Below are 115343 nucleotides of genomic sequence, written 5' to 3' on the forward strand. Positions count from 1 at the left end.
CGGAGGCAGAAGCGACGCCTTACGTACTCGAAATGAGAGACGCACGTATGGCCTGCGCTCTTGGCCAGTCGCTGGACCCACTGGTTTACTCCTTCAGTCGCGTCACATCACCACCTGACACTACCGGCTCGTTACTGATGCTTTTGGCAGCCAACTGCTCTGAATATGAGCTTATGGAGGCCGAACTTGACTTCCTGAGGGCGAACTTCGAAGGTAATGCCAACGCCGCCAGGCATACCCGGGAGCGGGTTAAACGGTTAAACGCAGAAGTGGCCAATCGGCGCGTTCTGGCCTTCGATAGAGCCATGTCTGCTTTTGACTTTAATCCGGCGGCGGAACCGTTGGAATGTCCGTTTCTCTTCAGCGATCAAGATGAGCTGACGTTCATGCTGGGGCTGGTCACGGGCTTGCAAGCTATTGTTAATGATGCCAACTCCGGTGCCGCCGCCGGGGTGCCCCGTAATATTGCGCCCCAAGCGGAGCGAGCAATCCGATGTATCGACAACGAAAAGTGGGGAGGAATTCCGAATGCAGTTCGGGCTGTTGTGTGGCTGCTACTCCCGGATACCCGGCCCGATCTCTCTCCCGACCCGTGGCAGGTATTAGAAAATAGCAGCAAGCTCGGATTTGAGCGTGGGTACCGAGTGTCGAGCGCATTGGAGATAGTGGCTGCTGAAACTTTCGGAAGGCCGGAGGTCAAAGCAAAAGCTCTTGAGAAAGCGGCAGAGGCAGAAAAAGTAATGGAAGTATCCAGCGACTTCCCGTTGCTCGACTCCGTTGCCAAAATAATTCTTCTGCATGCGTCTGACAAACATTGGGTCACTGAGTATGGTTACAGGACTCCCTCAAACCAGTTTGGCAGTATGTCACCGGTTTCACAAAGGGCGCCTGTTCAAACGATGGATCTGGATGGGCTGCTCTAAGCCGTAAATTTGCTCACAACAATAGTCGGAGTATTCTATGCGTAAACTTTTCGCCGCAACCGCTTTGTCTGTGCTGATTCCAGCGACAGCGTCGGCACAGTCACTTTCTGTATGCGTGTTCGATGTGATAGGGGCCAATGGTGACGTTTTCAACGTAATGAAGGACTATGCCCTTGAAGTAAAATCGTTTGGGGTAACGCTCGACCTAAAGCCCTATACAGATGAGGGTGTTGCCGTCGGCGATTTCAACGCCGGCCAATGCGACGCTGTTGCCGCCACTGATTTGCGCACCCGTCCCTTCAATAAGTTCACCGGTTCAATAAGCGCCGTTGGTGCTCTGCCTTCCTATGAAAACCTCGAAACGCTGCTCGCAACGCTCGCTCAACCGAGAGCAGCCCAGTTTATGACGAGCGAGGGCTACGAGGTGCTCGGCATCTTCCCTGTTGGCGCCGGGTATCTCTTTGTTAACGACCGTTCGATCAACACTGCCGGGGCCCTGGCAGGTAAGCGCATGGCAACGCTTGAGTACCAGCGCGATGCCATCCATATGGTCAACTATGTGAAAGCAACCGTTGTACCCTCCGACATCACTAACTTTGCCGGTAAGTTTAACAACGGTTCTGTTGATACTGCATATGCCCCCGCCTTTGCGTATGAGGCGCTTGAGCTTTACAAAGGCATTGAGCCAAACGGTGGTGTTGTTGAATATCCTCTGGCCCAGCTTACGGTTCAGTTAATCGCTCGGGACGGTATTCTTGATGACGAGCAAGCGCAGAAAGCACGCGAGGCTGCCTGGGGAATGCATTCTCAGATAATGAACCTGATTGAAAGCCAGGAAGCAGCAATACCGGACAATAAATGGATTCGTATTCCGGACAACGACATCGTTGGTTATCAGGAGATGTTTAGGGAAAACCGACTGGAGATGCGGGACGGTGTAAACAGTGCCCCTTCCGTATACGATGCGCGCATGCTCAAATTGATGGCCAATATCCGATGTGCCAGCAACCCGGGTGCAGCTGAGTGCACGGCAGACAACAGAGAATGATGCGAGTTTGTAAGTGAAATCGCAAAGAAGCCGGGTGAGTACCCGGCTTCTTTGTTCATCTTAATGGTCATGGTTTGTCAGTTGTTTCATGGACCATGTGGCTTTTGCAGACGACTCTTCCCGTTCAACGCGTTCATTCAGATTCGCAGCACTGAAAGGGGAAAGCTCCAGAGAAAAACCTTGGCAAGCCTCTTTAACCGCAATTCTAAGCTCTGCCGGCATCGCGTACTGCTTCGCCACTGCCTGATTACTGCCCAGATCTCGCAGTGCCTGACCACATAGAAAAAACATTTCAAATCCACTCGCGGCCAGTAAATCGACCTCTGTTTTAAACTGTTTCTGGTATTCCTGGCGCATAATAGGCTCCGACTCGTTACACAAACAGTTCCAGTATATTATCCAACTTTGGCCATCGCGTTGACCATTGTCACATAATCCTCATAATACTTTACGGGCGTAATCCACTCTCGTCTCACTAGACCTTCGTCTATGTTGGCATCATTACGAAGGCAAGAAATAAGAATATACCCGTATCGTTCATAAAACTTCTTCAGCTCCCTGGCTTGACCGGGATCAGCGGCAGAATCCCAGTCTGCGTAAATAACATATTCTTCATCGTCCATATCGAAAGCGATCATTTGTGGCGAATTTGTACCAAACGATTCGTTCAGAAACACCGCATTCTTGGGATCACCACCATCCAAAGGCAAACCGTAGAGAAACCAGACAACATTTGCTACATCGCCGTTCTGGTCACGCTGTATGCCAACAGTTCCATCTAATACTATAGACATATGCCCCCCTACAAATCAGCTTTCCGCCCGGCGCTGAACAGCTTCCAGATACTCATCCATCTCTCTCTGGCTGGCAAAAACCGTCAAATCAGGCATGACTTTCACAATTTCAAAGACTTTCTTCACCCCTTTACTCATTTGAGTGACACTAACCTGCCCCCCCCGTGATTTCATGAGCTTTAAAGTCTTGAAAATTACTCGCAACCCGGCCGAGCTGATAAACGTAACACCAGCCATGTTAAAGGCGACCACTTTGGTAGAAGGTCCGATGATTTCTGACAGCTTTTTGTCGAGCTGGGGCGCTGTATCACTATCCAATGAGCCCTGCAGCTCCAGACTGACAGCTTCATCGGCATTGCTTCTTTGTACAATATTCAGAGACATGGTTCATCTTCCTTGGGAAATTCAGCGGTGTTGATCTCAACCGACAATGTATTAACTCCACTGCTGTAAGTGTAATCTAATTTATCGCTGAGCTGTGAAATGAGCGCCAATCCAAGCCCGCCAATACGCCTGAACTCAATCGACTGATCGATAATCGACACGGCGTGGGTTGGGTCAAAACATGGTCCTGCGTATTGAAATCTAAGCTTGATGACTCCGCCGTGATGACTCACACCCAACCACCACTTGAAGTCATCAATCTGACCGGCAACGTGCTCTCGCATGTTCGCATGGAATTCATCGATGATTGTACAACAATCGAACATTCTTTCACTATCAACGTACTCCTTGGGGAGCGCAGTTCTGACATAGGCCAGTATCGAGGAGACCGAGTCGTCCGGAGATATCGCTAATGTCATAGCGTTTGTCCATGGTGATGTATTGTCAGCATTGTTATGTCGTCCGACTGCGGAGCATTGCCAATAAATTCCTTAAGCTGATCTCTCATGTATCCGAGTAAAGGCTCTGTTTTACCCTCAGCCCGATAACCAAGGCCGAGAAACCGGTCATCACCAAACTCCTCTCCCGATCCATTAAATGCTTCGGTAACGCCGTCACTGTATAAGGCTATATATTGGCCAGGGTCTATCCGGGAGGGAACAACGGTGTAGGTGGCGCCCTCGTAAAGCCCCAGCGGTGGGCCTGCCTCAAAGTGATAGTATTCAGGCGCAGCGATGCCATTAATACCGAGTGGCTGGTTGTGGCCAGCGTTAAGCCACATCGTGTGGCCTGTTTTTAAATCAATGGTGCAAAGAATCATGGTGACAAACATGCAGGTATCGTTCGCCCGGCACAATTCATCATTAAGCTCCCCCGCAATTGCTCTGAGATCTCCGTCGCGGGCTCGCGCAAGCAAGTTCAGAAGACTCACTGTTTTTGCCATAAACAAGGCCGCTGGAGCCCCCTTGTCTGAGACATCGCCAACAGCAATCAACGCTTTGCCGCTTGGCAGTCTGATAAACTCATACAGATCACCACCAACCGCCTTTGCAGGTTGCAGCCAGGCTTCAATTGTCCAATTGCGATAGGTTTCTTTGAACTGGCCGCCACCAGGGACCATGGCCATTTGTATAGAGCGAGCGACACTTAACTCGCCCTCTAGTTTACGACGTTCAAATTGTTCGTTTTCCATGGCCTTGGACAAAGACTCAACCAATTGTCTGTTGAGAAGTACTGTTCGGACCAAAGTGCAAATCACTTTCAGATGCTCGATAACATCCTGTGCCAGATACACAAACTGCGACTGGATACCGACAAACCCAACCAGCGGCTGTTCTCGATCAATGGTTGCAAAAGGTATCACCAACACAGGCTTTGGTTCAGGCCCTACACAGATGTACCCATGCAACCGATCCTGATGGGTAGCGTAGTTCTCTGCCTGCCAGCAGGAGTCTTCACCAAGCCAGTCTTCGATCACGCCTTGCGGTACCCTGTGGTCGCTTTGGAGATCCTCAGAGGCGACATCGAGGTTCTTAGATGTGAACACAAGCGGGGCAAAGCCGTTACTCTCATTGCAACGTTCCCAGATGCCAATGGAACCTAGCTCGTAGTGAGCTGCAACCCTATGTAAAACGGCGCGCAGCTTTTCTTTGAAAGCAGCGCCAGGAGAAAGATTGAGCAACTCGACACCAAGTTCTCTCAACAGCCGTTCGCTCGAATAAGCCGACTCGAGATTTTCCCGCCACTGCTGCCGCTCTACGGCCAGTCCCGCGAGAGAAACAATTGAGGCAAGATCAGCGATTGCAACATCATCCGGATTTCTTGGAGTAGTGCTGAAAGCTGAAAATACGCCTAGCAGATTACCTTTTTGATCAATCACTGGCTCGGACCAGACAGCCCGCACACCCAGCTCCTCCGCGTGCTGGGAAAACCCTTGCCATCGGTGATCGTCAGCAATGATTTCACAAATAACCCTGTTCAGTGTGTATGCAGCTGTGCCGATCGACGTTTCACCGTAACGCGCTTTAACAACGGGGATTTTTTCGCGCCATTTTTTGGCAAACAGAGAGGAGCCAACTGCCACCAACTGGTCCCTTTGCTGGTCAAACAAAGACACCAGGCAGTGACTGTCTCGAAATCGAATCTCGGCAATTTTACAAAGGGTGTCAAAGACTTTTTCAAGCGGCGCGCCAGTGTTAATACTCGTCAAAACACGGTTTCTGAGAGTGTCCGCTATTCGGTCCATCTTATAACGATGGATGTTGTTCGCACTCAGGATTCGGGCAGCCTTGCCTTCGAACACCGTATTGCCAACAAAACAATCTGCCCAGACACCCTGATTGTCCTGGTCATTGAACAGCCATTCTTTTCTTTGGGAACCGCTCGCCTTGAGCGCTCCCATCCACTGTTCAAAGTCAAGCAGTGAGTAAGGGTGAGGCTGCCAGGCATCTGGGCGCATCAAGACCCTGTCCGAAAGCTCAGCTGAATTATCACAACCGAACAAATCAAGTGCCTGCTGATTCGCAAACATCAGTGTCAGACTATGCCTGTCGAACACCATGATGATAGAGGCTTCTTGGTTGAGCAGCGATCGGGTGTCAGAAATTGACGACCGAAGCCTGCGCTGGGCATTTTCAAGCGCCTTGGTCAGTTGCCGGTCTCTTGCCAACGATTTTTTACGCTCACGCCTCAAAGCCAGAAAAGTACCGACGAGGGCAATAGCTAACAGCCCTGCCAGCAGGATCTCCATATACGGAAGAATCCTCTCCAGAATGTCGGCTCCGTTCACTGCGATCATTCCCTGCGCACCTTTCTCATTGCACGAATACAGCTTGCTCCACTAACTGGGAGCCCGTTTGTTCTGCGCCGAGCACTCTCAGCTGCATACCCCCTAAATCCGCGCCAAGCGCAGCAAGCAGTGGCGACACGACCTGACGGATGACGGGTTCGGTTACGTCACTTAAGAGTGACGTTAACGGTGTGACCAAACCACTGATGACGCCACTGATCAAACCAGACAAACCGCCCTGACCGCAGTCTAACGCCAGGTTCCTTACCCGAACATCCAATCCTTGGAGACTACTGTCACTGGAATTCACCGTTTGGATGTCACACTGGCCAGACGGGCAATGCAGGTTGTAACTTTCCAGGACTTGCCCTGAAGCTGCCGAGGCCAGGTTTACCTCAAGGTCTGCATCCAGGCAGACATTGACTCCCGGTAGAAGCAATGGTTTAAGGCGCAGTATTGTCGCACTCAGTGGTGCCGGCGTGACAACGCCCGTTATGTCATTAACAATGCCAGTTTGTATGTTAGCGACACCATCTTGCACCAGAAAGTCAAACTCCGCCTCGTTCAGCGAACCTTTGGCGCAATCCGCATTGACCAGGGTTGCCTGACCACCGCCTACGCTGACCGCCAAGGGCACAGAAATGTTGTCCAACACCGAAAGCTGCAACAATCCCAACGACAGCGTGTTCACTAAACTCCCTAACACGCCTGTCGCCAATTCGACATTTACTGCTGCCTCAAGGGTAATATCCGACGAACGAATTGTTGTTAGCCACTCGCCCTGTGCATTCTGCCTTGCTGGGCCGATAACGATTTTAGTCGGTTCGTCCACAACCAGGCCAAGGGTTATATCAACATCCCCCAAAAGCCCGATAGACTGCACAAGACCGGCTAAAAGGGTTGAATCCGATGTGTCCAGTCCGAGAGTTATCAACGACGCCGAGGTTTGATTGAGAGCTCTCGCACTGTTGAGAACCACGCTGGTGACAAAATCGTAAAGCGGAAAAGACGATTGCGACACATCGGGTACCTCACCTGCCACCTCGAAAATGGCAGCCGCGCTCAATCCGCCAAGGCCGATTGCCCCGGTTAAATCATCCACAATAGCCCCTACCGGTGTGCCCACACCCCCAACCACGTTCACCACTGCCGACAACACGTCAAGTAATGGTTCATCAGCCATCTCGACCAGGCCGTTCACGCCCATTTCGGTCAACAGGTCGCCCACGTTAACAAGCGTGGACTCAAGACTTTGCAAACTGGTCGCATCAAGGGAATATCCCGGTACGCCTACCAGCTGGCCCACAAGTCCTCCCAACAGCCCACCTTCAACCGATGCAGTTGAGCCCTGTGAGCTGAGTATTGCGAACACCTCTTTTCTGGCGGCTGCTTCGGCGGTGAGCGTTATCGGGGGGAACATTGACTCAGGGAGTATGGCGGACACCGGCTCGGAACGGGTGTAACGGACCCAACTGGCATTTGTTTGAACCATTTCGGTCGAGGTATTTTTGCTGAAAAAGTTCATTGGGGATGTTGCTGTGGTTCCCGGGGCAAGCAACCCCGGAATGACTTCCAAGTCCGCGTCCTCACCATCAAAGCCTGCAGCTCTGGCGGCTTGCAAGCCTCGTGACTGCATGCGGGTAAAGCTGGCCGGTTCGCCACTACACGTTTGCGACTCGTCTGCGGCGGCGGTGGCAGCAGAATTCACGATCGATTGCATTTCCGACTTAATCAGCAACAGGCGTGAACCGTCAATAAGCAGGGTGGTGAATACGGCAATCAGCACCAGCAACAACGGCGTTGCAACCAGCAGTACGCCCCGCTGCCGAACGTTAATCATCACTTGTGGACTCTCTTATCCGTTCTGGAATTGGTCGCTCAAAAGAATCACTCAACCTTTCCCAGGATTTAACAACGATAGCAGCAGGTAACTCCCCCTCAGGCTCCACAGCTGTCCTCTGTTCGGATTGAATGCGCATGATACGCTGGGCTGGCACTTCAGACGGTTGGCCGAACGTGAGACCCATGAGAGGCTCAGCCGAACCATCGTTTTCACTGGCGAGCGCTGGCAGCGTAACAAAACAAAAGGCCAATAAACTCAGTAACTTCATAACATCGTACTCCAGTCTGCCCAGGGCTGTTCTTTTTGACTAAACTGCTGTTGTTCACCGTTGAAACGCATCCAGGATCGACAGCACGGCAGGCCCACCAATCAGCATAAATAACGATGGGAGCATGAATAACATCATAATGACAGTCATACGCGCTCCTATCCGGTTAGTTTCCTCTTTAAGCTTACTGCGCTCCTCGTGTTGCGCCTCCTGCACGATTTGGTCCAAGCCAGAGGCAACTTTGGAACCCAAGGTGCCGGACTGCTTCATCAATGCCACATAACTCCGCAGAACTGTGAGGTTTCTGTTTCGGCCTAACTCGTCAAGCGCGGCACTGCGTTCGGCACCACTTTCCATAACACGATTGAAGCGATCAATCCTACGTATAAGGCGAGGCATAATGTCACGTGCCTGGTTGGAGATAAGTCTCAGCGAGCGCTCTGGGCTCAATCCCGCCTCCATCAACATTCTTGTGAGCTGGCATAATTCTATAGCTTCACGATTCTGCATTTTCTCAGCGCTGGCACCCGCAGTGCGGACGAATCGCCTGGGAAGGTAGAAAGCTCCAAGCAATAACAGCGCTGCCGAGACAAATTCCAATCGGGTAAAGGCGATCACAGCAATGGCTATTGGTAACGCCCAACACCAGAACAGATAGTATCGCCGGGAAGCAGCGGCGCTCCGGCCCGTGGCGTCTAGGTAAGGCTCCAATTCCTGAAAATCGGATGCAAACAGCTTTTGATCCACCAACCAGAACACCAAGTCGCCGCCAGACTCCTCAGCTTCGTCTACCAAGGCTACTCGTCGATGATTTAGTCGCGCATGAATTCTGGCTTTGATGCTCCAGTTAGGAGCACTATGAAGCGTGACAACAGCCGCAAGGCCAGCCAGTGCCAGCGCACCAATAAAGATCAACTCAGGCACGCCCCACCCCCCGGATAAGATTCCAGATCATGAATATGCCAAGAAGCTGCAAACCACCCGAGACTGTCAGAAGCGTATGGCCAACGTCAGATTGCAGCAGTTTTTCAGAAAACTGCTCATTGAGAACCACCATATACACGGCCAGCGCTGGCGGAAGTAACGCAAATACAACTGCTGTAAAACGTGTTTCTGCGGTAGCGGCAAGAAATTCTCTGCGCAGCTCCTGCTGAGATCTTATCGCGCGGGCAACTTCGAACAGAATGGGGCGCACAGACGATCCGAACCTTGAGGATGTTCTCAAAGCAATCGAAACCTGAGTAAACGCTGGCACCTGATAAAAGCCGGCGAATGCATCCAAAACCTCGGTGTAGTCGCGCCCTTGGGCAACTGCATTGCGCAGGCGAAAAACCATGGGGTCGAACACGGGTGAAGCATCCGCGAACGCCATAACGATACTCTGCTCTACCGACCTGCCAACAGAAATAGACCGGAGCATATTATCCAGAATTGCGGGCAGCTCCTCATATATTCTTCGGCGCTGTTTTTCGAATTTGACCCGCCAAAGCGTCACCATGGCAGTGGCTATGAAGAAAACCAATACGAGCGCTTCAACCCAGCCTCGATAAATGAATGCCAGCAAGACACCCGTGATGATCAGTGCGGCAAGCAGCATCAGTTTTGCCCCGGAAATCCTTATCCCGGCACGAAGCAGCAGGTTTTGGATGGGGCCGAGGTCAATGACAGTTGATCGCTCCTCAGCAGCGTTAGTCTCACGCGCCAGGCGACTCTTAACGCGTTTTTTTACATTGGCACCAATCAACAACCTGCCAACGATCATCTGCGCAAGCATAACCATTAGGGCACCTGTTCCGGCCAGCAGGCTCAGAAACCAGAGGACCTGATCAGTCATGCATCTATCTCCCGCGCGGCAGACCAGTCCATCTCCGGCGATTTGTAAAGTGTCTCCATTCTGTAGGGGTCTGATTTTGAGGGCCTGAGTGCGACTACTTCGCTGACCAATCTGCGACCATTCGGCAATCGGGCAAGCTGCACCACTATATCCAAAGAAGAACCGATCAGGCGACCGATGGCCTTTTCTCCAGCGTCGTATCCGTTCACTGCAAGCAACGTTTCGATCCTGATCATGGCATCTTTGGCAGAATTGGAGTGGATGGTGCTCATCGACCCCTCATGCCCGGTGTTCATAGCTTGAAGTAATTCAATAATCTCCCCGGAGCGCACCTCTCCAACGATGACCCTGTCGGGCCGCATCCGTAATGCGTTTACAATAAGATCCCTCGCGGTAACCCGACCGCTCCCCTCGGTGTTAGCCGGACGCGTTTCAAGCCTTACGATATGAGGATGATTGAGCTGCAATTCAGCTGAATCCTCTATCGTAACAATGCGCTCATCTTTGGGAATGAATTCGCTCAACAGATTGAGGATGGTGGTCTTACCTGTGCCGGTTCCACCGCTCACCAAAAGATTGCGCCGTGACTCAACAACCTGAGCCAAAATATCCAGACACTCCCGTGTCATAGAGCCGAGATTCACGAGCTCATTAGCGGTAAGATGTTTGGAGGAGAATTTTCGGATGGACATGGAAGGACCATCAAGCGCTATGGGCGGAATGATGGCGTTAACTCTGGAACCGTCTGGTAAGCGAGCATCCACCATTGGACTGCTCTCATCCAGCCTGCGGCCAAGCGGTGCAAGTATACGGCGGATAATTCTTATCACGTGCTCGTCGTCAATAAAACGAGTCTGAACCTTTTGAAGTATGCCTGAGATTTCAACAAAAACGCTTTTGGCGCCGTTTATCAGGATATCGTTTATCTGATCATCAGCCAGCAAGGGCTCGAGCGGCCCGAAACCCAGCACCTCATCCACCATTTCTCTTACCAGCATGGATTGATCAGAGCTGGCCATGGGTATTCTGTGAGCAGCAATGTAATGCTCAACAACCGACTGAATGAAGCGGGCTACCTGATCTTTTTCAACCCGGTCGACTTCAATACCCTCCTCATCCAGCCGCTCGATAATATGTGAATGCACACTTTTCTTGAGGTTTTGATAGTCGTCATCGATTCTAGTAGGCATCTTAGCCCCCTCAGGCGCTGGCGCGTTTTAATATCAGGCTGGAGAAACCTTTCTCTTTCTCAATGAACTGTTTTCTAACAAAGCTTCGCAGAGATTTTTCATACTGAGTTTTTGCCGGTAACAGAGATATCGGAATACCCGCATTGATTGCGTCCAGCCTGTATCTCCACTCAATCGGGATTAGCAAATCACAGGATCGCCCGAGGGTTTTTTCAGCATCGGACAATGACAGATTGCTCTTTTTCTCGAAGCCGTCAACGATGACGAATACGCGACATCTCTCTGAAACCCAGTCTGACGCGTGCTTGATGATGTCATCGCTGGATTGAATTTGATCGACTGCCGGATGGGTCAATAACATGATGTTCGATACGTCCGAACCCAGCGCCCTTAACCAGCCTCCAAGGTGATCGGCTTCTACGCGAATAACGAGATGATCGAACAAGCTGGCGAGTTGTGTGATCGTAATATAAAGATCGGCGCCGGCGTCGCCTTCCAACGCTTTGGAATCAAGCTGCCCCGACAATAATCTTAAGCCTGGAGAGAACTCCTCAAGTGCGGTTTCTACAAAGGTGCGGTCAACATTGTCACCTCTGGATACCAAATCGTTGAGGGTCAACCTGTTAAGGTTGTCAAAGTAGAAGGTTCTATTTGGGTCTGAGCCCGAGTCTAGCGCAAGAATACTTTTGTCTTTTTGCGACTCACTGAGCTCATGAACAAAGTTCTGACCAAAGAAGCGGGTATCCACAACCGGTGAAGCGGCCGTTACAATCGTGATATTACTGTTTATTGCGCGACTCGACGCACCTCTTGCTGGCGCGGCCACGCTAGCAACTCTGGCCACCCGCTCTCGGGCAGAATCTGCATCTACGCCTGTAATCAAGCAGTCGCGGGCGCCAGCACGCATAATATTCAGCAGCAAGTCTTGTGATATGCGCTGAGACACTCCAACCAAGTGCGCCTCAGGGCAGGATTTCTGAACCGCAGAGAACACCTTTAAGGCTCTGCTGGCCTCATTTTCGTCGATCGCCACGATGACGACAGCTGCACCAGTGGCTTGAACTAACCGGCTGACACGGGAGAGATCTGACGAACTGACAAGCTCCAGATTCCAATCAGGCTCCAGGACGCGTTCAAGCCAAACACGAACGCCAACGTCGTCAGCAACACAGATAATGGTATCGCTCATGTTTTACTCCGTTACCAACTTAGACCACTTTCGATCGGCGCTCCGGCTTTACCGGGGTTAATGGCCATGTCGAGCCAGTCTGTGCTGCTCTGTTCGTACTGACGACCAAAATTTCTGACTTCAGCAGGCAACCGGTTCATAGCGGTTACAAATCTGGGTGTAACCACCATGATGAGCTCTTTATCCTCCGATGACACTCGGTCAGAACGGAAAAAAGCGCCCAGGATCGGAATATTGCCCAATCCGGGCAGCCGGTCGCTGTTATTTGTGGTTGAACGGCTCACCAGGCCGCTGATAATAAAGCTCTGCCCCGGAGCCATTGAAACCATCGTTTCTGTTCTGCGAATCCGTAAACCAGGTACTGAAACGCCGGCTGTGGTTACGCCAGCTGAAAAATCCAGTTCGCTGACTTCGGGTGCGACCTTTAATATGATTTGGTTCTCGTCAATCACCGTGGGAGTCAGTGCCAGGCTAACGCCAAACTCTTTAAACTCAATCTGGACATCGCCATCCCGGGAGGACACCGGTATGGGAAATTCTCCGCCAGATAAAAAAGTTGCTGTCTGGCCGCTGAGGCTTACCAAAGAGGGCTCGGCAAGTGTGTACGCGAATCCGCCCGACTCCAACGCGTTGATAACGCTGAGTGAGTTAGAGCCAAAACTGAAGAGATTGAAGCCTTCAGCTCTGAGGGCACCAGGGACAGATGGAGCAGAGCTCGCTGCACCGGTGCTGGCCGAACCGGGCGGCGCTATAGTTACGCCATTGGCACCGCCATTAAAAAGCCTGGAATAGTACACGCCCAGCGTGTTTAGCTCCGAGCGATTGACTTCAACAATGCGTATGTCAGTTTGAACCTGCATCGGCGTTTGGCTTTTAACGCCGCCAAACCGTGAAACCTGATAGCTGGTGACTTTCGGCAATGGCGCACCCTCTAGCCAAACCCGAACCGTTGCGGCACCGGGTGACTCAGCGGTGACAATAACCTCGTTCTCACCCGATGCTGTTACGGAGACCACTCTGGGGTCCGAAACGGAGATTTTAGCGAGGGGTTCCGGAAACTGCAGTACGTCTTGCTCTCCTTGTCCAAGCGAGACTGGTTTTCCTGAAGCAAATGCGGATGTGGTAAACGCTAGCATTAGACCGGGGACAACATGGCAAAACCATAAACTAAAAGCTTTTACCCAACCGGTTTTATTGAACATAAACACTCCTTGTAGAAGAACCCTCGAATACCTGAATCTGCCTACCCTCTGGAACTTCTGGCTGCGCCTTTGCCTCTTCGGCCATGGCTTGGGGTGGCTCGTCCGATTGCTCTCTAGCGGGGCGGATATCATTGATGAATGCCAGGCGCGGAGTTTCTGATTTCGACTGCGTTTCCTCAGCCATATCAGCGGCGCTGGCAACAAAAGACAACCTTGATTCTGCCGAAGCCAGTAAAAGACGGGCCACTTCGTCCCTCGGGACCAAGAGAACGAGGGTTTGGTTACGCCGCTGATTATCGTTCGCTTGTTCTTCAGCTGGGTCAGTTGAGCCCTGAACTGCCAAAACTTCGACCTGGCTCAAAATTTCCACTGTGACCGCCTCCTCGTCTGATACACCTCTGAAACTTCCATATATATCGAGATGATCGCCAGGTAAAACGAGGCCGCCAATACTCGTTAACGGGGTCAGTTCCAGAGCCAGTGCACGCTTGCCCTCGGTTACTAACGGTTGAAGCCGGGTTGCAGGCTCGAAGTAATCCGTTGTTAAGATCTCGCCTACCTTTAAACGCCTCTCAAGTGGCTGATCATACGACAGGTCGTTCGCTGAAACTGCAGTTTCAATGATCGCCGTCGTTTCAATCGTTGAAACCGACTCTGGATCGAGCGTATCGCCCGCATCCAAGGTTCGTACAGCTATAACATAAGATGCTTTAAGCTCAGATTCACGTGGCTCTGGATCTTCAACGAGATTTGCGGCTTCGGTGGGGAGCCCTTGATCAGTTTTCTGCGTTGAGATCAAACCATAAATGGCTAGTCCGATCGCCGCTGACGCGAGCAGTAAAGATGGTAGGGCGTATATAAACCTTGACCTCATATGTCATGTCCTTTGCCGGCCAGGATGAAGTGTGTCGTTGTTCAGAATGCTACGGATGAGCGCACCGTCAGCGAAGTAGGTAGCGGAGGAAATGTGCCCAAACCGAATACGTTTACCTGAGGCAAAAACCCTGACTCCGTTGCTTCGGCGCGAAGCGTACACTCCAAAAGGTCGAGACCTCCGTCTGTACTTATGGAACATTCACTTTCAACAACTCTCTCCGCCGCTGCCCTGGGGAGACGCTGCCTGAGCGCCTCCAGAACTTGGTTACTGTGAGCGACGGCGTCATCCGAGAAATCAGACGACGCCCTTCGGTCAAGCGAGAAAACAGCAGAAGATGCCCTATCAACCGCCACCTGCATTTGCGACTTGGTGAAGAATAGTACCCCGTAGCCCGCTGCGCCATATATGAAACCCACCAGGATTGGAAATATGAGCACGAACTCCAAGGTGATCACACCTCTCGATCGGATCGCTGCCATGACGTGTAGCCCAACGCTGACTAGGTAACGCTGTTCGCCAGAAGACAAGCGTGAAATTAGTACCAACTGGCAAACTGCGAATAAATTCAGGGAGTTGCCGCTTCCTCAACATCTCCGAACAGATTCTGAAGCGTGGTTGAAATGGTGCCGGCAATGTCATCGTTTAAACCAATCACCGCAATTAGAATGGCTATTACGACCGCACCCAGCATCAAATATTCCAATGACGATGCACCCTTTTCGCGTTTGAAAGCCGCTATGCCGGTAAACTTTGCAAACATCTTTTTTGTCCTCATTTTTGTCTCGCCCCGATTGATGATTTACACGATTTAGCCCGCGAACGATCCGAAACTGACACGTTAACGTAGACTATGCGATAACAATACCAACACGGTCAACTCAAGGGTAGCTCTCCAGAGACCAACTTACACCGTCACTTCTGCAAAACTTTGTAAATTTGTAAAGCAATTGTTTGACTATTTGTGCCAACGGCCATCTTTGGCAAACTGCTCTGGATCAATGCCGCGAGCCTCTAACTCTTCTTCTACACTCTCTCTGAGCAGGTCGTAAACCGGTATACCGGCTTGAATACCAACCCGAAAAATCATCGACAGTCGTCGAGCGAAAAATGGGCAAGGCGTATCAGGATTCGCAAACTCATAGCTCATTACACGGGACGCACCAAAAAGTGGCGCAAGCTGGCCAAGCTTGAATTTTTTGTCCTGCTGCTTCAGATGAGCCAGTATCTCGTGCCCGGCCATTGGCTCTGAAATGAGGAATCGAATGTCTTCAGGGTAGCGAAACAGATATCGCAGCAAGATAGCCGTCGGCGCGTCTATACGCTGCTGAGGGCGCTGACGAAAACGGTAGAAAGCCTTAACCTGCAAGCCCAACACCCAGTATGCTTCAGCACTGGTTAACCCGAAACTCTCCCTGAACAACGCAAACAGGCTGTCGCTCCGCCCGAGTATCGGTCGGCAAAATCTGTCGTAACTGAGAAATTTATCATCGCTTACAGGCAAGTTGTTAACCCACTTTCCCCTTACGAGCGCGGTGAATGGGTCAAGATCCCTGGATTTCGCTTCATCCCGCAATACCGCCAAGTAGCAATCATTGAACCATTGACCAAACAACTTGTGCACTGCAGATTCGAAACGCAGATGTGATTCGTCATCCAGCCAGTCCGTCAGCGAGTCTTTCTCACGAAGTAATGCCCACCCGTCATGGCACTTAAGAGCATTAACCACATAGCTCGGCGCATGGTCTGACGCGGATACAATGCCCTGCAGTTCAGCCTTAAAGATCTCTGCATATTTACCAACTGCAAGTAATTGAAGGCGCGCAACTGGCAATCCGGCATTCTGGATACCAGTAGCTCCCTCGCTAAGCATCTTATATGAGGAGATGTAGGAGCGGCCGAAGAGGGGGGCAAAGCCGGATTTTGCACCCGGCCGGACCGACTGCCCCTCTTCGAGGGCGTTAATGAATGGCTGCAGCAACTCAAAAACTTCAAAGCTTGAAGGCCGGAGCGGGATAGGAACCAGCTGAGGGCACCTGAGCAACAATCTCACTAATACAGCCTGGCTCGGCCGGATGCCAGGAAGCTCCGCATCATCGTCTCCGACCGTATCTTGCTGCAAGACACTTTGCTCGGCAACTCGACCGACTGTATACACAGAGGACTTGGCTCTCTTTAGCTGGCTTAACCGATTAAGGGGAACATTCATGAGTAACGCAAGGTCAAGATCGCGAATTTCTCCTCCACCCAGGTAGCTTTCCAGGACAGCAGCAAGGTTCGACAGCGTGCGACCGTTGACAGGCTCTGAAGGATGAATCAATTCGTTCTTGAGCATTGGGCGTACTCGGACTCGTTGAAATTTTGTTAACTTTCGGTGGCTGGTTCACAAACTACCGCTGTTATATTCTCTGCTATAAGTTTCAATGTTACCATAGGATCCTGAATTTTTGCTTTGCAAATAACACCATATCTGCTGACTTGAACGCACTTCACAAAGGATGGAACTGACCGTGTCTGCAATCGGAACCAAAACATTCTTCTTCTTTGAGGGTGACCGCCAGCCAGACACTCATAGACTCGGATATCCAGATTACTTTCAAGGACCTGAGTTGCAACTTCCCCGTAAGGGACTGACGCTGTTGTATGGAAATAAGGGTCCTGGCAGCCTGATTGGCGCAGCAGTGCGGGAGAGCGCATCGACGGGTAGGGGCGTTTGCTTTGCCGACATTAAAGTCGAAATTGGCGAATGGGACAGCAACAAACAACGACTAAATACGTTCGAGCACTGCAGATTCCTCAATCTCCCCCTGAGGGCCAATAAAGAAGTCCTGGATGACATTAACGCACACTGGAACCGCTGGCTGGACGAAGCATGCCTTCCCAATGAAGATTTCCCGAGAAGACCGTCAAACAGAATGGATCTTCTGGACAAACTGGTCACAATTGAGCCTTATTGCCACTTGAATGCGATCGCCTATGACGCGACTACTCGCTTTGGCATTGCTAAGTTTGTGACCATCTTTAACCGAGATGCCATCCTCTATGATCAGATAAATGTGATCCCGCCACAGACAAAAATCATAGTGGATTTTCCCGGGGCCTGAACGCTTCGGCGCCCCCCCAAAAAATAGTCCGGCACCACCAGCTCTCCCTGCCTATAATCATTGGTATGCGACCAAACCGTAAAAAATTGTCAACACCTATTTTTTTATCGCATAATACAAACTATACTCTTTTCTGAATAATCGATCTGGAGGGATCAACGTGCGCAAAACATCCATTGCAGCCTTATGTGCTGTTTCAATTCTGCCCTGCACAGCCTTTAGTGCGGAAAACTTTCCTCTTAGCTACACAGCCGTGGGCGTTGAAGCCAGCTACATCGATGCCGGCAACTCCCGCAACAAATCCGCCGTTCAAGACAATCTGAGCAATTTCTACCAGGGTGGTCTGAACCTTACTCATCAGTTCAATCCGAACTGGGGGCTCTTCGGCCAGGTTGGCTATGCAGAACCAGAAACTCGTAACGGCAATCTGGACACAGACCTGATGCAGTATTCATTGGGTGGACGGGTACATCCAGCAAAATTCAGATTGGCCGGATGGCGCCCCTTTGGTGGCCTTGGCTATAGCTACACTGACATAGACGTAGATGCAGGTGGCGGTAAAAATGAGGACTCCATTTACTTGGAAGGCGGCTTTCAAAGAATGGTTGCGCCACGATTCATGGTAGAGGCCGGTGTAAGAGCTCGGACCGAGCTGGAAGATGGTTACATTGATGGCCAGTACTTTGCCGGTATCCATTACCTATTCAACAGAAAGTTCCCCACTGCACCGAAGCCAGTGGTTGTAGCAACTCGTCAACCAGCTGTAGTACCACCCCCTGTCGACAGCGATGGCGATGGCGTTATTGACCAACTCGATAAGTGCCCGAACACCCCAATGGGCGCACTGGTGGACTCGCAGGGTTGCCCCAAAGAGCTGACTAAAGAGATTCGCGAAACTCTGTATGTTGAGTTTGAGCTGGACAAAACTGAGGTTCGCCCGCAGTTCTTCCCGGAAATTGAGAAGCTTGCAGTTGTTTTGAAGCAATACCCCAATTCCACCATTTTGCTGGAAGGCCATACCGACAGCACCGGCTCCGCCAGCTATAACCAAAAGCTTTCGCAAAGCCGGGCAGATGCGGTCATGAAAGTTCTCATCAATGAATTTGGTATCGCAAAACAGCGGATCACTACTTCCGGCATGGGCGAATCTCAGCCGATTGCAACCAATGAGACTGCTGAAGGCCGCGCTCAAAACCGTCGGGTAGAGGCTATTGTCTCCGGCGAATACTCAGAAATCATCAAGAAGTAAGCAGAGGACGCAATCATGATGTCATTCAAACACTCTTTGCTGGCGTTGGGGGTTGCCTCAACATTTATCCTTACCGGCTGCGGTGGCGGCGGTGGCGGCCCTGGCGAGCCGCGCCTGAACGTTCCACAGGACCCAACTCGTGATCAAACAGAGCAACAGGGCTTCTGTGATTCCTCAACAACCGCGTTTTCGGTTACAGAATTCGTTCCAGTCGGCGGCGCAACCGATGTTGCAGTCAATACCAATGTGCGCATTACATTCAATGCTAATGTTGATGCGGAGAGCGTACCTGGCAACGTGCGTTTGTTGATTGACGGCGCTAATGCTGTTGCGCTCGAGGAAGGTAGCCCTAGGGTGCTCGGCTCGAGCATTATCCTCAATCCACTCGGCGATTTGGCTGCCGAATCTTCCTTCACGATCGAGGCAGACTCTGGCTTACGTGCTGACTGTCCTGAGCCGAACACAAAAACGCTTGGCTCACAGAACACCTCTACGTTCACAACCGGTTTAGCAGATAACCTTGACGAGACAGGTCCGACAATCGTCGCTGCGGATCCGGAGAATGGTGAGTCCCTGGCACCACGGAACACTCGGATTTTTGTGCAGTTTGATGAGCCTATCGACCCATCTACCGTCAATGCTGATAACTTCGTGGTTACTCAGTTGGACACTAACGGCAATCCGGTAGGAACTGTCTCCGGCGCGATCAACCCGGTTGGAAATTCAATTGAGTTCACACCCGATGGCGATCTCGCCGGCCAGACATTCTTCAGAGTGAACGTCGGGACCAGTATTGAGGATCTAGCAGGTAACGACCTTACTGAAGCTGGCGAGTTTACTTTCCGTACCGGAGGCCTTGTTCTGGCTCTCAATGACGGCGTTGTGGATCAGATTCCGGGCTTAGGCGACGGTTTGAATGCACTGGTGGGCACGCTGCTTGACCCTCTCGCATTTGGTGACTCGGAAGATGGTCTGAGCAGCCTGGATAACGCTGTCATACTCCAGATTCCACTGATCGACGGTCTTCAGAACCTGGATCAACTTGGCACACTCCCGACTACATCAGTGAATGGTACAGACTTCACCGAGTTTACCTCAGCACTGGTCGCCGTTTGTGATCCGAAATCAGTAACCAGCTCATCCGATGGGACCGGTGGTATAGATGTTGATTGTGCATTGTCGTTGGATCTCGGATTGGATATAACACAGCTTGCTTCCCTTGCAGATGCATTTACAGGTGGCAACCCAGAGCAAGTACCTGACCTGCTGCTTACATTCCTCGAAGGCCTCGGCTCCGGTGATCTGTCAGCCGTTCCGCCAGAGTTTGCTCAACTGTTTGTGCAGGGTGATGGATTGGGCATTGATCTGTCATTGCTAGAGGACGGCTCTATTCCGCTCCCAGCACCACTTGAAAACGGTTTGGTTGAGCTTTTGGATACCCTCGGCCAATTGCCTGTACTGGGCACGTTAGTGAGCCAGACCGACAATAAAGAACTTGTTAACCTTAGACTGCTGGAAGGTGAGTTGCTGGGTGTAAGCGCTGGCGATCTGCTGTCAATTGGTGTTCTCGAAGGCTTCGAAACCTTTGTAGGCCCTAACGGTGTACTGAATCTTGGCGGGGCAGCTTTTGACGCTTTGCTAGGTCTGTCTCCCATCGGCGGCGGGGACGGAACTCCCAGTCCGGAAGACCTTCCTCTCATTGGCGACCTGCTGTCGTTCCTGGATGCAGAGAATTTCTTTGACGGCGGCTTTGACCCTAATAACCTTCCAATCATCGGTGACCTGGCTAGCCTTCTGGATATCGGAGGTGATTTCGGAGGCGGAGACATTCCCGTATTGGGAGAGCTCCTGTCTCTGCTAGACCCAAGGACTATTACCGATGGCAATTTACCCATCATCGGCGATCTCTTTGAGCAATTGCTCGCTCTTGGCCAGGGTGATGAAACACCTTTGGATAGTCTGCCACTGGTTGGTGATTTGCTCGGGTTATTGCAGGGTGGTGCTGCGGATAGCCCTCTGGGTGACATTCTTGACCCGTCAGCACTCGAAGCGATTCCGGTCATTGGGACACCTCTGAGTGGCCTTCTTGGCGGTCTCCTTGGTGGTATCACTGGCTGATAACACGACGACAAAAGCGTGCGTTCGTTTCTGAGCGCACGCTGACAACCAAGCTCTCCAGATCAATTTCAAACCGCCCTCGGGCGGTTTTTTTCTGTACAAAGCACAACAGCGTTAGCCAAAAATTGGTCATAAGTTTGTCATGTCAGGGCATTACCCTTGACGAAAACGTTTCAGCTTAATGTAGGCGATGGAATAATTTATGGCAGATTTAAACCTCGATAGACGACGCTTTCTCCAGATACTCCTGGTCAGCGGCTCCGCGGCCGCCTTGGCTGCATGTGGGGGCTCAGGTGACGGAGCACTGCAGATTGATCAACCCTCACCGGCTGCGCCAATCCCAGATACCCCGACAAGCCCTGAAGCACTGGCCATGGAGCTTCCGCTGTCACCGGGCCCCCTGATGGGTATCGGGCCGCTGCAAGATAGCGGAGTTGACGGCATCAGGATCCCAGCCGATTTCAGCATCCGAAGGGTAGCCGTCTCTGGTTTGACAGCCGATACGCCAGTGCCTTTGCCGTCACTTGGTATTATTAATTACCCTTGGCACATATTCCCTGATGGTGGCGCGGTATTTGACCTTGATGACGGTGGCTGGATCTACGCCAGTAACAGTGAAATTGTGCCCGGAGGGGGCGTAGGTGTGCTCAGATTTGATAGCGAAGGACAGATCACCGACAGTTATCAGATTTTAAGGGGCACTCGACGTAATTGCGCCGGTGGCCCTACCCCCTGGCAAACCTGGCTATCTTGCGAGGAAGTGCCTGACGGAAAGGTATTCGAGTGCGATCCTCTTGGTACACCTGATACCGCGCAGGAGCTCCCCGCGCTGGGCATCTTCAATCACGAAGCTGTCGCCGTTGATATGACAACCCGCACTCTTTATTTGACTGAGGATGAGGGCGACGGTCGCTTGTATCGTTTCCGTTCTTCTGGCTTGGTAACGTCTATCAACGGTCGCCAGGGGCTTGATATGCAAAATGGTGTTCTGGAAGTCCTCGAAATTGAGGGCTTCGAGTCTGGCGGTTATCAAGAGGATCTCCGTCAGGCCAGAACGGTAAAACGAGTGAACTGGGCTCCTGTGGTATCGCCTGAGAGAGCTCAAGGCCAGGTTCGAGCCGAGTTTCAGCGTACCAATGGCCGGGGCGCCCCCGGTACTGTTTTCCGTGGCGGAGAGGGAATCTGGATCCAAGAGTTCAAGCAAGATGAACGCCTGACTATCAGCGGCGCCCCCAACCCTATGCGTGCTGTTGTGTATTTTGCCTGCAAGGGAGACAACCGGGTATATGCTCTGGATGTAGACAACGATCTGATCGAAGTTGTTTTTGACAATGAACAGCTGATTGCTCCCGACATGGCCTTCGACGACGTGGACAACCTCACGGTGTCTCCCATGAATGACATCATTGTGGCAGAAGATGGTGAGGCGATGCGGCTGATGGTCATGAACCCGAACGGCCCCTCGAAAATACTCCTCCAAATTCCCGGCGGTGGAAGTGAGCTCACCGGGCCGGCATTTACAAAAAACGGTAAATACCTCTATTTCAGCAACCAACGCGGCAGCGCCCTCGGCCCTGGCATCCCCGGCTTGGGCACCACCTACGAACTGGAAATTCCAGATAAATATCTGACAATGATCTAAGCACCATCCATCAATCTTGCCCTTACAATCTTTGGGGTCAGACCCCCTGACATTTGGCACCATCAAATGTCTTGGGGTCTGACCCCATTGTTTATTTTTCAAGCAAACCCTCCGATTTCTTTCTATAACTGTACTTAAACACTTCCTTACAATTTGATCTTGAAGAAGTCGGAAGTCGTCCCGATGTAATTACTTAGGAATGCCATATAACAATATTGCGCTTTGCGGAGTGCTCATGAGAAAAAACCTGCCCGTCACCAATAACGAACGTACCTTTTCCCCCAGCCAGAAGTTGATTTCTTCCACTGACCTGAAGGGCAAGATCCGGCACTGTAATAAAGCATTCGTGGAAATCAGTGGCTTCAACCGAGAAGAGCTGATTGGCCAGCCCCACAACCTTGTGCGCCACCCGGATATGCCGCCGGAGGCCTACGAGGAGATGTGGGGGTGCCTGAAAGCCGGTAAACCCTGGATGGGATTGGTCAAGAACCGGTGCAAGAACGGCGATTTTTACTGGGTGAGCGCCTACGTAACACCGGTAACTGAGAAAGGGGAGATCATCGGGTACGAGTCGGTTCGCTCCTGCCCCGCCCGGGAAGATGTGGCCCGCGCCGAGAAACTGTACGCCAGCATTCGTGCGGGTAAGCAGGCGCTGAAGCTTCGGGGCTATGCATCCGCTATTCCGCATATCCTTGTCGGCATTGCGTTGGTCGCGGCAGCTCTTCTTTATGGTGCCGGGCAGGTTGCCGGGGCGGCGGGCTTGCTGACATTCCTCTTTGTTGGGCGGCATGTCTGGGCAACGGTGTCGCAATCGAATCTGGTCACCTCTGTAATGGAACAAATGGGCAAGACCTTCACCAGCGATCTGGCGGCCCGGAGTTATACCGATGATGGACTGAGTCTCGGTAAGCTAAAGGTAGCTGTGATGGCACAGAAGGCGCACCTGGACGCGGTGCTAACCCGGCTGGAGGATTCATCTGCGGCGATGAGGTTGCACACCACCCGAGACCTCGAAATAGCCTACGACACCCAGCAAACCATGCAGGAACAGCAGCAGGAAACCGAGCAGGTAGCAGCGGCCATTCATGAGATGTCGGTGACCATCGGTGAGGTGTCACAGAATGTGCAACTAACCGCCGACAAGGCGGACAACGCCCGCCAGGCGTCTGACCAGGGCGTTGCTACCATCAACTCGACCCGGGCTGCCATTGAGGATTTGAAGCAGACCGTTCACAACATCGGCCAATCGGTTAACGATCTCGCCCAGCAAACGCACCGGATTGCCTCTGCCGCGAAAATGATTGAAGACGTTGCCGAACAGACCAACCTGCTTGCCCTGAATGCCGCTATTGAAGCAGCACGGGCCGGTGAACACGGCCGGGGCTTTGCGGTGGTGGCAGACGAAGTTCGCAATCTGGCGCGCAGAACCCGGGAATCGACCAAGGAGATTCATGCTGTAGTTTCCGAGCTCATTGGCAAATCCGAGCAATCAGTGCAGGTTGCCGAAACCGGCGTGACAGCCGCTGATAATGGCCTGGAAAAGATGCTCGAAGCCCAGGCAAGCCTGTCAGAGATAGCCGAGTATGTGGTCACCATCGCTGAAATGGCTCTTCAAATGGCCACCGCCGTTGAAGAGCAAGCGCAGGTGTCTGATCAGATCAACGAACAGGTCGGACGCATCTCAAATATGGCGGAACAGAACCTGGTCAAGGGCGAGGAATCCACCCAAAGCGTGCGGGAGATGGGCGACATCGCCAAAGACCTCCACGAGCTGGTCGTCCGCTTCAAATAAAAGTTGGGGTCAGACCCCAGGACATTTGGTGGTGCGAAATGTCCGGGGGTCTGACCCCAATTTCATAGCGGGGCGTTTTCGATGCGTTCCCACATGCGCAGGTAGGCTTCGGCCGAAGTGAAGAGTTGGTTGACGGCGTCGTCGATGAGCTCTTGCGGGCGGTCGGAGTGGAGCATCATGTCGGCGATCTGGTCTGGGTAGAGGCCGTAGTGGGCCACGCCGCGGCCGTCGTAGAGGCCGAATTCACGGTCGCCGGTTTTCTGTTTGTGGAAGACCACGCGGCCATCCACGGAGGTGAACGGATAAAGCCTGGCCTCGTCTTCGGCGCTGCCGGGGTTGTTGGCAAGCTGGGCGATGCCGTTGACGTCGGAGGCAAAGCCCGCGCCGCCGAAGGGGCCCACTTTCTGGTCGTCCGGGCGTGGGCGGTTGCCATCCCGGACCAGCTTATCGACCCAGTCTTCACGAGTGCCACCGAACGAGGCGGTGATGCCACCCTGGGCGGCGATGCGATCACGCAGGGCTTCGGTGCCACCCCAGCCGCCGTGGCTATTGATAACCGGATAGTCGAGCTTTCCGGTGATGTCGAGGATGCGAGCGGCGGCTTTGCGGCTGATGTGGTCGGTTTCGATCATCATTTTTCGGCGCACCAGCTCCTGGATGAGGAAGTCGCCCAGGTCTGTGAGGCCACGACGGTTACACAGGCGTTCAGTACCCTGGCGTGGGTCCAGCGCTTTGAGTTGCTCAGGAGTCTCCGGGAAACGGTCCCCAAGATAATCAAGTTGGAACAACAACTGGTCCAGTATGCCAAAGGGTTGCAGAGCGGCGTTCTGGTCTGTCTCGTCCCCCACAAATTCAGTTCCTTCCGGGCACTCTTCAAACTCAATCAAATGACCGGTTTCAAGCAAGTTGCCCGCATACAGTACGGCTCCGATACCGACGCCGGAAGAGAGATCCGGCAGGTGGCCGCCAAAGGCGTTATCAAACTTGTGCACCGGGAACATGTTACGAACGCCCAATTGGTAAAGTTGATCAAGTCGTTCTACCACATCCTGAGCTGTGCATTCCGGCACGCCCATGAATTCGCCACAGCGCATCACTTTCGACATCTCGATGCCCAGCACCACAGCCATCTTGCCCTCACCGATCACTTCCCTGGCCTGGGCCGGGCTGGTGACAATCTGGAACCAGCCTTCACCGGGGCCGCCATGCTGCGCGTCTATGTAGTTCTGCATTTCATACATGCGCTGGATCTGCAGCAGGATGGCTTCCATCGGGTCACAGTCGTTCTGCTTCTGAGGGTTGATGCCGCACAGCACCTCGTTGTGTACCAGGTGGTTGACCAGGATTTTCATGCCGGAGTAATGGGCTCGCTCTAACCAGCGGTAGTAACTCTGATGGTGTTGCAGGGAATTGAAGCGAGGCCAATCGTTGAAGGTTGGCCATCCCTGGGTGTCGTGGGGCCCGGTGCCACTGGTAACGAGCTCCAGGAAGCCTGTGGTACCCCAGGGACCATGAGCTACCTCACAGTTTTCTAGGGCATGGGTAACGCCGAATTTATGGAACGGAGCGCCATAATTAACGCGGCCGCCGATGAATTCATAGGCCGAGATGTGGGAGTGAGTGTCGACGTACCCGAAGATATCGTCGTTATCAATGCCTTCGATGTTCTTGAAGCGGTCAACCTCTTTCAGGTACACCGCCGGGCCGCGCTTGTCGGCCACTTCCAGGCTGAGGTCGGCTTCCGGGTAATCAGCACAACCTTGGGCTGGCTCAAAAGTGAAGGCATTGCTGGTATCACGCAACGATGGTGACGACAGGGTTAAACCCTCTTCCGAGGTGCCCAGAATCAACCCGGTGACGGCAGAGGTGAGCGTATACTCACTGTCTTGCAGCTTGTTGAGCTTCCAGACCGCCAGATCGTTCGGACTATCTACCGTGGCCAGCGCCGGGCGTACATCCGTGTTGGCCAACTGGTCTCCGGCGAATTCCAGGCTTTCACCCAGTTCTCGCAGCAACCCGCCCAGCGGGGCAATCGGGTCTAGTAATATATTAGTGGTATCCCCCAACCCGGCCACCAGATAGCTTAGCTCGCCAATGAACATGCCGGTGGTATCCAGAAATTCGCCACCGGGATCACTGATGCCCAGCAGTTCAAATTGCCCTGCTTCGCCGGCCTCGCGCTGATAATCCGGCATCAGCAGGTAGGCACCAAGCTCCGTCGGCCGCAGATAGAAACGGGCGGCCTGACCCGGGTCGCTGGTTACTCCATATACTTGCCCCGAGCCATCAGAGATAAACCGGCCATCGGCCCGCAAGCTGTAACAGCCGTTGGCAAAGGCAAAGCGGGTGTTTTCGTAGGCGTAGGGTTTGGTTGTCTTGCCCGGAGGCAGATCGGGGATTGAATTACCTGAACCCGGGCGCTGCTCGTTATTTGGGGTTGCCGTTGGAGCAGAATCACTACCGCCGCCACCACAGGCGGACAGCAGAAGTATGGAACTTGCACAAACCGCCGAAACCAGCAGACGCTGGCGCGCTAAAATGGCCACGTTATGTCTCCTTTACGGACTTCGAGTCCTTCTTGTTTTAGTATCGCACTACATATCTTATGCTTAATTATTAACCAAAAATAATAAGACGTCACGTCTTACAAAGAGGCATTGCGGGCCAATCTTTTAAGCACGGGAAAAGTTGATGAACAGAGAGGGGGAAGGAAGAGCCCGCCCCGACCGGGGCGGGCAGAAGGTATAAGACGGCGAATCTGTTAACGAACACCAGCCCGGCGCAGAGCAGCCGGCGTAAAGTCATTGGAGCGGGCCGTGACACCATAAGTGTAAGGGTCGCTTTCCTCGTTGGTCAGTCCCATAACCAGGTAACGGCCTGACATCAAGTCATAGAGGGTTTCGGCGGCGTAAGCCGGAACATCAATGTCATAACCTTGGATGTGATGAGCCTCTGCGACACGCCACAGGTCGCCACGGCCATCGTAGTGATCTACAACAGCAATTTGCCAGGAATCCTCATCCACATAGAAGTCCCGCTTGGCATAGATGTGACGCTCGCCATCTTTCAGGGTGGCGCGCACATGCCACACACGATGCAGCTCATAACGGGTGATGGACGGATTGATGTGACCCGGCTGGATAATGTCGTTGTAGCTCAGGTCACGGGACGCCAGGCGGTAGGAGTTGTATGGGATGTACATTTCTTTCTTGCCCACCAGCTCCCAGTTGTAACGGTCTGGTGCGCCGTTGAAAAGGTCCAGGTTATCAGAGGTACGCTGGCCGTCTGCTGCGGTACCCGGGCCGTCATAAGCTACCTGGGGTGCCCGGCGAACCCGGCGCTGGCCGGAGTTGTATAACCATGCTCGGCGACCTTCTTTTACCTGGTCCAGGGTTTCGTGCACCAAAAGCACGTTACCCGCCAGGCGAGTCGGTGCCGTGATCACCTGTTTGAAGTAAAACAGTACGTTTTCGTCCATACCCGGCTCATAATCCGCCAGCCTGACACGATCAGTCAGGTGCTCAGTGAACTTTACAGGACTGAATTCGCCGTTGGCCTGGGGCGTTACCTGGGCCACGTTACGGATGATGGAACCACCGCGATAGCGAGTAATGTGGTTGAAGATCACTTCCTGCCCCTTCTGGGGGATCGGGAAAGGCACGCCTTTCTCATAGTTCTGCAGGCCGTTTCCGTCTGGCGTCAGCGACACGGTGGTGGCATTCTCCTTGGCGAGATTCATCAACTCTTGTGGGTAGGTTGAGGTACGGCGGGTCTCATATACCGGAATTGAGAAGGTGCTGTAAGTTTTGATCATCGCCACCTGGCCGGGGGACAGGTTGTCTGCGTATTGGTCCACGTTGCTCTGATCGATCACAAACTTCACTTCGTCGTTGGGGAACGGGTCCGGATAAATACCCTGCTGAGGCTGATTGACACCCGGGTCGGTCAAACCACCATCCCAGGCCGGGATGGCGCCGCCGTTGCCGGCCTTTTCAGCACCAATTGGCGTCAACTCGTTACCCAGCTTGGCTGCTTCAGATTCGGATACCGCAGCCATCGCTGCAGAAGTTCCGAACAGGGACAGCGCAATGGCGCCGGCAATGAGGTGTCTCTTATAGGTTTTCATGGTCGATACTCCTGTTATTTTAGCCATCAGAATGAGTAGGAGATGCTGGCCGAAACGAAATCCCGGTCGGAGATTTCGTTCCAGTCACCTCCGAAGTAGCTGGTGTAGTTGATAGAGCCCGAGTAGCGGTTCTGGTAGTTGGCATCAAGGCCGATGCTCAGCGATTTGTTGCCTTCCTTGAAGTTACCGCCCGGATCTGGTGCGTACCCTTTGACATCGTGGCTGAAGAACAACTTGGGCATCAGGTTGATGCCCGCAAAGGCGTTAGCATAGTCAAGCGCAAACAGTGTGCGGTACCCCCAAGAGAAAGACGTGGTGAAACCATCGTTCTTACAAAAGGTGGGGTTGATGTTCAGTCTGGAGGTTTCATCACCCGGCCCAGCGCTACAGAAGTCCCCGTTAAAGCTGTCGCCCTCGAGGGGGACCGGGCCAACCCCAAACATGCCTGAGCGACCGTATCTGGCCTCGCTCTTGTCTGGCAATTCGTGTACGTACGTTGCCCCCACTTCCGCGATGGTGATAAACCGGTCAGCGCCGAAGACACGGTCAACGAAGTGGATAAGCGTGGCCTGGGCTTGAGATATGTCGTATCGATCAAATCCATCCACGCGCTCCCCAGCGTAATTAACTCCCGGATTGGCGTCACGGAAACGCTGTTCCAGTTTGCTGATTACTTGGCCGTCTGGTCCACGTTGCTGCAAGCCACCGTAAATCAGTTCGAAGGTATTCCATTGAACAGGTGCGTCTTTCTTGAAGCTGTACTCCGCACCCAGTGAGGTGCCGGTTGGCAAGGTGGTGTTGATGCTGATGCCATAGAGTTCGATACCTTTCGGGTAATCAATGTAGTAACTGGGAAAACGGGATTCTGGTATTTCCGGATTGTTGAACTGGCTATCAAACTCCGGCTCAGGATTGGCTACAACGCCGCTGATCATTGGCAGGCGGCTGTGGTAGCGGACGTAGTAGAAACCGAGTTCGGAATCGAGCGCCGGTACGTACCAACGCAACGCAACGCCAAACTGGTCTTTGTCCCCGGGTTCTACATCACCTTGTCGGGGCGCTACGAACTCTTCGTCAAACGCTTGTGCATCAGGCACCTGACCGGCAAGCAATACCGGGCCGCAACCGGGGGACGCCACGTCTGCTGATGAGAAATAGGTACCGCAATCATCAACTTTGAACGGCTCCCACTCCAGCTGTGCATAGGCTTCAAGGGTGATCTCCGAGGTTAAGCCTATTGAGGTATAGACCATATTTACCGGCAGCAGGGCATCTTTCAGCTCGGCACCAGGCGTTCTCAGGGCAACGACATCAATGGGATTGGTTGCATTGATGCCACCCTGAATGAATGTGCTCTCCCCCCAGCTGACTACCTGCCGACCGGCTCGGACTGACACCGGCGTATTGCCCAAGTACCAATCGGTAAAGATATAGGCATCGAGCAGGTCTACGCCTGCAGCGTTGTCTTTAGCCTTACTGTTAAGTTCACGGCGCTGCCCTACCGGGTCCACCGCTCTTTTGTTGTCTTTGAGTTCATGATCATAGTAATAGGTACCACGCACCAGCGCGCCGATACGGGTGAGGTAGTTGCTGTTCGGACTGTAATCCAGGAATAGCTCGGAGCGGCCCCGGAGGATCTGTGAATACGGGTCGCCTTTGTCGAAATTGAGGTTACCGTCATCAAAGTTATTGGATGACGCCCCGATGTTGCTGTAAGCAAATTCTGGCCCCAGATTACCCTGGGAGATCAGGTTTGGATCACGATCTTCCACGCGTACCGCAATACCCGCAGTCAAGGTGGTGCTGAGGGACGCGTCAATACCATAGAAGTTAAAATCAATGGCGGCTGCCGGAGGCGCGACCAATGCAGCAATCGCTGCGGCAAGGCCGGTGTGCTTTCCGGCGAACCGGCTAATCGTTGTTTTTGTCATTGATATGCTCCTGTGTCTGAGCTGTCCCGGCCACTTCAGGGCCGGGCTCATTATTAGCGAGTAGTCTGTAGATCAAGGCTTTCGGATGGCGTGCTTCAGCCGCCGCTGAATGCCCCGAACAAACCACCGACCAGTCCTGAGAACAGCCCACCGACGGTGTCTGTAAGGAAGTTGCCAGATCCATCAGTCTCAACGGAATCGTCATCGCCGTTGTCGACAGGATCTCGACCTCCATCCGTAAGACCATCACAGCTGGCATCGCCTGGATTGGCGCCAACGCCCTGCACGACACATTCGTTTTCAATCGAAATCTGTCCGCTCAGGAACAGCCCCCGCATTTGTGCAATCATCTCGTCGAAGACCGCGCTGGAGCTGAATGGATCGGCACCTTTCTGGCCAGCGGACACGGGGTTGCCATGGGAACCTTCCAGGAACCGGGTAATGACCGGTCTAGAACCATCGTTAGCGGGACTGCCGGTATCAACGGCACCCATATATCTGGCGAGTGGATCGGTACCTGCCAGCGGCGCTGGCAGGCTCCTGATCTCAAAACCGCTATCCAATACCCGATTTAGCGGGCCTTGGTCGTACAGGTCACCATCAGCCGCGTTAGGGATAGTGCCGTCGTTCGGGCGGCCCGGGTCTCCCGGCATTCCCACAATTGACGTCAGCAAGGTAGCGTTGTTACCGGTCTGGGCGTATAGCGGTGCAAAGGCGACGGGATCTGTTGAGTCCAGCAACGCCTGAAACACGTTGAAATAGATATTCAGCTCTGTACGGCCCTGAGCCAGCACGCCTTTTGAAGCTTCTGCCAGGGTAGGCAGAAGCACAGGAGCTATGGTTTCCCGGGAGTTCTCGGCCAGCCGACTGAAGTGTCCGCCGGTATTGAACAAGACTGAGGCGACAATCGGGTTCAAGTCCGGATTGTCTTGCGCTGCCAGGTTGTTGATCACCGGGAAAGGCACTCCACTCATGCCACTGAGCGAGTGGCTGATAAAGTGCACGCGGCTGGTATCCATTCGAATCCCGTTGCTGCACTGGCCACGGTCATTGCAGTCGTTAATAGCGGTTTCAATAGCGGGTAACAGGGCGTTAACATGCAGCAGATCAAGCACGCCCTGGCGCATGTTGTCACGAGTATTGGCAAAGTTGGTGAAATTCAGGAACAGGCTGCCGGATTCCGGGTTGGGTACGGTGCTTGCGTCAACCGGGCTCATCGCTGGCCCTGCGGTGAAACCAAAGTGACGCTCTGTGGCATCGGGCGAGCTGCCTTCTTGTTCGGTAATCGCGACCATACCGGGACGGCCGTCACTCTGATCTGATGTTGCCGCCTGTCCGAAGACACCGTTCAAGGGCAAGTCAATGCCCACGGTGATAAAGCAATCTCCGCTGTTCTGGAGTGGCACACCCTCACTCAGACATAACAGACCCGCAGCAGTCGCCATCGGGAGAATGGCGGAGCGGTCTTGGGTAGCTGCGTGTTGATAGATGATGACCGGGAATTCGAGCGTGGGGTCAAGGTTTGAAATTTGGCTAGGATCAGGCGCGGCCACAATGATGGGAACTTTCACGTCACCCTGTTTTCGCGCAAAGGGGAAGCGGTAGCTGACACGATCAGATGTTGCTTGTGGCAAATTGGGATTGGAGCTGAAATCGGCCGGCAACCAGGAGCCAGTTTGCAATGGCGTGCCGTCGAATTCATCCGGCAGGGGCTGGTAGTAAGGCAGCGTGATTTCACCTTCGTAAACTCTTGGTGAAACCGTCACATCCGGAAGGATTGGAATCTCGAGTGCGACCTGTTCCAGCGCCGGGTTGATGTCGCCTCCGCGTTTCTCACTAAAAAAACGCACGGGCGATTCATTTCCACCCTGATGAGCTTTGGGGAGGTCCAGCAACTCTGCGGCCTCTTGTGCCAGCTGATCTGCCAGGCCAGATACGTCTGTCACAGCCTCAACCGCCTCCACGGCAGCCGTCTGCAAGGTATAGGCCAATTGACGGTTTGCCCCGCTAGACTCTACCAGGTCGCGGTAACGCACTGTCATGCCTGTGGCATTGGCATCTTCCAGAAGAGTGGCCAGTTCTTCGTTAAACAAACGGAAGTCTTCATCCGTCAGCAAACGGAACAGTTCCGAGTTGATCAGCTGGTCTTCTTGAGACACACCAGACAGAGCTTGCCCCGACACATTTAAGTTTCCTATGATCAGTTCTCTGATCACCGCCTGCTTGCGCTCGGTCAGCAGGTGCTGCCGGAACCAGGCAGCAGGCGCTGCATTCGCGAGTAAAACATCCTCTACCGCCGTAGTGGTGAAACTTATAGCAAAGGTGACGTCATCAAAGGTGGTGGCTTCTGCTTCTGGCCCTGCTTCCTGGCGCTTGAACTGGAAAAACTCGCTGGCCCAGGCCCGGGCCGGCAACACCGACATGCGCAAAGGCATTAACTGGGGATTGCCGAGCACAAAATCCGGATTGGATGCGGAGTTAAAACGGTTTTCTGCAACCAGGGGGTTGCCATTCCTATCGACAATTTCGTTGCCTAGCGCAACGGTGTACTTGGTTTTCGGGTTGAGCGGTAGCAGCGGCTGAATCCGGATGGCATTGTTGGGTGCGCCGCCGGGCTCACCGACCGGCCCCGAGAGATCAACAGTAATGATTTCGACCCTGAAACGCTCTTCCAGCAGCTGCTGGAAAATTTCATCCGCTTGCAGGTTACGGCCCTGCGTCCTCAGGCGTTTGGCCAGCCGGTAGCGGTCGATGTCGACAATTCCCGCCACCTCATCATTTTGAGGGAATACAGCATCGCCGGATGGAAAATCCATCTCCAAAATGAAAACGTTCTGATCCGGGTTGGGCACCACCTCACCGTCGATTTCAACGAAGTTGCGGGCGTCCAGTGTCTGGTTTGGGTCGAGGCTGTCGCTGATCTTGATATCGAACGGCGCGAGGATGGAATTACCGTCCACAAAACCCAAGCCGGTAGTGACCGGGTTGGTGGGGTCGGTGCCGTTGAGCATGGTGCCGTCCAACTCCGGGTTCAGGAAGAACAGCGGATCGCTGGGAAGCGGAAACGCGGTTTCCAGCGGCCGGAAGATCGGCCGGGTGCCTTCGGCAATAATGTTCGGGTTGCTGATATTGAAATTCGGATTGGCGTTTTTGTCAGTTTGCCCCCCGCTATCGAGGCAACCTGTTAGCGTTACGCCAGCCACTAATGACGTCAAAGCAGGCAATAGGTGTCTGTGTTTGAGAAGCATTTTATTCCCCGTTTTTTGTTTTTTGCGATCACCAACACTACGTAATTTATCGCATAGACATCCCTATTCAAACACACAATTGCACTTAAGTTGTAAAAAACTGAAAAACTTGTCTTCCCGGGACAGGTATACTGCTTCGTATAACTTAATTTCTATTGAACGGTTAAAACCCAAAGGATACAGTTCAGAGGGACTATTTCGTGGGGGGGGGGAGCCATGGAAAAATGGCAACACTGTCGAGTTTCAGGCTTCTTGCCTGTCGGAATCTATGATGGGAAGAAAAGAATTTTCCCGCGAAATCGACTACGCCCCAGAAGGCTACTTTCAGTGCCGGCGTGGTAACCACGCCCAACACCGTTTGACCGTATCTAACGCAATAGTAGCAAATTTTGGGGTCAGACCCCCGGACATTTGATGGGGCCAAATGTCTTGGGGTCTGACCCCAATTTCCAACCATAAATTTCACTTTAGTCGCGAAAACTGAAGACTTTTCTAAAAAAAACACTAACTCTGCGCATGTGTTTATTACAGACAATAGGAGCTATTGCGGTTTATTGATCAGGGCTCTGTGACTTGACAGCCTTGATGATCTCATCAATGGTCTTTAGGGCTTCGCCATAATCAAATTGTTCGAGATGTGCCTGCAGACTTTTGATGCGTTCGCCTTCCTGCGATCTACCAATTTGACCTTCCAAGGTGTTTATCAATTTTGCGGGAATGTATTGGTTCCCTTTTATGGACGCCCTCAGGGTCTGCAAAAATTCTGGCCCGAATACAATGTCTTCCCCAGTCTCTCTGACGAAAGACTCAGAAGGCGGCCCACTGGTTTTGATTAGGGAATCGGTTATCTCAATCAACAGTAACTCGAGCGATTGTTTCACCGCTGCCAATGCTGGTTGCCAAGATGTTTGGTCCGGCGTGGGCACTTTTGTTATGGAGTTCACAAGATCGTTCGCTCCAATATTGGCAGCACCTCCTTTGAGTTTGTGTAAAAGACTGCTTACAGCCTTGAGATCTTTCTCTTTCTCAGCAGTATTAACCATTCTTGACCAGTCAGCAAAATCATTACGAAATGCTCTGATGCATGCGGTGTAGAGTTCTTTTCTGTCACCGAATCTGTGTTTTACCAAAACCGGATCAATCGACTCGGGGAGCTGCTCCGAGCTAGCGTCTGGATTGCTGACTGTGATTAATGATGGGTGATCGGCATGTGGAGAGGGCTCTCCGTTAGCAGTCGAATTCGAAACTGTAATGTGTCTGACAAGTATGGAAGCCATCTCCACGACGTCAATCGGTTTGGAAATATGGTCGACCATGCCAGCTTCGCGGGCCCTTTCCTTGTCACTGTCCGTTACCGCAGCAGTCATTGCAATAATGGGAAGGTTTTCGATTGCAGGCAGTTGTCGAATCAACCTGGCCGTCTGGATGCCATCCAAGTTGGGTATCTGAATATCCATGAGAACGCAATCAAACGCTTGTTCCGACAGTTTGTTAATAGCCTCGTTACCATCGTTAGCTATCGCTACCTGCATGCCTAATTGGGAGAGGAATTCCTCAGCAATGAGTTGATTGTTCTTTACATCTTCAACAACAAGTATTCTTGCACCACGACAAGGTCGAGCAATATCAATTGCTGCCGCAAGCGAGTCACGATGAGATTGTATGCCCACGCCATCTGGATGCTCAGTGTCGAATGCTTCAAAAAGCCGCCCGGGGGTCGGTGGCGAGTAGATAAAACGAGGTTTAAATTCTCCGTAACAGCGTCCCAGAATATCATCACTGTATGACTTGTGGATAAGGATTATGTTTTGACTGTTAACCGGGTTTGCTTCGTTCCAGGCTTTCAGAAAGCGTAAAACAACTTCAACCGCGTTACGCTGACCAAAATCTGCCAGCAAATAATCAAAGCTTTCGTCCCCCTGCTCTAACAACAGCTTGGCCTCCCTCACATTTCTACAAAATGTAACAGATGCAGACCACTCCCGTAGGAATTTTCCAAGTATATTTCCCTGACCTACGTTATCGCATAGCATCAAGACTGAGCAGGGTTTCAATCTCCAAGCAGATATCAATGACGCTTCTTGCCCAAGGGCCAGAGTCAATCCGAAAGAAATGTAAGTACCCCGCCTCTGATAACTGTGTATCTCCAACCTGCTATCAAAAAGGGAAAGTAAATAATTGCAGATCGAGAGCCCCAGACCGCTGCCCCCAAACTCTTTACACATTCCCTCATGACCTTGAACGAATGGAGCAGTCACAACGTCGATTTGTTCCTGGCTCATTCCAATGCCAGTATCACGCACAGAGAAATTTACAAATACAGAGCCATTTGAGGGAGTATCAGCAGATACTTGAAGAACAACCGAACCTCGATGTGTAAATTTAATCGCATTACTGACCAGGTTCGACAAGACCTGGCCCAACCGAAAACTGTCTCCAACCATCGTGTCAGGCAAGTTTGGATCAACGTCTAAAACAAACTCTAAGCCCTTCTGGTGCGCCAGTGGAGCAAAAAGATCAACCGCCTTGCGAAGCACATCTTCGAGCTCGAATGCTTTAATCGAAAGGTTGACCTTGCCAGCCTCTAGTTTCGAAAATTCAAGAATATCGTCCAAAACATTCAGCAAGCCACTTGCAGACTCGTGAGCCGTTTTGACCAGTTGGACTTGACGATTGTCTCGGGAGGAGCGCTCAAGCAGCGTCAGCAAACCAAGCACAGCGTTCATCGGCGTACGAATTTCGTGACTCATGTTCGCAAGAAAATCAGCCTTTGACCTTGTTGCTGCCAAGGCACGCTCATTAGCAATTTCCAGAGCCTGCTGCGTTTCAGTCATTTCTGTCACATCCCTGCAGACTCCAGTGAGGCATATGACATTTCCGTCATCGTCACATTGCGCTCCAGCAACCAATTGAAGCCATCGAACCTCTTCACCTAGCATTATTCGATAGCTGCATTCGACACCAATATCACTGGACTTAGCCCGATCTACTGCCTGCTGCACTAATTTACTGTCTTCAGGATGAATAATTTTTAACCAGCTCTCGAAGTTACCACTTAACTCTCCGAGAGCAATGTTGTGAAGCCTGTGGCTCCACAAATCCAAGCTCAGGTAGCCCTTGACTGTATCTAGCTCCCATATCCCAAATTTCGCCACATAGGCAGCAAAGTCAATACGCCTCTGGGCTTCTATCAGCCCGTTCTTAAACTGCCCTTCTTCTGAAATGTCACGCACGCTGACCACAGCGGCTCGACCTTGAGCCGAATCAAAGAAACCACGCCTGACAGAGACCTCCCGATTTTCGCCATCCGCAAGTTTGGCATAGACCCTGTGCTCCGGTTCCGCTGTTAAAGCTCCTGGGGGTGTAGGTATCAGATCTTCAAGTTTTTTCCCTACTATTTGATTGCCATAGCCGAAATAGGTTTGAGCAGTCGCGTTTGCCCGGAGTATGTTACCGTCATCATCAACCGTCAAAACTGAGTCTGGTGCTGTTTCCAGTAAAAGATCAACTGCCTTCTTAGAATCATCTAAACACACCAATAGATTATTCATGCGTCGCAGAAGGAGTAAGAAAATACAGCAAAGAATCATCATGGGAATAAAAAGATATGAACCCATGAGAATGGCCTTCCTAACAGACCCTATATTCCGCTGTAATTCCTGTTCAGAATTCGAATATTGGTCTTGGAGTGCTAGCTCAAGCTTTTCTAAAAGCTGGAAAATCTCAACCTCATCAATTTTAAAAGTCTGGTCAACAAGTTCCGTTGCCCAGCCTTCATCACTTAACTGTTTTATCAACTCGAAATCCGTACGGTTTTCGGTAATTAGAATACTGATACGATTAACAATATCGAGTATATCAGGGTCTTTTATGAGTCGCTTCAACCGGCTTTCAACAAGCGCGAGCAGTCGGAATGTGTATTGCAGCCGTTCTTGATGTGACGTGTCGCGGTGCTGTACGAAGGCGTTGTAATGATGAATCAGGCCCCCGTGGCCCATTACCTGGCGCAACGTGAGCGCAGCTTTCATCATTTCGACCATTTCTTCGCGTTGTTGAAGGGTTTCCCGGAGCTCCCTTTTCGCATCGAGGACTTTCCAACCCCAAAAAGCACCGAGTAAAGAGACCGCAATAACAGAAAAAACTGTTATCAGGATATATTTTCTTTGCGTGTTCACGTTTTTTTGATGCCCACGATCTGGTACCTTCAATTAGAGAAGGGTCACAATGCGCTAAATAGTCACATTTTATGGTCCTGCTGTATCAGTTTATGATCAATTGCAAACCTAACAATATCTGCATCTGTTCTGAGCCCTGTTTTAAATCTAATACGCGCTTTATAAGTGCTGACTGTTTTCGCACTCAGGCAGAGCTGCTCCGCTATACCGTTCACGCTTTTACCCTCAGCCAGCAAAAGCAGGATTTGGTGCTCCCGATCCGATAATCGCATCATAGCGTCATCAACATTTTCCACTTTTGACTGCAGTGCACCCGCCATAAGTGTCGCAACGTCTGGAGTAATAAACAGATCGCCTACTGAGACGCGTCTGATCGCATTCACTAATGTTCCGGCAGCATCCTCTTTACATAAATAAGCTGACGCTCCGGCTTTGATGCATCTCACAGCGTACATCTCCTCCTTGAAAGTGCTCAGCACTATAATGGGGGTGTTGCGAAACTCTTGCTTAAGTTGCCTGAGTAATTCCAATCCGCTTCTGCCGGGCATATTGAGGTCCATTAACACGACATCAAAGTCACTCTCTCGTAGGGCATGAATCAGCGCAGCACCATTACCAACTTGCGCACTGAGCTCCATATCTTGCTCTGCTTGCAAGAGATGTTTCATACCCTCGCGAATTAATTCGTGGTCATCAGCAATGATTACTCTAATAGTCATAAACTTAATTTTCCAGAGGCCAAAATATCTTAACGGTAGTGCCCTGATCAGCACGTCCCTCGATTCTAAGATCTCCTCCAAAAGCCGCCACTCGCTCCCGCATTCCGATCAAGCCAAGAGAGTTCTTTCCGCTGGAACGGTCAGAATAATTAAAGCCTCTGCCATTATCCTCGACAATAATGAAAATATTTTTCTCCTCTAAATCGACATTAACTCTCACAAGTGTCGCTTCCGCATGTTTGGCAATATTAGTCAGACACTCCTGAATTACCCGGAAGACTGTCGTTGCTTGGTCTTCATTCAACCCGTCTGGTTCAGGCAAATTTAATGTCGACTTGCACTCTATTCCAGTACTTCGGCTAAATCCAGAAAAGTGATTTTCTAGGGCAGCACCCAGCCCCAAAACATCAAGCATGCCAGGTCTTAGGTTTTCTGATATCGCTCTGGCAGTTTCAGAGGCCTGGCAAATAAACGATGTAGTACTTTCCAAAACCGTCACGAGAGCATGATGCTCCTCAGGTATAATATCCATCATTCGCCGCAGTTCTATTTTTGCCAAACTCAATGTCTGACCCAATTCATCGTGTATTTCCCGGGCAATACGTTTACGCTCTTGCTCACGCACGGTTTGCAAATGTAAGGCAAGAGCACGTAATTCATGTTTCGACGCTATTAAATCTGCTTCAATTCGCCTTCGTTCCACGATTTCCGCAGTTAATTGTTTTGTACGTGTCTCAACCTGTTGCTCGAGTTGTGTCTGAAGTGAGTGAATTTTGAGGTGGATACCAACCTTCAACAATATTTCGTCTTGCTGGTAAGGTTTACTGAGAAAGTCTGCAGCGCCAGCCCGTAGTCCCTTAATGCGAGTTTCTGAATCAGTGTGCACTGACTGAAAAATAACGGGAATCTCGACAAATTCTTCACGGCTTTTGATCGTCCGGCAAAGATCAATACCGCTGATATCAGGCATACTAACGTCAAGCAGCACCAAATCAGGTTTCAGCGTCTCGAGTAGCGAAAGGGCCTCAGCCCCGCTTCGTGCACAGATAACGCGATGCCCCTCAGAAGACAGCAATTCCGCCAGCCAAATCAACGAGGAGCGGGAATCGTCAACGACCAGTATTTCAGAACTCATGCTTAGAGTATCGTCAGTCACTGCCTGGCACCTAAGAACGTCTGCGGCAGACGGATTTTAGGTGGTTAACGACTAATTCAGGCAAATCATCCAAAGAAGCGATGGTATCGACTGCGCCCGACTCAATCGCTACTCTTGGCATTCCGAATATCACGCAGCTATTTTCATCTTGCGCGAAAGTTTGCGCTCCATTTTCATGCATATTCAAGAGCCCGCTGGCACCATCTCGCCCCATGCCCGTTAAAATCACCCCAGTTGAGGCACTCCCACATGACTGCGCGACACTATCGAACAGAACGTCGACTGAAGGTTTGTGTCGACTTACGGGGGGAGCGTCGGAGAGCCGACAAATAAAATTGATGCCGGAACGCTCAATTTCAAGATGAAGCCCACCTGGAGCTATATAAACGTATCCAGGAATTATCTTATCGCCGTCTTTAGCCTCGCAAACCGATAATTGACAGAGACGATCTAGCCTTGCAGAGAATGTCCTAGTAAACCCCGCTGGCATATGTTGGGTAATGACAATGCCTGGCATTTCGGGGGGCAATGCTTCTAAAAACGCCCTGATTGCTTCGGTTCCGCCGGTTGAAGCACCAATAGCCAAAATGTGTCTAGACTGGTCACCTTTCAGTCCCCTAGGTACGCTTCTGGCTTTTACATTTGCCCGCCCTTTGCGTCTAAGGGCCGGTCCCGCGGCGGCGGCCGCACGAATTTTTTCAAGCAACTCCTCGCAATAACCTGCAATTCCCTCGGAAACATCAATTTTGGGCTTGGTTAAAAAATCTACCGCACCCAATTCCAACGCCCTCAACGTTGCATCAGCCCCCTGCTCTGTAAGAGTTGACACCATAATTACAGGAGTCGGGCGCGCTTTCATTAACAGTTCCAGGAATGAAAGACCATCCATGCGTGGCATTTCAATGTCTAATGTTATGACATCCGGAGCATATTTGTTGACAAAATCTCTGGCTTGGTAAGCATCCTCGGCTAAACCGGCTAATTTAAATCCCGGTGCCGTTGAGATCATCTCTCCGAGCAACTGCCGGATCAAAGCCGAGTCGTCTACTACTAACACGGATATTGTCATAGTCTAGCGCTTAGCCTCTCATGTGAATAATTCGATTGTACCTGCGGGATCCTCCCGGGACACACGCTCGCAAAGTTTTTTCTCACGAGTATTTAACTCGGTGTTATTACTGAATCTGATCTTCTTTACTAAAACTTCTCCAGTATCTGGGAAAAAACAAACCTTGCGCGGAAAGGCGTCTCTTAAATCGCTGGCTAAAATCGGAATGCTCTCATTGATAAGATACTGTTCAACAAACTCAGCATTGCGATGACCTACATCGATGGAAGCGATTCCGGGAATCACATGCCCCCCACCAAACACTTTCGCTTGCAGCCTCTGACGGGAGGCTCCCATTGACAACAGTTTGTTAATCAGCAGTTCCATGGCAAATGCGCCATAACGGGCAGATGCACTATCGTTAACGCGATGGCAGTCCGGAAGCAGGAAATGATTCATGCCACCGATGCCATTTTCGGGGTCTCTGATACACGCGGAAACACAAGAACCAAGAACTGTTACAATCATTTCGCGACGCGAGGTGGCATAGTATTCCCCCGGTAATACCTTTGTAACAGGACCATCAAATTGATGATCGAAATAATGCTTGCGGGCTAAATGTAAACTTGCATTCACCGTTGCTCGTCTCTCACAACACGATAAGTCGTTTTTCCAACGAGACGAATCATCTCGGTGGCATACGTGAAGTTCTCAGAGTGCCCCGCAACGTATAGCCCACCCTCGGAAAGCAGCGGAATCATTTTTTCAACGATGCGTTTTTGGGTTGGCTTGTCGAAATAGATCATAACATTCCTGCAAAAGATCAAATCATAGGGCGGTTCAAGCGGCCAGTCTTTGTCCAGGAGATTAAGCGTAGCGAATTTCACAATCTGTTGAACTTCAGGCCGAACCTTAATGAAACCAGAATTGTGGCCATTCCCTCTTAGAAAAAAGGATTTAAGTCGTTGCTCACTAATCGACGAAGCGCGATTCAATGGGTACACTGCTTTCCTGGCTGTTGCCAGTACCTGACTGTCAATATCGGTAGCAAATATCTTGACTGGTGGCCTTGGACCGAGAGCCTCGATAGCCGACATTGCCATTGAATAAGGCTCCTCCCCCGTGCTGGCAGCAGCACACCAAAGATTAAACCGTTTACCCGGTTTTGCGTTACTTCTGAGAAAGTCGGCCAGAATCTCGAAGTGATGTGATTCTCTAAAAAACGAGGTAAGGTTTGTGGTCAGTGCGTTTATGAACTCCTCTTGCTCCCCCTCGTTACCATCGAGGTACTTTAGATATGCCTCGAAAGATTTAACGCCAACTGCCCTCAGCCGCCGAGCCATGCGGCTGTATACCAATTGATTCTTACTTTTAGAGAGATTAATGCCAGCGGCTGCATGCAGCCGCTGGCGAATCGCTTCAAAATCGGAATCGGTATACTCAAATTCCCGGCTGGCTTTAGCCGCTGCGCCACTGTTCATAGTGACTCGACCCTCTTGAAAGCTCAAAAAGATTCCCAATCCGATTCCGCATCAGACTGCGAAGTTTTTGGCTGACTTGATGCTTTAAGTTTAGATGATTTTTCTGAATGTTCCGCTTTTTTAGCACCTACATGCTGCGGGTAACTAGCCTCCGGAGACCGTTTCATGTTCATAGACGCAGAAGCTCCGTTACTTTTCATTGCATTTGATGCAGAAACCCTTAATGACGTATCTGCATCACTCAGGCGGAAAGCGCTCAAGCTGGCGGTTAACCCCTCCGCCTGGGCCTGAAGACTCTCTGATGCTGCGGCAGCCTCTTCCACCAAAGCCGCATTTTGCTGCGTCATCTCGTCCATCTGATTTACAGCAGTATTTACCTCCTCAATACCACTTGCCTGTTCAACGGAAGCAGCGGCAATCTCAGCCATCATTTCAGTCACTCGTTTGATCGACGTCACGATTTCTTGCATGGTCTCTCCAGACTTGTTTACAAGATGATTACCGCTTTCAATCCGGCTGACGGAGTCTGAAATAAGTTGCTTGATATCTTTTGCAGCATCGGCACTCTGCTGAGCCAGAGTTCGCACTTCTGAAGCGACAACGGCAAAACCTCGGCCCTGTTCGCCCGCCCGAGCGGCCTCTACAGCCGCATTAAGGGCCAGGATATTAGTCTGGAACGCAATGCCGTCGATTACACCGATGATGTCACTGATTTTTTGCGCAGATTCGTTGATGGAGCCCATTGTTTCCACAACCTGAAGAATCAACTCCCCACCATCAGATGCAATTCCGGAGGCTTGCTCAGCAAGAACATTGGCTTGTTTGGCATTATCCGTGTTCGTTTTTACGGTTGAGGTAAGCTCTTCCATACTGGAAGCCGTTTCCTCAAGATTTGCAGCCTGTTCTTCTGTGCGTGTGGAAAGATCTGTATTGCCTATGGCAATTTCCGAGGACGACGCATAGATAGTATCGGCAGCATTCCTTACTTCACCGATCATCTCGGTCAGGCTCTCGGTTGTTTTGTTGCAGTAATCTTTAAGCTCCAGGAAAATTCCACTGTAATCTTCCGTCACACGTTCTGTCAGATTACCTTCAGAAACCGCCTCCAAAACCCTCGCAATATCTTTTAGCCCCCGATTCGTAGTTTCGGTAAGTTTGTTGAGTCCCTCAGCCATTTCGAGGAAAAAGCCGTCTTTGTCTTCCGTCGACAATTTCGAACTGAAATCACCTTCAGCAGCTGCCTTAACAAGGCCGGTAATTTCGTTAGCCGCCGTCAATTCCGCAATCCGGTTAGTCCACTCAACGACAGTACCCAATCGAGTCTTGTCCTCACCGAAAATCGGGTTAGCGACCAATCCGAAGACCTGAGTTCCAATCTTGATTTGTGCTGTATGAGTTCCTTCAAGACGGTTCAGCATGGCCATTTGATGGCTAGGGTCTTTGTGGAACCGATCAATACTTGCGTTGAGGATGGTATCGACGTGAAAATCAGGCAGATCTTTCCTTATTTCTGATTCTGCCTTGCGTAGCATTTCCTCAACGGAGGCATTCATGTACACAACGTCTCTGTTTTCGTCTGCAATCATTAAATTTGTGGTGCAATTGTCGATTGCCTGGCGAATTCGCTTATTCTCAACAGCCAGTTTTTCAGCTTTAATTTCAAGTGTGCGGTCTTTCCACTCAACAACAGTACCCAACCGTTGGCCATCTTCTGAAAAAATGGGAGTGGCCACCAATCCAAAGGTGTTGGCCCCCAGTCGAATGTCTGTGTAGTGAGTATCTTTGAGAGCATCCAGCATGCTGATTTGATGCCGTGGGTCTTTATGGAAGCGATCGATACTGCCGTTTAAAATGCCATCGGCTGAAAAGCTCGGAAGATCCTTTCTGATCTCGTTCTCGCAACTGCGCAACATTTCGGTTACGGCTCGATTCATGTAAACGACTTTGCGATCCGCGTCAGCGATCATAATGTTGGTCGTTGCACATTCTACAGCTTGCTTCAGCCTGGCTGAGGCCTCTGCCCCCGCGTCAAACGATTGCAAAAATGTTTTCAGGCTCTGCAGCCTTTCCATGAGGGTTAGAGTTCCCCCCCCTGCTTTACCAGTTGGATCCGGACCAAGGTCTTTGACCACTGACAATAACTGTTCAGGCTCCGCGCCCAAAGGCGAGAGAGTTCGACGAATTACTATAGAGGCAACCGACACACCGGCAAATCCCGTAATTAACACAAGACCTGCAAGCGTTTGACTTAAACCAGCCGTCTCAGCCCAAAGTAAGCCTCCGAGACTTAGCACCACGGCCAACACCAGAGGAACAATGGCTACAACATAAATAAAGCGCGATTGATTCATTTTAAAAACTCCAATAAAAAGTCGACGCAACCATCAAACAGATTGACCATACGCTATCCTGTTCCATACACGGGGGATCGACACTTTGCTCCCCCTGTATATGCCAATCATCGTTAGTTTTCATCACTAACCTCCTTCTCCGAGTCAACCAAGCTAAGTTCGTTGCTTGACACAAGCGCCTCAATATCTACCAGGATGATCATTTTATTTTGAAGCTTTGCTAAACCTACGAGAAATCGACTATCAAATGCGACGCCAAACTCAGGTGGTGGCCGCCTTTCCTGCTCTGAAAGTGATACAACATCTGAGACCGCGTCTACGACAATTCCGACCAGGCGGTCATGGATTTGGATTACGATAACAATGGTGAATTCGTCATAGCGCGCCTCGCCAACACCAAACTTGATTCGAAGGTCTACAATCGGAACGATTTCCCCTCTTAAATTGATAACGCCTTTTATAAATGAGGGGGCATTAGCAATACGGGTAACAGCTTCATAACCTCGGATTTCTTTTACAGACATAATGTCAAGCGCATACTGTTCCTCGCCCAAAGAAAACGTAAGGTACTCTTGGACATCTGTTCGAGATGCGGAATCTTCCTTCGCCTCTAGCAGATCTTTATCAGCATTCATAATGATTCCTCCGCCGGTATTTTTATGGCATCAGCTAGCGACTCGACGTCTAAAATTAATGCAACACTGCCATCCCCCATAATGGTAGCCCCTGACGTTCCAGGTACTCTTCGGTAATGCTGCTCAAGACTTTTTATAACTACTTGCTGCTGCCCAACCAAATCGTCGACTAGAAGCCCATATCGACGTTTACTGGTTTCAACCAAAACAACAATGCCATTGGATGGGTCTAAATGTTTTGGAGGAGTGTCCATAACTTCATGGAGCGGCAACAATGGCCAGAACTCCTCGCGCACATGCAAAAGATAAGACCCTGCGAGAGAACGCAAACTATCTTTAGGTGGCTGCATAGATTCAACGATACTTACCAACGGAATAATAAAGGTCTGGTCACCGACGGATACTCCCATGCCATCCACAATGGCAAGCGTGAGCGGCAACTGGATAGTAAACGTTGATCCAACGCCCTCAACACTGGCAATTTCAACTCTGCCGCCGAGTTTCTGAATATTCCGGCGTACAACATCCATGCCGACTCCACGACCAGAAACATCGGTTACCTGCTCAGCTGTCGAAAATCCTGGCTGGAAAATCAAGTTCCAAATATCTTGATCCGAGGCATCTTCGTTAAACAGCAAGTTGTTTTCACGAGCTTTAGCAAGGATTCGATTTTTACTGAGCCCTGCGCCATCATCGCTTATCGCAATCAGGATATTACCGCCGCTTTGTGAAGCGCTTATTTTTATCTGACCGCGAGAGGGCTTCCCTTTTGCGAGTCGGACATCAGGTGTTTCGATGCCATGATCAATACTATTTCTGACCAAATGCGTAAGCGGGTCTACAAGCTGCTCTATCAGACTCTTATCCAATTCTGTGTGGGCACCATCAAGAACCAGGTCCACTTCTTTTTCCATTTTGCTAGCAAGGTCCCTAACCACGCGTGGAAATCGATTGAAAACAAGCGAAACAGGAATCATACGAATTGACATAACAGATTCTTGAATTTCACGCGTGTTGCGCTCCAATTCGTCAAGAACCGCGGTCATTTTCGAAGCATCCAATGCGACTGGATCATCACTCAAGACTTTTAGCATTGACTGAGTGATAACCAGTTCCCCGACAAGATTGATCAACCCATCCACTTTGTCTGTATCTACTCGAATGGTGCTGGATTCATGTGCTGCGGTGTTTTTGACAGGCTTCTGCGCGACACTGCTCTTATCTACACTTTGAACAGTGATATTTTCACTAGGATCCGAAGCCGGCTCCAATGCCGGTATATCATCAAAAAAACCATATGCCTCTTGATTCTCATTGTCGGAACTAGTCTCAGACTCCGAAACGTTCACAGGGCCCTGGAGAATTTTTTCGAAAGAGAGGATTGAATCTCTTACAGACTCATTGTCTATCTGGGTTTTTGACCTATAGCTGGAGACAAGGTCGCGAAGAACGTCGACGCCCGAAAGCAAGGAATCAACAAGCTCAGGCGTTAAAACTCGCTCGCGCTTCCGAGCTTGATCAAGCAAGTTCTCCATAACATGCGTGACGTCGGTCAACGCTGTGAATCCAAAAGTTCCGCTACCACCTTTTATGCTGTGCGCAGCCCTAAAAATGCTATTAATGTCCTCAGGGTCTGGTTGACTTTGTTCAAGATCAAGAGCCATAAGCATATGTTCCATATTGTCAATATGCTCAACGCTCTCCTCGAAGAAAACACCATGAAACTGCTCTAAATCAATACTCACGCCATTTCCCTCGTTTATCAGGGCATCACTTTGGCAGCAACTTCAAGTAACTTTGCTGGATCGAACGGCTTAACCAGCCAACCGGTTGCGCCAGCGGCCTTACCCTTGTTTTTCATTTCTTCACCGGCCTCCGTCGTCAAAACCAAAATTGGCGTTCTGGCAAACGATGACATTCCTCGCAAGCTTTTAATCAAGGTTATGCCGTCCATGCGGGGCATATTCTGGTCCGTAAACACACAGTCAAAGCGACCGTTCTGACATAGATTCAGAGCGTCTTGGCCATCATTAGCTGTAGTAACCTGATATCCACCCGACTTGAGTGTATGTTCAACCATTTGCCTTATGGATGCAGAGTCATCCACGATCAATACATGTTTAGCCATTTCCAAACCTCTCTGGCTTACAGATGAAAACTAGAAAAGGTCGACTTCGCCACTGTTCATGGATTGCTGAGTGACCGGACTGTAACGAAATTGTGTGAGTGCTTCGCGTGTTTCTGATAAAGTTTCGAAAGAACCATCTGTTTGTTGCGCAAAGCCCGCTGAAAGCCGACCTAAAATCTGCAGACGTTCCCGCATATAGTCAACTAGTTGGGTGTTCATATCTTCGAACTGCAACCCTCGTACTGCTTTGGCAGACGCTTCGACAAGCTGTTCAGAGGTGTCATTAATTTTTTGAGTAAGACGCTGATCCCTGGCCGAAAGTAAACGCAAGTCTGAAATAGACTGTTCAGCCTTATATTTCGCATTCTCCATTGCGTCGGTGTCCTGTTCGGCAACCAAACGTATATAATCACTAAGTTCAGTAATTGACAATCGCATGTTATTCAGTTTAGTGCGTATATCTTTGCTAAAATCACTTGATCTTGCCGATAATGACCGCACTTCGTCCGCTACAACTGCAAATCCTCGACCATGTTCACCTGCTCGAGCAGCTTCAATAGCGGCGTTTAAGGCAAGTAAATTCGTCTGGACGGCCAGCTGGTCCATTTCTTCCAAGGCACTTATGACTAGTGGCATTTGTTCGCTAACGCCCTCAGATTTCTTAACCAAAGAAACTAAGTTACTACCAATTTGAAGGGTATTATCAATGAGCAAATCTAGAGTGCCTGTGGTTGCCACTGAAAATTCCTCAAACGTAGTCGCCCGCCCGTCATCACCGAGTATCTCTTGCAATGCATCCTTTTGAACCTTTAAAATCTCGTGAATCTCAGCGAACGAGGCTTGAAGTAGTTGTGTACCGTCCGACACCACACTCTTTAAATTGGCCAGTTGTTCCTGATGAAGCTCAAACTCTGTGAGTTGCAAGCTACCGAACTCAACCATGAGCGTCCGCTGCTGGTTGTCTCGGCTAGCACATTCACCGTCATCGGAGGTTAAAAGAGAAGCCCTTTGGACATCAATCAGCCAAAGCACTGCTGGAACAGCAGCCGTAATAACAATGGCGAACCATTCCGAGGTGAGAACATGGATAACAAAACCGCTGGCGAACGCGATTAAAAAGGCACCGATTGCTTTTGCAAAAGAAACATTAGCTGTGGCCATCGATTCCTCCACGCCCTCAAAAGTTTGTACACATTCAAAACCCCAGGAAACGATCAAAAAATCAAACTACACATAACACTTATAGAATGAATCATAATCGGAATAGTGCACATAGGAACAACGCTTAAAATAGTTGTAGGGATTTTCTTACAACGGATCACAATTTGAAGTATCTTCAGAATCTTTTTACTTAAAATTTTCGTAATTCTCAGCAAAAAAAGAACCCGAATTAATGATAAAAACCAAAAACTGTATGGTCAAAAAAAAGAGGCCAATAAAAAGCCTCTAAAAATATAAGTGATAACAAACATTCGATAAATTTATAATATCACTATAATTCCAAATTAATACAATCCGAAAACATGAAATTTATAAAATAATATATCCGTCTCGATCTCTTTTAATCCTGGAGATACCGGGAGTTTCACGCTCCAATTTGTCAATGACCGATTGAATCTCAATTACTGAGTCTTTAGAATTTGAATCGTCTGCAATCAAAGACTTCAAATCCAAATAGGAATTATGAAGCTTAGCAGCATTATGTATGACAGACATGATAACCTTATCATCCCATGGTTTAGTTAAGTAGCGAAAAACACCTGCAGAATTAATCGCCCTAATCAATCCATCAGGATCAGTAAAAGCGGACAATATAATTCGAGGCGTACTTGGTGCTATAATTCTAGCTAAAAGTAAAAAATCTACGCCATTTATCTCCGGCATTCGATAATCGGATATAATAACGTCCACAGTGTTATGCCTTAAGAAGCACAAGCATTTGGTAGGGTTAGTAAATGAATTACAGTCAATCTGATGAGACCTGAGTAATCGCGATAAAGCTTTCAGTACTGAATTATCATCATCCAGGCACACGACTTTAACCTTTTTGTCCATACTATGATCCCTCTACAGAACTGACTTCCGAAAGAACATGGGCCATTAGGTTTATAGAGTCTAGTTCACACATCTGCCTAAGTTTATGAATGTTCTGTTCAGAAAGATAATTACCACTTGAAATTAGGAGTACACCTCGGTCTGTCACAAGATCACGTACCAATTTCATTCCTGGTCGAAGATCCTTAACGCTCAGAACAAGTTCGCTTCGAACGGAGTCAATTTTTCCGAGACTTAGTCCCAGAAGCGCATCTACAACCGCTGGGTCAAACTTTTTAGATTTATTTTGAATCAAAAAATTCTTTGCGTCATCGACAGACATTGGCGAAGTTCTGAGAAATTCAGTTTGAAGACCTACAAACCATCTACAAACGCATAAAATTCTTGAACCAATAGGAATTGAAGCACCAGATAAACGATCAGGGTACCCGCTTCCATCAAAGAGTTCGTTATGGTGCCTTATGATTAACGCCGCTGGCTCCAAGACCTTCACCGGTGACAAAGCCATTTGGCCAAGGAGTGGGTACTGGCGATATTCATCAAGATCTCGATTGGTGAGACGCACCTCGGATCTCGATAACACATCTTCAGAAAGGCTAAGCTTACCAACCTCATGCAAGAGCGCCGCGTAATAGATGTGTTTGGCATCAGCACCGGTGATACCTAACGAGTTGCACACGGATTCGCATAGGAGTGCCACTTCCTGGGAACATCCTTTGATCATATGGCTTTGACTACTAATAAAATATGAAAACACTTTAACAAAATTGCCATAACTATGATCAAGCTGTTTAAAAGCCCTACGAAGCATTTTAGTTCGATCTTCAACCCTTTTTTCCAAAGTGGCGTTGAGCTCTTTCAATCTCTTGGCTTGTTGTTTTGTCTTGATATTCAGCATTTTATGCTCTTGCCTTAACACTGAAAGCTCAAGAGCAGCCTCAATTTCTCCTAAAAATTCTTTCTCATCCCAGGGTTTCTTCAAAAATTTGCTAATTCCACCATCATTGAGAGCGTTAACTATTGCGTCAATATCTGAATGTCCGGTTAACAAAAACCGATTTACGTCCGGGTATTTTTCATGAACCTTAGCCAAAAATACATCCCCCGTCATCTCGGGCATCCTCATGTCAGATACAACAAGATGAATTGGGGTATTTTCGAGTAATGACAGTGCCTCTTCACCGCTAGTACAGAAAAAAGTTTGATATGGTTTTTTTCGAGTTAATCTTCGTATCGATTCTAAAATTGATATTTCATCATCTAAAAATAAGACACCACACTCTGAAAGATTCATATTGATAACTCCAAGATTTTCTCAGCAGGTTTGTCTATAGAACGAATAGCTCTTGTTTGCAATTAATATAGCTTCACTCGCAACACCGATATCAAGTCCTAAATTAATATTAGAGGAAAAATTTAGCCTCAAAGGTAAATTACGAAAGTCAACTGATCCAGTTTGATTTGCAAAAATTCGTGAATAAACAATGAGCAAACGCTTTCCAGTGGCAATAGAATCCAATTTCGGGCAAACCAAACTGTCCAATGTACTAATTATAGGCTGAGGAAAACGCCAATTTTTAACAATTAATAAGCTAAGTTCAGGAATTTTAAAACCAATAACGTCATCAATAGCTGATATATCTTCTCCACAGACCAACAACTCTGTTATTGAATCATATTTTCTATTTTCAGATACTGCCAAAACAACTATCAATCCAATGTCATAAAAAAGTGATCCTAGAAATATTACATCTGGTTCACTTATGGTTGATTTTGATAATTCTTTGGCAATGTACGATGCCAATATTTCTCTATCCCAAAACTGCTTTATTAACTCCCGTCTTTCAATTGGAACTGTTTCTAAAAACCCCTTAATTGAATGGGACAAGACCAAGCATTTAACATTTTGTGTTCCGATAAGCATGATTGCTTGTTTAATTGAACAAACATTATTTTCAAACCCAAAAAAAGGACTATTTGCGACCCTCAAAATTGCTGACGAGAGTGAAGGATTTTTGATAACAAAATGTTCCAGGATTTCATATTGATCAGTATTTTTTTCGAGTGCACAAATGAGCGATAAAACGTCCGGATCAAGCTGGGGGAGCGCCTGCTCATATTTATCATAAAATTCGCTCACTGTTGACATGAAGCCTCCTCAACTTGTATTAAGACAATACCCTCAATTCCTTTATCAGCAGATAAATTAATTGCCCTAAAACGTAATTTGCCTTTTTTAGTATCAAGCGACGCAAATTCAATAGTTTTTTTTGTTCGCGCCTCTTCTATCAAAGAAACGAGTTCATAATGAGGATATTCAGCAATATAATCACCTAGGGAAATCTCAAACAAGCTTTTAGAATAATTATTTTGGAAAACAATCAAACCGCTGGTATCAACTGCAAAAACAGCAAATGGTAAAACATCAATCAATGCATAACTAATTTGTGATGCTTTGAGATGATGTTTTCCAAGACGGGATTCTTCTGACAAACGTTGAGACAATTCCCTGTTGGCTTTCTGAAGTTCCATGGTTAACGTTTTATTGTTTTCTTTGAGCCGAAAAATCTCAAAAGCTTCGCTAATATTTCTTATAAGCTTTTCGTCATCCCAAGGCTTTGTCAAAAATTTAAACACTGCTCCATCATTTATTGCAGACGTTACACTCTCCAGCTCAGTGTATCCACTCATGATTATTCGTATGCAATTTGGTCTGATCTTCTTTATCTCACTCAACATATCAGAACCAAGCATCCCAGGCATGCGCTGATCGGAGAGTACTACCGAAATCTCATTTGTGCGTACATACTCCAAAGCATCTATAGGAGATAAAAAGCCAACAACTTCATAGTCTTCTTTTCTGAACAACCTTTCTAACGACTTAATTATATGCTCTTCATCATCAACGATAACAAGTTTCTTTATCATTATGAATCTCCGTTATTTCGAGCTTTAGGTATAGTTAAAATGAACTTTGAACCCTCACCCCTGGTACTTTCAACCTCAATTCGGCCATTGTGCCGATTGACAACAATGTCATAAGTAATGTTCATACCCAGACCAGTACCTTGGCCAACTTTCTTCGTTGTAAAAAACGGATCAAAGATTTTCCTTACAGTGTCGTCAGACATTCCAATACCATTGTCAGAAAAAACTATTTTAACGTTATTTTCGTCTGAGAAACCTGTGATCTCAATTTTTCCTGGACGCTGTGCGTCGTTGACAGCGTGTACTGCATTTATAACGAGATTTGAAAATACTTGTGTCATGGGTCCATAAAGAATTTCCGCAGTGCAATCATCAGAAAAGCTAGTTATGACCTTGAAGTTATATTTTAATTCGTTATTCAAAAGCCTCAACGTCTTTTTAACAAGATGCTGAATGTCGTGCGATTCAAATGAATCGCTCGGATCGTCAGCGCGTGAAAAGTCTTTTAAACTTTGAACGATATCCTTTACTCTTTCGCCACCCTCTTCGCAATCGCTTATGAGAATAGGTATATCTTTGGCAATATATTCAAACTCTTCTTCATCAAATTCAAAACTACCACTCTGTCTCGATGAATCTTTATTTTCTAATTCAACGCGCAGGATGTTAATCATTTTTATTAATTCACTGGAATATTCAGATAATCTATTAATATTGCTTAGTATAAATCCCAACGGATTATTTATTTCATGGGCAACACCTGCTGCAAGCTGTCCAATCGATGCTAATTTTTCCTGTTGACTAAGAACTTCTCTTGTTTTTTTAATCTCTTCCATCGACTGGCTTAACGCATCGTTCGTCCGAGAAAGCTCTTCTTGATTTTTCAAAAGCGTTTTTCTAGTATTTTGTTCTTTTCTCAATGCCCGAAATAAAGATTTCTTAGAACGTTCAAGCGCTTTAGCCCTGTATTGAATTTTATCGAGCAACAATTTTCCACCATTCACAAACATTTCATGAACAACGTAAAAGGAATGGTAAGAAAAGAGCAGAATAAAAGTAACTAAGCCTAAGGCCATCACGTTTGCATACTCTGATGCAACTCTCAATTGATCAATCGATATCTTTCTGTCATTAACTAATTTCGAAGATAATTCAGTATGCAATGACTTTATATTTTGAATTTTTTTTACAGCTTCATTTATCGTTTCTTTTAATGAATTTCTTTCGTTTTCAATATAGGAGTGCAAATCAAGAAGTTTATCATCCTCATATACAAGCTGTTTAATTTCAGATTTCGTATTTTTTAATAAAACAATTTCATCACTTAGCCCGGTTATTCTTTCGATATCTCGATTTCGATCTATCCATAGTAACGAATCATCAATTGCTTTGATCATATCCGAAATGACAATCCGGAAACTATCTTCGGGCATTGTATAATCAGCAGCCTCAAGAGATTGCTCCGCCCATAATAAAACCGCATCAGCCTGGTTAAGGGTAGCCACTGACGCCGAAATCAATTTCTCATCAGCGTTAGTATATGAATGTTCGATCATATTTATAATAGATTGACCCGCCTTATTCAAAGATTCGGATATTAAATCTCGATTTTTTTCAAATAGTATTACGAGTTCATCGTATTTTTGTGCTTTTTCTTCTATTGCAACCAGAGTTGTATCGATAGATTTTATTTCGTGATCATACTCGTAATATGGGCCAAAAGCATGGTTAAGACTCTCTCTATTCTCAAATCTCAAAAAGCTTTCATCAGTTTTGAATTCAAACGAACTATTCTTTAAATTAAAGTACATCCGATCAATTTGATTCTGAAGTGCTGACAAATTAAAATCGAATTTATTTAACTTTTCTACTTCTAACGACTTTTCAAGAATCTCTTTATTCGTTACTTCGTTACCATAATATGTTAGGGCGAAATATACCATTATTACTGCGGCTATAAAAACTAAGTTCACGGCTAAAATTTTTCGAATCTGACGCTCATTCCTAACTGCGAACAATTCCGTACTCATTTTCTACCTCGCCAAGTGAACAATTTTTACCTAAATATTTGTAGAATGTTTTTTGTAACACTTTTATTAATTCTTCAAAACAGCCAACTACTTCTCACCGCTGTTAATTCATCTTGGTTTTCTAAATGACTTAAAGGAAAGTTCTGTGAAATCGCTTCAGAATCTATAGGCAATATAATAATTTCTACTCGCCTGTTTCTTTTCTCATCTGTTATATTTTCGTGCTGAATAAGTGGTCTTATATCTGCAAAGGCAACGATCCGTATTCGTTCAGCACTAACCCTGCCTGTGCCAATTAGTAGTTCACCGACAGAGACAGCTCTTGCAGCTGACAAAGCCCAGTTACTTGAAAAACGATCATTATTTATTGGTACGTTGTCAGTATGACCATGAATCTCGATTGGTGATTTTAAGGGCTCTAATAATTTTGACAACTCAAACAGCGTATCAAACAATTCATATGAAAGTTCTGCGGAACCACTATCAAAATAGCCACTTTCATTCAATCTTAAAATAATGCGTCCATCATTGTATGATAAAAGTTCAACAATCCCATTTTCAATTTGAGAATAAAATAAATTTTCTATTTCGCTTAGAAGTTCGATATGAGTGGTCTCTAGGTTTTTTTCTAATTCGTATGCATTTGCCCTGCTGGAGGACTCCAAATTCCCTCCCTGGTTACCTTCTTTTTCAATTGGAGATGGAATTAATTCTTGCTTGCTAGGAATGTAATTTTGAAAAATTGGGCTAGTTCCTTTCGGTGGATCAAGCACCGGAATTACTCTTTGTACACCAAATGCTTTTGAAAGCTCACTTGCGATTTGTTTAAATTTTGTTGCGTCAATTTCGGAAAAGGCTAGCAATAACACGAAAAAACACATTAATAGGGACATAAGGTCAGCAAAAGTAACAACCCAAGCAGGAATACCCCTTTTTTCCTCTGCGTCTTCACTCATGACTAGGCTTCCGAACTCTCCCCCGAATTCACACGTTCTTCTGGTGGAACATAAGATGTTAGAAGTTGCTCAATTATCCTTGGGTTTGTGCCACTTTGAATGCCAATTAGTGCATCTAAATATAAAGATTGAATTCTGTTTTCATCTTCTACTCTTAACATCAGTTTGTCTGAAATAGGTAATGCTATCATTGTTGCAATCATCGCCCCATAAAGAGTGGTAAGAAGCGCGACTGCCATTGCAGGTCCAATTGATTTTGGATCTTCCATATTCGATAACATTTGAACCAGTCCTATTAAAGTACCAATCATACCCATCGCTGGTGCTACGTCTCCTAAAGCAGAGAATACTTTTGAACCTTTTCTATTTCTTTCAGCGTTAAAAGTTTTTTCTTTTGCCAAGACGCTCTGAACAGTATTTGCATCCTGTCCATCGACAAGCATCTGTATACCTTTACCTAAAAATTCTGACTTAGTTTCAAATCCTTCAAGACCCAATACACCTTCTTTTCTCGCAATATTTGCAATTTGTAATACTTCTTCAATACCTTCCCTGCATGATGGAACTTTAAATTTAAAAGCACGTGCCGCTGACTTGAAGCTTCCCAGAAACTCTCCAATACTAAATTTTGCAAGAACGACAAACAATGAACCACCGACAACGATCAATATCCCTGCAGGGTTTAAAAAAGTTCCAGGTGAAGCACCAAGTAATATTGCTAGAAATATTAGTGCCAAAGCGCCTATTAGCCCAACTATAGTTGCTAGATCCATTGTTTTTCCTTTCTACCCATTCAATATTTTGATAGCCATTTCAACAAGCCTTTCAGGAGTAAACGGTTTCACCATCCAGGCAGTTGCTCCGAGATCTTGAGCTGTTTTCACAAGATTCTTATCAGTTTCAGTTGTCAACATCATAAACGGAATAACTGCAGTTTCTGACTTATTTTTCACTGCTTTTAACAATTCCATACCAGTCATGTGTGGCATATTCGAATCACTTATAATTAAACTAATCCTCTGATCATTCAATTTGTTAAGAGCATCTAACCCATCAGTGGCACAGATTACCGTATAACCAGCATCTTGAAATGCCATTTGAACAATGTATCGTATCGACGGTGAGTCATCTACTATTAAAACTTTTTTCTCCACCTCAGCCTCCAAATATTATTATGTTATTTTTTTGAACAGACCTTTTAACCTCAACACTTGTGTCAACTGACTCTAAGTTATTATTGCGATGGTTCTCTCTCTCTATTTCCATCGAATACGATTCGTAAAGGTTTTGATTTATTCTTGACACTTCCTCCGCAGATATCAACCCGTCTGAACTTATTAAGCTGCTTCCTAACTCATCCAAAGCCTCTCTCACATGGTGCAAAATTTGGCTCACCCTGTCCTGAAACTGAAATTCGACGAGTGAAGCGGATATTTCTTTGTTTATTAATTTAGAACTTTTACTCAAGAAGGTTTTTATTTTTTTGAGACTTTCATCATGAGTAGAGAATTCTTTTTTATCTTTTTCACTTGAAATTTTCTCGTTTATTTCATTGAAAACAACTAACGCTTTGTTGATTTTGTTGATTAGTTCTGTTATTCTTCCGAATCTTTGACACAACACATCTACAGAGCTATTTCCTTGCTCGGTTATATAATCTAGCTGATTTCTTACATTACTAAAAAATGACACGAGTTCAACGCTTTGATCCCCATCTACTACCAATGATTTATAGCTCTTTTCAATTTGCGTGACCTCAAACGAATCCATGAAATGTGTTTCAAGAACTTTCAAAGGTAGATTCGACAGTAATTTTCTGTAAAGAACGAGACTTGTAATCGTCGTTAGCAGAACCATGCTTATCAATAATACATTAAAATAAAATATCGCTTCATTTTGATGTGCCTCATAAGTCACGAACAAAAACAAACCGATAACTAATGCAGCCAGAAGAATCGCAGCATTCATTGTAAGAACTATCATTTGATTAATTTTTTTAAGAGGCATATCCTCGGCTCCACTTTTTAAACGGCTCCTAGTTAAATACGTTATTCATCCCGCCGTTATTTTCTTAAAACCATGACTGCTCGCCAAATCGATTTTAAACATATTACTATAATATGCTTGTCGCTCTGACATTCGGCCCTAGTCTTTAAGGTTCTTAACACTAAGTATTGCCTTTTTATTGAAATTTGCCAATATTTTCGTTAAAAAAAACACCTGCATGGTGAATTTTTGCATTCTTTCATACTTTACAAGATTATTAACTATTGTTTCTTTTTGTGTTTTCCGTAGCGGTTTTGTAAATTTTTTCGAAATTCGAAACATTTATAGCAGAAGTGTGAAAATAATAATGATTTGGTAAAGGAAGAACATAATGTTGCTCCGAAGCGAATGAATTTTCCCGCCGAAGCAGAACAAAAGACCAACTGTAGTAGCCCCCATTTGAACTGGACACCTTGGTAGAAGCAAAAGCCTAGGCATAGACCTAGTACAAAGGAGTGTCCAAGGTGGAGAGAATCGAAGTCATAACCGGATAGCAGCGCCGTCGCCGGTATTCTGCGCAGGAGAAGGCATTCATGGTTGCGGAGTGTGAGCAGCCAGGCATGTCGGTATCGCTTGTAGCCCGGCGTCATGGCATATCAGCAAGTCTGTTGTTCCGTTGGAAGAAGCTGATGAAAGACGGTGGCATGTCCGCGATTGAATCTGGTGATGAGGTTGTAAGCGTATCCGAGGTGAAAGCCCTGAACAAAAAGGTTCGGGAGCTGGAACGGGTGTTGGGCCGCAAGACGTTGGAAGCTGAGATACTCCGGGAAGCCCTTGAGGTGACTCAGTCAAAAAAGTTGATCTCGCGCTCCAATCTTCTGGATCGCCTTCATGGTCGCCAGAAAGGCCGAAGCCCGAGATACAGCAAACAGGGCGATGACCGGCATTTACCGTTTATCCGTGAGCTGTGCGGGGCCCGTGCTGCCAATAGCTATCGAAGGATCAAGGCTCGACTGAATCGGTTGCTCGCAGCCAACGATGAGCGAGTAAACCACAAGCGCGTGTACCGACTGATGAAGCAGGATGGGCTGCTGTTACCCCGGTTTACAGGGCGACCTCAAGAGCGCTGCCACAATGGCCAGGTTATTACGTTGAAGCGGGCCATCGCTGGTGCTCAGATGGTTTTGAGATCCGCTGCTGGAACAAGGAGGTTGTCCGTGTAGCCTTCAGCCTGGACTGCTGTGATCGCGAGCTGATGCGCTATGTAGCGACCACGGGGGCATCACCGGTGAGATGGTTCAGGACCTACTGCTGGAAAGCCTGGAATACCCCCTCGGCCAGTCAGAGCGGGTGCCTCATCAGCCGGAATGGATCGAGGACTATAACCGCAGCCATCCGCACAAGGGGCTGAAAATGAAATCGCCCTGGGAGTACCGGGCGGAACTGGCATCAAATGAATGAAATGGTGTCCGGTTTAGCGGGGCCAACTACACTGTAGTTGTCGATTTTCGGTGATGCCAATTTACTTGCACTCAAAATCTGGACGATAAAAAATATTTTAATGGATTCTGTTCATGACGTTTTTTCATTTTTAATATTGTTTTGCTGTCAAATTAAATAAATCCATTCGCTTTGACTGAAAAAATTTACGCAATCACCCTTGCTTACTCTTGGTTGTATTTCGTATGATCCAACTTATATCAAAGTTTTTTGAGTGTGACTGATTTACAAATTTATTTTGGAGAAAGTCATGGAGAAAAGGCAACATTTTCGGGTTTCAGACTTTCTATCCGTTGAAGTTTTTGACAAAGAGAGGCGCATTTTCCCGCGAAATCGATTGCGTCCTAGCTCGATTGTGCAAGGCAAGCATGAAGATATACTCAACGCTGTTTTGAGAAGTTTACGTAAAGCCAAAGAGGCAGGAAAACTCAGCACTGACGGTTTAAAAGCAATCCTGTCTCTCGAACTCGCAGATGCTTACATGTGTACCGAGGAGAACCCTAACCTAACCACGACCGACCCGCGGCGGTGTCATGTGTCGATCAGCGAAGGTGGCATACGGATAGACATGCCGGAACATGATTACGATCCGGCACACACGACCTTTCTAACTCTGGCGCTTCACCTTCCCGGAGAGAATAAGCCTTTATGCGTAAACGCTTACGTTAGAGGGAGTAACCGCATTGCTACTGATGGTTTGGTATTGCTCAGGTTCGAGTTTTCAGGGATGTCAGAGCATGCCAGGCAAAGGCTGTTCCGCTATATTTTAAAGCTACAATCGCAAAAGGTCCGCACGACCACAACCCCAGATAGTGCCCCGCAAGCAGCTGGAAGACGTGCGCTTTAGCCAGTTGTCACTACCTGATTCCTTCCTTGTTGCTTTGCCTTATACAATGTGATGTCCGCTCTCTTGACCAGAGTGGTGGCGGTATCACCTCTGGAATAACAAGCAACACCGGCGCTGATAGTAACGGGTTTGTTGCTCTCATAGACGTCAGACTCGATCAAACGACGGATATTTTCGGCTACATGCCTGGCGCTCACGAGGTCGGTCTCTACCAAAATAATCAGAAACTCTTCCCCACCCCAGCGTCCGATGAGGTCCACAGCTCTGATCGAAGCCTCAGCGCGTCGTGAAACTTGTCTCAACACTTCATCACCGACATCATGACCAAACTGGTCATTAATCTGTTTGAAGTGGTCAATATCGAACAGGATAACAGCGAAATCATTGTCGTATCGATTTGAACGATTGATCTCTGAGACTAGCCTTTCCTCTATACATCCCCGATTTAATAATCCCGTTAGCTGGTCATGGTTAGCACGCCTCTCCAGTTCTCGCAAAAGATTTTCTTTACTCAAGTAGCTCGCGATGCTGGGTGAGACCATATTCATTATGTTGCCATAGGCAGCGTCTGGAATATGGTCTCCAGGTAAAGCAAAAATCATTAAACCCACCCGGTCAGTTCCCAGCAGTAATGGAGAAACAAAGAAAGAAGCATTGGCCGAGTTTGAGCAGATGGGTAACGCAGCCGACACTTTAGTGGCCAAGGCGCTCCCCTTTTCAACCAGCATGGCCTCCATAGTCATATCGTTTTCCTTTGGTGAGATGATATCAGAACAAAAAGCCTTTAGTGATAAGACGCTTAGTCCCGATCGACACGCTCCATCGGCGCTGGTATTTTCGAACAAACTTCCAATTATCTCGGCCTCATCTTCACCGGAATCATAAATTATGCCGACGTTACCATCCGATAACGGAGTTGCGGTGGTCAAAAAAATCAAACACTCATCAAGTGTAGATGAGGTTGCCCCACCCTCCGCAATCATCAATCGCTGGCCAACCTCTTTAACCGCCTGGTCTAATCGCGCTTGCCGAAAAATAGTAGAAATGGCCACTTTGCGCTCCAGAAGAACGGCGACCACGAATAAGAAATTGGCGACAGAATCATCGCTTGGAAAAGTATCGAACCCATCAAAAAGATAAAAATCGACGGTTCCGAGGGGGGCCCCATCGTTAGATAAAACCGGGTAAGCGCGCCAACACAGAACACTCTCAGGCACAATAGGGGGCTCATGGCGCGCGCCAGGCGAGTTGTATTCTTTTGTTACCGGCGTTTCCGTCAGTAATGCGTTGGCAGATGGAAAATCCCCAAACACCAAGGGGAGACTCTCTACGAGCTCGACAACTGATGAACCCAGACCTTTGCCCCACACCAATTTTAATGTTTTGGCGGAGTTATCCAGTAACGACACTGAACATGCCAATCCATTCCCGAGCTGGCAACGCAACAAGTCCGATGAGTTGTCTAATGCGGTGGGTAAATCAGTTTCGTTAAGAATTGATCTAATAACCGTAGCATCTGACCTTTCTCTGCTTTGAGGCAATGGCTGATGAGACGAGGTTTCAAACCACACACAGACAACCTCCTCCAGAACTTCAATCCGTACACCTATTGAGTGTTCGGCCCGAAAGGTTGAACTGTCGAATGGAACTTTAAGAGTATCTTGGAAAGTTCCGGATTCTATCGAGGTATCCCCAAGTTTACTACTGAGAATCGGGAGGAAATCTGGGTGCTTTTCACTGTTAAATAGATAGGAGACCAACGTTTCCGGTGTCTCGGGCTTTCCGCTCAGCGCCTCTATCCAGTTGGTAAGGCATTCTGACGGCTGAACAAATTTTCTGTCTTTGCGCCCCACGACAAAAGACATGGCGGGTATAAACTGTACACAGGAACGAAGGTCGTTTTGATAGCGCCTGACGGATTGATATGCGACCGCTTGGCGCTTTGAGTACTCGCGCAGTGCATGTTCGGCCTTAATTCGCAGCGATCTGTATCTCATCACCATAAAGGTCGATATAAGGATCACCGAGACGGTCAGAGTGATTGTCAGTAGCTCTCCAATAGCCGTCAATTTGTTTCACCGGAGTTCTGAATTTCTAGCGCTAACACGTCTCCATACACTTCTGAGAAAGAGGCTCCTCTTGAAGTCCTCAAGCGGTATTTCACCGATACCACCTGTCCGGCAATCAACTTACCGAGTTGTGATGGGGCACAATTTCGCCAGAACATTTCGAAAGCTTCCCCAGCCTCGTTGATTCCTTTGCAGTGGTCATCTACCAGAAATCTCTGATGCGTATCCATCAAGACCGAGCTGCTCCGAACCACGAACTCCTGCTCGAATATTGGCTCGGGGAAAAGCCGCCCCCAGGCCTGCTTCTCAAGCCATTGAGCAAGTGCGGTTACTCGTTGATCTGCTGTAAGCGGGCCATCAATAATAGCTACGTCCTGCGAGGCAGAACCGTGAGTGCAGCCGCGCAAGTAGCTTTCCAGTTCTTTTTTGAACTCACTGTAGGCACTCACCTCTAGTAGAAAATCCCCTGAAAAGGCATCTGCCCAAAAACTAAAAGTAGATTCAAAACCCAACTTAAAGCCAATATCACGAAGCGTATCATTGACGTTTATATGGTCTGATCTCAAGAAACACCGGATGAACTCATTACCCACTTGAGATCGGACAAGCTGGGTCCTGCCTGTTTGCGCGTAGCATCTTTCTGCATAAATTGGGAACAAACGAGCGTCATTCTCGAACTCACGCTCTTCATAATCAACCAGTGACTTTGAATGTTGCTCCGATACCTGGTCAATCTTAGGATTTGCACCAATGAGCCCTGCTAGATGTTTTAACGATGGAAAATAGGTCTTAGCCTTTAAAAACGACGCCCTACCTGCCTTTTCCGAAGCAATTTTGGTTTTATCCGCCAGTAGACATTCAATGAGCGTTTCGGGGTTCTCGGAATAGCATACGCTGCTGAAAAGAGGAATAAGCCGCATCTGCAACTGCTGCGTTGTGAAAGGGTAACTTGCCTCACTTTCAACCAACAGATACCTCAATCCATAACACAAAATGCCTCTTGAATGCGAAGTCCTGGGCTGCAAAGTCCAGCCGCGGCTGATCCTATCAACACCGCAGCTAACAATGCTTCGCACATGAGGGGCCATAGGCATATCGTCACAAAGATAAGATAACGCCACGAAGGTCTCGTTAACCTCCAAACCGGCCGTCTTGAGCTGTGCTGTTAATGCTTGGGTTCTGGGATGTTCAGACAGGAGCTTTATGAGCCGTTCTCTGCAACGCAGCACAAGTTCATGAGCGATAGCAGTCACGGTAAACTCTTTAGCTCTATATGGTGCTGTATCCTCATAACTGGGGCCCACCCGCAGAGCATCGGGCACGTCCATGCGATGGGTCACCAGAGCGACGATATCGGCTGATGCCTGTTTGCTCCTGATTCTGGGAATCAGTTCGTAGGCTGGATCTAATGCAATAATCAGATCAGGAGAATTCGCCAATGCTTCATCCAGATCACAATTTGCCTTGGGATTTCCGGATCTAGCCGGACCACAAAGATAGTTCAGATTGAGCCGACTAACATCACTGTTGAAACCGCCGCGAGACGTCTGAATAACATCCCTGGTTGATTGAAGCCCTCTGACAATAAGGTTTAGTCCGCGAATCAGCGACGATACTGCTAGAATGTGATCAGGGTTGGGCCGACAAACAATGAGTACATTTGCCCCACCCAGCAATGCCGAGGCGATCTTCTCTTCCGCGATTTCGACGCCGACATGATCCAGTGCAGGCTCACCAACCGGCCCTTTTTGGCCACCAAGACGTGCCTCAAGAATTTTATCTTTAACCGGGTCAATGATTGAAAGTAGCTCTTTGCCGTCTCGAACTTTCATATGCCTTCTTATTAGGTCATTGGAGTTTCGATCGACGTATTTCATAGAGAGCCCACCATGATGCATTGTCATCTCATAATTTGCCGACTAATCTGACGATCAATTGCCGCGCCAAGATAAGGCTCCAAAACGCGAACACATTCGGCATCACCACTCTGCTTCACAGCATGGCACACAACTGACAACGAGGAAGAGAAAGCATCGTCCGGGCCATAATTCAGAAGGGTAGCGAAGAGTCGATCACTCTCCCTTTGCTCATGCGCTAACGTAAATAACGCCAACGCGAGGTCGTAATCATACCCGAAGAAATCCGAATCAGCCTGATAGGAGCAGATCAGGCGGATGACCTCACACTGGTTGCCAGACGCTGCCCAGGAAACAGCCTTTTTATCAGACAGTAGTTTTGAGGCCATATAGGGAAGTTGTTCCCGCATACCTGAAATAAAGAAGTCTACGCGAGCAAGGTCTCCGTCAAAACAAGCCCTTCTATACGCTCGCTCGAGGTTCAATTCGAGAGAGCCTCTGGCAGCCCGACTGATATCGACCAGGGATTGCGACAGAAGCTGCGGTAGACTGGCGATCGGTTCTGCCAATAGGTTTTCAACCGTCGGCACTTTTGCCGTTACCATAAAATCCGCCTCGAAAAGTCAAAAACTAGTAGTCTATACTATAACCTCAGGGAAACCGAAACAACAACAGCCTTGCAAAAGATGTTGAACATAGCGATGGTCAACCTACGACATCACCAAATGCAATGTATTGTGGCGAAGAGGCTTATTGAGGCTTAACAGAGGCCAGCGAAACTTTAACTTGATGCTGTCGTTGCATAAAACTGACCAGAACAACAGCCCGCTCCTCACCATCGTAGGCCTGAAAGATAGCGCTGATACCCTTGAACGGCCCTTCGTCCAGCTCAACCGGCTGGCCCGGCTTGATTCCGCCCTGCTCCGCGACTTTATCCAGGCTGACTTTGATGTGCTCAATCACCTCATCGGCGATGGCGGCCGGCTTGTTGGCAAATCCCACGATACGAGCAACTCCCCGGGTGGAGCGAAGCTTCGACCACATGGGATCGGTCTGCTCCAGGTTCACAAACAGGTAACCGGGAAACAGCGGCTCCAGCTTTCTGGTCCGCTTGCCGGCCCGAATCTTCTCCACCTCAATCTTCGGGTAGAAACAGGCCACCTCCTGATTCTGCAAATGCTGCAGCGCCCGATCCCCCTGCGCTGGCTTGTGTTGTAAAGCATACCAAGTCATGAAAAATCCATCTTTGGGGTCAGACCCCAGAACATTTGATCAGGTGAAATGTCTTGGGGTCTGACCCCAACTTCAAAAATACCAGCTACCCGCTGCAATAAAATGTGGATTCAGAACGTCTTGCTTGCCGTATTTCAGTGGCTCGCCCTGGGGCGTTTGCACGTTGCCGCCGGCGGCCAAGAGGATGGCGTGAGCGGCGGCGGTGTCCCATTCGCTGGTGGGCCCCATGCGGGGATAGATGTCGGCGTGGCCTTCCGCAATGCGGCAGAACTTCAGGGAGCTGCCCGCCTGCACGGTTTCGTGGTCGCCAAGGCTATCGATAAATGTGCGGGTTTCCTCGTTCAGGTGGTTTTTACTAGCCACCACCCGCAAGGTTTCCCGGGGTTCCACTACGCGAATGCGGTGTATGCGGCCAGTGCGATCACGCATGCTGGCGCCCTCGCCTTTGATGCCCCAGAAGGCTTCTTTCAGTGCCGGCGCGGTAACCACGCCCATCACCGGTTCGCCGTCCTCGATCATGGCGATGTTGACAGTGAACTCACCGGTGCGCTGGGTGAAATCCTTGGTGCCGTCGATCGGGTCAATCAACCAGAAACGACGCCAGTGTTTGCGCTCTTCCCAGGGAATCTCTGCGCCTTCTTCCGACAGGACCGGTATATCCCGTGTGAGGTTGCGCAGCCCCTTCACGATAATGTCGTGGCTGGCCGTGTCGGCCGCGGTGATGGGTGATTGATCTTCCTTGTAACTCACCTTGAAGTCAGACTGGTAGATGTGCAGTACCTTCTCGCTGGCTTCATCAGCAATTCTGATCACTTCCGGAAGAATCGAGCTGTAATACATGTTTGCATCCTGCTGGCCATATCTACCGCAATAATAGCAAATTTTGGGGTCAGACCCCCGGACATTTGGTGGGGCGAAATGTCTTGGGGTCTGACCCCAACTTGAATTTTTGGGCGGGTTGCGGCACATTGTTGCGGTTACAAATCAATTCACAAGGACTGTGAGATGCCCCGCCGACCAAGGATTTGTCCGGCCGGGATGCCCCAGCATATTATTCAGCGGGGGAATAACCGGCAGGAGTGTTTTCAGGATCTGGCCGATCGCGCCACTTATGCGACCTATCTTTCCCGCTATCAACGCGAATTTCAGGTGGATATTCACGCCTGGGTACTGATGAGCAACCACACCCATCTGTTAGTGACGCCCAACGCTGAGGGCGCGCTTTCGAGCCTTATGAAGGCGGTTGGTCAGCGCTATGCCCAGTATTACAACCACAAGTATGACCGCACCGGAACCTTGTGGGAGGGGCGGTTCAAGTCTTGCCTAGTTGATACCGACCAATACTTTCTGCAATGCCAGCGGTATATCGAGCTGAACCCGGTGAAGGCGGGCATGGTGGAGTATGCCGGGGACTATCAATGGTCAAGCTATAACTGTCATGCCTACGGGATGCGCTCGGGCATGCATACACCGCACGACTGCTACCTGAACTTTCAGCCCGATGCCGAGAGGCGCTTTATCAGCTACCGCTCATTCGTCGCCAGTCCCAGCCCCGACGGAATGGATGAGCAGATTCACTATGCGGCGATCTCCGGCAAGCCTCTCGGTTCTGCAGAATTTCGGGAGCGGATTAAGGCGAAATTCGGAGAGTTCTAATTTGGGGTCAGACCCCAGGACATTTGGTGAGGTGAAATGTCCGGGGGTCTGACCCCAATTTTATATTTCGACTTCTTCGAAGAGTTCGGGCACTTCGGCGGGCCAGCCGAATTTCTCGGTGATGCGTTTGCGCATGGTGTCGCTGGCGACGGGTTCGCCGTGGGTGACGTAGACTCTTTCTGGCTTGAGGGTGCCCTGCTCCAGCCAGGCCAGGATTTCGTTGTAGTCGCCGTGGGCGCTCATGGAATCCAGGTTGTGGATTTCGGCTTTCACCGGCCAGTATTCGCCGTGGATTTTGACAGATTCGGCACCGCTTACGAGTGCATCGCCACGGGTTCCCGGCGCCTGGAAGCCGGCGAAGACCACGCTGTTGCGGGGGTTTGGCAACAGGGTTTTCAGGTGGTGCAGCACGCGGCCACCGGAGGCCATGCCACTGGCGGAGACAATCACGCAGGGGTAGCGCACGGCGTCGAGTTCGATCGATTCCTCAACGGTTCTGACGAATTCAGTTTTCTCATCCATCAGCTCACATTGGGCGCGGTTAAGTTTATGCTCTTTGTGGTGCTGGCAGAATATTTCCGTGGCTTTGATGGCCATCGGGCTGTTCAGGTACACCGGCAGTTTCGGGATCTTGCCCTGCCCCATGAGTTTGTGAATCACGTACAGGAGCATCTGGGCGCGGCCCACCGCAAACGCGGGCATTAACACGATACCTCCCCGGCCAGCGGTTTTGGTGATGATGTCAGCCAGGTCGCCTTCCGGGTCTGATTCCCCGTGAGTTCGGTCGCCGTAAGTGGATTCGCACACCAGAACGTCCGCATGTTGCAACGGCTCTGGTGGTCGCATAATGAGATCATCCTGGCGACCCACATCACCGCTGAACACCACCGTGCGGGCGGCACCTTTGTGGTGAACGTGCACGCAGGATGACCCAAGAATGTGCCCTGCCGGAGTGAAGCTCACTTCAAAGCCTTTCACGGGTTCGAACTTCTCGTGGTAGTGCATCGACTCGAAATGCTTGAGGGCTTCCCGGGCGTCTTTTTCGGTGAACAACGGCTCGGGTTTTTCGTGCTTGGAGAATTTCTTCCGGAACGCGTACTTGGCATCTTCTTCCTGCAGAAAGCCGGCATCTGGCAGCAGCACTTTGCACAGCTCATGAGTTGCCTTGGTGCAGTAGATCTTGCCCTTGAAGCCGTTTTTCACCAGCGCAGGTAGGTAGCCGGAGTGATCAATGTGGGCGTGGGTGAGCACCACGGCATTTATGGTTGACGGGTCTACCGGAAACGTCGCCCAGTTTCGCCGCCGCAAGGTTTTTACCCCCTGATACATGCCGCAATCCACCAGCAGGCGGTGGTTTTCATCAGAGAGCAGATAGCGAGAACCGGTGACGGTGCCTGTGCCGCCGAGGAAGCGAAGTTTCATAGACGGGTAAATCCTTGTCTGGTGGATAGTATTTCCAGCTTAGCGCAAAAATACTAACGGGTCTGTCCCCAACGGGGACTGACCCACTTTTGCCCGTCTGTTGCACAGAACCTGAGCCCATGGGTTCCAAAATGGGTCAGTCCCCGTTCGGGGACAGACCCTAAACAGCCCCCCTAAAACCCTTACCAACCAGATAAACCTCCCGCGAGCGGGCTCGGGAGGAATCGGGTTTTCGGACGACGACCTTGGTGAAGACTTCACGCATGGCTTTAACGTAGTCGTCATAGCCTTCGCCGTGGAAGACTTTGGCGACGAAGCTGCCTTTGGGCTTGAGTACCTGGCAGGCCATGTCGAGGGCCAGTTCCACCAGGTACATGGAGGCAGCCTGGTCGGCGGCGTTGACACCGCTGATGTTGGGGGCCATGTCTGAGATGACCACATCGGCCCTGGCGCCATCCAGAATCGCCATAATCTGGTCAAATACTTCCTGCTCGGTGAAGTCACCCTGGATGAATTCGACGCCGGCGATGGGGTCCATATGCAGGATGTCAGAGGCCACGACCCGGCCTTTGTGGCCAACCAGCTTGGCGGCAACCTGAGACCAGCCGCCGGGTGCCGAGCCCAGATCCACCACCAGATTGGTGGGCTGGATTAGCCGGTCTTTATCGTTGATTTCCAGCAGCTTATAACTGGCACGGGAACGGTAACCGTCCTGTTGCGCTTGTTTCACAAAGGGGTCGTTAACGTGCTCTTCGAGCCAGCGGTTACTGCTTTTGGAACGGGCCATGGTTTGCTATCTGCGTTACTGCGGGAAAAGGGCATTGTACGCTGCCACCGGCGTTGCCGCAAAAGCACGGGCGCCTGACAAGCACCCATCTCCAAAGTACAATGGCGGCCATTCTGACTAATATTCCAACCCTAATCCGCCGGGCAGTCGCCGGGCGGCCTGGACACACCATGATTCGCGTTACCGAACTGGCTTTACCCCTTGACCACCCCGAGGCCGCGCTGAAAGCCGCGCTACTGCATCGCCTGAAACTGAAGGACGATGAGCTGCTGGATTTCACCGTGTTCAAGCGCAGCTACGATGCCCGCAAGAAGAACACCGAGATCAAGTTTGTTTACATCATCGACCTGACCGTACAAGACGAAGCCGCCGTGCTGGCCCGTTTTTCCGACGACACCCACGTTCGCGAGGCGCCGGATACTGCTTATTACCCGGTCGCACAGGCACCGGCCCATCTTACGGAACGGCCGATTGTCGTCGGCCTTGGCCCCTGCGGTTTGTTCGCGGCTTTGTTGCTGGCGCAGATGGGGTTCAGGCCAATTGTGTTGGAACGGGGCAAAGATGTGCGCCGGCGCACCAAAGACACCTGGGCGTTGTGGCGTAAGAAGCAGCTTTCACCCGAATCCAACGTGCAGTTTGGCGAGGGTGGTGCCGGGCTGTTTTCCGATGGCAAGCTGTATAGCCAGATCAAAGACCCAAAGTTCTACGGCCGCAAGGTGATGGCGGAGTTCGTGAAAGCCGGCGCGCCGGAAGAAATCCTGTACGTGAGCAAGCCCCATATCGGTACCTTTCGCCTGACCGGTGTGGTATCTCAAATGCGCGACGAAATCATCAGCCTGGGCGGTGACATTCGCTTCGAACACAAGGTAACCGACCTGCTGTTAGAGAACGGCGCAGTGCGCGGAGTAGAACTGGCCAGTGGCGAGCAGCTGATGAGCCGCCACGTGGTGATGGCCCTTGGCCACAGCGCCCGGGAAACCTTCCGCATGCTGCATCAGCGCGGCGTGTTTATGGAAGCCAAGCCTTTCGCCATCGGCTTTCGGATTGAACACCCGCAAAGCCTGATTGATCACGCCCGGCTGGGCAAATACGCTGGCCACCCGGCACTGGGGGCCGCGGATTATAAACTGGTGTATCACGCCAGCAACGGCCGTGCGGTATACAGCTTTTGCATGTGCCCGGGCGGCACCGTTGTGGCGGCGACTTCCGAACCGGGGCGAGTGGTTACTAACGGCATGAGCCAGTATTCCCGTAATGAACGCAACGCCAACTCCGGCATTGTGGTGAACATCGACCCCGAGAAAGACTTCCCGGGCGATGCGCTGGCAGGGGTCAAATTGCAAGAGCAGCTGGAAGCCAAGGCCTTTGTTCTGGGAGGCAGTGATTACTGCGCGCCGGCCCAATTGGTAGGCGACTTCATTGCCGGCAAGCCTTCGGAAAAGCTGGGCGAAGTTGAACCCTCTTACAAACCCGGCATTCGCCTTGGGGACCTGGCCCCTTCTCTGCCCGCCTACGCCATCAACGCCATCCGCGAAGCCCTGCCCGCCTTCGGCCGGCAGATTCGCGGTTTCGACCGGCCCGATGCGGTGCTGACCGGTATTGAAACGCGCACCTCGTCCCCAGTCCGAATTACCCGAGACCGGGACACCCTGCAAAGCCTGAACACCCGGGGACTTTACCCGGCTGGCGAAGGCGCAGGTTACGCGGGCGGCATTCTGTCTGCCGGGGTGGATGGCATCAAGGTAGCCGAAGCGGTGGCCAAGGCCATGATGGCTGACCTGGAAACCACCGGGGAGAGCCAACCGTGAAGCTGGACGACATCAAGAAGCTTCACCAGAAAAAATACCGGCAGGCCTTCGGGCATTTCCTGGTGGAAGGCGAGCATTTGGTGCTGGAGCTGGAAAAGGCATGCAGTCAGGCGCCTTCTGTATGGGAGCAAGCACAGCTCTATGTAACCAGCGCCTACGAACATTGGAACAGCCCCTGGCCGAAACACCTGGTCAGCGACCGGCAAATGGCTCAGCTGGCTGACACCAAAACCCCGCAAGGCATATTAGCGGTAGTGCCGATGCCGCCGGCTACAAAGGGGGGCGCAGCAACCGGCGAGAAAGCCATCTACCTACACGAAGTCCAGGACCCCGGCAACCTGGGTACGATTTTGCGCACCCTGGCCTGGTTTGGCGGCCTGCGCTGCCTGCTCAGCCCTGGCAGTGTAGATCCGTTCAATCCGAAAGTGGTTCGTGCAAGCATGGGGGCGATTTTTCATGTGCCGATTGAAACCGAGGTTTCGCTGGACACCCTCGCCAGCCGCTATGCTCGTATCGCCTGCCTGGACATTGGCGGCGCCCCCATCGCCAATCCGGCTTTCGCAGCACACGACTGCTACCTGTTCGGCAATGAAGCCCGCGGTGTGCCCTCGGAAGCTTTGAATGAGCTGGCCGCCCAGCGCTTCACTATTCCCGGAGCGGCAAAGATTGAATCCCTGAATCTGGCCTCTGCGGTAAACATGGCGGTTTATGAGCTGAACCGGAGCACCATCGCCAACGTTGCATCCCCCTTCAAGGCAAACCAATGATTCGCAAGTACATAATCGGAACCCTTTCCCTCGGAGTATTCCTCGCCTTCATCCTCGCCATGGTGCTGATGGTGCAACTGCACCGTTACGGCATCGCCGTGGATGTCGCCCGCCTCGAGAACCTGCAAACCTGGGCCGGCGATGATGCCGAACGCCAGGCACAGATGCAGCGATACTTCGAGCAGTGCATCGACAACCACCGGGATGTAGAAGACAAACGCAGGCCGGAGCACATCCGGTCGCTGTACCAGTGCGCCGAAGAGCATGGTTCTTCCGAAATTGCCCGGGTGGTTCGACAAGCGCCTGAAACGGTAGAAGCCCCCGCGCCATTGCGATGGATCTGGTGATTCAAGTTGGGGTCAGACCCCAGGACATTTGATGGGGTGAAATGTCTTGGGGTCTGACCCCATGCTATTCTGACGGATAATCGTGAAAGGGAGGTGCAAACGTGGCAGAACAAGATGTCCGCTGGCTACAGCGATTCAGCAATTTCAAGAAAGCTTTCGGGCAGCTTGATTCAGCTGTGCAGCTGTGCCAGACAAGAGATCTCTCTGACCTTGAAAAACAGGGCCTGATTCAAGCCTTTGAATACACGTATGAGCTCTCCTGTAACACGATTCGCGATTATTTCCGCTGGCAAGGTAACGCCAATATCGCAGGCTCTCGCGATGCAATTCGAGAGGCATTCGCCAATGGCCTGATTGAGGATGGTGAGGGCTGGATGCGAATGCTGAAAGACCGGAACCGAACTTCGCACACCTACAATGAAGAAACAGCCCGGGAAATTCTTGAGAATGTTCTGACCCAATACCACTCGTTGTTCGCCACCCTAAAAACCAGGATGGACCAAGAGGCAGAGAAGTATGACCTTGCGTGAAACGTCTCCGCAAGCAGATCAATTCGGCTTACCGAGCCGCGTTATTAACGGCCTCAAAGCGCTCTTCGAAAAATACCCTGAAATAGAACAAGTGACACTTTATGGCTCCCGCGCCAAGGGCAATTATCGCCATAACTCGGATATCGATTTAATGCTCACCGCGCCAACGCTCTCCTGGCGGAGGTTCAATAACCTGGAACTGGAGATTGATGATCTGCTACTGCCTTGGAAAGTCGATCTGGCTTTGGAACACCAGGTAGAGAACCAAGACCTGCTTGAGCATGTTGCACGGGTGGGTGTGCGTGTTTTGTGAACCCACGTTCTCGATTCGATCAACCGAGGTGCTAGCGCCAACTGAAATCGAGCTCCTGCAGCGGGATGGATGACTACCACGGAGACGGCATACTTCCAGCAGGATAATCACCCCGATTCTGAGAGCCTTGTTATTGCGCACTCACCTCTCCCAAATCACAACTCGGTTAACCTGAAAAGTTGCTTCTCAATTTACTGCATCACCATCAGCCCGACGGCTGAGCCAGGCTGGTGGTGGCGGAATAATTCCTTCCTCTACATAATCGCGAGTTCTGACGTTGTAGCGGCCAGGATCACCTTCGACAATTTTAGCGACAACGTCTTCAGCCAGTGGCGTGTGGAAATCGTGGCTGCGATCATAATTGCAGGTGTTACAGAACGCCTCCCACCAGGCAAGTGCTTCGCCTTTACCCGAAAACCCAACGATCAGAGTATGGTTGTAGTCATCAAGCGGATAGTCTCGGTACCATTTGCGCAGCTTGTCATCAAGATCCTCGGGTAGCGAGAAGGTGACCTCATAGAACGTTTGGGTTCGGAAAGAAAACCAGCGGGCGTGCACGGTGCTGGGGGCAGGTTTAGGGCTTATACCCACAATAGCTCCCCCGGGGGGCACGCGATCATAACCGCCACGGAGTGCCCCGCCACGGGCACTCCACGTTTCATCGAAGGAAATATCTTCTACCCAAACTGGCCATCCCTGCGGCCCACCCGCAACAGAAACGGCAAAGTCGTATTCGCGGGGCTCCGAGGAACAAGCTACAGCGAGGAACGAAAACAGGATGGTAAAGGTTGCCCTGAGGACGCTTTCACTGTGCACTTGCAACTCCTACCGAAGATGGTTTTATGGCTTTGCCCGGCTTGTTAGAGAAAACCGTGCGTTTGCCCGAGGACTCTGGGTCTAACCCAAATTTATAGATACTATGGGAAGTATGGATAAACCCATGCAGGTAATCCCTGGACGTTTCCAGCGAGCCTCCTGCCGACTGCCAAGACGCGATTGCTGACCGGAGGACGGAAGGTAATGCATGATCGATATCAGTCGGATCCAATCCTCCCAATGGAACCCCCGCCTGCAAAGCTAATCCATGCATACTGTGTAGGTTGTATATCGTCAGTTCCTTACGTGTACGCCTGCGCTCCTGCACGTGGATATCACCGTTTGGCTGAGGCACCGCCACCACAGTCCGGCCTGGGCGCGCGTACTTCGCCTCAAGTTGCGGAATGGCTGTGCGTTGGGTATGGCCGCCGTCCGCAAGACCCGAGTGGATGCCCAGAACGATCTTCTCAATATTCTCGAAGCCCTTGTCCGGATTTTCATAACCGCCGCCCACATCGGAATGGGCACCCGGTACGGCTATTTCCGTAAAGTGTGATGGCCCATTACCGTTGGCATCCATAATACTGCTCAATGGGAAATTCTTGCGGATCTCGTGATGGGCCGTAAGGTGCACCACCCGTTCGGCACTGCTGGGCGAAAGGTTCAGGTTAAAGTCCAGGTTGGCGTTGTCTCCAGGTAGGTAAAAACTGCCCACCGTATCGAACAGGCCAACAAAATTCACCCGGACCTTCACACCAGGCGGGAATGCAGCTACGGGTGTGACGCCAACCATCGGGGCGAGGAAAGAGGCACCCATAAACTGGGGCAGCAGGACCGTTCCCGGTTGTTCATTGATCAGATTGACGAAGTGCCGGGCCAGGGCCGCGCCACGGCTGAAGCCGAATACATCGAAGACTACTTCTTCATAGTCCCCAGCAAAGATATCTCTTCGCATCCGTCTAATCGCAAACTCTATCCTGTCATGTCCACCTTCGGGCCCAATGCCCAACCCCAAGCCCATGAGGTCCTCCGAGGCCTCAAAGCCATTCGGAGTGTGCTGGCCGTCAATGGTGCCTGGTCCATTCACGTAGATTCTTCGATAGTTGCTGCCAAGGCCATCGTCACGATACAGGTCATACAACTTCGCCACATTCGTCACATCGCGGTTCGCCAGGATCTGATCATTGCCCCGATGGTTGCCAGTGCCATCAAAAAACACCCCCAGGCGAAGGGTTTTGCCAGACTCATCAATAGCCTTGGTGGCCTGAGAAGGGGTTGCGGCTGAGCCGCCTCCTCCACCTGCGTGGCTGGAGGTGCTACTGCGCAGCTGCGCGCCGGAGGAGGCGTGTGTGCCGTTTGTGTGTTTTTTTGCTGTACCGAACTCTGAGCTCAAAGGCGCGGAGTGAGAATTTTCCCCCGAAACACCAGAGAATGGCAATGGCGCATGGGTATCGCCAACCACCACGCTACTACTGCCAATGGTGACCCCACCACAAGAAATCGCACCACCGGTTGTGGCAGCAGGTAACCCGTTAATGAAAACCGTGCTTGAACCGGAAGCGATCGTACGCGGATGAGGGGAATGCTTGGGTTTGGAGTGCGGGGCAAGTTGGTCACCTACCCGGGCGACGGGCTTGCCGTCGATGAGTACATCCGGGGAACCATTGATTACCGGGGTGGGCGGAAAACCCTCATGGTCGGTACCTGGATCCCCCAACAGCACAACTTTCTTGCCGCTCATGGCTTTGCTCCTTGCTTCTTCCTTGATACCCCAAAATAATCCCCGGGGTTCCTTGACGGGCAATCCTGCCCTCGTGCCAACTTTATTCGGACCGCATGCGCTCCTTATGCAGCGACGCAGAGTGTATCAGCACCAATCGACCAAAGGGAAATGTCATCCTGTTTGATTCTGATCGGCAACGAAATATTGCCCCACTATTATTCCTTCATGATTCGCACCGCACGCTCATCCATGCAGCTTCGAACGAACGAGTTCATGGACCGTTGGTCACCCGATTCATAAAATTCCAACATGAGCTCGTTGAACTCCAGTTGTCGAGAAGCGGGAATATTAATAGCTGGGTATCCGTTATTCAGCAGGTGGCCGTTCATTATAAACCGGCCCATGCGTTTATTAACGTCGTAGAAGAACTGACAACGGGCCATGGTGAGGAATACGTGGATGGCCTGGTCGTAGACATCCTCATATTGATGCATCGCTTCGATCATGTGCTCGAATAGATCTGGAAGTTTGATTGCTGGCGGCGGTTCGTAATCTGTGCCGGCGATAAGCACAGAACCGGTTCGAAAGCACCCCCACTCCAAAGCTTCTTCCTTGGCTGCAATAGCGTGGAGTTCCGTAGCACACTCTTTGGTCAGGGCGAACTGCCCTGCCCTGATCATCTGAAACAGTCGTTTCCAGGCGTCTCCCTGGTTGACGGCGATTTGCTGATCACTCAATTTATGCCCACCCACGGTGACGCCTTGCAGCAGGGTTTGTACTTCAGGGAGCGTAAAGTTAATACCCTCCAGCCGCACGGCATCGTATACAAAAACCGAGACGGCTCGCTGGGCAAGCATGAGCGCCTTATCGCGGTTTGGCTTCATCGACCAATGCACATCAGTTGGAAAAGAAGGCTGGCGCCCGCTCATGACTGGAACCTCAAGTAGCCAATGTACAGAAAACGTACCTTTGTTGGACGTTCCAGTATTACGTGATTGCCGGTATCAAAACAAGGTAGCCTTGGCTAAGCGGACGGAACGTCGGGTTTCCCGTGAAATTGGGGTCAGACCCCGGAACATTTCAGGTCACCAAATGTCTTGGGGTCTGACCCCAGATTTAAACGGGAGCTATTCGTTATGGCACGCTTCTTTCTTCTTGCCCTCTCCATGGCCGTAAATACTTTTCTATCGACACCAGCCGCAGCTGATGAAACACATGACTGGACGCTAACGGTCGAAACCGGCCCCGTCTGGTTTTCCCGTAACGACGTCCAGATTCCCAACGACAACGCTGGGGATCGCTTTGATCTCCTAAACCTGACAGGGCAAGGGGCCGATCCTTATTGGCGATTGCACCTGGCTTACCAGATATCAGACAAGCATTCCGTCAGCGTGCTGTACGCGCCTCTGCGCACCTATGGCCGGGGGACTCTGGCCGATGATGTGCGATTCGCCGGTGAGACGTTTGAGGCAGGAAGCAGCGTAAAGGGTGTCTACAAGTTCAACACCTACCGGGTCGGCTGGCGCTACCACTGGCCAGAACACCACGACTGGAAACTCAGTGCCGGGGCTACCCTGCTGATCCGAGATGCCAATGTGCGACTCAGCCAGGGCACCACAAGCGCAGACGACCCGGACCTTGGTGTAGTGCCGCTCTTGTCTTTCCAGGCTCGCCGGGCTCTGGGCCAGCGCTGGGCGCTTGAGTTTGACGTTGAGGGACTCGGAGCACCGCAAGGCCGGGCGATTGACGCCGCCGTGGCCGTCACCTATCAACTGTCACCGCAACTGGAAGGCCGGCTTGGTTATCGCACCCTGGAAGGCGGGGCGGATAACGACAGCGTTTACACCTTTGCCTGGGCGCATTATGGCGTGCTGGGGTTAAGCTATCGCTTTTAAGGGTGCGCGGTTAGCCATCCCAATTTGGGGTCAGACCCCAGGACATTTGATGGGGTGAAATGTCTTGGGGTCTGACCCCAAATTTTGCCCGGCCGTGGTATCCTTCCGGCCCGGTTTCCCAAATACCTTTCAGATCTACACAGTTTAGGTTTTATTATGCGAACGATTATCCGCGCTTTTTTCCGCACGCTACGGCTGGTTCTGACACCTTTTATGCTGCTTTCGGAGAAACTCAGCACACCCAAGGCGATCACCCGCGCCCCTGAGCAGCAAGCTGCTGTCGACAAGGCGACCGAAAACCTGGCGCTGTACCAGTTTCGTGCCTGCCCGTTCTGCATCAAGGTTCGCAAGGAAATGGCTCGCCTGGGGCTGAATATCGAGCTACGTGATGCACAACACGACCCGGTGCACCGTGAGGATCTTTTGAATGGCGGCGGCGCGGTTAAAGTGCCCTGCCTGCTGATCACCAATGACCAAGGTGAGAAGCAATGGATGTATGAGTCCGGTGATATCAATACCTGGCTGAATCGGCAGTTTGGATAAACGAGGAAGAATGACCATGTTAAGCGTAAACGAATACTTTGACGGCAAAGTTAAGTCCATTGCCTTCCAAGGTGAGTCTCTGCCTGCAACCGTAGGTGTGATCAGTTCCGGTGAGTACGAGTTCGGTACCAGCAAAAAAGAAGTAATGACTGTAGTGAGCGGTGCGTTAACCGTTCAACTTCCAGGTAGCGATAGCTGGACCCGCTACGGGGCTGGCGATGCCTTTGAAGTAGCGGCCAACACCAGCTTCAAGGTTAAGGCTGACGTCGATACGGCCTACTTCTGCACCTACGAGTAACGGCAATGGGGTCAGACCCCAGAACATTTGGCGGGGTGAAATGTCTTGGGGTCTGACCCCAAATTCACTCACCCTCGCCGTTATGATCCGATAAACGGCCAGACTGTGCCGACTGATGAGTCCGCTCCATTTCCCGCTCCAGAAAGTAGCTCAGCACCACCCTGATCAGCACGACAGCCCCTAGCATAGCGATATGCTCCCAAGCGGGTGCTATAACGCTTTTGATGATGTCTGCCCCGATAAAAATATCCAGCGCCAGCAGAAGATGAGCACCCAGGCGCTCGCGAATACGGGCGGTTTTTCTCACCAGCTTCGCGTGAGAACTCTTGTGGCTGGCCAATAGCGAGAAGAAACGCATGACCGCCTCCGCAACGCCCCAGACAACGATGGCCACACCCAACAGGCTTATCAGGTAGAACAACGTTGTCACGATATGGACAGCCAGGTCTTCGAGCATGAAGTCTCCGCTTCTTTGGGTACGGCATTCGGTTCAAAGAACCGCGAGTAGATGAGATTGTAGCTGGTGTAACAGGTTATCGCCGTACAAGTTGGAATGATGAATCTCTGGCTCGCTAACTAACTGCCCGGCTGATCTTGGTGATATCTTTCAGCTGATTGAGACGCGTTTTCCCGATGGGACTCTGCGCTACTGCTACCCCAGGGCAGAGCTATGATACCCAGAGCGGAGGGAGACAGTTGTCCATGATCATCATGGCTTTGTTTGTTATGACACTCGGCGTTGTCAGTATTGCCTCACTGGTAACCGGGAAGTTCACTCCCTGGTCCTCACGGCCGGTCTATTTCCGGCAACGCCCGGTTGCTTTTCTGGCGTATGTTGCTGCCTGTTTGATCATAATGGTTTGCCTGATTGCCTTGCTCCAGGCTTGGTTTGCATAGGCAGCATGTGTTTATGCTCGCGCCTTTCCATGGCGTTCACGGTCAATTATTTACACGCAATCATGATTTTCTCTCCGTCACACCTCATTTCTCCTGCAAAGCTTTCATACCCGCTCCCCTTACAAACGCCTGTCGCCATCTGACCAAAAAAAGCTGAACCAAAAGCGTCACTCTGCATTTCTTCGAGTTCCCGCTCATTGCAACCGCCGCTCTCAAATTCAACCCATTCACTGCTATTGCAGCCAGCAAGGCCAATGAGAGCCACCAAAAAAGTGGCTCGCAACATTCCCATACAAAACCTAGACATGACTCTGCCCCCCTCATTCGCTAATTAACAGCATCTAACAAACTACTTTCTGCGATGGAGCAAAAGAGGTACCACCAGAAAAAAAGGCTATGGATGACCTTACGTTAAAATGAGTAAACAGAGCGGGCACTAACAACAGTGCAAAAATTCCTGACAGGCCTGCTCACACACAGCGAGCGGAGTGCGTGTCCCCGATCGAATTCACGCCCAACAGACTTTTCAGCTAGAACAACGTCATCACGATACGGACGGTCAGGTCTTCGAGCATGAAGGATCCGCATCTAAGGGCGCTGCATTCGGTTCAGAGAACCGCGAGTAGATGAGATTGTAGCTGGTGTAACAGGTTATCGCCGTACAAGTTGGAATGATGGATCTCCGGTTCGCCAACTAACTGCCCGACTGATCTTAGTGATATCTTTAATGGCTATTGAGCCGGACACCGGAAAGAGCAAACAGACAACACCATGAAACACGACCGCGCCAGAGCCTACATTCGCAATCGCATTGTATTCCTTTGCATCATTCTATTGATTGCCGTTTTCACTGCCCATTTTCTGTTCCCCCAGGGTGAACCTGTCGTTCAGCGTGTGCAGGGGACCATTATTGAAATCAACCAGGGCGAAGGCGAGAGCCTGAGGACAGGAACCTCGACAACTCTTACAACCGCGAGAGTCCAGCTTCCTGATGGTTCTGAGACACGGGTAATTATCAGCGGGCCCAGCTTTCAGCCCGGGCAGAGGATCCAACTGATCGAACAGCGATTTCCCGATGGGACTCTGCGCTACAGCTACCCCAGGGCGGAGCGATAATACCCGGAGCGGAGGGAGACAGTTGTCCATGATTATCATGGCTTTGTTTGTTATGACACTGGGCGTTGTTAACGTTGCCTCACTGGTAACCGGGAAGTTCACCCCCTGGCCTCCGATTGATAGGAGTTATATATACAAAATCTCGGTACCCTTTCTTCTCACAAGGTTCAACAATTTCAGCGATGCTCCGGCAGGCTTTTTCTCATCCGTCTCCCACTTCTGAACGGTTGAAACACCCACGTTAAGAATGGCAGCTAATACAGCCTGACTCATGAGGGTCTGGCTGCGAATATTGCGGATTTCTTCCGGCGGGAGCTCTCTACTGTCAGTGCGATACAGCTCTTCGTACTCGCCGAGTCGCCGCTTACCTATTAGCCCAGCGGCATCGAGGTCCAATGCCGTTTCTCGAATTTCATTCATTTCCATAACCGCCTGTGCGGGCAGGACCGCGACACCGGGCGTTGTTATGAGCACCGGCGGGGATGGATTGAAGAGCGAATCCGGCTTCTGGCATCTGTGTTCGCGGTAGATGTCGCCGCTTATGCAGTCATGTCGAACCACTACCACCAGGTAGTGAAGCTCAGCCCGGATGAAGTGGAACCGTGGAGCATGGATGAGGTGCTGGCGCGCTGGTGCAGCTTCTATGAAGCTCTCCTCTCCTGCATGACCTATGTAGACCTAAACCCCATCCGGGCCGCCATGGCGGAGACGCCAGAAACCTCCCAACACACCAGCATTAAGGAACGCATCCATCCCACCTTTGATTTCGCGGAAGCCATTGCACGGCAAACAGAGCAGCAAGCGCTGAATGAGTTTTCCGTGCCACTAAAACCGCTACTGGGGTTTGAAGGTGTGATTCGGAGCGGCGTTCAGCGGGGCATTCTGTTCAGCTTTGGGGATTACCTGGAACTGGTGGATTGCACTGGACGCATTAGCCGAAGCGACAAACGGGGCGCTATTGATGAGAAGGCGCTGCCGATTCTGGAACGGCTGAATCTGGACCCGGAGCGGTGGTGCCACCGGGGAACCGCCTTTGAGGACAGCTATCAGGATTACCGGAATCCTTGCAGGCGACGACGCGCGGCTTAGATCTCCCCTTTCCCTTGTTTTTCAAATCAGACTATCGGCGGACCTGACGAGAACATCGCTCGCCTGAAAGTCAGGAATTTCCAGGATTCGCCGCGGAATACTGGCGCCGGATGACCAGAACTCCGAAATAAACGCAGTAAACAAACTGCCAGATACGACAAAGGCCTGGGGTCGAAACCACCGGGCCTTTGAGAAACTAGTCAAACTTGTGACAGGGCACGAGCTGTCCAGCCTTTGGAGTTATCGACAGTTAGCGGGAAGGAACTTCGCCTGCAGACTGCCGGTGTTGCATGTCCAACTAACACCATCGTCAGAGCCGGTACCTTCGAATATGATGGTCCCAGTAGCTCCACCACCCAATTCAGCGCCATCCACTGTGTACGTGATAGTTCCAACTTCGTTATCAGAACCGCTGCGAGCGTAACCGATAGAAGTAACGTAATCACTCTGTGCGGCGTTATCGTTGATGCCCGCAGCTGCAGCAGTCGAAGCCATTTCACCCATCGAAATGTAATATTCAGAAGCGGACGACCTGGCTGCCGCAGCCAAGTTAATGATCTCAGTAACCTTCGCACGCACCGTGTAATCCTGATAGGCCGGAATAGCAACAGCCGCCAAAATACCAATGATCGCAACAACGATCATCAGTTCGATCAGAGTGAAACCCTGCTGACCTTTCTTCATTTGAATCTTTTGCATGTTATCAACCTCTAGAGTTGTCGTTTCTTTTGTCAAAGCTCTGACCGTCGGGTGCACTCCCAACAAGCCGCGCTGAGCCTGCGATAAACTAAGCAGCCAGCGTGCCAATTGCAAGATAATGTTAAAAATAAACGCACATTCAGGACGTTGCAGCTCTCTGTGACGCTGATCACATGGGGCCTTTCCACAAAACCCTAGTCCCAGTACGTCCAGGAGTGACATTTTTTGTCACCCAGCCCAAGCGCAAATCGACAAGCACATTTCAACGACATGTCTTTGAGAAAGATCAAAGCTGAGACTCACCCCGCTTTCCAAACCCCGGCCATGCATCTAAACTCTGTGTTCATAAATACGATATTCAGCCACTTATAAGACTTTCCTCAGAGCATTTATGGCGAGCAACAACCGAAACGTGACCCTGACGGGCCTGGCCCGTCGATTTGTAGATGACGGGCTTCTTGACGAAGATACCGCCAAAGATGCCTTTCTTCAGGCCTCCCAAAACCGCATTCCACTGATCACCTACCTTACGCAGAATAATCTGGCAGATAGCTCCAAATTGGCATTTTCTGCTGCGATGGAGTTTGGCGTCTCGGTGCTGGACCTAGATTCGTTCCTACCGGAAATGATGCCCGAGAAGGTGGTTGACGAAAAGTTGGTGCGGAAGCACAACGCCCTGCCCCTGTATAAGAGAGGTAATCGGCTATTCATCGCAGTATCAGACCCCACAAACATTCAGGCCTTGGATGAGATCAAGTTCAACACCGGCCTGAGCACTGACGCGATTCTGGTGGACGACGCCAAGCTACGGGCCGCCATCGACAAGTACCTCGAGTCCCAGGACACCACCATGGGAGATCTGGACGATGCCGACCTGGAGGGGGTTGAGACCGAGGGTGGTGACCAAGACGACGACGGTGCCGTCAGTGCTACCGAAGTAGATGACGCACCTATTGTTAAGTATGTAAACAAGATGCTGCTCGATGCCATTCGTGGTGGCGCTTCAGATATTCACTTTGAGCCATACGAAAAGATTTACCGGGTGCGCTACCGAACCGATGGTATCCTGAAGGAAATCTCCCGCCCGTCCATCAAGCTCGCCCCGAAGATCTCTGCCCGGGTAAAGATTATGGCACAGCTGGACATCTCCGAACGCCGCATTCCTCAGGACGGCCGGATCAAGATGAAGCTGTCCAAAACCAAGGCCATTGATTTCCGGGTGAACACCCTGCCCACCTTGTGGGGTGAAAAGATTGTTCTGCGGATTCTGGACCCGAGTCAAGCCAAACTGGGCATCGATGTGCTGGGCTACGAGGAAGACCAGAAGCAGCTATATATGGATGCTCTGGCCCAGCCTCAGGGCATGATTCTCGTTACGGGCCCGACCGGTTCCGGTAAAACAGTATCGCTCTATACCGGCTTGAACATTCTGAACACACCGGGCATCAATATTTCCACAGCGGAAGACCCAGCGGAGATCAACCTGGAAGGCATCAACCAGGTCAACGTGAACACCAAGGTAGGCCTGGGATTTGCGGAAGCGTTGCGGGCCTTCCTGCGGCAGGACCCTGACGTAATCATGGTGGGTGAGATCCGGGATCTGGAAACCGCTAACATTGCCATCAAAGCCGCACAGACGGGGCACTTGGTTCTGTCTACCCTGCACACTAACAGCGCTGCCGAAACCCTCACCCGGATGATGAACATGGGGGTGCCCGCCTTCAACATTGCCACCTCGGTGAGCTTGATCATTGCCCAGCGCCTCGGCCGGCGGCTTTGCAGCTGCAAACAGCCTATGGATGTGCCGAAAGACGTGCTTTTGAAGGAAGGGTTCACACAAGAACAAATTGATACAGGCTTCACGTTGTACCGCCCCAAGGGCTGTGATAAATGCACTAATGGATACAAAGGCCGCGTCGGTATTTACGAAGTGGTGAAGATTACCGAAGAACTGGCGAGCATGATTATGGAAGAAGCCAGTTCCATAAAAATTGCAAAACAAGCGCAGGCAGAAGGCTTCCGCAACCTGAGGCAATCAGCCCTTCTCAAGGTGATGGAAGGGGTGACCAGCCTTGAGGAAGCTAACCGCGTGACGAAGGATTAAGCATGGCAGAAAAAGCGCAGAAGCTGGAATCGTACGTTTGGGAAGGCAAAGACCGGAGGGGCAACAAAGCCAAGGGTGAGCTGACCGGCTCAAACCTGGCCCTTGTTAAGGCTCAATTGCGTAAACAGGGCATCATCCCGGACAAAGTGAAAAAAAAGCCCAAGCCATTGTTTGGCGGTAGCAAGAAGATCACGCCATTTGATATTGCGATGCTTACCCGCCAGCTGGCCACCATGATGAAAGCCGGCGTACCTTTGGTGCAAAGCTTTGACATTGTTGCGGATGGTCTTGAGAACAAAGGGTTGCAGGAGCTGGTAATGAGCATCCGGAATGATATTTCTTCCGGTACTGGTTTTGCCGCTTCTTTGCGCAAACACCCTAGATACTTTGATGACCTCTACTGCAACCTTGTGGACTCTGGCGAAAAAGCCGGTGCTCTTGAGCAGATGCTGGATCGAATTGCGACCTATCTTGAGAAAACGGAAATTCTGAAGAAGAAAGTAAAGAAAGCGATGACCTATCCTATCGCCGTTGTCGTCGTTGCAGTTGTTGTTACAGCTATCCTTCTGGTTAAAGTGGTTCCGCAATTCGAAAGCCTGTTCCAGGGCTTTGGAGCGGATTTGCCGGTCTTTACCCAGTTCATTATCGGCATATCCGAATGGATGCAGAAATGGTGGTTTATCGTGCTGCTGGGAATCGTAGGCACGATATTCCTATTCAAGGAATCGAAGCGTCGTTCTCAGAAATTTTCGGACTTCGTAGACAAGTATGTTCTGAAGCTACCCATCGTTGGCGAGATTCTGGATAAGTCTGCGGTTGCCAAGTTTGGCCGGGTGCTATCCACTACTTTTGCCGCTGGTGTGCCTCTGGTTGATGCCTTGGATTCCGTTGCGGGTGCTACCGGCAATGCAGTTTATCGGGATGCCGTTATGAACATCAAAAACGACGTTTCCAGTGGTACACAATTGCAGGCTTCGATGCGCCAGCAGGGCGTGTTCCCTGTTATGGCCGTTCAGCTAACCGCCATTGGTGAAGAGTCCGGCAATCTGGACGATATGCTAAAAAAAGTGGCAGAGCACTACGAGGCTGTTGTTGATGACATGGTAGACAACCTTACAGCACTGATGGAACCGATGATTATGGCTGTCCTCGGTGTGCTTGTTGGTGGTTTGATCATCGGCATGTACCTTCCGATATTCCAGATGGGGCAAGTGGTTTAAAGCCCGCCTCCGCCTCGAGCTGTTTGCGAAATCGCCTCCTTCCAACTGGGAGGAGGCGATTAAAGAAATAAATTCAACAATGAGCCCCTGAATGCCCTTCCTAGACCAACTCCTCTCCACCCCCTGGCTCCTATACCTCACAGTCACCCTCTTCTCCCTCTGCATCGGCAGCTTCCTGAACGTAGTCATCCTGCGCCTGCCAAAAATGATGCAGCAGGAATGGCGTTGCCAGTGTGAAGAGTTTCTGGAGGTACCGGAAAAGCAAAGAAAGCAGGAAACACCACTTTCCCTTTCAAAGCCCGCGTCTACCTGCCCCTCCTGTGGCCATCAGATTCGGGCCTGGGAAAATATCCCGGTGATCAGCTGGCTGGTGCTGCGGGGTAAATGCTCCTCTTGTAAAACACCGATTTCGCCGCGCTACCCGATCATCGAAGCCATCACGGCCATCTTCTCGGTGGTAACCGTCGCTGTGCTGGGGCCTACTGAATCCGCACTTTGGGCCTTGCTGCTGGTATGGGCCCTGGTGGCGCTGACGATGATCGATTTCGACACGCAGCTGCTGCCAGACAGCATTACCCTGCCCCTGATGTGGCTCGGCCTGGTGTTGAACTATTTCGGCGTGCTGACGGACTTTAACAGTGCCTTCTGGGGTGCCGTTGCCGGGTACTTGTCGCTTTGGTCGGTGTACTGGCTATTCAAGCTGGTGACTGGCAAGGAAGGCATGGGTCATGGGGATTTCAAGCTGTTGGCAGCGCTTGGTGCCTGGCTGGGGTGGCAATTGTTGCCGGCGGTGATTTTGCTGTCGTCCCTGGTGGGGGCGGGGGTTGGTATTGCGCTGATGGTGTTCAAGAAGCATGGGCGTGAGGTGCCGATTCCGTTTGGGCCTTATCTGGCGGCGGCTGGGTTGCTTTGTTTGTGGTTTGGCGATGAAATTCAGGCGGTTTGGTTTGGGTTTTTGGGGGTTTGACTAGGGCGCTATTCTAGGAGATTGGCGCTGGCAGAAGGGTGGGGTCTGACCCCGTTCGGGGTCAGACCCCTTTGTAGACTGGTTGGTTTGGTGTCCGTTTCGGGTCAGACCCCTTTGTAGATTGCAGGTTTGGAGCTTGGCTTGAAGATTGTTGGGTTAACTGGCGGGATTGGTTCCGGGAAGTCTACGGTGGTGCGTATCTTTGGGGACTTGGGTGTGCACTGGGTGGATGCGGATGATGTGGCGCGGGAGGTGGTTGAGCCAGGAACGGCTGGGCTGGCTGCAATTGCTGAGCATTTTGGCCGCGAGATTCTGCAGGCAGACGGCGCACTGGACAGGGCAGCGCTTCGGCAGCGGGTGTTTGAGGACCCGGAAGAGCGACACTGGCTTGAACGCCTGTTACATCCTGTCATCCGCAAGGAGCTGGTCAGACAACTGCAATCACCAGAGGCCTCCTATACCCAGCCTTATGTTCTGCTGGTTTCGCCGTTATTGCTGGAAACCGATCAGTACGAACTAGTGGATCGCACCGTAGTTGTCGACGTACCGGAAGACGTTCAGATTGAACGCACCATGGCGCGGGATGATAATAGCCAGGCTCAGGTTGAGCGCATTATGGCAGCGCAAATGGCCAGGGAGGAGCGGCGTTCTCGGGCAGACGCTGTGATTGACAATAACTGCCCTTTACAGGATGTGGAGCGCCAGGTTTGTGAATTGCATACTCGGTTCCTGTTTGAGTTTCGTTAAGGAGCCCCGGCCGAGACATCGGGCCGCCCCGTTTTTATTTTATACGTTGCTGGCCTCATCGCTCGCTCATTCAGCAGAGCCGGTGTTTACGGTAAGAGATTCCGCCATTCCGGATGTACTGGCACCGGAATCACTCCCGTATTCGTTCTACACGTTTGAACCCGATGAATACTGGGCAGAACCAGAAGATTCCTTGTGGATGAACTTCAGCAACTGGGTGATCCGACAGGAGCGCATTCACGGCAGGAAGGTCCAGAGCTTTGGTGCCTGGGCTGACCGCACCTTGTCTGGGTCTACTCAGTCACTGCCGAATAATGAGAGCTATCTGAGAATCGGGTTCGCTGCGGAGTCGGAATACAGTGATCCGGCGCAATTCAAACCGGAGCTGAGGTTTCGGCTGGATGTGCCCACCACCCAGCAGAAGCTGCGCCTGGTCATCGAGAGCGAGAGCGATGAGCTGATCCCCCTCGGGGAGCGGGAAAGAGACAGGCAACTCACGGAACCCGACCGTACCGATACGGAGACCACCGGCGCCCTGCGTTTTCTTACCCGAGTGGGCGACGCCATCAATCTGTCCACCGATGTGGGCGGCCGCCTGAGATTGCCACCGGAAATGTTCTGGCGAACCACCGCCAGCAAGGGCTGGCAACTGGATGATGCCTGGGCGCTGAATGTACAGCAGCGGGTATACTACTACCATACCCGGGGATGGGGCGCGCGGTCATGGTTCGGCGCAGACCGGTCACTTGGCAACGGCTGGCATTTCTACACGTCATCGGAGCTCGAGTGGTTGCACCAGGACCGCAAGTTTGAAGCAGCACAGATCTTCAGCACGCGTAAACGGCTCAGCCATCGTTCCGTCCTCACCCCCAGGCTGGGGGCCCTTGGTGAAAGCCAACCATCGTGGCGCACCACATCATACTTTGCAGATATTACCTGGAGATACCGGCTGTACGAAAACTGGCTGTTTGCAGAACTTATCCCGGCCATGGAGTTTCCACGCGAGAAGAGCTTTAAAGATCAGGCCTCGGTGGTGTTCCGAATCGAAATGTACTTTTCAGGCATGATTGACCGACACTGATATGACCAGACCACGCCACAAATCCCGACCGGCAGACCAGGCTCTCACACTCACTCCCATTGCCATTACCCACTCCTGCTTCAAAGACAAGTTCGGGGTGCCACGCCAACCGGGGCTTACGCGCCATGCCCATGCCGAGCTGCTGATCCAGAGCCCGTTTGACCGGGAAGACGCCTTTCGGGGCCTGGAAACCGCCAGTCATCTGTGGCTTACGTTTCAGTTCCACGAGGCCATTCGTGCCGAGTGGCGGCCGGTGGTTCGCCCCCCACGGCTAGGCGGTAACAAAAAGATCGGCGTCTTCGCCAGTCGCTCGCCTTTCAGGCCTAACAGCCTTGGTTTGTCGGTGGTCAGGAACGAGGGGTTGATTCGCAAAAACGGGCAGCTGGTTCTGCGCATCAGCGACCACGACCTGATCGAAGGCACGCCAATATTAGATATCAAACCCTATTTGCCGTTTGCCGATTCAGTGCCGGAGGCTTCCCTCGGCTGGGCAGAGTCTGCGCCCACCGAGCGTGCCGACGTGGCATTCAGCCCTGAGGCCGACGAGCAACTGGCGGGCCTGGCAGCGGATGACTATCCGGATGTGCGAGCGTTAATCGAAGACGTTGTCAGCTATGACCCCAGGCCGTCCTTTCGCCGCGGGCGAGATGAAGAGCGCATTTACGGCGCCAACCTTTATGACCTGAATGTGCGTTTTCGTTTTGTGAACGATGATTCAAAGATACGTGTGGAAGTGATATCCGTCTGTTAAACTCCTGCTGGTGAATTTGTAGTCGACACAGGGAACTTGTGCCTTGCTTTCCAACCGGTTTTTAAAGCGTTTAGGTGTTCGCCCGCTGGCTCTCCGCCTGCTGGGGTGGGTACTGCTTTATAGCGTGATTCTGTCTTTGGTGGCGACCGGCGTTCAGATGATTGGCGAGTTTGATCGCCAGAAAGCGGAACTTCAGTCGAGCCAGGAGCGGGCCGTTGAGCTGATATCCGGCAGCATGGGCACCAACTTGTGGGTAATGAACTTCAGCGAAGTAGCCAACAGCCTCGACGACATGCGGGCCATGCCCTCGGTGCAGTATGCCCGTGTCATTACCACCACGGGTGAGGAATTCAGCACTGGCCAGTATCCGGAAGACCGGGTGATTTCCCAGACCTTTCCCCTTGAGTTCAATCGCTCCACGTTTGACCAGCCCCGGCGAGTCGGAGAGCTAACGGTGGTGTCCTCCGTTGAGCAGATTTACGACAATGTTCTGGATCAGGCTTTGATGAACCTGTTGTTCCAGTCCATTGTGGTTATGTTTGGCACCCTTGGGTTACTGCTGATCGTGCGGGTGACTTTGTCCCGCCACCTGGAAACCATGGCCGATTACGCGGCCAAGTTGAACCTGGACGCCCTGGTTGATCCGCTCCAACTGCGCAGAAAGCCGCCCCGCAGGCCGGATGAGCTGTCGGAGCTTGAGCAGGCGCTCAACAAGATGCGCCTGCAGATTCTGGAAGACACCCGCTCACTGCGCCAGACCACCATCAAAACCCTGGGCGAACGGGATGAAGCCATTCGGGCCAACCACGCGAAAAACCAGTTTCTGGCCAATGTCAGCCACGAGCTGCGCATTCCGCTTCAGTCCGTATTGGGATACGCCAACCTGCTGACCGACACCCCGCTGGACCAGGAACAGCGGGAATACGTCAGCACACTGCTTAACGCTTCTCAGAGCCTGTCATCCATCATCAATGACCTGCTGGATATCTCCAGCATGGAAGCCGGCAAACTGGAACTGGAGGCGATCCCATTCGATCTCAGGGAAACCCTCAACGATTTGATCCACATGCTGGGTTCGAGGGCCAGGGAAAAAGGCCTGGCCCTGGAAATGCGGGTTGACGAAAACCTGCCCTGGGCCATGATGGGCGACCCGGTGCGACTACGGCAGGTATTGCTCAACCTGCTCTCCAACGCCATCAAATTTACCGATTCCGGCCATGTGCTGATCAGCATCGAGGTACTGGGTAGAAAAGAAGGCAATGTCCTTTTGCGCCTGGCGGTTGAGGATACCGGCGTTGGCATTAACCCCGAAGACATTCCGCTGGTGTACGAACCCTATGTGCAACTGGGCCAACGGTTCCAGCGGCAACTGCCCGGCGCGGGACTTGGGCTGACCATTTGCCGACAACTGGTTGATCTGATGGATGGGTCCATGGATCTGGAAAGCCGCCCCGGGCAAGGCTCCACCTTCTGGGTGGAGTTGACCCTGCAGGCGGCTGGTGATGCCTCAACCCGCATTCGACCTGATTCCCATATGGTCAGGGGCCGAAAGATTCTGGTGGTGGATTCTTACGAGCTGTCACGCAAGATCACACTGGAAATGCTGTCTCGTTACGAGGTCCAGATTGAAGCGGTGAAAGCCGCAGGTGAGGCCCTGACCTGCCTGCGCCAGGCCTTCGATGCCGGTGAGCCATACCACGCCATCATTCTTGATGGGTTTGTGCCGGATATGGACAGCGACCTGCTATGCCGACAGATTCGCAGCAACCCGCAGTGGGGAGAAATGCGGCTGTTGATTCTCTCGTCCAATCCTCAGCGCGGTGATGCCGAACATTTTCGACAGGCCGGGGCGGACGCTTTTCTGAGCAAATCGCTGCGGGAATCGTACCTGATCCCCATCCTCAACCAGCTGTTTCTGGATGTGGAGAAGCAGGAGCGCCGTTTCCTGACCCGTTTCTCACTTCAGGCCATATCCGATGTCACCATCAAGCGCCGGGAAATCCCGTGTGGCCGCATGCGGGTGCTGCTGGTTGAAGACAACCCGGTGAACCGCACCCTCACCCGGCGGCTGCTGGAAAAGCTCGGCTGTGAGGTAATGACCGCCAACGACGGCCAGGCCGCGTCTGCACTCTGGCAGTGGCATCAGTTTGACCTGATATTCATGGATTGCGTGATGCCACGCATGGATGGCTTTGAGGCCACTCGAAGGTTGCGCCGCTGGGAAGATGACCATCACCGGGCCAGGGTACCGGTAGTTGCGCTAACCGCCAGCGCCATGGAAGAAGACGAAGAACGTTGCAGGGCGGCGGGTATGGATGCGTTTGTGGCCAAGCCTGTCAACCTTGAAATGCTGCGGGCAGTACTGGAACAATACTGCCAGGCCGCTGCTGAATCCTGAGCACCGGCATGTTACCTACAGCCCGGATTCTGATATGAATGTTGAATGCCCCACTTGCAAAAAATCCGTTGAATGGACGGAAACCAACCCGTTTCGCCCTTTCTGTTCTGAGCGATGCAAATTGATTGATCTTGGCGCCTGGGCCAATGAAGAGTACCGGGTACCCGCCCAGAACGTCTCTCCCGATGATCTTGACCAGATCGACGAAGTAACACGGCACTGAACCCGCACGGCCACATCAACGCGCCTGAACACCTTGTCCAATGACTTACGGGCTTTTAAGTTGTGATGCGGTTGGCAGGTCGTTACCATCCTCTCAGTCATAACTATCGCTGATGCCGGCGGTTCCAGCCGGCCCGAACCAAAACGACAGCAACAAAGGTGTAAACATGAAAGTAACCCGCATCTCCGCCCTGGCGCTTTCTCTGGCAGCTGCCCCCGTGTTTGCCGCTGATCTGGACGTGAGTCTCACCAACAACTCCGCGAAGGGTCAGGTGAACTTCTTCGGCGCGCAAAACGATATTCAGCTGGGCGCAGGCTACACCTACCGTGACAGCCGTCGCCATATCGGCAACATCGATTTTCACGCACAGGGCCGCACCTCCATTGGCAACCTGCCCACCACTGCGGGCGTTGGCCTGAAGGGTGTCTTCTACGATGAGCGCCGTTTCGACGTCGACGGCGGTGCCGTGGGCCTGGGCGGTTTTGCCACCGTCAATGTTCCGGATGTCCCGGGCCTGTCTTTCACCGGCAGCCTGCACTACGCCCCGACCATTCTGTCATTCGGCGATTCCGACGACATGACCAGCCTGGAACTGCGCGGAAGCTACCGTGTGATTCGCAATGCTGAGGTGTTTGCCGGTTACCGCTACCTGAACACCGAGCTGGACTTTGCCGGCTCCCCAGACATCAACCTGGATGAAGGTGTGCTGGCCGGCATCAAGATTTTCTTCTAACCGCCTCTCACCGAAGCAGAATCCGTTACCCGGCCGACTCGCGGGGTAGCGGATTCGTGCTACTCCTCACGCTCTCCCCCGCTTTTTGTTGCTAGGCTTCCCGGATACTTACTCAACGGATTGTCTGGCATGAGATTGAACCTCCCCACCCTCCTGGCCGCCACCCTTACACTCACCGCCTGCAGCGGCGACAGCGCTATTGATGGTGTCAAGGAAATCCCCAACCGGTTCGGCAATGCCGTCAATGCCCTGGACGATTTCAGCCCTGGCAGTACCGGCGACTCCAACAACGCCCGCGGTCTGAAACCGAACGAAGCCCGGGTTACCATGGAAGTGCCGGCCAGCGTTGCCCCGCAGGGTGAACCCACGCGCAGGAATCTGCGGATTGTGGTGCCCGACCGTGTCGAGGTTTACCGTACGGACTATACCCTCAGGAAAGACCTTGGCACGGTGCGTTTTTCAACTGCCACGGACGATGACGGTTACCTGATTATTGCGTTTGAGGATGGGGTCCCCATAGGCCCCGATGTTGTTATCGAAGCCTCCTATCGCGGCACAACGCTCAAAGCCCTCGCCGCCGACTCGGACCGGGATGTGAAGGTAAACCCGTTTTCCCATTACCTGGTTGTCGAGGGTCTGGGGAATTACGATGCCGTCGATTTTCAAACGGTCATGAATTGTGTCAACAGCAGCCTTTGCCTGAATAAGTATGTTTGGGGCACGGTCGCGGACCAGGTGCATGACTTCGAGATCGATATCGCCACCAATGCGAGTATTGCCAGCGCCCTCGATCGGCTTGATGCCCGGGCCGACTTCAAAGCCTACGTGGCTGCCATGGCAGATTATGCCCTGCTCGGCCAGGATAATTCAGACACCGTGCGCGCCAGTTCCGCCGATTACAATTCGGTCTTCCTGGGGCTGGAGCTTGGCCAGACCTTTCGGGAATCCAATGCGCTCGGGGCCGGCCAATGGGGCGTCCGCACCGCCCAGGAAGAGGCGCTCACAGCCACCGGAAGCGCCTATCTGTACCCAGCGCTCACGCTCACATCGTTTGAAGCGTTCAACATCAATGTCACCTCTTTGGCCACCGACATTCCGTACGATCGGCAAACACTCATTCACGGTTTGGACAACGGCGGCGTCCAGACTTTCTTCAGCCGGGGGTCGGATCTTTGGGCACGCAACAGCCATTCAAGCGCTCCCGGGGCAGCCACACTCACCCCACCCCGAAGCGATGCCCAGAACGGTGATGCGATCAACCCCGCCCGGTTGCTGGCAGGCCGCGCCCTTTACCAGAGTGTGACTGGCCGCGACAGCAGTCGAATCACGGGCTGGACCCGAAATCCCTATCATCTGGACGCTTTTACCTCCGCGCCGGCAGAACAGGACAGCAGCCCAGACCGAGTGCTCACCAGCTATTTTTCGGCCGGCAAAGCCATTGAGCTGCAGGACGACGGAGGCAAACTCAAACGCCAGGACACTTTGGAAGACCACTACCTTTCTGTGATTGAGCTTCACCTGGAGCGTAGCAGCAATTTCAGCCTGTCCACACTGGCAGAGCAACGCTATAACCTGGTGTATATCGCGCCCCGATTCGGCAATGAGGATGATCCACTGGCTTTCGAAACCGGGCACGGAAACTGGGACACCCAAACCCCTGATGGCAACCGGCTGGCAGCTGAGGTGACACTCGATCAGTTTCGGGTTGTCCGGGCCAGTAATGGCCAGGTGCGAGCAGAGGCGAGTTCTGGAACCGGTGACTGGAATCTGGCTAACCGATTATCTTGCCTGAGCCAGTCAGACCGGTACATGGGCAGGCTGACCCTTTATGAGGAAGATCCCGGCAATGAATGCAGTACGCCCGAAATGGGCCCAGAAACCACGCCTCCATATATGGGCCTTGGCGCCACCACCCCAGACGGCTCACTGATAGCCCTCAATCTGGATGACAGTTACCTTGGCGACGGCCTGGTGATTGCAGGCCAGCCCCCCACTGGCTCACTGGTGCCAGCCCGCTACAGGCTTCAGGGCGTTATCGTCGCCATGACCGATAACACCAGTCGGATGCATCAGATCCACAACGGCTTGCTGGAACTGGACGACGAAGGCGGCGCGGTCATTAACGCTGCCGGCTTTAAGATTCACCACGACATCCCATCCAGTAACGTCTCTGAACCGAGACAAGCCAGCCTGGCGTCCGCACTCGGCGTCACGGCTTCGGAAGACGGCAAGATCACCCTTAGCGGCGGCGAACTCACACTCGCGGGATTCTACGCAGGAACAGGTGATCAGATATTTCTGACCCTGCGGGATAACACCGGCCCCGAGTTTCAGACCGGATTACTGATAGCCACGGTAATCCCGGAATCGGACTAACAGAACCAATACTCAGGACGCCCTCGTATAACCTGTTATAATTTCTGCCATATCGCCTGACATACCCATAAAGACGAGAGGTTTTATGACTGCCGTTACCCGGGCGCTGATGCTGCTTGTTCCTTTGGTTCTGTTCGCTGTAGCCGGTGCTCTTTACGTTCCACCAGACTATTCTGGTGAAGGTAACGGTGATGATGAAGTGGTTCTTGCGTCGCTTCCGCGCCTCCCCGCCTGGGCAAACGAAGACCTTCCGGATTTCTCAGGTTACAGCGACACCACCGAACGCAAAGTTGCGTTCTTCTCGTTCCTTTATCCGCGGATTGTTCTTGCCAACTCTCGCATCTTGCTTGAGCGCGAATACCTTGAGTCGCTTGCCAACAAAACCGAACTCTCGAACCTGGAAGAGAAGTGGCTGACTGACCAGGCTCAGCGCCTGAGGGTTGACGCCGCGGCAGGGAGCAATGAACAATTTGCACGGTTACGCAAGCGCCTGGATGTTATTCCACCGTCGCTGATTCTCGCACAGGCGGCCAATGAATCCGCCTGGGGCACTTCCCGCTTTGCCACTGAGGGTAACAACCTGTTCGGTCAGTGGTGCTTCAGCAAAGGCTGTGGTCTCGTACCCCTGAGCCGTGTTGATGGGGCCAGCCATGAGGTGGCTAAATTTTCCTCTCCCTACCAGTCCGTGCGCTCGTATATTCAGAACCTGAACCGACACCCCACTTATCAACTGGTAAGAGACCTCCGGTTACAGAACCGCCAGGCGGAAAAGCCGCTTTCCGGCCTGGAAATGGCGGAAGGCCTACTTGGCTATTCCGAACGGGGTGAGGAGTATATAAAAGAGATCCGTTCCATGATTCGGTACAACAACCTTGAGTTCTATGATCATGAGTTCCGGAAACTGTTGGGTGATCGCACCCTCAACACCTTTGAGCGGCTGGCCTCCGCTGATGCAGACGCCGCCCTGCTGCCCGGCGCGGAAGGTAGCCTGGCCAACCCGTTTGAAGGTTGACACCCAAAACTGAACCAATAGAGACAGTAACCCATGCTCAATTTTCTGCCCGCCCCGTTGAAAGGGGTTCTGGTGGTTCTGCTTATTTTGCTGAATACCGTTGTTTTCCTTCCGTTCCTGCTGCTGTTCGCGATCATCAAACTGGTGATACCTGTCATGGTCGTGCGCAAGGTCTGCACGGTGATCGTCAATGGCATCGCCTGGTATTGGATAGGCTTTAATAACACACTGGTAAAACTTTTCCATAGAGTTGAATGGGACGTTCGGGGCGCCCAGGAACTCAGCCGCAAACACTGGTACTTCGTGACCTGTAACCACCAGAGCTGGACAGACATCCCCGCCATCCAGTACGTACTGAACAGCAAGATCCCGTTGCTGAAGTTTTTTCTCAAGAAGCAATTAATCTGGGTACCCCTGCTGGGCGTTGCCTGGTGGGCGCTGGATTTTCCGTTCATGCATCGCCATACCAAAGAGCAGATTGCCAAACGCCCGGAGCTGAAAGGCAAAGATATTGAAGCCACCCGGGCTGCCTGTGAGAAATTTCGCTACACGCCGGTAACCATCTTCAACTTTATGGAAGGCACCCGCTTTACGCCAGAAAAACAGGCCCGCCAGAATTCACCCTATAAAAACCTGCTGAAACCCCGCGCAGGTGGAACGGCGTTTGTATTTGGTGCCATGGGCGAGATGATTCACACGATGCTGGATGTGACCATCGTGTACCCCAACGGCAAGCCGGGCATCTGGGACTACCTGTGCGGCAGGGTAGACAAGATCATTATCGACATTCGCACCCGGGAGGTACCAGAACGATTTCTGGGTATGGATTACGAGGGTAACCGGGAACTGCGCGTGGACTTCCAGCGCTGGGTAAGCGAGATATGGGCAGAGAAAGATGCCCGGATTGAGGAGCTGAAGGCCGGGGGCTGACTAAAGCAGCCCCAACTCCCGGGCCCTCACAATGGCCTGGGTTCTGGACTTCACTTCCAGCTTGGCGTTGATTCTGCGGGCATGGGTTTTCACGGTATGCAGGGAGATGTGCAGCTTGTCTGCGATCTCCTGGTTTGACAGGCCCCTTGCAATCAGTTCCAGAACACCCTGCTCCCGGTCACTGATTGGCTCCGCGAGCGCATCGGCAACCACCACCGCGCCCTCGATACCAAACAGCTCGCCCAACGCACTGGTAAAGGGGCATTTCTCCAACCCCCTGAAGGTCTTCTCCATGAGGGGGCGTAGCTCCTGCATCAGTTCTGCGAAAGGACTGATGAAGTGCTCCCTGGCGGCCTCCCGAACGACGCTTTCCAGCTGTCGCCTGCCAGCTGGCAGCCCTTTTTCTTCCGTCAGGAGCACCGCATCCAGCAGGCCCGCATGAAGCAGAAGCCCCCAGGGTAAGGTGTCTTCGTAACGGTGATATACAGCAGAGAGGTGTTCCCGGGCCCGAATCAGGTCGCCGTTCACCAGATCAATCCGCACCTGCAAACAGTCCAGCAAGCCCGGAATCATTGGGAACAGTTCGGGAACACAGCCGTCCTTACGGAAAGGTGCCAGCTTTGTCATCGCCTGGGAGGCGCTCTCAGGTTGACCGCAAGCCAACCAACAGCTCGCCTTCAGCGCTTCAAGTACCGGCAGGTAAACAGACTCATCAACCTGCCAGGAATGCATGGTTCGTTCGGCACGGCCAATCCATACAAAGGCGTCATCCATACGGCCCTGAGCCCGACACATCAGAACCCGCAACGCCATAGCCAGCAGCAGGCCCAGATCACGCGTTTGCTCCGCATGCCGTGCACAGCTCACCAACAGGCGATCAGCCTCTCTCAGGAGCCCTTTATGCCAGAGCACCAGAACCAGATTCAGTTGTAACCGTGTTTCACCAATCCGGGCGGGCCGACTGAGCTCTTGCATGGCGGTATCCAGCCCGGTTCGCAAAAGCTGTTCTGCATGGCCCAGAGCACCTTTGCCCAACTCAATTCTGGCGTGAGCATAGACTGCCAGTGCTTCAGAACCCGAGTCGCCAGCCTCCCGAGCCAGCTTTGCAGCGGTTCGATTGGCATCCCGCGCTGCCTGAAAGTACCCACCAGCGCACAAGGCACTGGACCTGACAATTTGGGTCACCAGTTGCGCCTGGGTAGACAAGCCTCCGGTCGCCAGCGCCTTGTCAGCCATCTCAAGCGCAGGTGCCACAAAGCCCTCACCACGAAGGATGAACGCTTTAAGGGCGTATATTCGGGCTTCCTGTTCTTTCAGATCCGACACACTGAACGATTCGAGCAACTCTCGCGCCTGGCGGAATTGGCCACCAATCGCATGAACCCAGCTGTAGACGATTCGCAGCCGGGCACTCCGCTCCAGCAGCTGGACAGGCAGGCTTCGCCGCAGCGTCAGCAACGACGCCGTGTCTTGCCCCAACAGCAGTGCCTCGGTGCCCTCGGACGCAATGCGTATGACTTCATCATTCTCACCCGCCAGCAACGCGTACTTGAGCGCCTCCGGTAACTGCTCCCGTTGCCCAAACCAACGGCTTGCCATCAACATGCGTGTGGCATAACCACCCATCACGGGTGCCTGTAACCAGGCTTGGAGTAATGGGTTCAATCGATACCAACGCCCCCTCCCCGACACCTGCTTTAATGGCAATCCGCGCTCTGCCGCAGACGATGGCGGCATATCCGGCTCTGCGGTAGTGCCCTCCAGCGTGAGGAACAGCTCATCTGAACAGCTTTCGAGTTCCGCCATCACTCGCAAACTGCGAACCTGTGACTGCGCCAGCGGCGCAAGCACAGTGCTCTTGATAAACCGTTCCACGGACTCGGTTTCGTGAACTGGCTTCCTTTCATCACCACGAGCGAGCTCACGAAGATACAAGGCCAGTGGGGTTGGCCAGCCTTCCGTCAGGTTGTACAGGTGGTCGATGGCCACACTGGTAATCAGTCGTTCATCACGTGCTTGTTGAAAAAACTCGAACGTTTCAGACCGGGAGAACTCGAGACGATCCACAGATAAGTGCTGATAGACACCCTGCAAATCCAGCGTGTGGCTTTCAAACGGCAGAGGTAAACGTGATGCCATCACCACCGCCAGGTTGTTAGGCATGTCTGTGGCCAGTTGATGGAGTAATCCCACCACGGCCGGGTTCGTCAGATGATGAAGATTATCCAGAACCAGTACATCCCGATTGGACTCCTTCTGTCGGGCTTTGGTGACCAGAAGAACAGAAAGATGATCCTGGAAAGTACCGCCATTTGGGGCTGAGACGTCAGACAGACCAAGGGCCGTGGCCAACAGTGAAAGAAAACGAGAAGGGGCGTTGTCACCTCCGTTAAGTGTAACCCAGCGAACACTGGCATCCTGCGCAGAACTGAGTGCGCTGACCAGGGAGTGGGTTTTGCCATAACCACTGGGCGCCTCCAGAAACAACAGATGCCCTGGCGACATAGCGGCCAGGATCTGCTGGTCCAGCTCGGGGCGGGTTAGCCTGGAGACAGGAATTGCCGGCATCTGAAGCCTTTGCTCCAGAAGGTCTCGTACAAGCTCTCCATGCACGAGGCCATTGTTGGCGGACTGAAATTCATCGTTGGCTGCACAGCCATCATTATAGGATTTCACGCACTGCCCCATTTAAAACCGGCTTCCTGCTATCAACAGACCGGCGTAAAAAGAATCTTCTTTTCACGGATTATGGCTTGGCGTCCTGCATCGGGTACGCCTTTAGTATGAATTGCCTGGAAGAAGGTTAAACCAAAGGTGGGGTGAGCTGCAAAATTTTGACGTGTAAAAAGTTTGTCAGTGGCGAATTTTTAACACCAAAAGTTAGGTTACGGCCACAAAAAAAACGGCGGACCAAAGGCCCGCCGTTTTCAGTTACTGCCAAGGTCGCCTGTTACCGGGTACCCGCACGGCGCAGCGCGGCCGGCGTGTAGTCCCGTGACTGGCGCTCAACGCCGAAGGTATACGGGTTGCTCTCCTCGTTGGTCAAGCCAAGCGCCAGATAACGACCAGATAACAGGTCGTACAGCACTTCAATGGCATACCAAGGCACGTTCTGATCGTAGAACTGCATGCCATGTGCTTCAGCCACACGCCACAACTCGCCACGACCGTCGTAATGATCAATGACAGATGCCTGCCAGGAGTCTTCGTTCAGGTAGAAGTCACGCTGTGCATATACATGGCGCTCACCGTCTTTCAGAGTGGCGCGAACATGCCAAACCCGATGCAACTCGTAACGAGTCAGGTCCTGGTTGATGTGGCCTGCCTTGATGATGTCGTCATAGCTCAGACTACGATCAACAAGCTTGTAAGAGTTGTAGGGGATATACATCTCTTTCTTGCCGACCAGTTCCCAGTTGTAGCGATCTGGCGCGCCGTTGAACATGTCGAAGTTGTCAGAGGTACGCATACCATCGGCAGCGGTACCCGGTCCATCGTAGGCAACCTGTGGAGCACGGCGAACACGGCGCTGACCGGCGTTGTAGATCCAAGCCCGGCGAGGCTCTTTCACCTGGTCCAGAGTTTCATGAACCAGCAGCACGTTACCTGCAAGACGTGCCGGAGCAGTAATCGCCTGCTTGAAATAGAACAGGACGTTATCGTCCTGACCTTCCTGGTAATCCGACAGATAACGGTTCCAGGACAGCTCGTCCTGGAACTTCACAACCGAAAACGCGCCGTTAGCGGTAGGGGTAACCTGGCCGACGTTACGCTGAACCGAGCCACCACGGTACCGGGTAATGTGGTTCCAAATGGCTTCCAAGCCGTTCTGTGGAATCGGAAATGGCGTTGCGTTAGCGTAGTTGCCAATACCATTTCCGCCTTGAATCAGCTCGGAACGGGTAGCGTTTCTGACAGTCTCATCCATGATATCCTGGGGATAGACAGCCGTTCGATGAGTCGGATAAACAGGCATTTTATAAGTCGGATACTGCCTGATCATGGCAACCTGACCCGGGGACAGCTTGTCTGCGTATTGATCAACGTTGCTTTGATCAATAACAAACTTCGGCTGCTCATTCGGGAATGGGTTTACATAAATACCATCTCCCTTATATCCGGCCGGCGGGGTGGTCATGCCACCTGTCCACTCAGGGATGTCGCCACCGTTGCCTGCGCGCTCTGCGCCCATCGGTGTCAGCGTGTCGCCCAGTTTGGCTGCTTCTTCAGCAGAAACCGCGCCCCAGGCCTGGCCCGCAAAGAGACTTGCAGTCAGTACGCCTGTGACCAGTAGTTTCTTGTTCAGTTTCATTTAAATTACCTCGTTAAACGAATTCGGTCCGGTTCAGAATGAGTAAGAGACGCTAGCACTCACGAAATCGCGGTCGGTCAACTCGTTATACGGCTTGCCACCGAAAAAGTTTGTGTAACCAATGTTACCGGTGATTTTGTTCTGGTAAACCGCTTCCAGAGACAGGCCGATGGCCTTGTTACCCTCGTTGAAGGCGCCGCCCGGCTGAGGCGCATAACCCTTCACGTCGTGGCTCCACGCCAATTGCGGGGACAGGTTGATACCCGCAAAAACGTTGGGATAATCCCACACCAGGCGCGAACGGTAGCCCCAGGAGAAGGAAGTGGTGAACCCTTCGTTGTTGCAGTAGTTGGTGTTGATGTTCGCACCACCAGCGCAGATATCAGCCCCACCCAACGACTCCAGAGGAATCTGGCCGACACCGAAGGTACCGGAACGGCCGTAGCGCGCCTCGGAGTAATCCGGCAGATCATGCACGTAGGTCGCACCGAACTCGGTGATCAGAGACAGCCGACTGGCACCCATCACCTGGTCGAAGAACTTGATCAGAGTGAACTGAGCCTGAGACACCTTGAAACGATCGTAACCTTCAACGGGTTTGCCCGCCAGGTTGCCACCACCGGATTCAGCCAGGCGCTGCCGTTCAAGCAAGCTCAACGGAGTCTGGTTTCCATCTGCCGCAGTTCTGGCCTGCGTGCCGCCAAGAAGCAACTCGAATGCGTTCCATTGCAATGGCACATTATCACGGAAACTGTACTCCGCACCCAACGACCAACCACCCGGAGTGGTTGTGTTCACACTGATACCGTAAAGATTGATATTCTCCGGGTATTCAATGAAGTAGCTGGGGAATGTCGAAGTCGGAAAGTTCGGGTCATTCTGTTGAGTGCCGTTCGGAGACGCAGGGTTGTTGACCAGACCACTCACGTATGGAAGACGGCTATTGTACTTGATGTAATAAAAGCCGAATTCCGAATCATTCAGAGCCGGCACGTACCAACGCAATGCCACACCAAACTGGTCTTTAGAGTCTGCTTCTTTATCAGCTAGCCGCGGTGCAACAAAGCCCTGCGCCAAAGCCTGGGAGTCAGACAACTGGCCAGCCAACAATACCGGGCCGCAACCGTCAGCGGCAAAGTCGTTGGTGGAGAAAAAAGTACCACAATCGTCAGGACGCACTGGCTCCCAATCTGCCTGAACGAACGCCTCAACCGTAACGCTATCCGTCAGGCCAGCCGACACATAGAACATTTCCACCGGCAACAGAGCATCTTTCAGCTCGGCGCCCGGGGCGCGGAAGGCAGGAACGTCAATCGGGTTAATGGTATTGATACCACCCTGGATAAACGTACTTTCACCCCAGCTAACTACCTGCTTACCATAACGGGCACTGACAGGCATATTGCCGAAATACCAGTCAGTAAAAATGTAAGCGTCAAGAATTTCACCACCGGAGGCATTGGCCTTGGCTCGTTCATTCAGCTCTCGCTGCTGCCCTACGTCGTCGGTCGCCCGGCCTTCATCTTTCAGTTCGAAGTCATACCAGTAACGGCCACGTACCAGACCACCCACGCGAGTCAGCACATTACTGTCTACAGCGTAATCGAGGAACAGCTCACTGTTACCCTTAACAATCTTTGAGTAGGTGTCACCCTTGTCAAAGTTCAGGTTACCGTCGTCATAGTTGTTGGTAGAGGCGCCGATATTGGCAAGCGGCTGACCCGGCGTATACTCGGGGCCCAGGTTGCCCTGGCCAATCAGGCGCTTGTCCTGATTCTGAGTTCTCCAACCCACACCAGCTGACAACGTGGTATTGAACTGCGCTTCAACATCTCCCACATAAAAGGAAATAGCAGAGGCCGGGGCGGACACGCCGGCGGCTATGGCGACGGCAAGCGGTAACTTGGTCCAACGCTGCCACGGTTGAGTTTTTCTTGTCATTGGAAGGCTACTCCGTTGTTGTTCTGAGTCGCTGCTCGGTTGTTCTGATTTTGGTGTCTTGGCGGCTGTGCATACAGTGCCCTGATGCTTGCACTATAGCTAAGGCCTTTGAGGGCTTTGATCAGTCAAAAGTATGATTTTGCTGTCACTCTCCGTTTAGCCGTGTTTTCGCACTCCCTCACTATAGACAAGATTCGGGAGTGCAACCACTTTGACTGTATTACAGAACTTCGATGGCCATGGCAGTGGCTTCACCCCCGCCAATACACAGTGCGGCAATGCCTTTTTTCTTGCCATAGTGCTTCAGGGAGTGCATCAGCGTGACCAGCAGGCGAGAGCCGGTGGAACCGACCGGATGGCCCTGGGCGCAGGCGCCGCCGTGCACGTTCACCTTGGCCGGGTCCAGGCCAAGTTCTTTGATCGGCATCATGGCAACCATGGCGAAGGCTTCATTGATTTCGAACAGGTCAACGTCGTCTTTGGTCCAGCCGGTTTTCGCGAACAGGGTTTCGATGGCGCCCACCGGAGCGCAGGTGAACTCGCTCGGGTGCTGTGACTGGGTACTGTGGGCCACGATTCGGGCCATCGGCTTCAAGCCTCGCTTCTGGGCTTCGGACTCACGCATCAGAACCAGAGCGGAGGAGCCGTCAGAAATAGAGGAGGCGTTGGCGGCTGTTACCGTGCCGTCTTTGGCAAAGGCCGGGCGCAGGGTCGGGATTTTCTCGATGTTCGCAGCATGGGGCTGCTCGTCATCTTCCACAACCACCTCGCCTTTACGGGTTTTCACGGTCACTGGAATGATTTCGTCTTTCAGCAGTCCTTCTTCGATGGCCTTCTTGGCGCGAGTCAGAGACTGGATGGCGTACTCATCCATGTCTTCCCGACTGTAGCCTTTCTTGTCTGCCATTTCCTGGGCAAAGGAACCCATCAGGCGACCGGTTTCCGCATCTTCCAGACCGTCCAGGAACATATGATCCTGCGGAGCCTGTCCGGGGCCCATACGATAGCCCTGGCGGGCGCCAAGCAGCACGTACGGCGCATTGGACATGCTTTCCATACCACCGGCGACCATGATGTCGTTGGTGCCTGCCTTGATCAGGTCATGGGCCAGCATGGCCGCTTTCATGCCGGAGCCACACAGCTTGTTGATGGTGGTGGCGCCGGTGCTGTCGGGCAGGCCGGCCTTACGCATGGCTTGGCGGGCCGGGCCTTGCTTGAGGCCGGCAGGAAGCACATTGCCCATGATGACTTCCTGGATATCGGCAGGCTGCAGGCCAGCGCGCTTGACCGCTTCGGCGATGGCAATGGCACCCAGCTCAGGGGCTGAAACCGGGGCGAGACTGCCCATAAATCCGCCCATAGGAGTGCGTACGCCGCTTACGATGACTACGTTGTCTTGGCTCATGTTGTGACCTCTCGTGGTTGGGGGTCTGTCCCCGGATGGGGACTGACCCTCTTGAATGGAGTTGGGTTCTAAGGTGGGTCAGTCCCCGTTCGGGGACAGACCCTATGGCTTATGGGGCGCTTCCAGGTATTCCCGGGACTGCATTTCCAGCAGGCGGGATTCGGTGCGCTCGAATTCGAAGCTCAGACGACCGCCGGTGTAGAGTTCGGTGATGGGGGCGGCGGCAGAGATGATGACTTTTACGTTGCGGTCGTAGAATTCATCGATCATGTTGATAAAGCGGCGTGCCTGGTCGTCGTTGTTTTTGCCCAACTGCGGCACGTTGCTTATGATGATGGCATGGAACTGGCGCGCCATTTCGATGTAATCGTTTTGGCTGCGGGGGCCATCACAGACAGATTTGAAATCGAACCACACCACGTCATCTGCGTGGGCTTCTGCCGGTATTTTACGGCCGTTGATTTCCATGGTTTTGCTGTGCTTACCTGCCTCGACGGCAAGGGCATCAAAACTGGTGCGCAGGCTGACATCGGCCTGATCGTCCAGCGGGCAGTGGTAAAGTTCCGCCTGCTCAAGGGTTCTCAACCGGTAGTCCACACCGCCGTCAACGTTCACCACATCCGTGTGCTTCTTGACCAACTCGATCGCTGGCAGGAAGCGAGCCCGCTGCAAGCCATCTTTATAGAGACCGTCTGGTACGATGTTCGATGTGCATACCAGCGTAACACCACGACCAAACAACCCATCCATCAGGGTGGCAAGGATCATGGCGTCCCCGATATCTGAGACGAAGAACTCATCAAAACAGATAACGCGGGTCTCATCAGCAAATTTCCTGGCCACCATGTCCAGCGGGTTTTTCTCGCCCTTGAGCTGCTTTAACTCATTGTGAACCCGCTGCATGAAGCGATGGAAATGCACTCTCATCTTGCGATCAAACGGCAACGCTTCGTAAAAGGTATCCATCAGGTAGGTCTTTCCGCGGCCAACACCACCCCAGAAGTAGAGGCCTTTGACGGGTTCTTCCTTGCCCTTTTTCAGTTTGCGGCGCAGTTTTGCCAGCCCTCTGTTACGCTCACTTTCGGCATCGACCAGTTTGTCGTACAGTGCCTGAAGGCGACGGACGGCATCTTCCTGGGCCGGGTCTTTGTGAAAGTCCGGGCGCTCAAGATCCTTTTGGTAACGCTCCCAAGGGCTCAGGTTCGCGACGGTTTCAGAAGACATGGCTGCTGTCATCAGGGTTTCCCGGGATTGTAATGGTGTTGGATTTTCGGCGCGGTATTGTCGCTTATTTCGCACTTTTTCGCCACGCCGGGCGGGTGCTAGTGTCCCGTCTGGCTAATTCCATAGCCAGACGGGACACTAGGGCAATACGACGATTCGCTCAGTGCTTGGCCATGGGCTCAATCAGTCAGGGGGGTTATACTCTTCTGATGAGGATAAGCTCACTCGCATGCAACGAAAGGACGTTTTTATATGACAAACCTGATTCTGGCGGCAGTAGCCGCGTTGGTGGTTGGCATTGTCATCGGGATTCTGGTGGGCCGCTCAGGCCAGGGAGCCACTCTCCGGCAACGCCGGGCAGAGCAGCAAATTGAAGAATTGCGCAGTGAGTTTACTCGCTATCAGGCACAGGTAAATGAACACTTCATGGAATCGGCCCATTTGCTGCGCCGGTTTAACGATGCCTATCGTGACGTGAACCAACACATGGCCCGCGGCGCGAACCGGCTTTGCAATGATGAGGACTGGCTGGAAGAGCTTGGGCAGGACGGCTCCGGACGGCTGGAGCACGGCAGTGATGAAAACTCAGAGCCACCACGGGATTATGCGCCGAAGGCTGATCCTGAGGACAAAGGCACACTGGCCGAGGACTATGGCCTGAATGCGGATGGCACCAAGCGGTCCGCTTAAATCCCTAATTCCAGCGCCAGCCGGGCGTTTTGGCTTGGAGCCCTACCTTGAATAGCCTTCTGACTCTGTGCATGACCAGTCAGGGGGTAGGGCTTCCAAAAACCGCTCCTTCGGCACATCCTTGTGGCGCTTCTGCTCCGCCATCCATGGCTCCGCACATTTTTGGAAGCCCTACCCCCTGACTGACCAATCCGACTTTACCGAGACCTCCCACGAAATAAGATAGCCTTGGAACTCGTGTCAGGATTTCCGACGAGGACAAACCAATACTCTATACCGGGTTATCACAATCGACGAACCGGTGGCTCACACCACACTCTCTGGCCAACGCCTCTCCCAGCGCTTGGACACCATAGCGCTCTGTAGCGTGGTGGCCCGCTGCAAAGTAATGGATTCCGCACTCTCTGGCAGCGTGAGTGGTCGGCTCTGAAATTTCCCCGCTGATGTAAGCATCAACCCCTGCATTCAGCGCTGCATTAATAAACCCCTGGGCAGCACCGGTGCACCAGGCTACGGTTTTGATTTTTTCGGGGCCACTACCAACATGAAGGGGCTGCCGATGAAGGGCTCTGGCGATGTGGAGACCGAACGTTTCCGGAGTCATTGGTTCAGAAAGCTCGCCCTGCCAAACCAGTCCGCCGATCGGCGTGGCGTTCTGGATATTCAGAACATTGGCGAGTTGGCGGTTGTTGCCATATTCGGGATGGTCATCGAGCGGCAGGTGGTAGGCCACCAGGTTGATGTCGTTATCCAGCAGCTGCTTGATGCGGTTCTTCTTCATGCCGCGGATGGCCTGGTCTTCGCCTTTCCAGAAGTAGCCGTGGTGGACCAGAATCATATCGGCGTTATGTTTCACCGCTTCGTCGATCAACGCCTGCGATGCGGTTACCCCGGACACGATAACGCTTACGTGCTCACTACCCTCTACTTGCAGGCCGTTCGGGGCATAGTCTTGGAAATTTTCCGGCTGGAGCCACTCGTTGATTTTGGCGAGGATTTCGTTTCGGTTTGCCATGCTTGTGCTTACCTCCCCATCGTGCGGTGCTTCTGAGATCGGATCGGCGCATTCAGTTCATGGGGAAGCAAGGTGCAGCCGAACTTTATGCGCGCCGATTCCTCGTTCGAGTGTTGCGCCGGCTCAGAGAAAAGCCAGACCTTTGATCAAAGAACTGTTTTGGTCACTGGTACCAATGGTAATTCGTAGAAAGTCGCTAATCCGCAGCTTGTTGAAGTGACGAACGATAATGCCCTGCTCTCTCAGCTTGGCAGCAATATCAGCGCCTTCATGGCTTGGGTGACGGACGAAGACGAAGTTTGCCTTTGATGGCAGCACTTCAAAGCCAAGATTCTCCAGCGCAGCCGTAACCCGATCACGCTCGTCAATCACGCCGCCACAGCATTTCTCAAACCACTCGCGATCTTCAAACGCCGCGATCGCACCGGCCAACGCCAGACGATCGAGCGGGTAAGAATTGAAGCTGTCTTTAACTCTATTCAAAGCCTCAATCAGTTCCTCATTACCCACTGCAAAACCTACCCGAAGGCCGGCCAACGAACGAGCCTTGGACAGAGTCTGGCTAACCAGAAGGTTCGGGTATTGATTGACCAATGAAATAGCCGTCTCACCACCGAAGTCTACATAGGCTTCGTCAACCACCACCACGCCGTCCGGATTCGCCTTCAGGATGTCTTCCACATGCTCCAGCCCAAGATACCGACCGGTAGGCGCATTCGGATTCGGGAAGATGATGCCGCCGTTGGGGCGCTTGTAGTCTTCCGGGTTGATTTCGAAGCTTTCGGTCAGCGGGATGACATCGCTTTCGATCTGATACAGACCGCAGTACACCGGGTAGAAGCTGTAGGTGATATCCGGGAACAGAATCGGTTTGTCGTGTTTGAGCAAGCCCTGGAAAATGTGGGCCAGAACCTCGTCTGAACCGTTACCTACGAACACCTGCCTGGAGGAAATACCGTAATCCGTGTGATAGGCAGCAATCGCTTCTTTCAGCGCCTGCCCTTCCGGGTCCGGGTACAAGCGGAGGTTGTCGTTCAGTTCGGACTGAATGGCTGCAATCACCTTCGGGGATGGCCCGAAGGGATTTTCGTTGGTGTTCAGTTTGACCAGGTTGGCCATTTTCGGCTGTTCACCCGGCACATACGGCTGCAATTCGCTGACCAGCGCGCTCCAGAACTTACTCATTGATACGGTACTCCGCTGAACGGGCGTGAGCGGTCAGCCCTTCACCGCGCGCCAGCACAGACGCTACACGCCCCATCCGGTCGGCACCTTTGGGGCTGAAGCCGATCAAGGAGGAGCGTTTCTGGAAATCGTAAACCCCCAGCGGCGAGCTGAACCTTGCCGTACCGCTGGTAGGCAGTACGTGGTTCGGGCCGGCACAGTAGTCACCCAAGGCTTCGGCGGTGTAACGGCCCATGAAAATGGCTCCGGCGTGACGAATATCATCCAGCATCGCCTGCGGGTCTTCCACCGACAGCTCCAGGTGTTCCGGAGCAATCCGGTTGGAGACTTCCGCCGCTTCTTTCAAATCCGCCACGTGAATCAGCGCACCACGGCCAATCATGGACGTGCGAATAATCTCCTCCCGTTCCATGGTCGGCAGCAGCTTGTTGATGCTGGCTTCCACCGCATCCAGAAAAGCCGCATCCGGGCTGATCAGAATACTCTGGGCCTGCTCGTCGTGCTCGGCCTGGGAAAACATATCCATGGCGATCCAGTCTGGATTGGTCTTGCCATCGCAAATCACCAGAATCTCGGACGGGCCGGCAATCATATCGATACCCACAACCCCGAACACTTCCCGCTTGGCCGTAGCCACAAAAATATTGCCAGGGCCGACAATCTTGTCCACTGCCGGCACAGTCTCAGTACCATAGGCCAACGCCGCCACAGCCTGCGCGCCCCCGAGCGTAAACACCCGATCAACTCCGGCAATCGCGGCCGCCGCGAGAACCATGTCGTTCACCACACCATCCGGCGTCGGAACCACCATGATCAACTCACCAACACCCGCCACCTTCGCCGGAATCGCGTTCATCAGCACCGAAGACGGATACGCCGCCTTACCACCAGGCACATAAAGTCCCGCCCGGTCCAGCGGCGTCACCTTCTGCCCCAGAATCGTCCCGTCCTCGTCCTGATACTGCCAGGACTTCTGATCCTGCCGCTCATGGTAATCCCGAACACGCTCAGCGGCCTTCTCCAGAGCCACTCGCTGATCCTGAGGAATCCGCTCCAACGCTTCCTGAAGACGGCTCTTGTCCATCTCCAACTCCGCCATGGAACTGACCTTCAACCTGTCAAACTTCTCGGTAAACTCCAGAACCGCCGCATCGCCACGGGTCTTCACCTCACGCAGAATATGCCGAACCGACTCATTCACCTGATGGTCAACACTGTCATCCCACGCCAACAGCTTGGCCAGCGCACCGTCAAAGTCGCCTTGGGTTGTCGTCAGTCTGGTGATTCTGTCGTTCATCTCGTTAATCCCGCGTTGGATTGAAAACTTACAACCGCTGGATTACCCGCCAGCGAATCGGGAAATATTCAACAAAGCTCAGGGGCTTCCAAACTCAAAAGTACGCGAAAGCCATCGGGTAGGCCTTTCCAAAAATTTCGAAGGCCAAGGATGGCCTGAGAGAAGCGCACATGGATGTGCTCGTAGCGGTTTTTGGAAAGGCCTACCCGATGGCTGACATGCACCCAAAAAGAAGGAAGCCTTACTCCGAACCCGAACCACGACGGCGATCCACCGCAACCGCCATCTTCTCTATGATGGGATTAATCTGCCCATGCTTCATCTTCATAGAAGCCCGATTAACCACCAACCGCGAACTGATATGATCAATCAGCTCCCGGGGCTCCAAGCCATTGGCCTTCAGAGTATTGCCCGTATCCACAATATCGACAATCTCATCCGCCAGATCCAGAATCGGCGCCAGCTCCATCGCCCCATAGAGCTTGATGATATCCGCCTGCCGCCCCTGAGCCGCATAATAACGCCTCGCGAGATTTACGAACTTGGTGGCCACCCGGATTCGCCCGGCCGGCGGCTGCTCACCCTTCTTGCCCGCGGTCATCAGCTTGCAGCAGGAAATATTCAGATCCAGCGGCTCATACAGGCCTTCCCCGCCATGCTCCATCAGCACATCCTTGCCCGTGACTCCAAGATCGGCCCCGCCATACTGAACATAAGTGGGCACATCGGTGGCACGGATAATCAGAATCCGCACGTTCGGGTCTGTGGTCGGGAACACCAGCTTGCGGGACTTCTTCACGTCGTCGACCAGCTCAATACCGGCCTCCGCCAGCAGCGGCAAGGTCTCTTCGAGAATTCGTCCCTTCGACAAGGCGATGGTGATGGAATCTGTCATGGGTCTTTTCGGGTCCCGTTGGTTCATTATGCCGGCAAACGGCGAATACTTGCGCCCAGCAGCTGCAGTTTTTCCTCAATACATTCATAGCCACGGTCTATGTGGTAAATGCGGTCTACGATGGTGTCGCCATCAGCCACCAGGCCTGCGATAACCAGACTGGCCGAGGCTCGCAGATCCGTGGCCATAACCGGCGCGCCCGTCAGATGCTCCACCCCTTTAATGATGGCGGCGTTACCTTCCAGACTGATATCCGCGCCCATGCGAATCAGCTCCTGCAGGTGCATAAAGCGGTTTTCAAAGACCGTCTCTACGATGGTCCCCGTGCCCTCGGCGACGGCGTTCATCGCCGCAAACTGGGCCTGCATATCCGTCGGAAATGCGGGGTATGGCGCCGTTCGCAGGTTAACCGCCTTCGGGCGCTTACCCTTCATATCCAGCTCAATCCAGTCCGGCCCGGTGGTGATGTGGGCGCCTGCTTCTTCCAGCTTCAGTAATACCGCCTCAAGCAAGTCTTCGCGAGTATCTTTAACCTTCACCCGACCACCCGTGGCGGCCGCAGCCACCAGATAGGTACCGGTTTCAATGCGATCCGGCAGCACGTTGTAGTGGCAACCGTGCAGGCGCTCTACGCCATTGATCTCAATAGTGGCGGTGCCATGGCCCTTGATGTCAGCGCCCATGGCAATCAGGCACTCGGCCAGGTCAACCACTTCCGGTTCCCGGGCAGCGTTTTCGAGGATGGTTTTACCCTCAGCCAGGGTCGCGGCCATCAGCAGGTTTTCGGTGCCGGTTACCGTTACCGTGTCCATGAAGATATGGGCACCTTTCAGGCGACCATTGGTTTTGGCCTTGATGTAACCATTCTCAACCTTGATATCCGCGCCCATCAGTTCCAGGCCGTGGATGTGCAGGTTTACCGGGCGGGTACCAATGGCACAACCGCCAGGCAGGGAAACTTCTGCCTCACCAAAATGCGCCACCAGCGGGCCCAGTACCAGAATGGAGGCGCGCATGGTTTTCACCAGCTCATAGGGCGCATGAAAATGCTTGATGGTGTTGGCGTGAACCTCAACACTCATCTTTTCGTCAATCAGCAGCTCGACACCCATCCGGCCAAGCAGTTCGATCATCGTTGTGATGTCGTTCAGGTGCGGCAGGTTGCCAACGGTCACCGGCTCATCCGCCAGCAGGGTAGCTGCCAGAATCGGCAGCGCCGCGTTCTTGGCACCGGAGATGCGAATCTCGCCATCCAGAGGCTTGCGCCCCCTGATCAGAAGTTTATCCACAATATCTGTCCTGTTCGGTTCAGGCGTTGGCCTGCCGCTCGGCCCACTCGCTCGGGGTGTAGGCCTTCGGGTGAAGGGCGTGAATGGTGCCGTCCATGATGTGCTGGAACAGTACCTTGTTAATCATTTGCTGCCGTTTGATGGTTGGCAGGCCTTCGAATACTTCACCCACCGCGACCACGAGGTAATGGTTGCCATCAACCTGCACCTGCACCTCGCAATCGGGCAGTGCTTGTTTTACTAGATCGGTAACCTGGGCGGCGTCCATAGGGATTCCTCGGCTGTATTGAAATCAGGGGCGGAATTGTAACCAATTCCCGGGCGCCGGTCAGCTGTGTGAGGCAAATCCGGGAATCTGATCTTTAAGATTGCTGAGTGCAGCCAGCGACAATAGACGGTCGCTGGCGCCTTCAAAGGTAAGGGATACTTGCCGACTGAGTGCCAGCCGATGCCAGCAAAGGAGCATAGAGAGAACCACGCTGTGGGCGGTGCCCAGCCCGGCAAGGTCGACCGTAAGCGAGCTCTGGGCACCCTTGATTAGCTGTTCACCCTGTTTGCGCAACGGAATCACCGAATCGGCATCAACCGATCCGGTTACCCGCAAAGTAGTGCCATCCAAAATGACCGCAGGCGCGTCACTGGTCATGACTGGTCAATTTCCTCGTCCAGGTTCAGCGATTCCACCGCGTCGCTCCAACCATCGATGACCAGCTGAATCTGGCCCCGATTAGCCTCCATTTCCTGGGCAAAGCGGTCGCGGAAAGCCAGGCCGATATTGATACCCTCAACGATGACGTTTTCCATCATCCACCGACCTTCGGCATTGCGGTACATGGAATAGGTGACGGGATAGCGATTACCGGAAGAGGTGACGACTTCCATCTGCACGGTTGCGCGATCGTTGTTCTGGGCCATGATGGACGCCTCTTTCACCTGGATAGTGAAATCATCGGCCGACACCAGCGCTTGGGCATAACTGTCGAACAGGCTGCGCTTGAACTTCTCGACAAAGTCATCGCGCTGCTCTGGCGTCGACTGCCGGGCGTAGCGGCCCATTACCCGAGCCGCAATGCGACGGAAGTCCACGAACTGGTCAAGGGTTTCATCCATGCCCGCGTAAAAGGCTTCCGGGTCGGATGCGTAGAGGCCCTTCTCCGCCTGAAGCTTTTTTACCAACTTCTGGGTATTGTCATCCACATACTGCCTGAGCTCTTCTTCCGGCCCTGCCCAGGCCTGGCCGAACCCTACTGCAAACAGGGCGAGTATCAGTATAAGGCGTTGTTTCAAAACAAGCATTGCAGTCTCCTGTGCGTTTATTCCCGCTGCCTCACCGGCCCGAGGCAAAATTGCTGATCATCCGTTCCAGATTCATGGCAGATTGGGTGGAATAGAAGGTATCGCCTTCTTTCAAGGACTCAAGATCCCCACCAATGGAGATATCAATGTACTGCTCTCCCAGAATTCCGGATGTACGTATTACTGCTGCACTGTCCGCCGGGATGTTATCCACGTCTTTGTGGATAGACATGGTCACCCTGGCCTGAAAGGTTTCCCGGTCCAGAGTGATCGACTCAATGGTGCCTACCGTCACACCCGCCATGGATATCCGGCCCCGGGGCGCCAGCCCGCCAATATCGTTGAAGTTTGCGTGGAGCCTGTAGGTAGCGCCAGCGGCCTTGGGGGACAGGCCACTGACCTGCAACGCCAGGAACAGCAAGGCAGCCAGCCCGGCGATAATAAACAGACCGACGATGATTTCTGTTGTTCGTTGTGCCATGAGAGGCTCCCGGAATACCTGTTAGAAATTTCCAAACATGACAGCGGTCAGCACGAAATCCAGGCCGAGAACCGCCAAAGATGAATACACCACAGTTTTGGTCGTGGCCGAACTGATCCCTGCTGAGGTGGGCACACAGTCATAACCCTGATACACCGCAATCCAGGCACAGACAAAACCGAACACCACACTCTTGATCAGCCCGTTGAGAACGTCATCCACAAAGTCCACTGAGGCCTGCATATTGCCCCAATATGAGCCTTCGTATACACCTAACCATTCAACACCCACCAACATGCCACCCCAGACGCCAACCACCGCGAATATCATGGCCAGAATGGGCAGTGAAATAAAACCCGCCCACAACCTTGGGGCGATCACCCGGCGCAACGGGTCGACCCCCATCATTTCCATGCTGGAGAGTTGCTCAGTCGCTTTCATCAGACCGATTTCGGCGGTTAACGCAGAACCAGCACGGCCAGCAAACAGCAGTGCCGCCACCACTGGCGCCAGTTCACGCACCAGAGTCAATGCGATCATCTGGCCTATGGCCGCCTCCGAACCAAAATCGCTGAGAATAGTGTACCCCTGAAGACCCAGCACCATGCCGATGAACAAACCCGACACCACCACAATGGCCAGCGACAGCACACCGACTGCATATAACTGCTTTACCAGGAGCGGAAAACCTACAGAGGGCTTCGGTACGCCCCCGACAACGCCCGCCAGAAACTGACAGGCCCGCCCCAGTGACGCAATAACATCAAGACCCGTTCGCCCCAGGGCAGCTATGCGATCCATCATGCGCCACCCCCGCAGATACCGAAATCAGACGCTGCATCGCTGTTCGGGTAATGGAACGGCACCGGGCCGTCGGGCTGACCTTTGAGGAACTGTTGAACCCGCTCGGAGGGGTACGCCCTGAGTTCATCCGGAGTTCCCTCACCAATGACCTTGCCATCCGCAATGATGCACGCGTAGTGGCAGATACTCAGGGATTCCGGCACGTCATGGGACACCAGCACGCTGGTCAGGCCCATGGAGCTGTTCAGATCGCGGATCAACTTGACCAGAACCCCCATGGCAATGGGATCCTGCCCGGCGAAAGGCTCGTCATACATGATCAGCTCAGGGTCCAGCGCGATACTACGGGCCAGCGCCACCCGGCGTGTCATCCCCCCGGACAGTTCCGAGGGCATAAGGTTGCGGGCACCACGCAGGCCCACCGCTTCGAGCTTCATCAGCACGATGTCCCGAATCATATCTTCCGGCAGGCGGGTGTGAACCCGCAAAGGAAAGGCAACGTTCTCGTAAACACTCAGGTCGGTGAACAGGGCGCCACTCTGAAAAAGCATGCCCATCTTTTCCCGCAGCACGTACAATTCCTTGCGCTTGAGCTTTGGCACCTCACGGCCTGCCACCACCACCTGACCGGAGTCGGGACGCAGCTGGCCGCCAATCAGTCGCAACAGCGTGGTCTTACCGGTGCCACTGGGGCCCATGATCGCGGTGATCCGCCCCTTCGGAATATCCAGCGAGACACCATCGAATATGCGCCGGCCGGAGCGGGAAAACACCACCTCGTTAAGGCTTATGTATGCAGATGACGCCATAATCCATCCTGATTAAAGAGCGACTACATTATGACATGCGCCGCTCCAGCTCAATGAAAAGCCGGTTAAAGCTACGTAAAATGTCTTGATGGCAATGATCAGTTTCCCTGAACGTTGGCTGCCACGCGTCTCAACAATGATATACTCACGATTCAGTCGCCCGATCACCGACGTTTGGCCGGGCAAACCAGACCGACCGAGCAGACTATCCGCCGAGATGACAGATTCACACGCTCCAGACACCCCCGACTACCGCTCCTCAGCAGTTCGAGCCATCCGCATCGAGCGGGAAGCTATCGAAGCCCTGGAAGGCCGTATCAACGGCGACTTCACCAGAGCCTGCGACGTTATCATGGCCTGCAAAGGTCGGGTAGTGGTCACCGGCATGGGTAAATCCGGCCATATCGGCAACAAGATTGCAGCCACATTGGCAAGCACCGGCACGCCCTCCTTTTTTGTTCACCCGGGTGAAGCCAGCCACGGCGATATGGGCATGATCACCCCGCAAGATGTGGTGGTTGCCATCTCCAACAGTGGCAGCACCAGCGAGGTGGTGACCATTCTGCCGCTGATCAAACGCATGGGGGCACCGCTGATCAGCATGACCGGCAACCCGAACTCTGTGCTGGCTCAGGAAGCGGTCGCCAATCTGGATGTCAGCGTTGCCCTGGAGGCCTGCCCGCTTGGCCTGGCACCCACATCCAGCACCACAGCGACCCTGGTCATGGGCGATGCGTTGGCCGTAGCCCTGC

102 protein-coding genes and 1 pseudogene (2 of these 103 cut by a window edge) are annotated in these 115343 nt (G+C 51.8%); 34 read left to right on the forward strand and 69 right to left on the reverse strand.

The window, feature by feature from the left end; genetic code table 11:
- Both ACTZWX_RS13905 and ACTZWX_RS13910 read left to right on the forward strand, forming a co-directional pair.
- Positions 1-923 carry the 3' portion of a hypothetical protein gene (locus ACTZWX_RS13905; protein WP_444714443.1) on the forward strand. The gene continues 163 nt to the left of window position 1, outside the view, so 923 of the gene's 1086 nt are visible here — the last part of the coding sequence; its start codon lies off the left edge, out of view; the stop codon is at positions 921-923.
- 37 nt (positions 924-960) lie between these two features.
- The gene (locus ACTZWX_RS13910) at positions 961-1971 is read left to right on the forward strand and encodes a putative solute-binding protein (RefSeq protein ID WP_444714444.1); all 1011 of its coding nucleotides are present in this window, start codon (positions 961-963) and stop codon (positions 1969-1971) included.
- 60 nt (positions 1972-2031) lie between these two features.
- Here ACTZWX_RS13910 and ACTZWX_RS13915 read toward each other — a convergent pair whose 3' ends face one another.
- The 16 genes from ACTZWX_RS13915 to ACTZWX_RS13990 all read right to left on the reverse strand — a co-directional run bounded on the left by ACTZWX_RS13915 (position 2032) and on the right by ACTZWX_RS13990 (position 16672).
- On the reverse strand, positions 2032-2328 hold the full coding sequence (locus ACTZWX_RS13915; protein ID WP_444714445.1) for a hypothetical protein: 297 nt from the start codon (positions 2326-2328) through the stop codon (positions 2032-2034).
- Between the two features lie 38 nt (positions 2329-2366).
- On the reverse strand, positions 2367-2765 hold the full coding sequence (locus ACTZWX_RS13920) for a hypothetical protein (RefSeq protein WP_444714446.1): 399 nt from the start codon (positions 2763-2765) through the stop codon (positions 2367-2369).
- A gap of 15 nt (positions 2766-2780) precedes the next feature.
- Positions 2781-3149, reverse strand: a complete 369-nt coding sequence (locus tag ACTZWX_RS13925; protein ID WP_444714447.1) for an STAS domain-containing protein — start codon at positions 3147-3149, stop codon at positions 2781-2783.
- Positions 3140-3568 carry an ATP-binding protein gene (locus ACTZWX_RS13930; RefSeq protein ID WP_444714448.1) on the reverse strand — a complete coding sequence of 143 codons (429 nt, stop codon included), beginning with the start codon at positions 3566-3568 and terminating at the stop codon, positions 3140-3142. The genes ACTZWX_RS13925 and ACTZWX_RS13930 overlap by 10 nt, the downstream gene beginning before the upstream one ends.
- Complete coding sequence (locus tag ACTZWX_RS13935; RefSeq protein ID WP_444714449.1) at positions 3565-5946, reverse strand: GAF domain-containing SpoIIE family protein phosphatase; 2382 nt, start codon at positions 5944-5946, stop codon at positions 3565-3567. Before ACTZWX_RS13935 ends, ACTZWX_RS13930 begins: the two co-directional genes overlap by 4 nt.
- 16 nt (positions 5947-5962) lie before the next feature.
- The gene (locus ACTZWX_RS13940) at positions 5963-7723 is read right to left on the reverse strand and encodes a hypothetical protein (protein ID WP_444714555.1); all 1761 of its coding nucleotides are present in this window, start codon (positions 7721-7723) and stop codon (positions 5963-5965) included.
- A gap of 46 nt (positions 7724-7769) precedes the next feature.
- A complete protein-coding gene (locus ACTZWX_RS13945) occupies positions 7770-8048 on the reverse strand; it encodes a hypothetical protein (protein WP_444714450.1) in 279 nt (92 codons plus the stop codon).
- 54 nt (positions 8049-8102) lie between these two features.
- A complete protein-coding gene (locus ACTZWX_RS13950) occupies positions 8103-8972 on the reverse strand; it encodes a type II secretion system F family protein (protein ID WP_444714451.1) in 870 nt (289 codons plus the stop codon).
- Complete coding sequence (locus tag ACTZWX_RS13955) at positions 8965-9882, reverse strand: type II secretion system F family protein (RefSeq protein WP_444714452.1); 918 nt, start codon at positions 9880-9882, stop codon at positions 8965-8967. Before ACTZWX_RS13955 ends, ACTZWX_RS13950 begins: the two co-directional genes overlap by 8 nt.
- A complete protein-coding gene (locus ACTZWX_RS13960; RefSeq protein WP_444714453.1) occupies positions 9879-11072 on the reverse strand; it encodes a CpaF family protein in 1194 nt (397 codons plus the stop codon). Before ACTZWX_RS13960 ends, ACTZWX_RS13955 begins: the two co-directional genes overlap by 4 nt.
- A gap of 10 nt (positions 11073-11082) precedes the next feature.
- Positions 11083-12261 carry an AAA family ATPase gene (locus ACTZWX_RS13965; RefSeq protein WP_444714454.1) on the reverse strand — a complete coding sequence of 393 codons (1179 nt, stop codon included), beginning with the start codon at positions 12259-12261 and terminating at the stop codon, positions 11083-11085.
- A gap of 11 nt (positions 12262-12272) precedes the next feature.
- Positions 12273-13463: a type II and III secretion system protein family protein gene (locus tag ACTZWX_RS13970; RefSeq protein WP_444714455.1), complete on the reverse strand. Its 1191-nt coding sequence runs from the start codon at positions 13461-13463 to the stop codon at positions 12273-12275.
- Positions 13453-14337 (reverse strand): Flp pilus assembly protein CpaB, encoded by an 885-nt coding sequence (gene cpaB / locus ACTZWX_RS13975; RefSeq protein ID WP_444714456.1) that lies wholly within the window; start codon positions 14335-14337, stop codon positions 13453-13455. The genes ACTZWX_RS13970 and cpaB overlap by 11 nt, the downstream gene beginning before the upstream one ends.
- Before the next feature lie 41 nt (positions 14338-14378).
- On the reverse strand, positions 14379-14819 hold the full coding sequence (locus ACTZWX_RS13980) for a TadE/TadG family type IV pilus assembly protein (protein ID WP_444714457.1): 441 nt from the start codon (positions 14817-14819) through the stop codon (positions 14379-14381).
- A gap of 86 nt (positions 14820-14905) precedes the next feature.
- On the reverse strand, positions 14906-15100 hold the full coding sequence (locus ACTZWX_RS13985; RefSeq protein WP_444714458.1) for a hypothetical protein: 195 nt from the start codon (positions 15098-15100) through the stop codon (positions 14906-14908).
- A 195-nt stretch (positions 15101-15295) separates the two neighbouring features.
- On the reverse strand, positions 15296-16672 hold the full coding sequence (locus ACTZWX_RS13990; RefSeq protein WP_444714459.1) for a hypothetical protein: 1377 nt from the start codon (positions 16670-16672) through the stop codon (positions 15296-15298).
- A gap of 175 nt (positions 16673-16847) precedes the next feature.
- On the opposite strand from ACTZWX_RS13990, the gene ACTZWX_RS13995 reads away from it, so the two are divergent.
- The 5 genes from ACTZWX_RS13995 to ACTZWX_RS14015 all read left to right on the forward strand — a co-directional run bounded on the left by ACTZWX_RS13995 (position 16848) and on the right by ACTZWX_RS14015 (position 24242).
- On the forward strand, positions 16848-17441 hold the full coding sequence (locus tag ACTZWX_RS13995; RefSeq protein WP_444714460.1) for a hypothetical protein: 594 nt from the start codon (positions 16848-16850) through the stop codon (positions 17439-17441).
- 160 nt (positions 17442-17601) lie between these two features.
- Complete coding sequence (locus tag ACTZWX_RS14000) at positions 17602-18690, forward strand: OmpA family protein (protein ID WP_444714461.1); 1089 nt, start codon at positions 17602-17604, stop codon at positions 18688-18690.
- 15 nt (positions 18691-18705) lie between these two features.
- Positions 18706-20808: an Ig-like domain-containing protein gene (locus ACTZWX_RS14005; protein ID WP_444714462.1), complete on the forward strand. Its 2103-nt coding sequence runs from the start codon at positions 18706-18708 to the stop codon at positions 20806-20808.
- A gap of 202 nt (positions 20809-21010) precedes the next feature.
- Positions 21011-22450, forward strand: a complete 1440-nt coding sequence (locus tag ACTZWX_RS14010; RefSeq protein ID WP_444714463.1) for an alkaline phosphatase PhoX — start codon at positions 21011-21013, stop codon at positions 22448-22450.
- 235 nt (positions 22451-22685) lie between these two features.
- Positions 22686-24242, forward strand: a complete 1557-nt coding sequence (locus tag ACTZWX_RS14015; RefSeq protein ID WP_444714464.1) for a methyl-accepting chemotaxis protein — start codon at positions 22686-22688, stop codon at positions 24240-24242.
- 62 nt (positions 24243-24304) lie between these two features.
- On the opposite strand, the gene ACTZWX_RS14020 is transcribed toward ACTZWX_RS14015, so the two are convergent.
- The 24 genes from ACTZWX_RS14020 to ACTZWX_RS14135 all read right to left on the reverse strand — a co-directional run bounded on the left by ACTZWX_RS14020 (position 24305) and on the right by ACTZWX_RS14135 (position 57216).
- Positions 24305-26788 carry a hypothetical protein gene (locus ACTZWX_RS14020; protein ID WP_444714465.1) on the reverse strand — a complete coding sequence of 828 codons (2484 nt, stop codon included), beginning with the start codon at positions 26786-26788 and terminating at the stop codon, positions 24305-24307.
- 215 nt (positions 26789-27003) lie between these two features.
- Positions 27004-28368: a DUF1329 domain-containing protein gene (locus tag ACTZWX_RS14025; protein WP_444714466.1), complete on the reverse strand. Its 1365-nt coding sequence runs from the start codon at positions 28366-28368 to the stop codon at positions 27004-27006.
- 26 nt (positions 28369-28394) lie between these two features.
- Positions 28395-30299: a DUF1302 domain-containing protein gene (locus ACTZWX_RS14030; RefSeq protein ID WP_444714467.1), complete on the reverse strand. Its 1905-nt coding sequence runs from the start codon at positions 30297-30299 to the stop codon at positions 28395-28397.
- Between the two features lie 95 nt (positions 30300-30394).
- Positions 30395-33547 carry an Ig-like domain-containing protein gene (locus ACTZWX_RS14035; protein ID WP_444714468.1) on the reverse strand — a complete coding sequence of 1051 codons (3153 nt, stop codon included), beginning with the start codon at positions 33545-33547 and terminating at the stop codon, positions 30395-30397.
- A gap of 551 nt (positions 33548-34098) precedes the next feature.
- Positions 34099-37722: a response regulator gene (locus ACTZWX_RS14040; protein WP_444714469.1), complete on the reverse strand. Its 3624-nt coding sequence runs from the start codon at positions 37720-37722 to the stop codon at positions 34099-34101.
- Positions 37723-37784: 62 nt separating this feature from the next.
- Positions 37785-38441 carry a response regulator gene (locus ACTZWX_RS14045; RefSeq protein ID WP_444714470.1) on the reverse strand — a complete coding sequence of 219 codons (657 nt, stop codon included), beginning with the start codon at positions 38439-38441 and terminating at the stop codon, positions 37785-37787.
- Positions 38442-38445: 4 nt separating this feature from the next.
- On the reverse strand, positions 38446-39597 hold the full coding sequence (locus ACTZWX_RS14050; RefSeq protein WP_444714471.1) for an ATP-binding response regulator: 1152 nt from the start codon (positions 39595-39597) through the stop codon (positions 38446-38448).
- A gap of 10 nt (positions 39598-39607) precedes the next feature.
- A complete protein-coding gene (locus ACTZWX_RS14055) occupies positions 39608-40666 on the reverse strand; it encodes a protein-glutamate methylesterase/protein-glutamine glutaminase (protein ID WP_444714472.1) in 1059 nt (352 codons plus the stop codon).
- Between the two features lie 18 nt (positions 40667-40684).
- On the reverse strand, positions 40685-41281 hold the full coding sequence (cheD, locus tag ACTZWX_RS14060; protein ID WP_444714473.1) for a chemoreceptor glutamine deamidase CheD: 597 nt from the start codon (positions 41279-41281) through the stop codon (positions 40685-40687).
- Entirely contained in the window at positions 41278-42126 is an 849-nt protein-coding gene (locus ACTZWX_RS14065) for a CheR family methyltransferase (RefSeq protein ID WP_444714474.1), read from the reverse strand. Before ACTZWX_RS14065 ends, cheD begins: the two co-directional genes overlap by 4 nt.
- A gap of 23 nt (positions 42127-42149) precedes the next feature.
- Positions 42150-44477, reverse strand: a complete 2328-nt coding sequence (locus tag ACTZWX_RS14070) for a methyl-accepting chemotaxis protein (protein ID WP_444714475.1) — start codon at positions 44475-44477, stop codon at positions 42150-42152.
- Between the two features lie 113 nt (positions 44478-44590).
- Positions 44591-45112 (reverse strand): chemotaxis protein CheW, encoded by a 522-nt coding sequence (locus ACTZWX_RS14075; protein WP_444714476.1) that lies wholly within the window; start codon positions 45110-45112, stop codon positions 44591-44593.
- Positions 45109-46857, reverse strand: coding sequence for a chemotaxis protein CheA (locus ACTZWX_RS14080; RefSeq protein WP_444714477.1), 1749 nt, complete (start codon positions 46855-46857; stop codon positions 45109-45111). Before ACTZWX_RS14080 ends, ACTZWX_RS14075 begins: the two co-directional genes overlap by 4 nt.
- 17 nt (positions 46858-46874) lie before the next feature.
- Positions 46875-47240 (reverse strand): response regulator, encoded by a 366-nt coding sequence (locus ACTZWX_RS14085; protein WP_444714478.1) that lies wholly within the window; start codon positions 47238-47240, stop codon positions 46875-46877.
- Positions 47241-47270: 30 nt separating this feature from the next.
- Complete coding sequence (locus ACTZWX_RS14090; RefSeq protein ID WP_444714479.1) at positions 47271-48401, reverse strand: methyl-accepting chemotaxis protein; 1131 nt, start codon at positions 48399-48401, stop codon at positions 47271-47273.
- Between the two features lie 369 nt (positions 48402-48770).
- Positions 48771-49295: a response regulator gene (locus ACTZWX_RS14095; protein ID WP_444714480.1), complete on the reverse strand. Its 525-nt coding sequence runs from the start codon at positions 49293-49295 to the stop codon at positions 48771-48773.
- A gap of 1 nt (position 49296) precedes the next feature.
- Positions 49297-50589, reverse strand: a complete 1293-nt coding sequence (locus ACTZWX_RS14100; protein ID WP_444714481.1) for an HD domain-containing phosphohydrolase — start codon at positions 50587-50589, stop codon at positions 49297-49299.
- A 21-nt stretch (positions 50590-50610) separates the two neighbouring features.
- A complete protein-coding gene (locus ACTZWX_RS14105; protein ID WP_444714482.1) occupies positions 50611-51444 on the reverse strand; it encodes an HDOD domain-containing protein in 834 nt (277 codons plus the stop codon).
- A complete protein-coding gene (locus ACTZWX_RS14110; RefSeq protein WP_444714483.1) occupies positions 51432-52223 on the reverse strand; it encodes a response regulator in 792 nt (263 codons plus the stop codon). Before ACTZWX_RS14110 ends, ACTZWX_RS14105 begins: the two co-directional genes overlap by 13 nt.
- Entirely contained in the window at positions 52223-54253 is a 2031-nt protein-coding gene (locus ACTZWX_RS14115) for a sensor histidine kinase (protein ID WP_444714484.1), read from the reverse strand. The genes ACTZWX_RS14110 and ACTZWX_RS14115 overlap by 1 nt, the downstream gene beginning before the upstream one ends.
- A 74-nt stretch (positions 54254-54327) precedes the next feature.
- Positions 54328-55209, reverse strand: a complete 882-nt coding sequence (locus ACTZWX_RS14120) for a flagellar motor protein MotB (protein WP_444714485.1) — start codon at positions 55207-55209, stop codon at positions 54328-54330.
- 2 nt (positions 55210-55211) lie between these two features.
- Positions 55212-55982 (reverse strand): flagellar motor protein PomA, encoded by a 771-nt coding sequence (pomA, locus tag ACTZWX_RS14125; RefSeq protein ID WP_444714486.1) that lies wholly within the window; start codon positions 55980-55982, stop codon positions 55212-55214.
- A gap of 12 nt (positions 55983-55994) precedes the next feature.
- Positions 55995-56363: a response regulator gene (locus ACTZWX_RS14130; RefSeq protein ID WP_444714487.1), complete on the reverse strand. Its 369-nt coding sequence runs from the start codon at positions 56361-56363 to the stop codon at positions 55995-55997.
- 1 nt (position 56364) lies between these two features.
- Entirely contained in the window at positions 56365-57216 is an 852-nt protein-coding gene (locus ACTZWX_RS14135; protein WP_444714488.1) for a hypothetical protein, read from the reverse strand.
- A gap of 503 nt (positions 57217-57719) precedes the next feature.
- Between ACTZWX_RS14135 and ACTZWX_RS14140 the strand changes: the two are divergent.
- Both ACTZWX_RS14140 and ACTZWX_RS14145 read left to right on the forward strand, forming a co-directional pair.
- Positions 57720-58656, forward strand: a pseudogene (locus ACTZWX_RS14140) (transposase).
- A 289-nt stretch (positions 58657-58945) separates the two neighbouring features.
- Positions 58946-59542, forward strand: coding sequence for a PilZ domain-containing protein (locus ACTZWX_RS14145; protein ID WP_444714489.1), 597 nt, complete (start codon positions 58946-58948; stop codon positions 59540-59542).
- Here the strand turns inward: ACTZWX_RS14145 and ACTZWX_RS14150 are convergent.
- The 5 genes from ACTZWX_RS14150 to cysQ all read right to left on the reverse strand — a co-directional run bounded on the left by ACTZWX_RS14150 (position 59539) and on the right by cysQ (position 65540).
- Entirely contained in the window at positions 59539-61611 is a 2073-nt protein-coding gene (locus ACTZWX_RS14150) for a GGDEF domain-containing protein (RefSeq protein WP_444714490.1), read from the reverse strand. The genes ACTZWX_RS14145 and ACTZWX_RS14150 overlap by 4 nt on opposite strands.
- A complete protein-coding gene (locus tag ACTZWX_RS14155; protein ID WP_444714491.1) occupies positions 61608-63488 on the reverse strand; it encodes a single-stranded-DNA-specific exonuclease RecJ-like protein in 1881 nt (626 codons plus the stop codon). Before ACTZWX_RS14155 ends, ACTZWX_RS14150 begins: the two co-directional genes overlap by 4 nt.
- Positions 63489-63511: 23 nt before the next feature.
- Positions 63512-64072, reverse strand: coding sequence for a hypothetical protein (locus ACTZWX_RS14160; protein ID WP_444714492.1), 561 nt, complete (start codon positions 64070-64072; stop codon positions 63512-63514).
- A 145-nt stretch (positions 64073-64217) separates the two neighbouring features.
- Positions 64218-64700 carry a transcription/translation regulatory transformer protein RfaH gene (gene rfaH / locus ACTZWX_RS14165; RefSeq protein ID WP_444714493.1) on the reverse strand — a complete coding sequence of 161 codons (483 nt, stop codon included), beginning with the start codon at positions 64698-64700 and terminating at the stop codon, positions 64218-64220.
- A 72-nt stretch (positions 64701-64772) separates the two neighbouring features.
- Positions 64773-65540: a 3'(2'),5'-bisphosphate nucleotidase CysQ gene (cysQ, locus tag ACTZWX_RS14170; RefSeq protein WP_444714494.1), complete on the reverse strand. Its 768-nt coding sequence runs from the start codon at positions 65538-65540 to the stop codon at positions 64773-64775.
- 198 nt (positions 65541-65738) lie between these two features.
- On the opposite strand from cysQ, the gene ACTZWX_RS14175 reads away from it, so the two are divergent.
- A complete protein-coding gene (locus tag ACTZWX_RS14175; protein WP_444714495.1) occupies positions 65739-66356 on the forward strand; it encodes a transposase in 618 nt (205 codons plus the stop codon).
- Between the two features lie 60 nt (positions 66357-66416).
- On the opposite strand, the gene ACTZWX_RS14180 is transcribed toward ACTZWX_RS14175, so the two are convergent.
- Both ACTZWX_RS14180 and rlmE read right to left on the reverse strand, forming a co-directional pair.
- Positions 66417-67778, reverse strand: coding sequence for an MBL fold metallo-hydrolase RNA specificity domain-containing protein (locus tag ACTZWX_RS14180; protein ID WP_444714496.1), 1362 nt, complete (start codon positions 67776-67778; stop codon positions 66417-66419).
- A gap of 160 nt (positions 67779-67938) precedes the next feature.
- Positions 67939-68565 (reverse strand): 23S rRNA (uridine(2552)-2'-O)-methyltransferase RlmE, encoded by a 627-nt coding sequence (gene rlmE, locus ACTZWX_RS14185; RefSeq protein WP_444714497.1) that lies wholly within the window; start codon positions 68563-68565, stop codon positions 67939-67941.
- Positions 68566-68735: 170 nt separating this feature from the next.
- Here rlmE and ACTZWX_RS14190 point away from each other — a divergent pair, with 170 nt between their 5' ends.
- The 5 genes from ACTZWX_RS14190 (at position 68736) to ACTZWX_RS14210 (ending at position 72330) form a co-directional block, all read left to right on the forward strand.
- Positions 68736-70373, forward strand: coding sequence for an NAD(P)/FAD-dependent oxidoreductase (locus tag ACTZWX_RS14190; protein WP_444714498.1), 1638 nt, complete (start codon positions 68736-68738; stop codon positions 70371-70373).
- Positions 70370-71140 carry a TrmH family RNA methyltransferase gene (locus tag ACTZWX_RS14195; protein WP_444714499.1) on the forward strand — a complete coding sequence of 257 codons (771 nt, stop codon included), beginning with the start codon at positions 70370-70372 and terminating at the stop codon, positions 71138-71140. Before ACTZWX_RS14190 ends, ACTZWX_RS14195 begins: the two co-directional genes overlap by 4 nt.
- Complete coding sequence (locus ACTZWX_RS14200; protein WP_444714500.1) at positions 71137-71487, forward strand: hypothetical protein; 351 nt, start codon at positions 71137-71139, stop codon at positions 71485-71487. Before ACTZWX_RS14195 ends, ACTZWX_RS14200 begins: the two co-directional genes overlap by 4 nt.
- 101 nt (positions 71488-71588) lie before the next feature.
- Positions 71589-72017, forward strand: coding sequence for a nucleotidyltransferase substrate binding protein (locus ACTZWX_RS14205; protein ID WP_444714501.1), 429 nt, complete (start codon positions 71589-71591; stop codon positions 72015-72017).
- Positions 72004-72330: a nucleotidyltransferase domain-containing protein gene (locus ACTZWX_RS14210; protein ID WP_444714502.1), complete on the forward strand. Its 327-nt coding sequence runs from the start codon at positions 72004-72006 to the stop codon at positions 72328-72330. The genes ACTZWX_RS14205 and ACTZWX_RS14210 overlap by 14 nt, the downstream gene beginning before the upstream one ends.
- 186 nt (positions 72331-72516) lie before the next feature.
- Here the strand turns inward: ACTZWX_RS14210 and ACTZWX_RS14215 are convergent, their stop codons facing one another.
- From ACTZWX_RS14215 to ACTZWX_RS14225, 3 genes are all read right to left on the reverse strand, one after another.
- A complete protein-coding gene (locus ACTZWX_RS14215) occupies positions 72517-73146 on the reverse strand; it encodes a DUF2931 family protein (RefSeq protein WP_444714503.1) in 630 nt (209 codons plus the stop codon).
- Entirely contained in the window at positions 73136-74887 is a 1752-nt protein-coding gene (locus ACTZWX_RS14220; RefSeq protein ID WP_444714504.1) for a type VI secretion system PAAR protein, read from the reverse strand. The genes ACTZWX_RS14215 and ACTZWX_RS14220 overlap by 11 nt, the downstream gene beginning before the upstream one ends.
- 197 nt (positions 74888-75084) lie before the next feature.
- Positions 75085-75798, reverse strand: coding sequence for a Fic family protein (locus ACTZWX_RS14225; protein WP_444714505.1), 714 nt, complete (start codon positions 75796-75798; stop codon positions 75085-75087).
- Positions 75799-76005: 207 nt separating this feature from the next.
- On the opposite strand from ACTZWX_RS14225, the gene ACTZWX_RS14230 reads away from it, so the two are divergent.
- The 3 genes from ACTZWX_RS14230 to ppnP all read left to right on the forward strand — a co-directional run bounded on the left by ACTZWX_RS14230 (position 76006) and on the right by ppnP (position 77605).
- Positions 76006-76764: a hypothetical protein gene (locus ACTZWX_RS14230; protein WP_444714506.1), complete on the forward strand. Its 759-nt coding sequence runs from the start codon at positions 76006-76008 to the stop codon at positions 76762-76764.
- A 156-nt stretch (positions 76765-76920) separates the two neighbouring features.
- Complete coding sequence (locus tag ACTZWX_RS14235) at positions 76921-77307, forward strand: glutaredoxin family protein (protein ID WP_444714507.1); 387 nt, start codon at positions 76921-76923, stop codon at positions 77305-77307.
- Between the two features lie 16 nt (positions 77308-77323).
- Positions 77324-77605 (forward strand): pyrimidine/purine nucleoside phosphorylase, encoded by a 282-nt coding sequence (gene ppnP, locus ACTZWX_RS14240; protein WP_444714508.1) that lies wholly within the window; start codon positions 77324-77326, stop codon positions 77603-77605.
- 64 nt (positions 77606-77669) lie between these two features.
- Here the strand turns inward: ppnP and ACTZWX_RS14245 are convergent, their stop codons facing one another.
- Positions 77670-78062 (reverse strand): DUF1622 domain-containing protein, encoded by a 393-nt coding sequence (locus ACTZWX_RS14245; protein WP_444714509.1) that lies wholly within the window; start codon positions 78060-78062, stop codon positions 77670-77672.
- 1211 nt (positions 78063-79273) lie between these two features.
- Between ACTZWX_RS14245 and ACTZWX_RS14250 the strand changes: the two genes are divergently transcribed.
- Positions 79274-79618 carry a hypothetical protein gene (locus ACTZWX_RS14250; protein ID WP_444714510.1) on the forward strand — a complete coding sequence of 115 codons (345 nt, stop codon included), beginning with the start codon at positions 79274-79276 and terminating at the stop codon, positions 79616-79618.
- Between the two features lie 126 nt (positions 79619-79744).
- Here ACTZWX_RS14250 and ACTZWX_RS14255 read toward each other — a convergent pair whose 3' ends face one another.
- Positions 79745-80038 (reverse strand): helix-turn-helix domain-containing protein, encoded by a 294-nt coding sequence (locus ACTZWX_RS14255; protein ID WP_444714511.1) that lies wholly within the window; start codon positions 80036-80038, stop codon positions 79745-79747.
- Positions 80039-80134: 96 nt separating this feature from the next.
- Between ACTZWX_RS14255 and ACTZWX_RS14260 the strand changes: the two genes are divergently transcribed.
- Positions 80135-80707: a hypothetical protein gene (locus ACTZWX_RS14260; RefSeq protein ID WP_444714512.1), complete on the forward strand. Its 573-nt coding sequence runs from the start codon at positions 80135-80137 to the stop codon at positions 80705-80707.
- Positions 80708-80947: 240 nt separating this feature from the next.
- Here the strand turns inward: ACTZWX_RS14260 and ACTZWX_RS14265 are convergent, their stop codons facing one another.
- Positions 80948-81391 carry a pilin gene (locus ACTZWX_RS14265; protein WP_444714556.1) on the reverse strand — a complete coding sequence of 148 codons (444 nt, stop codon included), beginning with the start codon at positions 81389-81391 and terminating at the stop codon, positions 80948-80950.
- 406 nt (positions 81392-81797) lie between these two features.
- On the opposite strand from ACTZWX_RS14265, the gene pilB reads away from it, so the two are divergent.
- From pilB to ACTZWX_RS14325, 12 genes are all read left to right on the forward strand, one after another.
- Positions 81798-83510, forward strand: a complete 1713-nt coding sequence (pilB, locus tag ACTZWX_RS14270) for a type IV-A pilus assembly ATPase PilB (RefSeq protein WP_444714513.1) — start codon at positions 81798-81800, stop codon at positions 83508-83510.
- 2 nt (positions 83511-83512) lie between these two features.
- A complete protein-coding gene (locus ACTZWX_RS14275) occupies positions 83513-84730 on the forward strand; it encodes a type II secretion system F family protein (protein ID WP_444714514.1) in 1218 nt (405 codons plus the stop codon).
- 91 nt (positions 84731-84821) lie between these two features.
- Positions 84822-85697 carry a prepilin peptidase gene (locus ACTZWX_RS14280; RefSeq protein WP_444714515.1) on the forward strand — a complete coding sequence of 292 codons (876 nt, stop codon included), beginning with the start codon at positions 84822-84824 and terminating at the stop codon, positions 85695-85697.
- A 141-nt stretch (positions 85698-85838) separates the two neighbouring features.
- Positions 85839-86444 (forward strand): dephospho-CoA kinase, encoded by a 606-nt coding sequence (coaE, locus tag ACTZWX_RS14285; RefSeq protein ID WP_444714516.1) that lies wholly within the window; start codon positions 85839-85841, stop codon positions 86442-86444.
- Between the two features lie 82 nt (positions 86445-86526).
- Complete coding sequence (locus tag ACTZWX_RS14290) at positions 86527-87525, forward strand: hypothetical protein (RefSeq protein WP_444714517.1); 999 nt, start codon at positions 86527-86529, stop codon at positions 87523-87525.
- 1 nt (position 87526) lies between these two features.
- Positions 87527-88276 carry a tRNA (N6-threonylcarbamoyladenosine(37)-N6)-methyltransferase TrmO gene (gene tsaA / locus ACTZWX_RS14295; RefSeq protein ID WP_444714518.1) on the forward strand — a complete coding sequence of 250 codons (750 nt, stop codon included), beginning with the start codon at positions 87527-87529 and terminating at the stop codon, positions 88274-88276.
- A 43-nt stretch (positions 88277-88319) separates the two neighbouring features.
- On the forward strand, positions 88320-90674 hold the full coding sequence (locus tag ACTZWX_RS14300; protein WP_444714519.1) for a response regulator: 2355 nt from the start codon (positions 88320-88322) through the stop codon (positions 90672-90674).
- Between the two features lie 34 nt (positions 90675-90708).
- Positions 90709-90897 (forward strand): DNA gyrase inhibitor YacG, encoded by a 189-nt coding sequence (yacG, locus tag ACTZWX_RS14305; RefSeq protein ID WP_444714520.1) that lies wholly within the window; start codon positions 90709-90711, stop codon positions 90895-90897.
- 166 nt (positions 90898-91063) lie between these two features.
- Complete coding sequence (locus ACTZWX_RS14310; protein ID WP_444714521.1) at positions 91064-91630, forward strand: YfaZ family outer membrane protein; 567 nt, start codon at positions 91064-91066, stop codon at positions 91628-91630.
- A 129-nt stretch (positions 91631-91759) separates the two neighbouring features.
- Positions 91760-94006 (forward strand): hypothetical protein, encoded by a 2247-nt coding sequence (locus ACTZWX_RS14315; RefSeq protein WP_444714522.1) that lies wholly within the window; start codon positions 91760-91762, stop codon positions 94004-94006.
- A gap of 85 nt (positions 94007-94091) precedes the next feature.
- Positions 94092-95018, forward strand: coding sequence for a glucosaminidase domain-containing protein (locus tag ACTZWX_RS14320; protein WP_444714523.1), 927 nt, complete (start codon positions 94092-94094; stop codon positions 95016-95018).
- A 33-nt stretch (positions 95019-95051) separates the two neighbouring features.
- Positions 95052-95948, forward strand: coding sequence for an acyltransferase (locus tag ACTZWX_RS14325; protein ID WP_444714524.1), 897 nt, complete (start codon positions 95052-95054; stop codon positions 95946-95948).
- Here ACTZWX_RS14325 and ACTZWX_RS14330 read toward each other — a convergent pair whose 3' ends face one another.
- The 5 genes from ACTZWX_RS14330 to zapE all read right to left on the reverse strand — a co-directional run bounded on the left by ACTZWX_RS14330 (position 95949) and on the right by zapE (position 104806).
- Positions 95949-98624: a LuxR C-terminal-related transcriptional regulator gene (locus ACTZWX_RS14330; protein WP_444714525.1), complete on the reverse strand. Its 2676-nt coding sequence runs from the start codon at positions 98622-98624 to the stop codon at positions 95949-95951.
- A 274-nt stretch (positions 98625-98898) separates the two neighbouring features.
- Positions 98899-100260 carry a DUF1329 domain-containing protein gene (locus tag ACTZWX_RS14335; RefSeq protein WP_444714526.1) on the reverse strand — a complete coding sequence of 454 codons (1362 nt, stop codon included), beginning with the start codon at positions 100258-100260 and terminating at the stop codon, positions 98899-98901.
- A 33-nt stretch (positions 100261-100293) separates the two neighbouring features.
- Positions 100294-102201 (reverse strand): DUF1302 domain-containing protein, encoded by a 1908-nt coding sequence (locus ACTZWX_RS14340; RefSeq protein ID WP_444714527.1) that lies wholly within the window; start codon positions 102199-102201, stop codon positions 100294-100296.
- 220 nt (positions 102202-102421) lie between these two features.
- Entirely contained in the window at positions 102422-103606 is a 1185-nt protein-coding gene (locus ACTZWX_RS14345; RefSeq protein WP_444714528.1) for a thiolase family protein, read from the reverse strand.
- A gap of 102 nt (positions 103607-103708) precedes the next feature.
- A complete protein-coding gene (gene zapE / locus ACTZWX_RS14350; protein WP_444714557.1) occupies positions 103709-104806 on the reverse strand; it encodes a cell division protein ZapE in 1098 nt (365 codons plus the stop codon).
- 276 nt (positions 104807-105082) lie between these two features.
- Between zapE and ACTZWX_RS14355 the strand changes: the two genes are divergently transcribed.
- Complete coding sequence (locus tag ACTZWX_RS14355; protein ID WP_058092005.1) at positions 105083-105520, forward strand: Z-ring associated ZapG family protein; 438 nt, start codon at positions 105083-105085, stop codon at positions 105518-105520.
- Between the two features lie 271 nt (positions 105521-105791).
- Here ACTZWX_RS14355 and ACTZWX_RS14360 read toward each other — a convergent pair whose 3' ends face one another.
- The 11 genes from ACTZWX_RS14360 to ACTZWX_RS14410 form a co-directional block, all read right to left on the reverse strand.
- Positions 105792-106535 (reverse strand): Nif3-like dinuclear metal center hexameric protein, encoded by a 744-nt coding sequence (locus ACTZWX_RS14360; protein WP_444714529.1) that lies wholly within the window; start codon positions 106533-106535, stop codon positions 105792-105794.
- Between the two features lie 123 nt (positions 106536-106658).
- Positions 106659-107720: a histidinol-phosphate transaminase gene (gene hisC, locus ACTZWX_RS14365; protein WP_444714530.1), complete on the reverse strand. Its 1062-nt coding sequence runs from the start codon at positions 107718-107720 to the stop codon at positions 106659-106661.
- A complete protein-coding gene (hisD, locus tag ACTZWX_RS14370; protein ID WP_444714531.1) occupies positions 107713-109017 on the reverse strand; it encodes a histidinol dehydrogenase in 1305 nt (434 codons plus the stop codon). Before hisD ends, hisC begins: the two co-directional genes overlap by 8 nt.
- A gap of 241 nt (positions 109018-109258) precedes the next feature.
- Entirely contained in the window at positions 109259-109912 is a 654-nt protein-coding gene (gene hisG / locus ACTZWX_RS14375; RefSeq protein ID WP_444714532.1) for an ATP phosphoribosyltransferase, read from the reverse strand.
- Positions 109913-109938: 26 nt separating this feature from the next.
- Positions 109939-111201, reverse strand: a complete 1263-nt coding sequence (gene murA / locus ACTZWX_RS14380) for a UDP-N-acetylglucosamine 1-carboxyvinyltransferase (RefSeq protein ID WP_152438669.1) — start codon at positions 111199-111201, stop codon at positions 109939-109941.
- Between the two features lie 19 nt (positions 111202-111220).
- Positions 111221-111469, reverse strand: coding sequence for a BolA family protein (locus tag ACTZWX_RS14385; RefSeq protein WP_061331522.1), 249 nt, complete (start codon positions 111467-111469; stop codon positions 111221-111223).
- Between the two features lie 60 nt (positions 111470-111529).
- A complete protein-coding gene (locus ACTZWX_RS14390) occupies positions 111530-111847 on the reverse strand; it encodes an STAS domain-containing protein (RefSeq protein WP_152438670.1) in 318 nt (105 codons plus the stop codon).
- Complete coding sequence (locus ACTZWX_RS14395) at positions 111844-112497, reverse strand: MlaC/ttg2D family ABC transporter substrate-binding protein (RefSeq protein ID WP_444714533.1); 654 nt, start codon at positions 112495-112497, stop codon at positions 111844-111846. The genes ACTZWX_RS14390 and ACTZWX_RS14395 overlap by 4 nt, the downstream gene beginning before the upstream one ends.
- Positions 112498-112528: 31 nt before the next feature.
- Positions 112529-112978: an outer membrane lipid asymmetry maintenance protein MlaD gene (gene mlaD, locus ACTZWX_RS14400; protein ID WP_152438672.1), complete on the reverse strand. Its 450-nt coding sequence runs from the start codon at positions 112976-112978 to the stop codon at positions 112529-112531.
- Positions 112979-112999: 21 nt separating this feature from the next.
- A complete protein-coding gene (mlaE, locus tag ACTZWX_RS14405; protein WP_058092015.1) occupies positions 113000-113782 on the reverse strand; it encodes a lipid asymmetry maintenance ABC transporter permease subunit MlaE in 783 nt (260 codons plus the stop codon).
- Positions 113779-114591 carry an ABC transporter ATP-binding protein gene (locus ACTZWX_RS14410; RefSeq protein ID WP_444714534.1) on the reverse strand — a complete coding sequence of 271 codons (813 nt, stop codon included), beginning with the start codon at positions 114589-114591 and terminating at the stop codon, positions 113779-113781. Before ACTZWX_RS14410 ends, mlaE begins: the two co-directional genes overlap by 4 nt.
- Positions 114592-114808: 217 nt before the next feature.
- Here ACTZWX_RS14410 and ACTZWX_RS14415 point away from each other — a divergent pair, with 217 nt between their 5' ends.
- Positions 114809-115343: the 5' portion of a KpsF/GutQ family sugar-phosphate isomerase gene (locus ACTZWX_RS14415; RefSeq protein WP_444714535.1), read on the forward strand. 455 nt of this gene lie beyond the right edge of the window; 535 of the gene's 990 nt are visible here — the first part of the coding sequence; the start codon lies at positions 114809-114811; the stop codon falls past the right edge of the window.

This window comes from Marinobacter sp. NSM (genome assembly GCF_052380025.1).
Classification (GTDB): Bacteria; Pseudomonadota; Gammaproteobacteria; order Pseudomonadales; family Oleiphilaceae; genus Marinobacter.

Excerpts from the sequence above, each read along its gene's own strand:
- ACTZWX_RS13910 (WP_444714444.1), top strand. The coding sequence starts at position 961 with ATGCGTAAACTTTTCGCCGCAACCGCTTTGTCTGTGCTGATTCCAGCG.
- ACTZWX_RS13915 (WP_444714445.1), bottom strand. The coding sequence starts at position 2,328 with ATGCGCCAGGAATACCAGAAACAGTTTAAAACAGAGGTCGATTTACTG.
- ACTZWX_RS13920 (WP_444714446.1), bottom strand. The coding sequence starts at position 2,765 with ATGTCTATAGTATTAGATGGAACTGTTGGCATACAGCGTGACCAGAAC.
- ACTZWX_RS13925 (WP_444714447.1), bottom strand. The coding sequence starts at position 3,149 with ATGTCTCTGAATATTGTACAAAGAAGCAATGCCGATGAAGCTGTCAGT.
- ACTZWX_RS13930 (WP_444714448.1), bottom strand. The coding sequence starts at position 3,568 with ATGACATTAGCGATATCTCCGGACGACTCGGTCTCCTCGATACTGGCC.
- ACTZWX_RS13935 (WP_444714449.1), bottom strand. The coding sequence starts at position 5,946 with ATGATCGCAGTGAACGGAGCCGACATTCTGGAGAGGATTCTTCCGTAT.
- ACTZWX_RS13945 (WP_444714450.1), bottom strand. The coding sequence starts at position 8,048 with ATGAAGTTACTGAGTTTATTGGCCTTTTGTTTTGTTACGCTGCCAGCG.
- ACTZWX_RS13955 (WP_444714452.1), bottom strand. The coding sequence starts at position 9,882 with ATGACTGATCAGGTCCTCTGGTTTCTGAGCCTGCTGGCCGGAACAGGT.
- ACTZWX_RS13960 (WP_444714453.1), bottom strand. The coding sequence starts at position 11,072 with ATGCCTACTAGAATCGATGACGACTATCAAAACCTCAAGAAAAGTGTG.
- ACTZWX_RS13965 (WP_444714454.1), bottom strand. The coding sequence starts at position 12,261 with ATGAGCGATACCATTATCTGTGTTGCTGACGACGTTGGCGTTCGTGTT.
- ACTZWX_RS13970 (WP_444714455.1), bottom strand. The coding sequence starts at position 13,463 with ATGTTCAATAAAACCGGTTGGGTAAAAGCTTTTAGTTTATGGTTTTGC.
- cpaB (WP_444714456.1), bottom strand. The coding sequence starts at position 14,337 with ATGAGGTCAAGGTTTATATACGCCCTACCATCTTTACTGCTCGCGTCA.
- ACTZWX_RS13980 (WP_444714457.1), bottom strand. The coding sequence starts at position 14,819 with ATGGCAGCGATCCGATCGAGAGGTGTGATCACCTTGGAGTTCGTGCTC.
- ACTZWX_RS13985 (WP_444714458.1), bottom strand. The coding sequence starts at position 15,100 with ATGTTTGCAAAGTTTACCGGCATAGCGGCTTTCAAACGCGAAAAGGGT.
- ACTZWX_RS13990 (WP_444714459.1), bottom strand. The coding sequence starts at position 16,672 with ATGCTCAAGAACGAATTGATTCATCCTTCAGAGCCTGTCAACGGTCGC.
- ACTZWX_RS14005 (WP_444714462.1), top strand. The coding sequence starts at position 18,706 with ATGATGTCATTCAAACACTCTTTGCTGGCGTTGGGGGTTGCCTCAACA.
- ACTZWX_RS14010 (WP_444714463.1), top strand. The coding sequence starts at position 21,011 with ATGGCAGATTTAAACCTCGATAGACGACGCTTTCTCCAGATACTCCTG.
- ACTZWX_RS14015 (WP_444714464.1), top strand. The coding sequence starts at position 22,686 with ATGAGAAAAAACCTGCCCGTCACCAATAACGAACGTACCTTTTCCCCC.
- ACTZWX_RS14025 (WP_444714466.1), bottom strand. The coding sequence starts at position 28,368 with ATGAAAACCTATAAGAGACACCTCATTGCCGGCGCCATTGCGCTGTCC.
- ACTZWX_RS14030 (WP_444714467.1), bottom strand. The coding sequence starts at position 30,299 with ATGACAAAAACAACGATTAGCCGGTTCGCCGGAAAGCACACCGGCCTT.
- ACTZWX_RS14035 (WP_444714468.1), bottom strand. The coding sequence starts at position 33,547 with ATGCTTCTCAAACACAGACACCTATTGCCTGCTTTGACGTCATTAGTG.
- ACTZWX_RS14045 (WP_444714470.1), bottom strand. The coding sequence starts at position 38,441 with ATGACTATTAGAGTAATCATTGCTGATGACCACGAATTAATTCGCGAG.
- ACTZWX_RS14055 (WP_444714472.1), bottom strand. The coding sequence starts at position 40,666 with ATGACAATATCCGTGTTAGTAGTAGACGACTCGGCTTTGATCCGGCAG.
- ACTZWX_RS14065 (WP_444714474.1), bottom strand. The coding sequence starts at position 42,126 with ATGAACAGTGGCGCAGCGGCTAAAGCCAGCCGGGAATTTGAGTATACC.
- ACTZWX_RS14070 (WP_444714475.1), bottom strand. The coding sequence starts at position 44,477 with ATGAATCAATCGCGCTTTATTTATGTTGTAGCCATTGTTCCTCTGGTG.
- ACTZWX_RS14075 (WP_444714476.1), bottom strand. The coding sequence starts at position 45,112 with ATGAATGCTGATAAAGATCTGCTAGAGGCGAAGGAAGATTCCGCATCT.
- ACTZWX_RS14085 (WP_444714478.1), bottom strand. The coding sequence starts at position 47,240 with ATGGCTAAACATGTATTGATCGTGGATGACTCTGCATCCATAAGGCAA.
- ACTZWX_RS14090 (WP_444714479.1), bottom strand. The coding sequence starts at position 48,401 with ATGGCCACAGCTAATGTTTCTTTTGCAAAAGCAATCGGTGCCTTTTTA.
- ACTZWX_RS14095 (WP_444714480.1), bottom strand. The coding sequence starts at position 49,295 with ATGGACAAAAAGGTTAAAGTCGTGTGCCTGGATGATGATAATTCAGTA.
- ACTZWX_RS14100 (WP_444714481.1), bottom strand. The coding sequence starts at position 50,589 with ATGAATCTTTCAGAGTGTGGTGTCTTATTTTTAGATGATGAAATATCA.
- ACTZWX_RS14105 (WP_444714482.1), bottom strand. The coding sequence starts at position 51,444 with ATGTCAACAGTGAGCGAATTTTATGATAAATATGAGCAGGCGCTCCCC.
- ACTZWX_RS14110 (WP_444714483.1), bottom strand. The coding sequence starts at position 52,223 with ATGATAAAGAAACTTGTTATCGTTGATGATGAAGAGCATATAATTAAG.
- ACTZWX_RS14115 (WP_444714484.1), bottom strand. The coding sequence starts at position 54,253 with ATGAGTACGGAATTGTTCGCAGTTAGGAATGAGCGTCAGATTCGAAAA.
- ACTZWX_RS14120 (WP_444714485.1), bottom strand. The coding sequence starts at position 55,209 with ATGAGTGAAGACGCAGAGGAAAAAAGGGGTATTCCTGCTTGGGTTGTT.
- pomA (WP_444714486.1), bottom strand. The coding sequence starts at position 55,982 with ATGGATCTAGCAACTATAGTTGGGCTAATAGGCGCTTTGGCACTAATA.
- ACTZWX_RS14135 (WP_444714488.1), bottom strand. The coding sequence starts at position 57,216 with ATGCCTCTTAAAAAAATTAATCAAATGATAGTTCTTACAATGAATGCT.
- ACTZWX_RS14145 (WP_444714489.1), top strand. The coding sequence starts at position 58,946 with ATGGAGAAAAGGCAACATTTTCGGGTTTCAGACTTTCTATCCGTTGAA.
- ACTZWX_RS14155 (WP_444714491.1), bottom strand. The coding sequence starts at position 63,488 with ATGAAATACGTCGATCGAAACTCCAATGACCTAATAAGAAGGCATATG.
- ACTZWX_RS14160 (WP_444714492.1), bottom strand. The coding sequence starts at position 64,072 with ATGGTAACGGCAAAAGTGCCGACGGTTGAAAACCTATTGGCAGAACCG.
- rfaH (WP_444714493.1), bottom strand. The coding sequence starts at position 64,700 with ATGACTTGGTATGCTTTACAACACAAGCCAGCGCAGGGGGATCGGGCG.
- cysQ (WP_444714494.1), bottom strand. The coding sequence starts at position 65,540 with ATGTATTACAGCTCGATTCTTCCGGAAGTGATCAGAATTGCTGATGAA.
- ACTZWX_RS14175 (WP_444714495.1), top strand. The coding sequence starts at position 65,739 with ATGCCCCAGCATATTATTCAGCGGGGGAATAACCGGCAGGAGTGTTTT.
- ACTZWX_RS14180 (WP_444714496.1), bottom strand. The coding sequence starts at position 67,778 with ATGAAACTTCGCTTCCTCGGCGGCACAGGCACCGTCACCGGTTCTCGC.
- rlmE (WP_444714497.1), bottom strand. The coding sequence starts at position 68,565 with ATGGCCCGTTCCAAAAGCAGTAACCGCTGGCTCGAAGAGCACGTTAAC.
- ACTZWX_RS14190 (WP_444714498.1), top strand. The coding sequence starts at position 68,736 with ATGATTCGCGTTACCGAACTGGCTTTACCCCTTGACCACCCCGAGGCC.
- ACTZWX_RS14200 (WP_444714500.1), top strand. The coding sequence starts at position 71,137 with ATGATTCGCAAGTACATAATCGGAACCCTTTCCCTCGGAGTATTCCTC.
- ACTZWX_RS14210 (WP_444714502.1), top strand. The coding sequence starts at position 72,004 with ATGACCTTGCGTGAAACGTCTCCGCAAGCAGATCAATTCGGCTTACCG.
- ACTZWX_RS14220 (WP_444714504.1), bottom strand. The coding sequence starts at position 74,887 with ATGAGCGGCAAGAAAGTTGTGCTGTTGGGGGATCCAGGTACCGACCAT.
- ACTZWX_RS14225 (WP_444714505.1), bottom strand. The coding sequence starts at position 75,798 with ATGAGCGGGCGCCAGCCTTCTTTTCCAACTGATGTGCATTGGTCGATG.
- ACTZWX_RS14230 (WP_444714506.1), top strand. The coding sequence starts at position 76,006 with ATGGCACGCTTCTTTCTTCTTGCCCTCTCCATGGCCGTAAATACTTTT.
- ACTZWX_RS14235 (WP_444714507.1), top strand. The coding sequence starts at position 76,921 with ATGCGAACGATTATCCGCGCTTTTTTCCGCACGCTACGGCTGGTTCTG.
- ppnP (WP_444714508.1), top strand. The coding sequence starts at position 77,324 with ATGTTAAGCGTAAACGAATACTTTGACGGCAAAGTTAAGTCCATTGCC.
- ACTZWX_RS14245 (WP_444714509.1), bottom strand. The coding sequence starts at position 78,062 with ATGCTCGAAGACCTGGCTGTCCATATCGTGACAACGTTGTTCTACCTG.
- ACTZWX_RS14250 (WP_444714510.1), top strand. The coding sequence starts at position 79,274 with ATGAAACACGACCGCGCCAGAGCCTACATTCGCAATCGCATTGTATTC.
- ACTZWX_RS14255 (WP_444714511.1), bottom strand. The coding sequence starts at position 80,038 with ATGAATGAAATTCGAGAAACGGCATTGGACCTCGATGCCGCTGGGCTA.
- ACTZWX_RS14265 (WP_444714556.1), bottom strand. The coding sequence starts at position 81,391 with ATGAAGAAAGGTCAGCAGGGTTTCACTCTGATCGAACTGATGATCGTT.
- pilB (WP_444714513.1), top strand. The coding sequence starts at position 81,798 with ATGGCGAGCAACAACCGAAACGTGACCCTGACGGGCCTGGCCCGTCGA.
- ACTZWX_RS14275 (WP_444714514.1), top strand. The coding sequence starts at position 83,513 with ATGGCAGAAAAAGCGCAGAAGCTGGAATCGTACGTTTGGGAAGGCAAA.
- ACTZWX_RS14280 (WP_444714515.1), top strand. The coding sequence starts at position 84,822 with ATGCCCTTCCTAGACCAACTCCTCTCCACCCCCTGGCTCCTATACCTC.
- tsaA (WP_444714518.1), top strand. The coding sequence starts at position 87,527 with ATGACCAGACCACGCCACAAATCCCGACCGGCAGACCAGGCTCTCACA.
- yacG (WP_444714520.1), top strand. The coding sequence starts at position 90,709 with ATGAATGTTGAATGCCCCACTTGCAAAAAATCCGTTGAATGGACGGAA.
- ACTZWX_RS14310 (WP_444714521.1), top strand. The coding sequence starts at position 91,064 with ATGAAAGTAACCCGCATCTCCGCCCTGGCGCTTTCTCTGGCAGCTGCC.
- ACTZWX_RS14315 (WP_444714522.1), top strand. The coding sequence starts at position 91,760 with ATGAGATTGAACCTCCCCACCCTCCTGGCCGCCACCCTTACACTCACC.
- ACTZWX_RS14320 (WP_444714523.1), top strand. The coding sequence starts at position 94,092 with ATGACTGCCGTTACCCGGGCGCTGATGCTGCTTGTTCCTTTGGTTCTG.
- ACTZWX_RS14325 (WP_444714524.1), top strand. The coding sequence starts at position 95,052 with ATGCTCAATTTTCTGCCCGCCCCGTTGAAAGGGGTTCTGGTGGTTCTG.
- ACTZWX_RS14335 (WP_444714526.1), bottom strand. The coding sequence starts at position 100,260 with ATGAAACTGAACAAGAAACTACTGGTCACAGGCGTACTGACTGCAAGT.
- ACTZWX_RS14340 (WP_444714527.1), bottom strand. The coding sequence starts at position 102,201 with ATGACAAGAAAAACTCAACCGTGGCAGCGTTGGACCAAGTTACCGCTT.
- ACTZWX_RS14345 (WP_444714528.1), bottom strand. The coding sequence starts at position 103,606 with ATGAGCCAAGACAACGTAGTCATCGTAAGCGGCGTACGCACTCCTATG.
- ACTZWX_RS14355 (WP_058092005.1), top strand. The coding sequence starts at position 105,083 with ATGACAAACCTGATTCTGGCGGCAGTAGCCGCGTTGGTGGTTGGCATT.
- ACTZWX_RS14360 (WP_444714529.1), bottom strand. The coding sequence starts at position 106,535 with ATGGCAAACCGAAACGAAATCCTCGCCAAAATCAACGAGTGGCTCCAG.
- hisC (WP_444714530.1), bottom strand. The coding sequence starts at position 107,720 with ATGAGTAAGTTCTGGAGCGCGCTGGTCAGCGAATTGCAGCCGTATGTG.
- hisD (WP_444714531.1), bottom strand. The coding sequence starts at position 109,017 with ATGAACGACAGAATCACCAGACTGACGACAACCCAAGGCGACTTTGAC.
- hisG (WP_444714532.1), bottom strand. The coding sequence starts at position 109,912 with ATGACAGATTCCATCACCATCGCCTTGTCGAAGGGACGAATTCTCGAA.
- ACTZWX_RS14385 (WP_061331522.1), bottom strand. The coding sequence starts at position 111,469 with ATGGACGCCGCCCAGGTTACCGATCTAGTAAAACAAGCACTGCCCGAT.
- ACTZWX_RS14390 (WP_152438670.1), bottom strand. The coding sequence starts at position 111,847 with ATGACCAGTGACGCGCCTGCGGTCATTTTGGATGGCACTACTTTGCGG.
- ACTZWX_RS14395 (WP_444714533.1), bottom strand. The coding sequence starts at position 112,497 with ATGCTTGTTTTGAAACAACGCCTTATACTGATACTCGCCCTGTTTGCA.
- mlaD (WP_152438672.1), bottom strand. The coding sequence starts at position 112,978 with ATGGCACAACGAACAACAGAAATCATCGTCGGTCTGTTTATTATCGCC.
- mlaE (WP_058092015.1), bottom strand. The coding sequence starts at position 113,782 with ATGATGGATCGCATAGCTGCCCTGGGGCGAACGGGTCTTGATGTTATT.
- ACTZWX_RS14410 (WP_444714534.1), bottom strand. The coding sequence starts at position 114,591 with ATGGCGTCATCTGCATACATAAGCCTTAACGAGGTGGTGTTTTCCCGC.